The sequence below is a fragment of the Paeniglutamicibacter sp. ZC-3 genome, assembly GCF_025847175.2.
Taxonomy (GTDB): domain Bacteria; phylum Actinomycetota; class Actinomycetes; order Actinomycetales; family Micrococcaceae; genus Paeniglutamicibacter; species Paeniglutamicibacter sulfureus.
The window spans coordinates 56204-169827 of record NZ_JAOYTG010000008.1 but is presented as its reverse complement, the minus strand read 5'-3'; the positions used below and the strand labels follow the sequence as shown (position 1 = coordinate 169827).

At 65.7% G+C, this 113624-nt stretch carries 102 protein-coding genes and 2 riboswitches (1 of these 104 cut by a window edge); of the genes, 50 read left to right on the top strand and 52 right to left on the bottom strand.

Features of this window, described 5'->3' with window-relative positions; translation table 11 throughout:
- Positions 1–391, top strand: the 3' end of a protein-coding gene (locus OIU93_RS10900) for an FAD-binding oxidoreductase (RefSeq protein ID WP_264270097.1). The gene continues 1001 nt to the left of window position 1, outside the view; only the last 391 of its 1392 coding nucleotides appear in the window; the start codon falls outside the window, past its left edge; it ends in the stop codon at positions 389–391.
- A 73-nt stretch (positions 392–464) separates the two neighbouring features.
- Here OIU93_RS10900 and OIU93_RS10895 read toward each other — a convergent pair whose 3' ends face one another.
- Positions 465–1808 carry an MFS transporter gene (locus OIU93_RS10895; RefSeq protein ID WP_264270096.1) on the bottom strand — a complete coding sequence of 448 codons (1344 nt, stop codon included), beginning with the start codon at positions 1806–1808 and terminating at the stop codon, positions 465–467.
- Positions 1809–1938: 130 nt separating this feature from the next.
- On the opposite strand from OIU93_RS10895, the gene OIU93_RS10890 reads away from it, so the two are divergent.
- The 3 genes from OIU93_RS10890 to OIU93_RS10880 all read left to right on the top strand — a co-directional run bounded on the left by OIU93_RS10890 (position 1939) and on the right by OIU93_RS10880 (position 5248).
- Positions 1939–2397 carry a thioesterase family protein gene (locus OIU93_RS10890; RefSeq protein WP_264270095.1) on the top strand — a complete coding sequence of 153 codons (459 nt, stop codon included), beginning with the start codon at positions 1939–1941 and terminating at the stop codon, positions 2395–2397.
- A gap of 413 nt (positions 2398–2810) precedes the next feature.
- Entirely contained in the window at positions 2811–3593 is a 783-nt protein-coding gene (locus OIU93_RS10885; RefSeq protein WP_264270094.1) for a cyclase family protein, read from the top strand.
- A complete protein-coding gene (locus OIU93_RS10880; protein ID WP_264270093.1) occupies positions 3590–5248 on the top strand; it encodes a thiamine pyrophosphate-binding protein in 1659 nt (552 codons plus the stop codon). Before OIU93_RS10885 ends, OIU93_RS10880 begins: the two co-directional genes overlap by 4 nt.
- A 233-nt stretch (positions 5249–5481) precedes the next feature.
- Here OIU93_RS10880 and OIU93_RS10875 read toward each other — a convergent pair whose 3' ends face one another.
- The 5 genes from OIU93_RS10875 to OIU93_RS10855 all read right to left on the bottom strand — a co-directional run bounded on the left by OIU93_RS10875 (position 5482) and on the right by OIU93_RS10855 (position 11905).
- Positions 5482–7881, bottom strand: coding sequence for a bifunctional salicylyl-CoA 5-hydroxylase/oxidoreductase (locus tag OIU93_RS10875; protein ID WP_264270092.1), 2400 nt, complete (start codon positions 7879–7881; stop codon positions 5482–5484).
- A gap of 79 nt (positions 7882–7960) precedes the next feature.
- Positions 7961–9592: an AMP-binding protein gene (locus OIU93_RS10870; RefSeq protein ID WP_264270091.1), complete on the bottom strand. Its 1632-nt coding sequence runs from the start codon at positions 9590–9592 to the stop codon at positions 7961–7963.
- 58 nt (positions 9593–9650) lie between these two features.
- Positions 9651–10520: an acyl-CoA thioesterase II gene (locus OIU93_RS10865; RefSeq protein WP_264270090.1), complete on the bottom strand. Its 870-nt coding sequence runs from the start codon at positions 10518–10520 to the stop codon at positions 9651–9653.
- Positions 10517–11002: a cupin domain-containing protein gene (locus tag OIU93_RS10860; RefSeq protein WP_264270089.1), complete on the bottom strand. Its 486-nt coding sequence runs from the start codon at positions 11000–11002 to the stop codon at positions 10517–10519. The genes OIU93_RS10865 and OIU93_RS10860 overlap by 4 nt, the downstream gene beginning before the upstream one ends.
- Positions 11003–11053: 51 nt before the next feature.
- Complete coding sequence (locus OIU93_RS10855; RefSeq protein ID WP_264270088.1) at positions 11054–11905, bottom strand: fumarylacetoacetate hydrolase family protein; 852 nt, start codon at positions 11903–11905, stop codon at positions 11054–11056.
- A gap of 141 nt (positions 11906–12046) precedes the next feature.
- Between OIU93_RS10855 and OIU93_RS10850 the strand changes: the two genes are divergently transcribed.
- Positions 12047–12466: a RidA family protein gene (locus OIU93_RS10850; RefSeq protein WP_264270087.1), complete on the top strand. Its 420-nt coding sequence runs from the start codon at positions 12047–12049 to the stop codon at positions 12464–12466.
- A 117-nt stretch (positions 12467–12583) separates the two neighbouring features.
- Here the strand turns inward: OIU93_RS10850 and OIU93_RS10845 are convergent, their stop codons facing one another.
- Positions 12584–13465, bottom strand: coding sequence for a PaaX family transcriptional regulator C-terminal domain-containing protein (locus OIU93_RS10845; protein WP_264270086.1), 882 nt, complete (start codon positions 13463–13465; stop codon positions 12584–12586).
- Positions 13466–13613: 148 nt separating this feature from the next.
- Here OIU93_RS10845 and OIU93_RS10840 point away from each other — a divergent pair, with 148 nt between their 5' ends.
- A complete protein-coding gene (locus OIU93_RS10840) occupies positions 13614–14630 on the top strand; it encodes a D-2-hydroxyacid dehydrogenase (RefSeq protein ID WP_264270085.1) in 1017 nt (338 codons plus the stop codon).
- Between the two features lie 15 nt (positions 14631–14645).
- Here the strand turns inward: OIU93_RS10840 and OIU93_RS10835 are convergent, their stop codons facing one another.
- The 7 genes from OIU93_RS10835 to OIU93_RS10805 form a co-directional block, all read right to left on the bottom strand.
- Positions 14646–15461 carry a LuxR C-terminal-related transcriptional regulator gene (locus tag OIU93_RS10835; protein ID WP_264270084.1) on the bottom strand — a complete coding sequence of 272 codons (816 nt, stop codon included), beginning with the start codon at positions 15459–15461 and terminating at the stop codon, positions 14646–14648.
- A gap of 420 nt (positions 15462–15881) precedes the next feature.
- The gene (locus OIU93_RS10830; RefSeq protein WP_264270083.1) at positions 15882–16046 is read right to left on the bottom strand and encodes a PLDc N-terminal domain-containing protein; all 165 of its coding nucleotides are present in this window, start codon (positions 16044–16046) and stop codon (positions 15882–15884) included.
- Positions 16047–16176: 130 nt separating this feature from the next.
- Positions 16177–16554 (bottom strand): RNA-binding S4 domain-containing protein, encoded by a 378-nt coding sequence (locus tag OIU93_RS10825; RefSeq protein ID WP_264270082.1) that lies wholly within the window; start codon positions 16552–16554, stop codon positions 16177–16179.
- A gap of 118 nt (positions 16555–16672) precedes the next feature.
- A complete protein-coding gene (locus OIU93_RS10820; RefSeq protein ID WP_264270081.1) occupies positions 16673–17212 on the bottom strand; it encodes a thermonuclease family protein in 540 nt (179 codons plus the stop codon).
- Between the two features lie 17 nt (positions 17213–17229).
- Positions 17230–17586, bottom strand: coding sequence for a hypothetical protein (locus tag OIU93_RS10815; RefSeq protein ID WP_264270080.1), 357 nt, complete (start codon positions 17584–17586; stop codon positions 17230–17232).
- Between the two features lie 75 nt (positions 17587–17661).
- The gene (locus tag OIU93_RS10810) at positions 17662–18996 is read right to left on the bottom strand and encodes an LLM class flavin-dependent oxidoreductase (protein WP_264270079.1); all 1335 of its coding nucleotides are present in this window, start codon (positions 18994–18996) and stop codon (positions 17662–17664) included.
- A 17-nt stretch (positions 18997–19013) separates the two neighbouring features.
- Positions 19014–19778, bottom strand: a complete 765-nt coding sequence (locus tag OIU93_RS10805) for a 3-oxoacyl-ACP reductase (protein ID WP_264270078.1) — start codon at positions 19776–19778, stop codon at positions 19014–19016.
- Positions 19779–19857: 79 nt separating this feature from the next.
- A riboswitch (TPP riboswitch) is annotated at positions 19858–19951 on the bottom strand.
- A 133-nt stretch (positions 19952–20084) separates the two neighbouring features.
- On the opposite strand from OIU93_RS10805, the gene OIU93_RS10800 reads away from it, so the two are divergent.
- The 5 genes from OIU93_RS10800 to OIU93_RS10780 all read left to right on the top strand — a co-directional run bounded on the left by OIU93_RS10800 (position 20085) and on the right by OIU93_RS10780 (position 27443).
- On the top strand, positions 20085–22463 hold the full coding sequence (locus OIU93_RS10800) for a Tex family protein (RefSeq protein WP_264270108.1): 2379 nt from the start codon (positions 20085–20087) through the stop codon (positions 22461–22463).
- Between the two features lie 172 nt (positions 22464–22635).
- Positions 22636–23031 (top strand): hypothetical protein, encoded by a 396-nt coding sequence (locus OIU93_RS10795; protein WP_264270077.1) that lies wholly within the window; start codon positions 22636–22638, stop codon positions 23029–23031.
- A gap of 145 nt (positions 23032–23176) precedes the next feature.
- A complete protein-coding gene (locus OIU93_RS10790; RefSeq protein WP_264270076.1) occupies positions 23177–23665 on the top strand; it encodes a ferritin in 489 nt (162 codons plus the stop codon).
- A 297-nt stretch (positions 23666–23962) separates the two neighbouring features.
- Positions 23963–24913 (top strand): SH3 domain-containing protein, encoded by a 951-nt coding sequence (locus OIU93_RS10785; protein ID WP_264270075.1) that lies wholly within the window; start codon positions 23963–23965, stop codon positions 24911–24913.
- Positions 24914–25067: 154 nt separating this feature from the next.
- Positions 25068–27443, top strand: coding sequence for an SH3 domain-containing protein (locus tag OIU93_RS10780; RefSeq protein ID WP_264270074.1), 2376 nt, complete (start codon positions 25068–25070; stop codon positions 27441–27443).
- Positions 27444–27537: 94 nt separating this feature from the next.
- Here the strand turns inward: OIU93_RS10780 and OIU93_RS10775 are convergent, their stop codons facing one another.
- Entirely contained in the window at positions 27538–28728 is a 1191-nt protein-coding gene (locus OIU93_RS10775; RefSeq protein WP_264270107.1) for an AI-2E family transporter, read from the bottom strand.
- A 273-nt stretch (positions 28729–29001) separates the two neighbouring features.
- On the opposite strand from OIU93_RS10775, the gene OIU93_RS10770 reads away from it, so the two are divergent.
- On the top strand, positions 29002–30309 hold the full coding sequence (locus OIU93_RS10770) for an SH3 domain-containing protein (RefSeq protein WP_264270073.1): 1308 nt from the start codon (positions 29002–29004) through the stop codon (positions 30307–30309).
- Between the two features lie 117 nt (positions 30310–30426).
- On the opposite strand, the gene OIU93_RS10765 is transcribed toward OIU93_RS10770, so the two are convergent.
- The 4 genes from OIU93_RS10765 to OIU93_RS10750 form a co-directional block, all read right to left on the bottom strand.
- Positions 30427–31836: an NAD-dependent succinate-semialdehyde dehydrogenase gene (locus OIU93_RS10765; RefSeq protein WP_264270072.1), complete on the bottom strand. Its 1410-nt coding sequence runs from the start codon at positions 31834–31836 to the stop codon at positions 30427–30429.
- Between the two features lie 215 nt (positions 31837–32051).
- Positions 32052–33116: an L-glyceraldehyde 3-phosphate reductase gene (gene mgrA / locus OIU93_RS10760; protein WP_264270106.1), complete on the bottom strand. Its 1065-nt coding sequence runs from the start codon at positions 33114–33116 to the stop codon at positions 32052–32054.
- A 317-nt stretch (positions 33117–33433) separates the two neighbouring features.
- Positions 33434–33580 (bottom strand): hypothetical protein, encoded by a 147-nt coding sequence (locus OIU93_RS10755; protein ID WP_264270071.1) that lies wholly within the window; start codon positions 33578–33580, stop codon positions 33434–33436.
- Between the two features lie 280 nt (positions 33581–33860).
- On the bottom strand, positions 33861–35048 hold the full coding sequence (locus OIU93_RS10750; RefSeq protein ID WP_264270070.1) for an acetyl-CoA C-acyltransferase: 1188 nt from the start codon (positions 35046–35048) through the stop codon (positions 33861–33863).
- A gap of 52 nt (positions 35049–35100) precedes the next feature.
- On the opposite strand from OIU93_RS10750, the gene OIU93_RS10745 reads away from it, so the two are divergent.
- Positions 35101–35892 (top strand): alpha/beta fold hydrolase, encoded by a 792-nt coding sequence (locus OIU93_RS10745; RefSeq protein ID WP_264270069.1) that lies wholly within the window; start codon positions 35101–35103, stop codon positions 35890–35892.
- A 61-nt stretch (positions 35893–35953) separates the two neighbouring features.
- On the opposite strand, the gene OIU93_RS10740 is transcribed toward OIU93_RS10745, so the two are convergent.
- On the bottom strand, positions 35954–36481 hold the full coding sequence (locus OIU93_RS10740) for a universal stress protein (RefSeq protein WP_264270068.1): 528 nt from the start codon (positions 36479–36481) through the stop codon (positions 35954–35956).
- Between the two features lie 158 nt (positions 36482–36639).
- Here OIU93_RS10740 and OIU93_RS10735 point away from each other — a divergent pair, with 158 nt between their 5' ends.
- From OIU93_RS10735 to hrpB, 3 genes are read left to right on the top strand one after another with little or no spacing between them, the layout of a single operon-like run.
- A complete protein-coding gene (locus tag OIU93_RS10735; protein WP_264270067.1) occupies positions 36640–37422 on the top strand; it encodes an ABC transporter ATP-binding protein in 783 nt (260 codons plus the stop codon).
- Positions 37419–38153 carry an ABC transporter permease gene (locus OIU93_RS10730; RefSeq protein WP_264270066.1) on the top strand — a complete coding sequence of 245 codons (735 nt, stop codon included), beginning with the start codon at positions 37419–37421 and terminating at the stop codon, positions 38151–38153. The genes OIU93_RS10735 and OIU93_RS10730 overlap by 4 nt, the downstream gene beginning before the upstream one ends.
- 39 nt (positions 38154–38192) lie before the next feature.
- The gene (gene hrpB / locus OIU93_RS10725) at positions 38193–40844 is read left to right on the top strand and encodes an ATP-dependent helicase HrpB (protein ID WP_372342911.1); all 2652 of its coding nucleotides are present in this window, start codon (positions 38193–38195) and stop codon (positions 40842–40844) included.
- Between the two features lie 90 nt (positions 40845–40934).
- On the opposite strand, the gene OIU93_RS10720 is transcribed toward hrpB, so the two are convergent.
- Complete coding sequence (locus tag OIU93_RS10720; protein ID WP_264270064.1) at positions 40935–41765, bottom strand: SDR family NAD(P)-dependent oxidoreductase; 831 nt, start codon at positions 41763–41765, stop codon at positions 40935–40937.
- A 269-nt stretch (positions 41766–42034) separates the two neighbouring features.
- Here OIU93_RS10720 and OIU93_RS10715 point away from each other — a divergent pair, with 269 nt between their 5' ends.
- Positions 42035–42949, top strand: coding sequence for an intradiol ring-cleavage dioxygenase (locus OIU93_RS10715; RefSeq protein ID WP_264270063.1), 915 nt, complete (start codon positions 42035–42037; stop codon positions 42947–42949).
- Positions 42950–42977: 28 nt separating this feature from the next.
- Here the strand turns inward: OIU93_RS10715 and OIU93_RS10710 are convergent, their stop codons facing one another.
- From OIU93_RS10710 to OIU93_RS10700, 3 genes are all read right to left on the bottom strand, one after another.
- A complete protein-coding gene (locus OIU93_RS10710) occupies positions 42978–44210 on the bottom strand; it encodes an acyl-CoA dehydrogenase family protein (protein ID WP_264270062.1) in 1233 nt (410 codons plus the stop codon).
- Positions 44211–44297: 87 nt separating this feature from the next.
- Positions 44298–44891 carry a GNAT family N-acetyltransferase gene (locus OIU93_RS10705; RefSeq protein ID WP_264270061.1) on the bottom strand — a complete coding sequence of 198 codons (594 nt, stop codon included), beginning with the start codon at positions 44889–44891 and terminating at the stop codon, positions 44298–44300.
- Positions 44892–44913: 22 nt separating this feature from the next.
- Entirely contained in the window at positions 44914–45597 is a 684-nt protein-coding gene (locus OIU93_RS10700; RefSeq protein ID WP_264270060.1) for a TetR/AcrR family transcriptional regulator, read from the bottom strand.
- Positions 45598–45798: 201 nt separating this feature from the next.
- Between OIU93_RS10700 and OIU93_RS10695 the strand changes: the two genes are divergently transcribed.
- Complete coding sequence (locus tag OIU93_RS10695) at positions 45799–46245, top strand: DoxX family membrane protein (protein WP_264270059.1); 447 nt, start codon at positions 45799–45801, stop codon at positions 46243–46245.
- Positions 46246–46270: 25 nt separating this feature from the next.
- Here OIU93_RS10695 and OIU93_RS10690 read toward each other — a convergent pair whose 3' ends face one another.
- The 3 genes from OIU93_RS10690 to OIU93_RS10680 all read right to left on the bottom strand — a co-directional run bounded on the left by OIU93_RS10690 (position 46271) and on the right by OIU93_RS10680 (position 49625).
- Positions 46271–47785, bottom strand: coding sequence for a DHA2 family efflux MFS transporter permease subunit (locus OIU93_RS10690; RefSeq protein ID WP_264270058.1), 1515 nt, complete (start codon positions 47783–47785; stop codon positions 46271–46273).
- A gap of 74 nt (positions 47786–47859) precedes the next feature.
- The gene (locus OIU93_RS10685; protein WP_264270057.1) at positions 47860–48855 is read right to left on the bottom strand and encodes a PhzF family phenazine biosynthesis protein; all 996 of its coding nucleotides are present in this window, start codon (positions 48853–48855) and stop codon (positions 47860–47862) included.
- Positions 48856–49058: 203 nt separating this feature from the next.
- Positions 49059–49625, bottom strand: coding sequence for a hypothetical protein (locus tag OIU93_RS10680; RefSeq protein WP_264270056.1), 567 nt, complete (start codon positions 49623–49625; stop codon positions 49059–49061).
- A gap of 183 nt (positions 49626–49808) precedes the next feature.
- On the opposite strand from OIU93_RS10680, the gene OIU93_RS10675 reads away from it, so the two are divergent.
- The gene (locus tag OIU93_RS10675; protein WP_264270055.1) at positions 49809–50903 is read left to right on the top strand and encodes a mechanosensitive ion channel family protein; all 1095 of its coding nucleotides are present in this window, start codon (positions 49809–49811) and stop codon (positions 50901–50903) included.
- A 36-nt stretch (positions 50904–50939) separates the two neighbouring features.
- Here OIU93_RS10675 and OIU93_RS10670 read toward each other — a convergent pair whose 3' ends face one another.
- On the bottom strand, positions 50940–51590 hold the full coding sequence (locus tag OIU93_RS10670) for a YqaJ viral recombinase family protein (protein ID WP_264270054.1): 651 nt from the start codon (positions 51588–51590) through the stop codon (positions 50940–50942).
- 201 nt (positions 51591–51791) lie between these two features.
- Between OIU93_RS10670 and OIU93_RS10665 the strand changes: the two genes are divergently transcribed.
- A complete protein-coding gene (locus OIU93_RS10665) occupies positions 51792–52640 on the top strand; it encodes a sugar phosphate isomerase/epimerase (protein ID WP_264270053.1) in 849 nt (282 codons plus the stop codon).
- A gap of 61 nt (positions 52641–52701) precedes the next feature.
- Here the strand turns inward: OIU93_RS10665 and OIU93_RS10660 are convergent, their stop codons facing one another.
- Entirely contained in the window at positions 52702–52962 is a 261-nt protein-coding gene (locus tag OIU93_RS10660) for a co-chaperone YbbN (protein ID WP_264270052.1), read from the bottom strand.
- Positions 52963–53090: 128 nt separating this feature from the next.
- On the opposite strand from OIU93_RS10660, the gene OIU93_RS10655 reads away from it, so the two are divergent.
- The gene (locus tag OIU93_RS10655; RefSeq protein WP_264270051.1) at positions 53091–53678 is read left to right on the top strand and encodes a hypothetical protein; all 588 of its coding nucleotides are present in this window, start codon (positions 53091–53093) and stop codon (positions 53676–53678) included.
- A gap of 157 nt (positions 53679–53835) precedes the next feature.
- Here the strand turns inward: OIU93_RS10655 and OIU93_RS10650 are convergent, their stop codons facing one another.
- The 6 genes from OIU93_RS10650 to OIU93_RS10625 form a co-directional block, all read right to left on the bottom strand.
- Positions 53836–55305, bottom strand: coding sequence for an amino acid permease (locus tag OIU93_RS10650; protein ID WP_264270050.1), 1470 nt, complete (start codon positions 55303–55305; stop codon positions 53836–53838).
- Positions 55306–55574: 269 nt separating this feature from the next.
- Positions 55575–56333, bottom strand: a complete 759-nt coding sequence (locus OIU93_RS10645; RefSeq protein ID WP_264270049.1) for an ABC transporter ATP-binding protein — start codon at positions 56331–56333, stop codon at positions 55575–55577.
- The gene (locus OIU93_RS10640) at positions 56330–57385 is read right to left on the bottom strand and encodes an iron chelate uptake ABC transporter family permease subunit (RefSeq protein WP_264270048.1); all 1056 of its coding nucleotides are present in this window, start codon (positions 57383–57385) and stop codon (positions 56330–56332) included. Before OIU93_RS10640 ends, OIU93_RS10645 begins: the two co-directional genes overlap by 4 nt.
- The gene (locus OIU93_RS10635; protein WP_264270047.1) at positions 57378–58418 is read right to left on the bottom strand and encodes an ABC transporter permease; all 1041 of its coding nucleotides are present in this window, start codon (positions 58416–58418) and stop codon (positions 57378–57380) included. The genes OIU93_RS10640 and OIU93_RS10635 overlap by 8 nt, the downstream gene beginning before the upstream one ends.
- 28 nt (positions 58419–58446) lie before the next feature.
- On the bottom strand, positions 58447–59391 hold the full coding sequence (locus OIU93_RS10630; RefSeq protein ID WP_264270046.1) for a siderophore ABC transporter substrate-binding protein: 945 nt from the start codon (positions 59389–59391) through the stop codon (positions 58447–58449).
- Positions 59392–59747: 356 nt separating this feature from the next.
- The gene (locus OIU93_RS10625; protein ID WP_264270045.1) at positions 59748–60548 is read right to left on the bottom strand and encodes an SDR family oxidoreductase; all 801 of its coding nucleotides are present in this window, start codon (positions 60546–60548) and stop codon (positions 59748–59750) included.
- Positions 60549–60778: 230 nt separating this feature from the next.
- Here OIU93_RS10625 and OIU93_RS10620 point away from each other — a divergent pair, with 230 nt between their 5' ends.
- A complete protein-coding gene (locus OIU93_RS10620) occupies positions 60779–61825 on the top strand; it encodes an ABC transporter substrate-binding protein (RefSeq protein ID WP_264270044.1) in 1047 nt (348 codons plus the stop codon).
- Positions 61826–61882: 57 nt separating this feature from the next.
- Here OIU93_RS10620 and OIU93_RS10615 read toward each other — a convergent pair whose 3' ends face one another.
- Positions 61883–62677 carry an MBL fold metallo-hydrolase gene (locus tag OIU93_RS10615; protein WP_264270043.1) on the bottom strand — a complete coding sequence of 265 codons (795 nt, stop codon included), beginning with the start codon at positions 62675–62677 and terminating at the stop codon, positions 61883–61885.
- 56 nt (positions 62678–62733) lie between these two features.
- Between OIU93_RS10615 and OIU93_RS10610 the strand changes: the two genes are divergently transcribed.
- The 3 genes from OIU93_RS10610 to OIU93_RS10600 are packed head-to-tail and all read left to right on the top strand — an operon-like array spanning position 62734 to position 66949.
- Positions 62734–63792: an iron ABC transporter permease gene (locus OIU93_RS10610; protein ID WP_264270042.1), complete on the top strand. Its 1059-nt coding sequence runs from the start codon at positions 62734–62736 to the stop codon at positions 63790–63792.
- On the top strand, positions 63789–64973 hold the full coding sequence (locus tag OIU93_RS10605) for an iron chelate uptake ABC transporter family permease subunit (protein WP_264270041.1): 1185 nt from the start codon (positions 63789–63791) through the stop codon (positions 64971–64973). The genes OIU93_RS10610 and OIU93_RS10605 overlap by 4 nt, the downstream gene beginning before the upstream one ends.
- A gap of 8 nt (positions 64974–64981) precedes the next feature.
- Positions 64982–66949, top strand: coding sequence for an SIP domain-containing protein (locus tag OIU93_RS10600; protein WP_264270040.1), 1968 nt, complete (start codon positions 64982–64984; stop codon positions 66947–66949).
- Between the two features lie 22 nt (positions 66950–66971).
- Here the strand turns inward: OIU93_RS10600 and OIU93_RS10595 are convergent, their stop codons facing one another.
- Complete coding sequence (locus OIU93_RS10595; protein WP_264270039.1) at positions 66972–67439, bottom strand: MarR family winged helix-turn-helix transcriptional regulator; 468 nt, start codon at positions 67437–67439, stop codon at positions 66972–66974.
- 107 nt (positions 67440–67546) lie between these two features.
- Between OIU93_RS10595 and OIU93_RS10590 the strand changes: the two genes are divergently transcribed.
- The gene (locus OIU93_RS10590) at positions 67547–69475 is read left to right on the top strand and encodes an ABC transporter ATP-binding protein (RefSeq protein ID WP_264270038.1); all 1929 of its coding nucleotides are present in this window, start codon (positions 67547–67549) and stop codon (positions 69473–69475) included.
- Positions 69476–69597: 122 nt separating this feature from the next.
- Here OIU93_RS10590 and OIU93_RS10585 read toward each other — a convergent pair whose 3' ends face one another.
- Entirely contained in the window at positions 69598–69876 is a 279-nt protein-coding gene (locus OIU93_RS10585; protein WP_264270037.1) for an HPr family phosphocarrier protein, read from the bottom strand.
- An 81-nt stretch (positions 69877–69957) separates the two neighbouring features.
- The gene (locus OIU93_RS10580; protein ID WP_264270036.1) at positions 69958–71643 is read right to left on the bottom strand and encodes a putative PEP-binding protein; all 1686 of its coding nucleotides are present in this window, start codon (positions 71641–71643) and stop codon (positions 69958–69960) included.
- Between the two features lie 133 nt (positions 71644–71776).
- On the opposite strand from OIU93_RS10580, the gene OIU93_RS10575 reads away from it, so the two are divergent.
- On the top strand, positions 71777–72499 hold the full coding sequence (locus tag OIU93_RS10575) for a TetR/AcrR family transcriptional regulator (protein WP_264270035.1): 723 nt from the start codon (positions 71777–71779) through the stop codon (positions 72497–72499).
- Between the two features lie 62 nt (positions 72500–72561).
- The gene (locus tag OIU93_RS10570; protein ID WP_372342910.1) at positions 72562–73089 is read left to right on the top strand and encodes a PTS sugar transporter subunit IIA; all 528 of its coding nucleotides are present in this window, start codon (positions 72562–72564) and stop codon (positions 73087–73089) included.
- Positions 73090–73298: 209 nt separating this feature from the next.
- Here OIU93_RS10570 and OIU93_RS10565 read toward each other — a convergent pair whose 3' ends face one another.
- A complete protein-coding gene (locus OIU93_RS10565) occupies positions 73299–74990 on the bottom strand; it encodes an HNH endonuclease signature motif containing protein (protein ID WP_264270034.1) in 1692 nt (563 codons plus the stop codon).
- 212 nt (positions 74991–75202) lie between these two features.
- Here OIU93_RS10565 and OIU93_RS10560 point away from each other — a divergent pair, with 212 nt between their 5' ends.
- Positions 75203–75652: a cytidine deaminase gene (locus OIU93_RS10560; RefSeq protein WP_264270033.1), complete on the top strand. Its 450-nt coding sequence runs from the start codon at positions 75203–75205 to the stop codon at positions 75650–75652.
- Between the two features lie 48 nt (positions 75653–75700).
- On the opposite strand, the gene OIU93_RS10555 is transcribed toward OIU93_RS10560, so the two are convergent.
- Complete coding sequence (locus OIU93_RS10555) at positions 75701–76168, bottom strand: MarR family winged helix-turn-helix transcriptional regulator (RefSeq protein ID WP_264270032.1); 468 nt, start codon at positions 76166–76168, stop codon at positions 75701–75703.
- A gap of 128 nt (positions 76169–76296) precedes the next feature.
- On the opposite strand from OIU93_RS10555, the gene OIU93_RS10550 reads away from it, so the two are divergent.
- The 3 genes from OIU93_RS10550 to OIU93_RS10540 all read left to right on the top strand — a co-directional run bounded on the left by OIU93_RS10550 (position 76297) and on the right by OIU93_RS10540 (position 79257).
- Positions 76297–76872 carry an NADPH-dependent FMN reductase gene (locus tag OIU93_RS10550; RefSeq protein WP_264270031.1) on the top strand — a complete coding sequence of 192 codons (576 nt, stop codon included), beginning with the start codon at positions 76297–76299 and terminating at the stop codon, positions 76870–76872.
- Between the two features lie 219 nt (positions 76873–77091).
- Entirely contained in the window at positions 77092–78204 is a 1113-nt protein-coding gene (locus OIU93_RS10545) for a glutathione S-transferase family protein (RefSeq protein WP_264270030.1), read from the top strand.
- Positions 78205–78339: 135 nt separating this feature from the next.
- On the top strand, positions 78340–79257 hold the full coding sequence (locus OIU93_RS10540; protein WP_264270029.1) for an SDR family oxidoreductase: 918 nt from the start codon (positions 78340–78342) through the stop codon (positions 79255–79257).
- 65 nt (positions 79258–79322) lie between these two features.
- Here OIU93_RS10540 and OIU93_RS10535 read toward each other — a convergent pair whose 3' ends face one another.
- A complete protein-coding gene (locus OIU93_RS10535; RefSeq protein ID WP_264270028.1) occupies positions 79323–80057 on the bottom strand; it encodes a class I SAM-dependent methyltransferase in 735 nt (244 codons plus the stop codon).
- A 123-nt stretch (positions 80058–80180) separates the two neighbouring features.
- Between OIU93_RS10535 and OIU93_RS10530 the strand changes: the two genes are divergently transcribed.
- From OIU93_RS10530 to OIU93_RS10520, 3 genes are all read left to right on the top strand, one after another.
- Entirely contained in the window at positions 80181–80729 is a 549-nt protein-coding gene (locus OIU93_RS10530; RefSeq protein WP_264270027.1) for a GNAT family N-acetyltransferase, read from the top strand.
- Between the two features lie 355 nt (positions 80730–81084).
- Positions 81085–81606 (top strand): NfeD family protein, encoded by a 522-nt coding sequence (locus OIU93_RS10525; RefSeq protein ID WP_264270026.1) that lies wholly within the window; start codon positions 81085–81087, stop codon positions 81604–81606.
- 2 nt (positions 81607–81608) lie between these two features.
- On the top strand, positions 81609–83162 hold the full coding sequence (locus OIU93_RS10520; protein ID WP_264270025.1) for an SPFH domain-containing protein: 1554 nt from the start codon (positions 81609–81611) through the stop codon (positions 83160–83162).
- Between the two features lie 139 nt (positions 83163–83301).
- Here OIU93_RS10520 and fdhA read toward each other — a convergent pair whose 3' ends face one another.
- On the bottom strand, positions 83302–84522 hold the full coding sequence (gene fdhA, locus OIU93_RS10515; protein WP_264270024.1) for a formaldehyde dehydrogenase, glutathione-independent: 1221 nt from the start codon (positions 84520–84522) through the stop codon (positions 83302–83304).
- Between the two features lie 267 nt (positions 84523–84789).
- Here fdhA and OIU93_RS10510 point away from each other — a divergent pair, with 267 nt between their 5' ends.
- A complete protein-coding gene (locus tag OIU93_RS10510) occupies positions 84790–85809 on the top strand; it encodes an RNase H family protein (RefSeq protein WP_264270023.1) in 1020 nt (339 codons plus the stop codon).
- Between the two features lie 59 nt (positions 85810–85868).
- Positions 85869–87032: a serine hydrolase domain-containing protein gene (locus OIU93_RS10505; protein ID WP_264270022.1), complete on the top strand. Its 1164-nt coding sequence runs from the start codon at positions 85869–85871 to the stop codon at positions 87030–87032.
- On the opposite strand, the gene OIU93_RS10500 is transcribed toward OIU93_RS10505, so the two are convergent.
- The gene (locus tag OIU93_RS10500; protein WP_264270021.1) at positions 87029–87295 is read right to left on the bottom strand and encodes a hypothetical protein; all 267 of its coding nucleotides are present in this window, start codon (positions 87293–87295) and stop codon (positions 87029–87031) included. The two genes, OIU93_RS10505 and OIU93_RS10500, sit on opposite strands and share 4 nt — an antisense overlap.
- Positions 87296–87415: 120 nt before the next feature.
- Between OIU93_RS10500 and OIU93_RS10495 the strand changes: the two genes are divergently transcribed.
- Both OIU93_RS10495 and OIU93_RS10490 read left to right on the top strand, forming a co-directional pair.
- Positions 87416–88192 (top strand): SGNH/GDSL hydrolase family protein, encoded by a 777-nt coding sequence (locus OIU93_RS10495; RefSeq protein ID WP_264270020.1) that lies wholly within the window; start codon positions 87416–87418, stop codon positions 88190–88192.
- A 72-nt stretch (positions 88193–88264) separates the two neighbouring features.
- Positions 88265–88987: a VIT family protein gene (locus OIU93_RS10490; RefSeq protein ID WP_264270019.1), complete on the top strand. Its 723-nt coding sequence runs from the start codon at positions 88265–88267 to the stop codon at positions 88985–88987.
- A 96-nt stretch (positions 88988–89083) separates the two neighbouring features.
- Here the strand turns inward: OIU93_RS10490 and OIU93_RS10485 are convergent, their stop codons facing one another.
- Positions 89084–89761 (bottom strand): NADPH-dependent F420 reductase, encoded by a 678-nt coding sequence (locus OIU93_RS10485; protein ID WP_264270018.1) that lies wholly within the window; start codon positions 89759–89761, stop codon positions 89084–89086.
- Between the two features lie 773 nt (positions 89762–90534).
- A riboswitch (glycine riboswitch) is annotated at positions 90535–90635 on the top strand.
- 178 nt (positions 90636–90813) lie between these two features.
- On the opposite strand from OIU93_RS10485, the gene gcvP reads away from it, so the two are divergent.
- The 8 genes from gcvP to OIU93_RS10445 all read left to right on the top strand — a co-directional run bounded on the left by gcvP (position 90814) and on the right by OIU93_RS10445 (position 101960).
- The gene (gene gcvP, locus OIU93_RS10480) at positions 90814–93651 is read left to right on the top strand and encodes an aminomethyl-transferring glycine dehydrogenase (RefSeq protein WP_264270017.1); all 2838 of its coding nucleotides are present in this window, start codon (positions 90814–90816) and stop codon (positions 93649–93651) included.
- A 39-nt stretch (positions 93652–93690) separates the two neighbouring features.
- On the top strand, positions 93691–94803 hold the full coding sequence (gene gcvT / locus OIU93_RS10475; protein ID WP_264270016.1) for a glycine cleavage system aminomethyltransferase GcvT: 1113 nt from the start codon (positions 93691–93693) through the stop codon (positions 94801–94803).
- 86 nt (positions 94804–94889) lie between these two features.
- Positions 94890–95270: a glycine cleavage system protein GcvH gene (gene gcvH / locus OIU93_RS10470; protein ID WP_264270015.1), complete on the top strand. Its 381-nt coding sequence runs from the start codon at positions 94890–94892 to the stop codon at positions 95268–95270.
- Positions 95267–96586, top strand: coding sequence for a serine hydroxymethyltransferase (gene glyA, locus OIU93_RS10465; protein ID WP_372342909.1), 1320 nt, complete (start codon positions 95267–95269; stop codon positions 96584–96586). Before gcvH ends, glyA begins: the two co-directional genes overlap by 4 nt.
- 157 nt (positions 96587–96743) lie before the next feature.
- Positions 96744–98153, top strand: coding sequence for an L-serine ammonia-lyase (locus OIU93_RS10460; protein WP_264270014.1), 1410 nt, complete (start codon positions 96744–96746; stop codon positions 98151–98153).
- 126 nt (positions 98154–98279) lie between these two features.
- A complete protein-coding gene (locus OIU93_RS10455; RefSeq protein WP_264270013.1) occupies positions 98280–98801 on the top strand; it encodes a GNAT family N-acetyltransferase in 522 nt (173 codons plus the stop codon).
- A gap of 456 nt (positions 98802–99257) precedes the next feature.
- Entirely contained in the window at positions 99258–100616 is a 1359-nt protein-coding gene (gene mgtE, locus OIU93_RS10450) for a magnesium transporter (protein WP_264270012.1), read from the top strand.
- Positions 100617–100814: 198 nt separating this feature from the next.
- Positions 100815–101960 (top strand): hypothetical protein, encoded by a 1146-nt coding sequence (locus tag OIU93_RS10445; protein ID WP_264270011.1) that lies wholly within the window; start codon positions 100815–100817, stop codon positions 101958–101960.
- Between the two features lie 94 nt (positions 101961–102054).
- On the opposite strand, the gene OIU93_RS10440 is transcribed toward OIU93_RS10445, so the two are convergent.
- The 5 genes from OIU93_RS10440 to OIU93_RS10420 form a co-directional block, all read right to left on the bottom strand.
- Positions 102055–103116, bottom strand: a complete 1062-nt coding sequence (locus OIU93_RS10440) for a metal ABC transporter solute-binding protein, Zn/Mn family (protein WP_264270010.1) — start codon at positions 103114–103116, stop codon at positions 102055–102057.
- A gap of 124 nt (positions 103117–103240) precedes the next feature.
- The gene (locus tag OIU93_RS10435; RefSeq protein ID WP_264270009.1) at positions 103241–104569 is read right to left on the bottom strand and encodes a YibE/F family protein; all 1329 of its coding nucleotides are present in this window, start codon (positions 104567–104569) and stop codon (positions 103241–103243) included.
- 200 nt (positions 104570–104769) lie between these two features.
- Positions 104770–105174 carry a cupin domain-containing protein gene (locus OIU93_RS10430; protein WP_264270008.1) on the bottom strand — a complete coding sequence of 135 codons (405 nt, stop codon included), beginning with the start codon at positions 105172–105174 and terminating at the stop codon, positions 104770–104772.
- Positions 105171–106637, bottom strand: a complete 1467-nt coding sequence (locus OIU93_RS10425) for an FAD-binding oxidoreductase (RefSeq protein WP_264270007.1) — start codon at positions 106635–106637, stop codon at positions 105171–105173. The genes OIU93_RS10430 and OIU93_RS10425 overlap by 4 nt, the downstream gene beginning before the upstream one ends.
- Before the next feature lie 86 nt (positions 106638–106723).
- Positions 106724–108391 carry an amidohydrolase gene (locus OIU93_RS10420; protein WP_264270006.1) on the bottom strand — a complete coding sequence of 556 codons (1668 nt, stop codon included), beginning with the start codon at positions 108389–108391 and terminating at the stop codon, positions 106724–106726.
- 135 nt (positions 108392–108526) lie between these two features.
- Here OIU93_RS10420 and OIU93_RS10415 point away from each other — a divergent pair, with 135 nt between their 5' ends.
- Positions 108527–109225, top strand: a complete 699-nt coding sequence (locus OIU93_RS10415; protein ID WP_264270005.1) for a TetR/AcrR family transcriptional regulator C-terminal domain-containing protein — start codon at positions 108527–108529, stop codon at positions 109223–109225.
- Between the two features lie 75 nt (positions 109226–109300).
- Here the strand turns inward: OIU93_RS10415 and OIU93_RS10410 are convergent, their stop codons facing one another.
- Both OIU93_RS10410 and OIU93_RS10405 read right to left on the bottom strand, forming a co-directional pair.
- The gene (locus tag OIU93_RS10410) at positions 109301–109786 is read right to left on the bottom strand and encodes a hypothetical protein (RefSeq protein WP_264270004.1); all 486 of its coding nucleotides are present in this window, start codon (positions 109784–109786) and stop codon (positions 109301–109303) included.
- 10 nt (positions 109787–109796) lie between these two features.
- Entirely contained in the window at positions 109797–111713 is a 1917-nt protein-coding gene (locus OIU93_RS10405) for a primary-amine oxidase (RefSeq protein ID WP_264270003.1), read from the bottom strand.
- 156 nt (positions 111714–111869) lie between these two features.
- On the opposite strand from OIU93_RS10405, the gene OIU93_RS10400 reads away from it, so the two are divergent.
- The gene (locus OIU93_RS10400; RefSeq protein WP_372342908.1) at positions 111870–112484 is read left to right on the top strand and encodes a TetR/AcrR family transcriptional regulator; all 615 of its coding nucleotides are present in this window, start codon (positions 111870–111872) and stop codon (positions 112482–112484) included.
- A gap of 152 nt (positions 112485–112636) precedes the next feature.
- Positions 112637–113566 carry a helix-turn-helix domain-containing protein gene (locus OIU93_RS10395; RefSeq protein WP_264270002.1) on the top strand — a complete coding sequence of 310 codons (930 nt, stop codon included), beginning with the start codon at positions 112637–112639 and terminating at the stop codon, positions 113564–113566.
- Positions 113567–113624 lie beyond the last annotated feature (58 nt).

Below are 113624 nucleotides of genomic sequence, written 5' to 3'. Positions count from 1 at the left end.
CCTGCATTCGATGTTTCCCGCTGCCGAGGGCGCTCGGATCGAGCATGCCTGGTCCGGGGTGCTGGGGGTGCCGCGCGACTGGAAAGCCACGGTCAACTACGATCCGGCCACGGGACTCGGCTTCGCCGGGGGATATGTGGGCACCGGGGTGACGGCGACCAACCTCGCCGGAAGCACCCTCGCCGACCTGGTCATGGGACGGGACACCAAGGCCATTTCCATGCCGTGGGTCAACCGCACGGTGCGGCGCTGGGAACCGGAACCGCTTCGCTGGATCGGGGTCCAGGCGATGTACGCGATGTACCACCGAGCGGACCGGCAGGAAGCCGGCGGCCGGGAGACCACGTCGCCGCTGGCGTTGTTGGCGGACAAGGTCTCCGGGCGCCGCTAACCACGCGGGTGCGCCACGCAAAAAGAGGCGCGGTCCCCTTGACGGGACCGCGCCTCTGCTCTGGCAGCGATGTCTAGTCGAGAACCGATTCGCGTTCGGCACTGCGCGCCGGGACGGACGTGTCGGTGACGCGCGGCGGGATCATTGCCACGGACAGTGCCGCAACCACGCCGACGATGGCGAAGAAGACGAAGTTGAACTGGAAGTTCATGCCGGTGGAGGCGATCCAGCCGCCGATGATCGGCCCGGAGATGGCGCCGAGCCGGGCGAAGGACAACGCCCAGCCGGTAGCCGTGCCGCGCTGGGCCGCGGGGTAGTAGTCGGCGATGTAACCGGTGAGCACCAGGGAGGTGGAGATCGAGCCGATGCCCGCGAAGGCAACGAAGCACAGGTTGATGAACATGGTGTTCGGGAACATCAGCAACAGGATGCCGCCCGCGCCGAGCAGGAAGAAGATCACCAGGATGGGCTTCTGGCCGAACTTGTCGGCCATGGCGCCAAGGGCCAGGCCGCCGGCGGCGGAGGCCAGGGAGAAGACCAGCAGGAACGTCAGCGAGGTGCCCAGGTCATAGCCGGCCTTGCGCATGATTTGCGGAAGCCACGTGTTCAGTCCGTAGACCAGCACCATGCCGCAGAATAATGAGATCCAGAAGAAGACCGTGGAGCGCAGGTACTTCCCGGAGAACATCGCGCCCATGACCTCGCGCCACGGAACCTTGGCTCCTGGCCTGGCCGGGGCCACAGGCTTGTAGTCGCGCACGTTGAGTTTGGCCGCCAACGCCTTGGCCTCGGAGATCTTGCCCTTGGAGACCAGGTATTCGAGGGATTCCGGGAGCATCCAGGCAATCAGCGGCAGGAGGAGGATAGGCAGAGCGCCGACAGCGACGACCCAGCGCCAGCCCAGCACGGGAAGCAGGTTCATTGCCACCAGTGCGGCGGCAACGATGCCCAGCGAGTAGCCGGAATACATGATTCCGTAGTTCAGCGAGCGCTTCTTGGGAGCCGAGTATTCAATGGTCAGCGCTGCGGCGACGGGGATGATGCCGCCCATGCCCAGGCCGCCGAGGAACCTGAAGAGGCCGAAGATCTCCGGGGTCGGGGCCATCGCGGCACCGGCCTGGGTGATGGTGAAGATGACCATGGCGAGCATCAGCATCTTGCGACGCCCAATGATGTCGCTCAACGTCCCGATGAACAAGGCGCCGAAGAGCATGCCGGCAAGCGCGTAGGCGCCCAGGCCGCCGAGCTCCATCGGGGAGAGCGACCATGCCTTGTATTCGGCAAGCGCCGGCAACACCGCACCGAGGACACCGACGTCGTAGCCTTCGGCCAGAATGGCCAGCCAGCAGGCGAAAAGCACAATGCCGGTGGTCCGTTTGGGAATGTTCCAGTCCGAAACCGTGGGTGAAGACGCCACGTTGTTCTCCTTGGTTGGATGGGAAAGAGGCTTGGGTGGTGCGGTGATCCCTAGTATTATGTCGTTAAAGTGACGCACGTAACAATAGTTGGATGGAGATTGTTTTTCGATGGTCAAGGATTCGATTCAAATGCAACAGTCCGGCGAAGCCTCGGTCGACGCACTGCTGGGTGGGTTCCTCACCGGCGCCGTGGCCGGAACCTCGCTGCTCCGCACCATCGAATGGGTCGACACCGACGCTGCGGGGCACCAACACAACTCCGTGATCATGCGGATGGTCGAAGCCGCGGAGGCCAAGCTGTTCCGGGAACTGGGAGCCACCTCGTACTTTGCCATTGCGCCCCGGGTCCGCCATGAGATCGACTACCGCGCAAAACTCTACTTCGGGCAGGCGGTGAGCACGGCAATCGTTATCGAACATGTCGGCACCGCATCCATGCGCTTTGCCTTCAAGGTCTGGGGACATCCACACGAGATGCGTGAAACCGTGCTGGCCGCGGAGGGCCGCTTTGTCACGGTCTGCGTGCCCGAAGGCTCCGAGAAGTCAGCGCCCTGGCCCGAGTCGATACGCCTGGCGCTTCACAGGTAGCGCCAGGGGTCCAGGTGACAGATGCTCGGTGCCGCCCGGGAATATGCGGCGATGGCCAACCGCTTCGCCAACGGTTTCGACCACCCGCCGGATTTTGCCGATTGGTTCATGGGCGAGGCAGCCACGGCTTCCTGCCTTTTTCCTTCGAATCGGTGCGTTGGCACCATCGCCACCTCCCTGTCCCGCCGGGGGTCTGGAGAAGTCCCAGCGCCATCGACGGTGCGGTAAAGCGGTGCCTGGCTGCGCCACCAGGCGTTTGGCCCGCGGGTGATCCGCAATGTGAGAAGGGGTTCTTCCGGGACCGGGTTGACTGATATGTTGGCCAAGGTCTGTGTGTGACGATCGTCATACAGGCTATATGGCGATCCTTACGGGCGTCAGTTCGCCGTCCACCCCTCAGCACTGGAGTTCCGATGAGTCCTGTTCATGCAGTCCTGGCGTCCTTGGCCGCCGGTGCCATTGAAATCCACGACCTGACCGCGCCGCTGTCGGCCGAAACCCCTAGCCTGGTGTTGCCGGAACCATTCTCGAACCTGATTGATTTCAGCATCGAGCAGGTCTCCGCATACAACGAGCCGGGTCCGTTCTGGAAGCACCACAACATCCACACCGGCGAACACATCGGCACGCACATCGATGCGCCGATCCACTGGGTCACCGGCAAGGACGGCAAGGATGTTTCCCAACTGGACCCCGCCCGCCTCATCGGCCCGGCGGTCGTGCTCGACTTCAGCGCCGAGGCCGCGGCGGACCCCGACTTTCTGGTCGACGTGGAGCACCTGGTTGCCTGGCAGGAGGAACACGGCGCCTTCCCCGCGAACTCGTGGCTGCTCTTCCGCACCGGATGGGACCAGTACGGACATGACAAGCTGGCGTTCCTGAACCTTGATGACGAAGGATCGCACACCCCGGGCTTCACCGCCGAGTGCGCCACATGGATCGCCGGGAAACCGGAGATCTCCGGTGTCGGGGTGGAAACCGTGGGCATCGACGCCGGCAACGCCGGGGCACTCACCCCTCCGTTCCCGATGCACCATTTCCTGCTGGGTGCAGACAAGTACGGGATCACCTCGCTGAAAAACCTGGCCAAGCTGCCCACCTTCGGCGCGATGGTCGTGGTGGCCCCGCTGCGCATAGTGGGAGGCACGGGATCACCGGCGCGCGTGCTGGCCATGGTGGGAGGAAACCCGGCATGAACGTTGCACAACTGGTAGGCAAGACCCTGGCCGAGCTGGGCGTTGGCCACTGCTTCGGAGTGGTGGGCTCGGGAAACTTCACCATCACCAACGCCCTCATGGAGCACGGCGTGCCGTTCACCGCCGCCCGGCACGAGGGAGGGGCCGCCACCATGGCCGATGCCTATTCGCGCACCAGCGGCAAGGTCTCCCTGCTCTCGGTCCACCAGGGCTGCGGGCTGACCAACGCCGCCACCGGCATCGGCGAGGCGGCCAAGTCCCGCACCCCGATGATCGTGCTGGCCGCCGAGGCCGCACCCTCCGCCGTCTACTCGAACTTCGCCATGGACCAGGACGGCTTTGCCGCTTCCGTCCATGCGGTGCCCGAGCGCGTGCATTCGGCAACCAGCGCCGTGGCCGACACCGTCCGCGCCTACCGACGCGCGGTCAACGACCGCCGCACCGTGGTACTGAACCTGCCGCTGAACGTGCAGGCGCAGGAAGTCACCGGGGAGCAGGCCGCGGCACCGGCAGCCGTTGTCCCGGCCGAACCCATCAGGCCATCCCGTGCCTCGGTTCAAGCACTGGCCGGCCTGCTGGCCGATGCGCAGCGCCCGGTGTTCGTTGCGGGCCGTGGCGGGCGCGGAGCCAGGGACGAGATCCTGGCCCTGGCGAAGCACACGGGCGCGCTGGTGGCCACCTCCGCGGTGGCCAAGGGCCTGTTCAACCGGGACGACTTCAACCTCGGCATCTCCGGTGGCTTCTCCTCCCCGCTGGCAGCCGAGCTGATCACCGGCGCCGATCTCATCGTTGGGTTCGGCTGTGCCTTGAACATGTGGACGATGCGCCACGGGCACCTGATCGGCACGGAAACCAAGGTTGTCCAGGTCGACCTTGAGGAACAGGCCCTAGGCGCCAACCGCCCCATCGGCTTAGGTGTGGTGGGGGACTCGGCGCAGTGTGCAGCCGATGTGCTCGACGCACTTGTCGCCGGAAACGTCCAGGCGCGCGAGGGCTATCGGAGCGCGTCCGTGAAAGCGCGGATCGACGAATCCATCCACTGGCAACAGGTCGACTTCGAGGACCTCTCCGACGGGCAGTACATAGACCCGCGCACGCTGACCATGGCGCTGGACGGGATTCTCCCGGCCGAGCGGATCGTCAGCGTGGATTCGGGGAACTTCATGGGCTACCCCAGCCAGTTCCTCTCGGTGCCCGACGAGTTCGGCTTCTGCTTCACCCAGGCCTTCCAGTCCATCGGGCTGGGCCTGTACACGGCCATCGGCGCCGGGCTGGCGCAGCCGGGACGGATCCCGGTGCTGGGAACAGGGGACGGCGGCTTCCACATGGCCATCGCGGAGCTGGATACCGCGGTGCGGCTGAACATGCCGTTGGTGTGCATCGTCTACAACGACGCCGCCTACGGGGCCGAGGTCCATCACTTCGCGCTCGAGGACCCGGAAGCCGACATGAGCTCGGTGCAATTCCCCGACACGGACTTTGCGGCGATCGGGCGTGGTTTCGGGGCCGATGGGATCACCGTGCGGACGCTCGCCGACCTGGATGCGGTGGGTCAGTGGGTGGCCTCGAACCCGACAAAGCCGCTGGTCATCGATGCGAAGATCGCCTCGGACTCAGGTTCCTGGTGGCTAGCCGAGGCTTTCAAGGGGCACTGAACCCGGGACCTCGGACGGCACTGGCGAAGTCCCGGCGGGGGATAAGGCTCCCCACCGGGACTTTCTTGCCTTCGAGCGGCCCCGCCCGGGTCCATCCATGACGACCCAAGCTCCACACCGGATCCCGCGGTGCACGGACGACAACTCCGCATGCCCTCCAAGGGGACAACGCAGAGAAGGAGCGGCCCGACCCGCTTGTCGCGAATCGAACCACTCCCGCTCTGCTTCCGAAGCTAGGCGCTGGGCACCAGGTTCTCCGTTGCCTTGTTGTTGGCCGGGGTCCAGCGCAGGTGCACCGTGCCCTCATCCTGAACGTCCTCGCGCAGCAGCGACAGGCGCGGACGGACAGCGTCGGTGCGTGCACTGGGCGGCTTGCGGCGCCCGGCCTTGAACGGCAGTGGCCAGGTGGCACCGTCGCCAACATACTCCTGCTCGGCGGCGGCCTGCAGCGTCCATTGCGGGTTGTACAGGTGCGTGCGACCCAGAGCCACCAGGTCGGCGCGTCCCGCCAGCAGGATCGAGTTCACGTCGTCGTAGGAGGAGATCGCACCGACCGCGATGACGGCAACGCCGGCTGCGGCTGCCACCTGGTTGCGGATCTTGTCGGCAAACGGCGTCTGGTAGCTGCGCCCGAAGGCCGGCTTTTCCGCCTTGATGATCTGTCCGGAGGACACATCAATCGACTTGACCCCGTGGTCGATGAACGCCTGGGCGATGGCCAGTGCGTCGTCCTCGGTGTTCCCGCCCTCGGTCCAGTCGGTGGCCGAGATGCGCACGCCGATCGGCTTGTGCGTAGGCCACGCCTCGCGCACCGCGTCGAGCACCTCGAGCGGGTAGCGCAGGCGGTTCTCCAGCGATCCGCCGTATTCGTCGGTGCGCTTGTTGGACAGCGGGGACAGGAAGGAGGAGAGCAGGTAGCCGTGGGCTGCGTGCAGTTCCAACAGGTCGAAGCCAGCTTCATCCGCGCGGCGGGCGGCGGCCACGAACTGGTCGCGGACCTCGTCCATCATGCTCCGGTCCATTTCCACCGGGACGTGGCAGCCCTCGCCGTAGGGGATGGCGCTGGGGGCCAGCACCTCCCAGTTGCCGGTTTCCAGCGGCTCGTCGATGCCTTCCCACATGAGCCTGGTGGAACCCTTGCGGCCGGAGTGGCCGATCTGCGCGCCGATCTTGGCGTTGGAATTGCCGTGCACGTAGTCGGTGACGCGCTTCCACGCGGCGCCCTGTTCGTCGTTGTACAGCCCGGTGCAACCGGGAGTGATGCGCCCGATGTCCGAGACGCAGACCATCTCGGTCATGACCAGCCCGGCCCCGCCCATGGCCTTGGAACCCAGGTGCACCAAGTGGAAGTCGCCCGGCACTCCGTCGGTGGCCGAGTACATGTCCATGGGGGAGACGACGACGCGATTCACCAGTTCCAGTTCGCCGATTCGGTACGGCTGGAACATCGCCGGGGCGATCTCCTTGGAGCCAGCCAGGCGGGCAAAGTCCTCATCGACGCGGGCGGCGAACTCGGTGTCGCGCAGCTTCAGGTTGTCGTAGGTGATGCGGCGGGAGCGGGTGAGCAGGTTGAAGCAGAACTGCACCGGATCCTGGTCCTTGTACTGCCCGATGTTCTCGAACCACTCCAGCGAGGCCTGGGCGGCACGCTGGGTGGAAGCCACCACCGGGCGGCGCTCGGTCTCGTACGCTTCCAGCGCGTCCTGGACGGAGGGGTGCTCGTGCAGGCAGGCGGCCAGGGCCAGGGAATCCTCCATGGCCAGCTTGGTGCCCGAGCCGATGGAGAAGTGCGCGGTGTGGGCGGCATCGCCCAGCAGCACGATGTTCTCGTGGCGCCAGTTTTCGTTGCGCACGGTGGTGAAGTTGATCCACTTCGAGTTGTTGGTCAGCACGTCGTAGCCGGCCAGTTCCTCGGCGAAGATCTCCTTGACCTTGGCCACTGCCTTTTCGTCGCTGACGCCGGGGGCGAAGACCTCGTCCTGGGTCTCGTCGAAGCCGGCCGCCCGCCAGACATCCTCGTGCATTTCCACGATGAAGGTGGAGCCCTCGTCCGAGTACGGGTAACCGTGGATCTGCATGGTTCCCGCGTCGGTTTCCTTGACGAAGAACTTGAAGGCCTCGAAGACCTGGTTGGTGCCCAGCCACATGTACTTGGAGGTGCGTGGATCCAGTGACGGCTTGAAGGAATCTGCGAAGCGGGTGCGGATCGCCGAGTTCAGGCCGTCGGCCGCCAACACCAGGTCGTAGTTTGCCGAAAGCTCTTCGACGTCCGGGGCCATCGTGGAGAAGCGCACGTCGACGCCGAGTTCGATGCAGCGGCGCTGCAGCAGCTCGAGCAGTTCCTTGCGGCTCATGGCCGCAAAGCCCTGGCCGCCGACGGTGTGCATCTCGCCGCGGAAGTGGATGTCGATGTCGGACCAGCGGGCGAAGCGGCGGGACATGTAGTCGGCAATGACGGTGTCCGCATTGCCAATGCCGCCGAGCGTCTCATCCGAGAACACCACGCCGAAGCCGAAGGTGTCCGAGGCTGCGTTGCGCTCCCAGAGCGTTACCTCGTGCGCGGGGTCCAGCTGCTTCATCAGGGCCGCAAAGTACAGGCCGCCTGGGCCGCCGCCAACAACTGCGATTTTCATGGTGGATCCTTTTCTGTGACACGGTGCGGCCGGTGGGGGCCGAGCGTTGCTGCCTAAGTTGGGTGGGAGGGGGGGAAAGCTAGGATGCGTGGGACTCGGAAAGGGCTTCGCGCAGCTTGAAATGTTGGAGCTTGCCGCTGGGGTTCCGCGGAAGCTCATCGACAAACCGGATGTCGCGCGGGTACTTGTAGGGGGAGATGACTGACTTGACGAAGTCCTGGATCTCCTTGGCTTTCGCCTCGGAACCCGCGACGCCCTCGACGAGGACCACGAAGGCGCAAACCACCGAGCCGCGTTGCTCGTCGGGCCGGGCCACCACCGCCGTTTCCAGCACATCGTCGTGCTGCATGATGGCTTCCTCGACCTCGGGGCCGCCGATGTTGTAGCCGGAGGAGATGATCATGTTGTCGCTGCGCGCCTGGTACGTAAAGTAGCCGTCGGCGTCCCGCACGAAGGTGTCTCCCGTGACGTTCCAGCCGTTGGAGACATAGGCGTGCTGGCGCTCGTCGTCGAGGTACCGGCAGCCGGTGGGGCCGATCACTGCCAGCCGTCCGGACTCGTCGGGTCCCAGTTCGTTGCCTTCCGGATCAAGGATGGTGGCGCGGTAGCCGGGGACCGGGATTCCGGTGGCGCCCGGGCGGATGTCGTCGCCGGCTGCGGAGATGAAGACGTGCAGCAATTCGGTGGAGCCTATTCCGTCAATCAGCGACAGGCCCGTGGCATCGTGGACCTGCTGCCAGGTTGCCGCCGGAAGGTGTTCACCGGCGGAGATGGCCAGGCGCAGTGGGCGCAGCAGGTCCGCCTTGCCCTCCTTGAGGATGGCGCGGTAGGCGGTGGGTGCGGTGAACAGGATCGTGGCACCGGCGTCGTGGGAATACTGCGCCAACTCCACCGGGGTGGTGCGCTCGGTGAGTAGGGTGCTGGCGCCAAAGCGCAGCGGGAACACCACCAGTCCGCCCAGGCCGAAGGTGAAGGCCAGCGGAGGGGATCCGGCAAAGACGTCGTCTGGGATTGGTGCCAGGATGTGCCGGGCGAAGGTGTCCGCGTTGGCCAGGATGTCCCGGTGGAAGTGCATGGTGATCTTCGGGACGCCGGTGGTCCCGGAGGTCGGGCCCAGCAGCGCCACGTCGTCGGCAGCGGTTTCCACGTTGGTGAATTCACCGGACTTGGAACCGGTGCGGGCTACCAGGTCCAGGGCATCGGCGGAGCCGACCGCGACGACCGGGTAGGCCGAGCCGGCGGCCTCACGGGCGTCGTCCAGGAATCGGTGGTCGCAGAGCATCAGCGAGGGCCTGGTCAGGGTCGCGAGCTTGCCGATTTCCGGGGCGCGCAGGGCGGGCATGGTGGTGACCACCACGGCGCCGGCCTTCAACACGCCGAGCCAGCAGGCCACGAGCCACGCGTTGTTCGGTGCCCGCAGCATGACCCGGTTTCCCGGGACGATCCCGAAGTCCTCGGTGAGGACCTGGGCGACCTGGTTGGCCCGGGTCAGCAGCTCGCCGTAGCTCTGCCGCGACCCGTCCGGTGCCAGCAGCGCCGGACGGTCGGGCCCAAAGGCCGCGACGGCGTCATCGATCAGGACCGTGGCCGCGTTGAGACGATCGGGGTATTGCAGCTCTGGCAGTGTGAATTCAAGGGTGGGCCATAATTCCTGCGGCGGCAGGTGGTCACGTGTGAACGTGTCGTGATGGGCCGAAAGCGATAATTCCATGAACTTGCCGTCTCTTTCCAGGAGTCGATTTTCAATGGGGGGGGTGTGCGGTGGTGCCTTAGCCGCGGGGTCCGCGGATCATGCCCTCCTGGGCAACGGTGGCCAGAAGCTGGCCGTCACGGGTGTAGAAGCGGCCCAGCGCCAGGCCGCGGTTGTTTTGGCTGGAGATGGCTTCCTGGACGTAAAGCACCCAGTCGTCCACGCGCCCGGGGCGGTGGAACCACATGGAGTGGTCAAGGCTCGCGGTGACAAGTCCCTCGGTGCTCCAGGACAGGTTTTGGGTCCGCAGCAGCGGCTCCAGGATGGTGTAGTCGCAAACATAGGCCAGTGCCGCACGCTGGGTGATGGCATCGTCGGGGAGCTCGGTGAAGGCCTTGACCCAGACAGCCTGGTGGGCGGCCGGTGCCCCGTCCACCTCGAGGTACAGGGCGCCCGGGACGTGGCGCATGTCGAAGGAGCGGCCGGCCGACCAGTATTCCGCGACCGGGCCCTCGGCCTCGGCGAGCACCGTCGCGGCGCTGGCCAGGGTTTCGGGATCAAGGTCAAGGTATTCCGCGGGGGCCGTGGAGGACTGCTCGGGTCCGGTCTCCGGGACGTGGAAGGAGCCGAGTGCGGTGTAGACCGCCTTGCCGTTCTGGAATCCACGCACCTGTCGGGTGGAGTAGCCGCGGCCGTCACGCATGAGCTCGACTTCGTAGCGGACGGGCACGTGCATGTCCACGGGACGCAGGAAGTAGGAGTGCATTGAATGCAGTTCCCTGTCCTGGCCCACCGACCGCATCATGGCCGTGGCCGCTTGGGCCACCATGTCCCCGCCGTAGGCCTTGGGCCACGGAACATATTGGGGGATGGCGGTGTAGGCCTGGTCAAAGAACTCGGCCTCGCAGGAGGTCATGTCGATGGCATCGAGGAAGATTTGTGAGCTCATGCCCGGCGGTATCCTTCCAGGCTTTCGTCGGCGACATCCTCGAGGTTCACGACGATGTTTTCCGGGGTGCGCGCGGTCAGCCAGACCAGGTCCTCGGTGATCGACATGTTCGCTTCGACGTGAGGCATGAACGGCGGGACAAAGACCCAGTCCCCGGCGGTCATGTCCAGGAACTGCTCGTAGTTCTCGCCAAAGTAGATCCGCCCATGACCCCTGAGCACGTATCCACCGGTCTCGGCCTCGCCGTGGTGGTGGGGCAGGGAGCGGTAGCCGGGGGTGTTGGAGACCTGGCCGAACCAGATCTTGGTGGCCGGTGTGTGCTGGATGCTGACCCCGGAAACGCGGATGCAGTCGCCGGATTGCGCGGTGTTGGTGTCTTCCTCGCCCTTGCGGGTGACCACGGGGACCACGACGCCATCGGCGTTGGCGTAGACGGTGTTGTCGCCTTCGGTGCGGTAGATCGTGGGGGTGGTGTTGCTCATGAGCTGTTCTCCTTGGCTTTCCTGGATGGTGGGATTGTTGGTGGGCGCGGTCTAGAGGGCGGCAGTGACGCGGGTCCGGACGATGTTCCTCAGGGTCCCGATGCCGGGGATCTCGGTGATCAGTTCATCCCCGTCCTTCAGGAAGAGCGGAGGGGTCATGCCCATGCCGACACCGCCGGGGGTACCGGTGAGGACGACATCTCCGGGCCGCAGGATGGTGAAGGTGGAGATATAGGCCAGGAGCTTGGCAGCGGAGAAAACCAGCGTCTTGGTATTGCCGCGTTGGACTTCGGTGCCGTTGAGCGTGCAAATGACCTCGAGCCCGGCCTCTGGATTGATCTCATCGGCTGTGACCATGACCGGACCCAGCGGCGTGGTGCGGTCGAAGGCCTTGCCCTGGAACCACTGGAGGGTCCGGCGCTGCCAATCACGCATGGAGATGTCGTTGGCCACGGTGTAGCCGGCGATGGCTGCGGCCGCCTCGTCCTCGCCGGCGTTCTGCAGGGTGGTTCCAACCACTACCGCGAGCTCGGCTTCCCAATCGAGGTCCACGGATTCGTCGGCAACGATCTGGGCGTCGGGATCGGTGAGCGTATCAGCAAATTTTGCGAAGAGCGTGGGATATGCCGGAAGGTCGCGACCCATCTCTAGGATGTGATCCGAGTAATTCAAGCCGCAGCAGATGACCTTGGCGGGTGTTGGCACGGGGTTGAGCACCTCGACGTCGGATGCCGGGACGACGGCGAGACCGGGATGTTCCGAAGCGGCCTCACTGACAATTTGCTTCCACGCGGGCATGCCCAAGAGATCGCTGAGATTGCCTGCGGGTAGTGGCTGATAAGCGTCGCCCACCACCAGGGCAGCGGTGGTGCTTCCAGCGTGTCGAATTGTTGCGAGTTTCATTCCTCGGTCCCTTGCTACTCATCAAATCCATGTGTGTCGACTTTTTGACCGCCGTCACGTATCCTCAATGTAACACGCGTCACCAGTCCGGCGCCAGAGCGGAACAGCCGCAATCGCCAAGAGAATACTTAGGAGAGCACGATGACCGAAACCACCCTCTTCCAGAACCTCACCATCAATCCGGATTCCCTGGGCAAGCCTTCTGGATTCGCGCACGGCGTGCTCGCGGGCACGACCGTTTATCTGGGCGGGCAGACAGCCCTGGACAAGGACATGAAGATCGTTCCGGGCAACATCGTCGATCAGTTCAAGCAAGCGTTCTCGAATGTCCTGGCGACCCTGGCCGAGGCCGGCGGCCATCCCGAGGACTTGGTCTCCGTGACCATTTACCTCACCGACGTAGATGACTACATGGCCAATGGCAGGGAGATTGGCCGGCTTTGGCGCGAAATGGCTGGCAGCAAATATCCGGCCATGGCCGGCATTGGCGTCAGCCGGCTTTGGCAGAAGGAAGCCCTCATTGAAATCCAGGGCGTGGCAGTGATCCAGGATCGCGCCTAGTTTCCCTCAGGACGTGACTACCGTCTGTATTAAATAAGGATGCCGTGCCGTGCAACCGAATCCCTGGGAAAGGGGAAGGTCGCGCGGCACGGCTTTTTCTTGGGCCGGGATCGTCCGTCAGCGGGCCGCCGCGTTGTTGTCAATGGCGCGGTCGGCATGGCGCTGGGCGCAGGGCGACAACAGTGCGTGGAGTTCCTGAAAAAGATGCTCGGCCTCCAACGCATTCCAGTTCTCCGGCAGGAATTTGATGGGCAGCCCGGGATCGAGGTAGGGCAGACGCCGCCATTGGGTGATCAGCACCAGGTAGTCCGCAAAGGCGAGGGCGTCGGATTCAGGATTGCTGCCCGACTTGCTTCGCCGGGCCCAGGCGCTCAATAGCCCACGATTGCGATCCAGAAAATCGGAATACAGGGCGTCAAGCGCCGGCAAGTCCCACCACGTCCCGATGTTCTTACGCAGGTCGGCGTCGCCAATATGATCAGCCATGAAGAATTCGAGGTATTCGTTCAATCCACGGGTATCAAAGTAGGCGAGCACCGAGTCGCGTAGGTGCCCCGGGGCAATCCATAGACCTGGAGTGACCGAACCAAAGCCCATCCGCACCAGGGATGAACGGATCTTGTGCCGGATGTTGCGTTGGGATTCGGGCACCGTGAACGTAGCCAGAAGCCATTGGTCATCTGCCTTGGCCCGACGCGGGTGGAAAATTCGTTCATCGCCCTCAACAAACGTTTCGATGACCGACGGCGCCAATGCATATCCGTTGCGGCCGTTGACCTGAATACTGTCAATGACGCCGCGCTTCTTCAGACGGGATATCGACGACCTGGTCCCCGTGGATTCGACGCCGATGTCTTGCATCAGGGAGATGATGGTGGCCACGGCCAGGGCGCCGCCGTGTTGGCGTGCATACAGGCCGAAGAGCGAGACGATTAATTGGTGGTGCCGAGGAACAGGGGCCTCGCCGGGCCCCTGTTGATCGCCCACGTGTGTAGTCATGCGCTCACTTTATCCAATGGGCACCGATAGCCTGTTCGAATGGGCAGGGAGTCACTGTCGTGTCGTTTTGGTGACGCCAGTTACGGTAACGCCTACTAATGGAGTTCGAATCCCGGTCGTCACCCGTTGAAAGAGGTCAAGGAATTTCATGCGTCCACAGGTATTGATCTGCTCGTATCTCCAGAAGGAATTGGTCGACAAACTGATCGCCGATCTGCCCGAGATCGACGTCGTCTACCGAGCCGAACTGCTGCCGGTCCCACAGTTCGGCGCCGACCACCGGGGAAGGCAACGCGATCTGCGCGAGAGCCAAATCGCCGAATGGCGAACTCACTTGGCGGACGCCACCATCATGTTTGACTTTGACTGGTGGCAGCCAAAGGCCTGGCGGGAGCACAGCCCGAACCTCGAGTGGATCCAGGCCACGCAGGCAGGTGTTGGAGTGCGGGCCAAGGCACTGGGGCACACCGAGAACCAGGTTCGGATTACCACTGCAGCGGGTGTCCACGCCAAGCCACTGGCTGAATTCGCACTGGCCGGGTTGCTGTACTTCGTTCGAGAACTACCGCGCTTGGGATCCCAAAAAGATCAGCAACGGTGGGCGACGGGGGCGTCGAACACACTCTATGGCCAAAAAGCCTTGATCGTTGGCGCGGGCAGCATCGGTAGCGAAGTGGCAAGGACCCTGAGCTTCATGGGAGTCAGGTGCGATGGAACGATTCGCGGCACCAGAGTCCTTGGCCAGCCTTTCGAAAGGTCCGTCGCCTTGCAGGATTGCGATCTGGGGGAGTACGACATCGTGGTCTTGGCGTGCCCGCTGACCGAGGAAACCAGAGGCCTCTTCAACCGGCAGCGAATTTCCTCCATGAAGGTGGGTGCCCTGCTCGTGAACCTGGCACGAGGTCCGGTACTCGACCAGGAATCTGTAGTCGAGTCCTTGAACGCAGGTCGCCTTGGTGGAGCCGTACTTGACGTGACGGATCCTGAACCCCTGCCGGCAGACCATCCCTTGTGGGATGCGCCGAATCTCATACTGTCGCCACATACGGCCGCAAATGTGGACGCCGAGAACGCACGCCTGGTGGAACTCTTCACCAAAAATCTGCGCCTTTATCTGAGCGGTGAGAAGCTGATCAATTCCTATGATCCCTTCCTGGGCTACTGACAGCGGACCCGGGAATCAAGCTCTGGGTGTTGCATAGCGCAAGGGGCCGGCACTGAGGGGTGCGGTCGGCCGGACGTCATCGAGAAGTCCGGCCTGGACGACAAGCACCGCGAGTTGAACACGGTTGCTGATGTCGAGCGGTTCCATGATTTTCGCAAGTTGGGCCTTCACGGTCCCTTCACTGACGTGAAGAAGTGAGGCTATCTGGGCATTTGTGTAACCTTGCGTCAGGGAATGCAGCAAGCGTCGATCCCGCGGGCTCGCTTGACGCAGGAGCTGAGACTTGAAGTCGTACTTGCTTGTGGAGTGAGGTGGGAACTGATCTCCATCGGCTGGCTTGGAAAAGATCATGTTTCCCGAGTGGATCATCCGAAGCGCTACTCCGAGATCCGTCGAGACGGCATTCTTGGCCAGATAGCTGCAGGCACCCGCTGAATGCGCTCGGGTCATGGTTTCTATGTCGTGAACCGCCGAAAGCATGACAACCCTGGTTGCCGGGGCACCCGCCAATATCCGCTTGGTGGCCTCCGGGCTGGAGACATCTCTAATAGTGGTTTCCATGAGAACTAGATCGGGTCGCTGGTCCAGGGCGGCTTCGATGGCTTCGTCGCCAGTTCCGGTGACTGCCTCGAGCTCAACATCGGGGCTTGATGCCAAGAGGCTTTCGAGTCCAAGCCGAAGAAAGTAATCACCGTCTGCTAAATGGACTCGTATGCGAGGCTGCATTGGAGGGCTCCTGAAGGAATCTGAAAATATAGCAATAGCGCACAATAAATCAAACGCAGAACCAACGACCAGTGCCCAAAAACTATATTTTTCGCTGTATTTCATTCCCATATTAGCCATGTTGAATAGCCGGTTGGCGAATGAAGCGCACAAAAGAGTACAAGTTACGGAAACAGAGTGAATTATGGCCGAGTGTCCAGCTTAGATGACCCATCGATGGGAGTTTCAGGACGCTGGATCCCCGGGCGACGTGCCTGTTCGTGATAACCATACGGTGAATGGATTATGACTCGTGCGGCCCAGTCGAGGACCCGGCCCCTTACATGGCGTCAAGCGTGGAGACGCGAACGGGATGTTCCTCTGAACACTTTCCATCGGCTGGAAGATGCACTGGCAGTAGACGCTTCGCCCCAAAAGGTGGGAAGCGTCGCCCACCATCGGCCAGCAAAATCTTGGCCGACGCGCCCGCGTCCAGCCATCCGATGGTGTCGACCTACAGCATTCTCAAATAAAGAATGAGCGGGGCTACTTTTTCTTTGCGCGTCCGAAGGCAAGGTATGCAAGGGGCCCAAGGAAGTTAATGAACGTAGCTGCGGCCCAGGCGCTCTTTGGACCGTTGACTTCCAACGCAGGGCGTTTGACCAGGTCGCGCAGGGCTACGAATTGGAGAGCCAGCTGGGCAATTCCCATAACGGCGATTCGCCATCGTGCCACGACTGATAGTTCGTTCCAGCTTGTGTTCCGGGCCATGCTTCTCCTCGTGAGTCATTTCGGATGCGTCTGGCGCAACCGGCTACCATCTGCCATCGTATCCCTGGCGCTAATGGAAGTGGTCTCGAAGCCGTTCCATCTCGCGTCGGTCCTTTTTCGTCGGCCGGCCGGCGCCCCTGTCCCTGACGGGAACCTGGGGGATGACTTCCTTGGGCCGGACCGGGGTGTGGTCGAGATAGCAGCGGGAGGCGATGTCGGCACCCACCCTCTTGGATATTACGGCGGTCACTTCGAGGATCCTGTCGAATCCGGATTGCCTGACCCGGATGGTGTCTCCCGGAACGACAATCTGTGCGGCCTTGGCGGGTTTGTCGTTTAGGCGCACGTGGCCGGCGCGGCAGGCTGTCGTTGCCGCCGAGCGGGTCTTATAGATTCGAATCGACCATAACCAGGCATCGATTCTGACGGCCTTGGATTCCTGCTTCACCCCGTCAGTCTATCCATCGCAGGACATCGGGCACGGTTATTGAGCAGAGAGCGAGCCGACTGGAGCTGTTCCCGGCCATGCCGGCTTGCTTCGACTGCCAACGAGGGCGAGAGCTCGTTCAGCTGCAACCGTTGGCAGGATCAAACATCCCCGCCTCGATCTGTTGGGCCTGCCGTTGTGCATCGCGCAGTTGCTCGTAGAATCTCACGTTGGGCTCGACCTTCATTGCCGTCGCGTGTCCGGATGCCACGAGGGCTCCGTTGATGAATTCTCCCCCGTGGCTCAGTGCGGCGAGGGTCCGCCCATATTGGTCCAGGCGTTCGGCATCGAATTGCAGCTCGACCTCCGAACCCTTGGGCAGTTTCTTGGCCAGGAATTCGGCCGCCTGCCGGCCGAAGCATTCCCCGGGTTGGTCCGGGCGGGGAATCTCCGGTGCGTCGACGTTTAGCAGCCGGACCTTGGTTCGTTCGCCGTCCAGCATGAGGTAGAGGGTGTCACCGTCGACCACATGCTGAACCGTTGCGCGTGCGTCCGGGTCACCCGTTCGGTCCCCGTAACCGCCGTTGACCTTGGGAAGCAACAACCACGTTCCGGCGACCACCGCTACGCACAAGACAAGCACCGGGACGGCACTGCCTCGACGACGGGACCTACTCATGGCTGTCGCTCATTTTCCTAGACCAGGGCGTTGTCGCAGGCGGTAACGAGCCGGGCCTGAACATCGGCCGGGACCTGGTCGCCGGAGGCAGCGACATCGTCAAGTGCGCTGACGATCTCCGGGGGCAGCCCGCCCTCGCGGACGGCGTCGACCATGGAGGCAACGACCTTGAGGTCGGCTGCGTTGATGGTGCCGTCCTGGATGGGGGCACAAGCCTGCTTGATGAGTTCCTTCTTGGCGCCGTCGGCCAGTTGCGTGGCGGCGGAGGAAGCTGCGGAAGAGGCCGTGTCGGCAATGGTTGCGCAACCGGTCGCCGAGAGCAGGAGGACTGCGCCGGAAACCAGCAGTGCACTTTTGGAGCGTGAAAATGTCATGGGTTCCATCTTAGTTGTTCCCCGGTGGGAGAACTCTGGGTAACCCATGAGTGCTCCCACCCTGGAGATGAACTGCTATCCGCGTGCCGGCACCGTTTCCAGGCGCGCAGGCCTGGCCAGGCCCAGTGTTTCGCGCAGCGTGGTTCCCGGGTAGGCGGAGCGGAACAGGCCGCGCTCTTGGAGGATCGGTACGACCAATCCCACAAAATCATCCAATCCCGCCGGATAACTTGGGCACATGAGGTTGAAGCCCTCACAGGCGCCCGACATGAACCATTCCTCGATCTCGTCCGCGATCTCGGCGGGGGTGCCGATCATGGTTGCATGGCCCCCGCCCGCGGCCAGGAACCCCAGCAGTTCGCGAAGCGTGGGGCGCTGGGTTTCGATGATGCGCTGAACGGTCAGGTAGCGGCCTTGTGGGCCGGTGAAGTCCTCGGCCGGGGGCAGCGGGTCCACCCTGTCGTCCAGCGGATGGGTGTTGTAGTCCTGGCCGGTGAACATGTTGAGCTGGGCGATGGCCGACCCGGTGTCAATGAAGGAATCCAGCACGCGCTTCTTTTCCCATGCCTCTTCCCGCGTGGCACCGATGTACGTGACCAGCCCGGGAAGCACGGGAACCGGATCATTGGAGCGTCCGGCAAAACCCAGTAGTCGCCGGATGTCGGCGGCATACTCGACTGCCGATTCCCTGTCCCAGGAAACGGAGTAGATGGCTTCGGCATGGCGGGCCGCAAAGGAGCGGCCGGCTTCCGAGGATCCCGCCTGGAACAGCACCGGCCGCCCCTGCGGGCACCGGGGGACTGTCAGCGGGCCGGCAACCGAGAAATGGTTGCCGCGGTGGTTGATCGGCCGGACCTGCGCCGGATCAAGGTAACGTCCGGCTTCCCGGTCAACCAGCAGTGCAGAATCCGACCAGGAATCCCACAACCCCTGCAACGCGACAACAAACTCTTCGGCGCGCTCGTAGCGCTGGGCATGAGCCGGCAGGGAATCCATGGAATGATTGCGGGCCTCGGCGTCAAACATGGAGGTCACCACGTTGATGCCCGCCCGCCCGCCGCTGATGTGGTCCAGCGAGGCCAACAGCCTGGCGGCGTGGAAGGGCGTGTAGAAGCTGGCCGAGATCGTGGTGACCAACCCGATGCGGCTGGTGGCACGAGCCATGGCACTGAGAGCAGTCACCGGTTCCAGGAACCAGGGGATCCCTGCCGCGTATTCATGGTTCACGCTCTGCCCGTCGGCAAAAAAGACAGCATCCAGGCAACCGCGCTCGGCAATCCGGGCAAGTTCCTCGTAGTAGGAAATGTCGCCGAGGCGGTCGGCGCTGGATTCGGGGTGGCGCCATCCCATGGTGTGGTGGCCCGCCCCGTAGATGAAGGCGTTCAGGTGCAATTGGCGTGTGGCGTCCACGATGCTTTACCCGACCCCTAGTTCATCACCAGGCCGCCGTCGACAACCAGGTTCTGCCCGGTCACCGCCCGGGACCACGGTGAAGCGAACAGCAGTGCGGCGTCGGCGAACTCCGCCGGGGAAGTGACCCTGCGCAGTGGCGTGGAGCCGGCGATCAGGTCGAAGACCGCTTCCGGGGTGGCGGCGGAGGCATCGGTGGTGCGAAGCAGGCCGCCGGAGATCATGTTCACGCGGATGTTTTCCGGGCCGAGGTCGGCCGCGAACGTGCGGGTCATGGCCAGCAGGGCAGCCTTGGCCGCGGTGTAGTCGTGGTAGGGGACCACGGGGTTCTGGAAGAGGTTTGTCCCGATGTTGACGATGTTGCCAAAGCCCGCGGTTCTCATGCCGGGCAGGGTTGCCTGGATCGTGTTCAGCGCACCGCCAACGATGCCGGTGAACTGCTCCCCGAAAGCCATGTAGCCGATTCCATCGGCCTTGGCACGGGCGTCGCCATTGAACGAAAAATCGGGCAGGGCGTTGTTGACGACAGTGGTGATGGGAGCACCAAAATGTTCGTGCGCCCCGGCCACCAATTGGGAGACTTGATCCGCGTTCGCGACATCGGCTTGGACCGCTATCGCGCGATCGGCCCCGAACTCGGCTGCCAGTTCCCGGGCGGCGGTTTCGCTGGAGCGGTAGTTCAATACAAGCCGTGCGCCCTCGCGCGCAAAGGCCCGGGCCAGGTCTGCCCCGAGTCCGCGTCCTGCCCCGGTGATCAACACGATTTGGTCCTTGATAAGCATTTTCTTGCACCCTTCTGCTGGGCGAAGGGATGCCATGGAACCAGCCGACGGTCGTCCAGGAATTTGGGTACGAGGGCAGTTCAAGCCGGACCGGCATCCCTTCGCTCGGATTATCGAGATCAGGTTCAACGGGTCTATCTCTCAGCCGCCAGGCGGCACCCCGTGTCGAGTCCTGTGGCCAACGTAGCACCGGTACGGGGCAATCCCCGAATCAAGGGCAAGGACGGAGGCGACACACACGAGGCCTCGCCGGTCGGTGTCCGCGGGCAGTGCCACGGATGCGGCAAACTAGTGTGGGTGAGCCAGATGCGAATAATCCAGACCATTGCCGCCGAGTTAACTTCCGGGGGTGCTTCGGTTGCCGACTGGCAGGTGAAGGCCGCCGTCGAATTGCTCGATGCCGGATCGACCGTCCCCTTCATTGCCCGATACCGCAAGGAAGCCACCGGAACCCTGGACGACACCCAGCTGCGCCTGCTTGAGGAGCGGCTGCGCTACCTGCGTGAATTGGAGGACCGCCGGGAAGCGATCCTGAAGGCCATCGAGGAGCAGGGGAAACTCACCGACGAGCTGCGGGCCGCCATCATGGCTGCCGGTACCAAGGCCGAATTGGAGGACCTGTATCTGCCATACAAGTCCAAGCGCCGCACCCGCGCCCAGATCGCCCGCGAGGCCGGACTCGAGCCGCTGGCCGACTCGCTGATCCGCGATCCCGCCCAGGATCCCGAAGCGTTGGCAGCCACCTTCCTAAACCCCGAGCACGAGGTCAATGCGGCATCCGATGCCCTGGCCGGTGCCCGGGCCATTCTCACCGAACGTGCCTCGCAGGACGCGGTGCTGGTCTCCGAATTGCGCGAACGGCTGTGGACACGAGGGAAGATCTCGTCCAAGATCGCATCCGGCGCCCCTGCCGCGGATGCCTCGAAGTTCTCCGACTACGAAGACTTCGTGCAGCCCGTTGCCACCCAGCCCTCGCACCGCATCCTCGCGCTGCTGCGCGGAGAACGCGAGGGTGCGCTGAACCTGGAGCTGGCCGAGGCCGACCCGCGCGACGAGGCGGCGCTCACCGAGGCGCGGGCCGGATATGAGGCCGCCGTCGCCCGTTCGCTGGGCATCAAGGCCGCTGCCGATGCGCCGGCTGGCAAGTGGCTGGCACAAACCGTTCGCCTGGCCTGGCGCGGACGCCTGTTGGCACGGTTGGAGGCGGACCTGCGCACGCGGCTCTTCGAGGCCGCGGAGGAAGCCAGTGTCAAGGTCTTCGCCGCCAACCTGCGCGACGTGCTGCTGGCCGCCCCTGCCGGAAACCGGGCGGTGCTTGGGCTGGACCCCGGGTTGCGCACCGGGGTGAAGGTTGCCGTCGTCGACGCCACCGGCAAAGTGGTCGACATTGCCACCATCTACCCACACGCCCCGGCGAACAAATGGGATGCCTCCGTGGCGACCCTGGTGGCACTGGCAACCAAGCACGGCACCGAACTGATTGCCGTGGGCAACGGGACCGCAAGCCGCGAGACCGACAAACTGGCCGGCGAGGTCATCGCCAAGCTGACCAACAAGCCTGCCAAGGTCATCGTCTCCGAGGCCGGGGCATCGGTGTATTCGGCGTCGGCGCTGGCAAGCGCCGAGTTGCCGGACCTGGATGTCTCCATCCGCGGTGCGGTGTCCATTGCCCGCCGACTGCAGGATCCGCTGGCCGAACTGGTGAAGATCGAACCCAAGTCCATCGGCGTGGGCCAGTATCAGCACGATTTGACCCCGGCCAAGCTTGACCGCTCCCTGGATGCCGTGGTCGAGGACTGCGTCAACGCCGTCGGCGTGGATGTGAACACCGCATCCCCGGCGCTGCTGGCCCGGGTGGCCGGAGTCGGTTCGCTGCTGAGCCGCAACATCGTCGAACACCGCAATGCGAACGGCCCTTTCACCACCCGCCGGTCCCTGTTGAAGGTTCCGCGCCTGGGAGCCAAGGCCTTTGAGCAATGTGCCGGATTCCTGCGCATCACCGGCGGCAAGCAGCCGCTGGATGCCTCCGCCGTGCACCCCGAGGCGTACGGGCTGGCCGAAACCCTGCTGGCAGCCGCCGACGCCGGCAACCAGTCGGTGGCCACCCTGAATGCCGCAGACTTTGTCACCGAGCAATTCGGCCTGCCCACGGTCAAGGACGTCATCGCCGAACTGGTGCGTCCTGCCCGTGACCCGCGCCCCGACTTCAAGACCGCTAACCTCAAGGAAGGCGTGGAAAAGATCGGCGACCTGCAAGTCGGCATGATCCTGGAAGGCACCGTTTCCAATGTGGCAGCCTTCGGTGCTTTCGTTGACGTGGGAGTCCACCAAGACGGACTGGTCCATGTCTCGGCGATGAGCAACAAGTTTATTTCCGATCCACGCGAAGTCGTCACATCGGGCCAGGTTGTCAAGGTCAAGGTGCTGGAGGTCGACCCGGAACGCAAGCGCATCTCGCTTACCCTGCGCCTGGATGACGAGCCCGGGGCCAAAGCCGAGCGGACGGACCGGGCACCGCGAGGCAACGGGCAGCGCAACGAACAGCGGGGCCAACGCCCGGCACGCGGCGGCGAGGGAAACCAGCGCGGCGGCAAACCGCAACAGAGCCGGCCGGCCAGCGCCCCCGGGTCGAACGCAAACACCGCCATGGCCGAGGCCCTGCGCCGCGCCGGCTTGAGCAGCTAGCACCGGCCCACCGCGCCACGGCATCCGGTGGCGGCCCCGAATGGTCCGCCACCGGAAACCCGGCGCGTTGCCACGGATATCGGGCCACGCGAAAGGTGGCGTACCGTTGTCTGCGATGCCCCACGCTCCGGAGGGGCATTCCGGCCGCGAAACACACTGAGAGAAGCCCGCAATGGATGGCGAAACACTGAGCGAATTGATCATGACGGTATTCATGGTGCTGCTCATGGTTGCCATGGCCTACATGATGAAAGCCGCCGCCACCGGACAAATCAGGCGTAATGCCTGGATCGGGATCCGCACCGCAGCCCTGACCCACTGCGACAAGTGCTGGCTGCTGGGCCATCACGCGGCGGCGAACAAGAGCACCATGGGCTGTTGGCTGGCCGCAGTGATCATGGCAGCCGGAGGCATCCTCTCAACATTGGTGACGCTACCTGGCTTTGTCCATCCCGCAGCCCTGATGGCGGGGCTGGCCGTGATGCTGGTCGGCCTGTTTCTTGGGGTGCGCGACGGCCACCGGGCGGCTGCCAAGATCCATGCCGGGCAGCGCATCGTTTCCTCTTAAACCCGTCGTGACCAAGACCTGCGAACCAAGGTGAGCATCACCTTGGTAGCCCTTCGCCGGTACGCAATGCATGACATATTTAGCCCGAGGTAAGTACGGCCATACTTCGGTGACAAGCCCCCGCGGAGCGCGTAGCGTGTGTGCCATGGAACTTACAGGAAAGCTTGCCGACGCATTCAACGACCAGATCACCCTGGAACTCCAGGCCTCGACGGTGTACCGCCAGTTGGCCATCGAAATGGATGTCCTGAGCCTGCCCGGCATCGCCGCATGGTTCCGTGCACAGTCCGCCGAGGAACTGGTACACGCGGAGAAGTTCATCGCGCATATGACCAACCGCGGAGCACACCCGGCGATCGGCGCCATCGGTGCCCCCGGGCTGAACGTGGTAACGGTTGACGGTGCTTTCCAGGCCTCCCTCGACCACGAGAAGAAGGTCTCCGAATCCATCCGGGACCTCTACCGCCTGGCCCACAACGAGGGCGACATCGACTCGGTGCCGATGCTGACCTGGTTCATCGAGGAACAGGTCGAAGAGGAAGCCACCGTCGGTGAAATCCTGGACCGCGTGAAGATGATCAACAACGATGGCAACGGCCTGCTTCGCCTGGACAGCGAACTGGCTGCACGCTAGAAACCATCGTCGCGGGGTTGCCCGTGGCGAAGATGTGATCAAGGCCCCCGGTCCGCGACTGGGGGCCTTGACCGTGTGTGCAATAACATGGGGTAAGGCATGTCCAGGTGCCGCGCCTCGATACGTGGTTATTCGTGAACGATCCTGGCGAACCGTGACGCCGTGCAAGACGTTGCTCCATGCATTCCATTCCCAGGTCAACCACTTGTTCAGTGAGGTCATAACCGTGTTTCACGTCCGTGCACGTATGGCATTGACCAACCCCGGATCGGGCGCTTTCGGGTGGAGACTGTCCGCATGAAGAAACTCGACTTCGCACGCACCGAGCCGATTTCCGCCCCGGTGGAAGCCTCGGGACCCACGCACCGGACCTCCGCGGAACTCAAGCTGCGCAAAGGGGCTGGCCGGCATTACGCGGTCCAGTACCTGATTCCCCAGAGCACCCCGGTCTACCTGCTTCGAGTCAGCGGGCTATGGGCCAGCGTGCAGCACGGACAGACCTTTGGCTGGCTCCCGGCCCAATGTCTCGAACGACTCGAAGCGCCCCGGCAGCCCCCGCAGGTTCCCGTACGTCCGGTCGCCAGCCAGCTGCCGGAAAATCCCGCATCGGTGGGCGGAGCCCCCAGCGCGCCGGAAGTCCCGGACGAAGACTTCATACCCACCCACCGCAGCACTGCCGACCTGAACCTGCGCAAGGGCTCTGGCACCAACTATCCGGTGCTGCGCGTGCTGGCGGCAAACATCCAGGTCCGGAAGGTTGACGAACTTGGCACCTGGGCCAAGATCTCCACCGGCAAGGACGTCGGCTGGGTTCCCAGCGCCTACCTGGCTCGCATCAACGTGAGCCGCCCCGCCACCGGCATACAGGCCATGGCACCAACCGAGTTCACGACCACCGTGCGCTTGAACGTCCGCAAGGACGCCGGCGACCGCTTCCCGATCCTGCGCATCATGCAGGCCGGAACCTTGGTGAAGGTCAACGGGAAACTAGGACCATGGCGAAGGATCATGCTGGATCAGGAAACCGGCTGGGTCCCGGCGAGCCAGCTCCAGTTGCGCTACGTGGTCTCGAAGACCCCCGTCACCATCACCGAGACCACGCTCTACCGGGGTGCCTCGGCAAACTACCGCGCCATCGCGCAGCTGGCTGTCGGCGAGCAACTGGAAGTCATTGCCAGCCGCGGACAATGGACCAAAGTCCGCGCTGGGCGGCTTGAAGGCTGGGTCCACAGTTCCCACTTGGGATGACACGGCCAATTTGCCGCGGCAGCTTCCTGCCACTTGGTGTCCTTATTGCCTAAAGTAAGGCTCTGGGGGTAGAAGAACTTGGTAATGTCCCCGCACACGCAACTATTGTGGATTCCTTGCGGGGCCACAACCGTTCAAAGGACGCGCCTTGACGATGGCCACACCGAAATACATTCGTGCCCTTTTCGCGGGGGTGTTGGCGGCAGGAATGGTTTTCACCGCGCTGCCGGCAACCTCCCAGGTCCGTGTCAACGCCGATTCCGGCAGCAAGGTCCGCGTCGGCAATTTCGCTTTGCCGCTTGACCCCGACACGTACCGAATGACCTCCCCGATGGGGCCGCGTTGCATGCCGGTGGTGGGAGGGTCGACCCACCACCTGGGTCAGGACATGGGCACAAGGGACAACGCCCCGATCTATGCGGTGGCCGCAGGCACCGTGCGCAAAGTCGTCAACGGCACCGGATCGACCTCAGGACAAGTGGTGGTTACCCACCGCATCGACGGGGGAACCTACGAGTCGGCCTACATGCACATGTGGCCCAACGACGTCTTGGTCAAAACGGGCCAAAAGGTCGCGGCAGGACAAAAGATTGCCCTGGTGGGCTCCTCGGGGCCATCCACCGGCCCACACCTGCACCTGGAAATCTGGAAGGATCGCTTCTACTCCAGCGATTCGAACGTTCGCAACCCCCGTGCCTTCCTCAAGGACCGCGGGCTGGACCTGAACTCCCATGCCACCGCCACTTACGCAGAGTCGCTGAAGACTTGCACCTATTATGCGCGAGGCAAGGCCGAGCTCTTTGCCTCGGCTTCCGCCGACTCGAAGGTCCTGGCCAGGCCGAACCGCAACGCCCCTGTCAGCAGCAAACCCGGTGCCATCAACGGACTTCGTAACGGGTCCTTTGTCAAGGTCAAGTACGGCTCGGTTACCGGTTGGATGAACCGATTTGCCGTCACGCCCTATGAATTGGGGGCAGCACCCGAGGGGTCGATGACATCCACGGGAACCGTCACCAACGGTGTCCGGGTGCCCTTTGCCAAATACAGCAACCCCTATGGCTTGAACATGCGCTCCGGCGCGGCCACCTGGTACTCGAAGCTCCTGATGATTCCCGCCGGCACCACTTTCGAAGCCTATGAAAGCTCCGCTGGCTGGTTGCGCGTGAAGTACAAGGGAACCGAAGGCTGGGTATCGGCAAGCTTGGCGCGCAAGACCGCGTCCATCGACCAGACTAAACTACCCGCAACCCACGAAGTCCTTCGTGACCTCAAGCTGCGTTCCGGGGCCGGGACCACGTATCAGGAAACCCATCCTCTCAAGCGAGGCGCAAAAGTTGCGGTGCGCCAGGTACGGGGCGGCTGGTCCCAGATTCAATCCGGGAAGCACTCCGGATGGGTCAGCTCGGCGGACATGAAGAAAATCGGATCAGCGACGCCCCAGACGGCAAAGCCACCGGTAGCCAAGCCCACGCCAACCAAGGCAACGCATGAGACCACCGCGAATCTGAACATGCGCGCGGGGGCCGGCACCAACACCAAGATCGTCAAGGTCCTGCGCAGCGGAACCGACGTCATCGAACTCCGTCGCCAAGGCACCTGGAGCAATATCAAGGCCGGGAACGCCGCCGGATGGGTCAGCAACAAGTACCTGCGCGTCATCAAGCCTGCCGCAACGAAGCCGCCGGTGGTCCAGTCGGTGAAGAAGGCGACCTACACGTCCAAGGCGAAGGTCGTTGCGCGCAAGAGCGCGAGTGCGAAGGCCGCGGCGGTCGTGAGCATTCCTGCCAAGACGAACGTGACGGTGGATGCTAGGAGCGGTTCGTGGCTGCGTGTGAAGTATGCGGGCAAGACCGGGTGGGTTCCGGCGAACCAATTGTCCGCCTACAAGGCACCGGCCAAGCCGAAGCCGCCGGTGGTCCAGTCGGTGAAGAAGGCGACCTACACGTCCAAGGTGAAGGTCGTTGCGCGCAAGAGCGCGAGTGCGAAGGCCGCGGCGGTCGTGAGCATTCCTGCCAAGAAGAACGTGACGGTGGATGCGAAGAGCGGTTCGTGGCTGCGTGTGAAGTATGCGGGCAAGACCGGGTGGGTTCCGGCGAACCAAGTGTCCGCCTACAAGGCACCGGCCAAGCCGAAGCCGCCGGTGGTCCAGTCGGTGAAGAAGACGACCTACACGTCCAAGGTGAAGGTCGTTGCGCGCAAGAGCGCGAGTGCGAAGGCCGCGGCGGTCGTGAGCATTCCTGCCAAGAAGAACGTGACGGTGGATGCTAAGAGCGGTTCGTGGCTGCGCGTGAAGTATGCGGGCAAGACCGGGTGGGTCCCGGCGAACCAATTGTCCGCCTACAAGGCACCGGCCAAGAGCAGGACAACCACCGTCCGGCTGAACCTGCGAACCGGAACAAACACATCAACACGATCGCTGTTGGTGATTCCGAAGGGCAAGAAGATCACGGTCAAGGCGACACGAGGAAGCTGGACACAGACCAGCTATTCAGGGAAAACGGGCTGGGTTAGCTCCAGGTACCTTCGCTAAGCCAGGCGCGACGCGTCGAATCCGGAAGAAGAATGGTCCGTGCAACCAGTCAGGACGGTTGCACGGACCATTGCCGTTTCAGCTACGGTTGTCGCTATTTTTCGGATTTTTCAGGGGGGGACTGGGAACCTGCTGCGTGCATGGCATCCGCTTCGTGCGCCGATGCCGATACGTTTGATTCTGCATGCGCCAAGACCTGAGCTGCCGTGGGTTCCCCTGCGGATGCTTCCTTCTCCGGGTCGGCCCCGGGGTCAAGCTCCGGCAAATCCCGGTCGGCCCAGATTTTTACGATGCCCCAGGCAACAGCGGTCAGGGGTACGGCCAGCACTGCGCCCACCAATCCGCCCAACACCGTGCCTGCGGCCAATGACAGCAAGATCACCAACGCGTGCAGGTTCAGCGCGTGGGCCATGACCACAGGCTGCAGGAAGTTACCCTCCAGCTGGTTCACGACGATCACCGCTCCCAGAACAATCAGGGCAATCACGGGGCCGTTTGTCACCAAGGCAATCAAGGTGGCCAGGATTCCGGCGAAGGTGGCACCTATCAATGGAATGAAGGAGCTCATGAACACTACTACGCCCAGGGGAATGGCCAACGGAACCCGCAGGATGAGCAAGACAACGGTGATGGCGATGGCATCCACGGCTGCAACGGTGGCGGTTCCGCGCATGTAGCCGCCCAGCGTCTCTACGGTGCGCCCACCGGTGGACAGCCAACGGTGCATCTGGTGGTCTGGCATCCAAGAGAGGAAGAACGCCCAGATCCTGTCTCCGTCTTTCAGGAAGAAGAACAAGATCACCAGCAAGAGCGCCAGACCGGTGAAGAAATTCCCGGCTGCAGAAAGGCCGCTCAGGGCACCAGCGCCAAATTGGGAACTCGTCAGGAAGCCCGTGACTTGGCTGACGGCTTGGTCAATCTGGTCCTCCGAGATGTTCCACGGCAACCGATTCAACATGCCCTGGAGCTTGTTGAATCCTTCGACGCCCCTGTCAACCAAGGTTTGCCACTCGGCAAGCACGGAATATACCAGGGCCGTACCGATGCCGCCGATCACGAGCAGTGAACCGAGGAACACGGTCCACGCTGCCAGTAGTGGGGACATGAACTTGCGCAATAGGCGCACCAATGGCCACAGTGCGCAGGAAAGAATTAGGGCAATCAGGATCGGCAGAGCGATAACGCTCAACCTGAGGAGGGTGTAGACGACTGCCCCGGCCAGGATCACCACCACCAGTAATTGGACCGAGCGCGTGGCAATACGGCCGAGCGGATCGATCCACATTCCAGACACGGTGTGCATCGGGGGCCTGGCGCTGGATACCTCGGCTTTTGAAGTCGCGGGTGGATCCTGTCGCGACTTTTTCTTGAAACCTAACTTCGCTGACATCCAGTGACTCCTCGCAATTGGCAACAGGTCCACTCTATGCAATGGCGCAGGGCGGATACCCGAAATAACCTCTTAGCAAAAAGGTTAGTCTAACAATGTACTAGTGGGCTTGGAGTGCCACTCATTCAACTCGCAAGAAATTAATTCCCCGGGGGATCAATGAAGCACATGACCACTACAGACGGTGCAATGCCCGTCAATCGCGCAGGGACGGCAATGCTGCTGGGCACGGCGATTGCCCTTGCTCTCGCCGCCCTGAACCCGGTGCAGGCACAGGCGGCCCCGCAGGCGGTGCCGCATGTCGCGGCGGCGCAGACCGGTCCATCCGCATACATCGCGCAACCCGAAAGCATGTTTCGCGCAGGAGTCGCGAGGGTATTGCAAACCACCGCGAACCTGAACCTGCGCGCAGCGCCTTCCACATCGGGCAAGAAGCTGAAGGTCGTGCCCAAGGGCACGCGGTTGACGGTGACGGCAACCAGATCCGGATGGAGCCAGGTACGCCATGCCGGACAGACAGGTTGGGTTTCCAGCACCTACCTACGCTCCATTCCCAAGGCCGTGAAACAAGGCGACCTCGGCAAGACCACTGCCCGGCTGACGTTGCGGCAAAAGGCAAGCACCGCATCCAAAGCGCTGGCCACTGTGCCCAAGGGCGGCATCTACGCCGTCAAGAAGGTCTCCGGCGGACATGCCCAGATCACCAGCCGGGGAAAATCAGGGTGGATCCAAGGAAAACACCTCAAGATCGTCGCCAAAAAACCCGGTCGGGAAATCTACATCGACCAGAAGTACACGTCCAACCGTGCGGGTCTCACCGACAGGTATTGGACAAAGGTCTCCGGTGGCGACCTCTATGAAAGCGTGAACGGGAAAAAGCGCATCGGTGACATCCCCCGGAATTCCGTGGTGTACCGGGACATGAAGATGGAAAAAACCGCCGGATCGGTCAAGGGCTGGATCTTCGTGCGGACGCAGGGGATGAGCGGATGGATGAAAACCAGCCAGCTTGCCCGCACCTCGACCGCCTCTACGAAACCAAAGAAGTATTCGGCTAGGCAAGTCCTGGCGCAGAAGAACGGCAGGGTCCCCGAGAAGATGCTCGTGGCGATCCCGTGGGACAAGGAAAAGACGCTCATTGCCGCGCCGGCCCTCAAGGACCTGAACCGACTCAACGCAGCGTTCAAGAAAAAGTTCGGACGCAATCTCGATGTCGACCTGGCATACCGGACTCGTGCCACGCAGGACGCGTACTGGGTGGAGTTGGGTCCGTACGTCGCGGCACGTCCGGGAACCTCCAACCACGGTTGGGGGACGGCCATCGATGTGCCCGAAACCTATGACTATTCCTTCCGAGGCAAGTACTACAAATGGCTGAAGGCGAACTCCAAGAAGTACAACTGGGTGCACCGAAAGATCCTGGAGGAGGGATCGCCCTACGCCGAGGCCTGGCACTTCGACTACGTGGGGCGCTGACCACCACGGGGGAGTGCTCCACGGGGCCGACCCCGGGTTAATTGAGAAGGCCGCAGTCCGCATCCATCGTCACGATGAATGCGGACTGCGGCCTTGGCGTTTAAGCGAGCGTGGAAGTCAGTCGGCCACGTAGAACAGGCGCTTGTTGACGAACTCTTCCATGCCCAGCGGTCCCAGTTCCCGGCCGAAGCCCGAACGCTTCACTCCGCCAAAGGGCATCTCGGCTCCCTCGGCGCTCGGCGCATTCACGTTGGCCATTCCCGAGTTCAGACCGGCGGCTACCTTGGCCGCGCGAGCCGGATCGGTGGAGAACACCGCGCCGCCCAGACCGTACTGGGTGTCATTGGCCATGGCAAGTGCTTCCTCGTCGGAGGAGACCTTGTAGACAACGGCCACCGGGCCGAACAGCTCCTCGTAGTAGGCACGCATCTCCTTGGTGATTCCCGAGAGCACGGTCGGGGCCAGGTAGGCGCCTGGGCCCTCGTGCAGCGTGCCGCCGGCATGCAGGGTTGCGCCCTTGTCGATGGCGTCCTTCACCTGCTCGGCCAGGGCCTCGGCGGCACCCCTGGTGGAAAGGGGACCAAAGGTGCCCTCGAGCTCGGCCGCCGGATCGCCCGGGGCCAGGCCGTCGGCCAGCTTGGTCAGCTCACCCACGAAGTCATCGAAGATATCCTCCATGACAATCATGCGCTTGTTGGAGTTGCAGGCCTGGCCGGTGTTCTCCATGCGGGTGGCCCAGGCAGTGGCGGCGTCGCCCGCGACATCGTTCGAATCGAGGATGACGTACGGGTCCGAGCCGCCAAGTTCCAGCACTGCCTTCTTCAGGTTGCGTCCGGCCTGCTCACCGATGATGGCACCGGCACGCTCGGAACCGGTCAGCGAAACGCCCTGGATGCGCGGGTCCTCGATGATCGTGGAGATCTGCCCGTGGGAGGCGAAGACGTTGTTGTACACGCCTGCAGGAACGCCTGCGTCATCCATGATCTGCGCGATGGCCAGTGCCGAACGCGGGCAGGTCTCGGCGTGCTTGAGCACGATGGTGTTCCCCAGCATCAGGTTGGGAGCGGCAAAGCGGGCGACCTGGTAGTACGGGTAGTTCCACGGCATGATGCCCAGCAGGGGGCCGACCGGGAGGCGCTGGATGACGGCCTTGCCGCCGCCGATGTTCTTGATTTCGGTATCCGCGGCGAGCGTGGGCCCCTCGGTGGCGAAGTACTCGAAGATGTCCTTGCAGAACTCGGCCTCGCCCTTGGACTCGGAGAGGGGCTTGCCCATTTCCTGCGTGATGATCGCAGCGAGCTCGTCGGCGCGTTCGGCGAAGAGCTCGCCCACGCGTGCCACGATCTTGGCGCGTTCATTGATGTCGACGTTCTTCCATTGCTGGTAACCGGATTCGGCCGCCGCGATGGCGTCCTGGATCTCGGCGTCGGTGGCCGTGGGGAATTCCTCGACCACCTCGCCGGTGGCGGGGTTGAGGACTCGGTAGCCGGTGGAGGTCGACGTCTGGGCGTTGGCGGTCACAGCCATGCTCCTTCTGGTAGTCACTGGGCGGCGGGGATCTTCATCGCGCCACGTACCTGTCCATCATGTCCCGAAAACGACGATTTGTGAAGCCCGTCACGCATGGTTGGCGACCATATCCGCCGTGAGTGAACTAGCTAACTTCGGTATTCGTCGTTAACGGAGCAAAACCCTGCGAAATTCGAATATCGCAGGGTTTTGCTCCGTGTGCTCCGGCTGGCTTAGCTGGTGGCCGCCGTGCGCCAGCGGTCTATGTCGGCATCGCCGGCGGCGATCTTGTCGATCAGGTCCAGTTCCCCGGTGCTGAAGGTGGTGTTGCCCAGGGCGCCGAGGTTTTCATCAAGCTGCGCAGTCGAGGAGGCGCCGAGCAGCACTGAGCTCACTCCGCCGTCGCGCAACAACCAGGCGATGGCCAGCTGGGCCAGGGACTGGCCGCGGGACTCGGCGACCCGGGCCAGATCGCGGGCCTTCCCGAGATTTTCCTCGGTCAGGTGCCCGTCCAGCGTTGTCCGTCCACCGGACGGAATCGCCGAATCATTCTTGAGGTACTTGCCGGTCAGCAGGCCCTGGGCCAGCGGGGTGAAGGCGATGGACCCCATGCCGTGTTCGGCCAAGGTCTCGAGCAGGCCGTCCTCGACCCAGCGATTGAGCATCGAATAGGACGGCTGGTGGATCACCAGCGGTGTGCCCATCTCCTTGGCCACGCGCGCCGCCTCGGCGGTGCGTTCGGGGGAGTAAGAGGAGATCCCGACGTATAGCGCCTTCCCCTGGCGCACCAAGGTGTCAAGCGCGCCGATGGTTTCCTCGATGGGGGTGTCGGGGTCAGGGCGGTGCGAGTAGAAGATGTCCACGTAGTCCAGGCCCATGCGCTTGAGCGACTCGTCGGCCGAGGCCATGATGTACTTGCGCGAGCCCAGGGTGCCGTACGGGCCCGGCCACATGTCCCAGCCGGCTTTCGAGGAAATGATCAGCTCGTTGCGGTAGGCCTTGAAGTCGGTGCGCAACATGCGGCCGAAGTTCTCCTCTGCCGAGCCGTAGGGCGGACCGTAGTTGTTGGCCAGGTCGAAGTGCGTGATTCCGCGGTCAAAGGCGTGGCGAAGCACTTCGCGCTGGGTGTCGTAGGGGCGGTTGTCGCCAAAGTTCCACCACAGGCCCAGGGAAATCGGGGGGAGGACCAACCCCGAGTTCCCCACCCGGCGGTAGCCGGTCGATTCGTAGCGGTCCGGGGCGGCAACGTAGGGTGCGTGCGTTTCAGGGACGGGGGCGTACCGGAGCTCTTCGGCCATGGTGGTGATGTTCTCCTGGAAATTGGGGATGAAATCTCGCGGAAGCAGCATCGGCTCCCTCTTGTCCATTCTTGTCGCAAGGTGCCGCAAACGTCCACGGCATCGGGAGCTGGGCGCGGCGCGGTTCGGGGGGATCTGGCAGTGCAATGCGTTCCCGTGTGCCCGGCAGTTAAAAGCGAAGAACCGGCCGTGACGGCTAAGGAGGTGAAACTCCGCCGCGACCGGTTCTTCTGATCACTCGCACCTTGAGAAGGTAGCTTCAGCGTATTTGGAGTAACTGGGTGATTGCTGGTGATTTGTCGATAGTCGGCCGTGAGTCAGTAGTTGGAGGGTGGATCCGAGGCCGGAAACGATTCGTCTTCCCATTCCTCGACCAGCGCTTCGTCGTGCGCGCTGGCCACATGCTCTGGTTCTGCGGCAGTTTCTTCTTCTACCTCTTCGTCGCCGGTTGGTTGTTCAGTCATCTCGCGTACTCCTTGATCCGTAGAACGTGTCTCCCCGAACTTGCGGCGCCCGGTACCTTCAGTTTGGTCCGAAGTGCCGGAGTTGTCGAGGGCGGTGGCTTCCAGAGGTCGTGGTTGCGGACATCCTGCATTAAATGGTTGAGCACCGATCGGAAGGCTAGGGGGAATTTGCCTTGTGCCCGACCGGTGCTCTCATCACTCGCACCTCCATGAGGTGATTAAGACTCTAGGGAAGCAACCTTTGCACCAGCTGTATACCGTCGGGTAACAACATGTGAAATCAGCGTCGCAGGATCAGGGCATCACCCTGGCCGCCGCCTCCACACAGGGATACCACCCCCGTGCCGGAACCTCGCCGCGCCAGTTCCATGGCCTGGTGCAGGACCAGTCGCGCGCCGGAAGCACCCACGGGATGCCCCAGCGCAATGGCCCCGCCTTCCAGGTTGATCTTGGCGGGATCCACGCCGAGGTCTTTCGCCGATTGCAGGACAACCGACGCGAAGGCCTCATTGATTTCAATCAGGTCCAGCTCCGCGACTCCCATTCCCTCCTTGGCTAGGGCGGCGAGAATCGATGTGCTGGGCTGGGAATGCAATTGTCCGTCCGGGCCGGCCGTCTGTCCGTGGGCGCCGATCTCACAGTGCCATGTCAGGCCTGCCCGACGGGCGGCGCCCTTGGAGGCAACCACCACGGCTGCGGCACCGTCCGAAAGCGGCGAGGAAGAACCCGCCGTAATGGTGGCGGCGGGGTCGGTGGAGAAAGCCGGACGCAGTGCGGCAAGCTGTTCTTTCGTGGTGTCAGCGCGAACGCCTTCGTCGGTGGAAACGATGATCTCGCCCCCGCGCCGCTGCGGGATGGCCACTGGCGCGATCTCGGCATCGAGGTGCGCGCGCGCAGCCGCAGCGCGCTGGTGCGACCTGGCGGCAAAGGCGTCTTGGGCGGCGCGCGAAATCCCCAGCTTGGCAGTGCCGCTCTCGGTGGCCGAGCCCATCAGCTCGCCGCTGAACGGATCGGCCAACGCGTCGTGGTTCAGGGAATCCTCCAACGGCCGGTCGCCGATGGCCAACGGTATGCGCATGCCGCGGACCAGATGCGGGGCATTGGACATCGACTCCTGTCCGGCGGCGACGATGAAATCGGCCTCGCCGGCGCGGATCATGCGGGCTGCGTCGATGACGGCGGTGAGCCCCGACAGGCAGAGCTTGTTGATCGTCACCGTGGGGACCTCCCAGCCGATGCCGGCCTTCAGCGCGGCCTGGCGGGCCGGGCCCTGGCCGGTGCCCGCCAGGATGACCTGGCCCATGATGACGTGGTTGACCTGGGCGGCCTGCACCCCGCTGCGCTCCAGTGCCGAGGAAATTGCGTGGGCGCCTAGCTCGGTGGCTGACAACGCGGAGACGGCCCCGCGGAACTTTCCAAAGGGCGTACGTGCACCCCCGACAATCACGGGAGTCAGGTCGTCATTCATGGTGTTTCCTTTGCTTGGGAAAAGACCGGTCCGGTGCCATAAGCTCAGTATCATGCCCCATGCAGTGAACCCGGTTGATGCCCAGACTATCTACTTTGACGCCAGCGACACAGGGGCCCCACCGGTCCTGCTGCTGCACGGCTCCGCACTTTCCCGCTCCATCTGGCGCGGCCTGGGATACGTGAAGGCGCTGGAACCCGAGTTCGACACCATCCGCATGGACCTGCGCGGCCACGGACGATCGGGAAAACCCCACGACCCGGCCGCCTACGCCATGGACCTGGTGCTGGAGGACGTCAAGGCGGTGCTGGCTGCGACCGGACACGAGTCAATCCACCTCGTGGGATATTCATTCGGATCGCGCGTTGGCCTGTCGCTGGCCATCAAGCATCCATCCATGGTCCGCTCCCTGACCATGCTCGGCGGCACCCACGCCATTGAGGCACAGCACATCAGCACGCTCTTCTTCGACGGCTACCTCGAGGCACTGAAAACAGGTGACATGGACGCCTTCATTGACGGCATGGAAGCCGGCGGCGGGAAACTGGACCCCGCGACCCGTTATGCCTTTGCCTCGAATGACGCACTGGCACTGGCCGCGTACTTCGAGGCCACCGAGTCCGGCAGCGCGGTCAGCGAAACCCTGCTCCACCAACTGGCGACGCCGACCCTGCTGATGACCGGTACCCGGGATGTGCCACGCATTGATCATTCCCGGGTCATGGCCTCGGTCATGCCCCATGCCCGGCTGGTGGCGCTGGAGGGACGCAGCCACGGCGGAACACTCTATCCGCCACAGCCGATCCTGGAGCAGTTGCTGCCGTTCCTGCGCTCACATTCCTGAAGGGTGTGATTCCCCGGGCTGACAACCCGGAACCTGCCGCTCCCGGTGGCCGGATGCCCGATCACGGTAGATAAGGGGTGGCCGGCGGGTCAGGCACGATCGATGGCGGAACCACCAACACCGGAAGCTGCCGACGCGACAGAACCCGGGCAAGCGTTGAGGCACTGAACCTCGAACCGGAGAACGCGCGGCGCTTTCCACGGGGCGAGCCGACCACCAGATATGACGAACCCAGCTCCACGGCGAAGTCGCCAAGTGCGCCGGCCGCCTCGCCCACCAGGATGCGCAGGGTCCAAGGCATGGGGTAGGAGGCCAGGGTCTCGCCGAGCCGTTGTTGCAGGTCCTCGATCACTTCCGCCCCGAGTTCCTCTCGCTCATCCCGGTGCAGGGCATCAAAGTCGATGCTCGCCTTGACGTTCCATTCGGTCATGTCCAGGCCGGTGAGTGCATAGGCACACACCAGATCCTGACGGAGGACCGAAGCGAGGCGGGCCGCGGTTTCCAAGACCTCGGGATGCTGCCCCGGGAACACGCCCACGAGCACCGGCGAGTCAGAACGAAGGGGACGGGACCCCTCTGGATCGCGCATGGTGCACTCCTGTGGGTCCTAGCTGGGATCGGGTCGGGTGCCTGTCTTGCTTCAAGTATGCCCGGGGCGCTTCACCTTTCGATAGGGGGCTGGTGCCGCCACCGGCATCTGGCCCCGGCCCCTTGACCGAAAATGACACAGGGACAAGACTCGGGAATATGGAGGAACAGGCGGCGGCTATCTCGATCACCGGATTGAAAGTCATGCGCGGGAAGAACCTCGTCTTGCCCGGCCTTGACCTGCTGGTCCCGCGCGGCGAGGTGGTCGGGCTGCTAGGTCCCAGCGGCTGCGGGAAGTCCACCTTAATGCGCTCGATCGTGGGCACCCAGATCATTTCCGGCGGAGTGGTGAGGGTGCTCGGGGACACCGCCGGGTCCGAAAAGCTGCGCCATCGCGTCGGCTACATGACGCAGGAATCCAGCATCTACGACGACCTGCCGGTGGGCGCGAACCTGTCCTACTTCGCCAAGATCGTCGGTGCCCCGCCCGCCCAGGTTGCCGAAGTCATCGAGCGCACCGACCTGGGATCGGTGGCCAAGTCCATGGCGGCCGACCTCTCCGGCGGACAACGCAGCCGCCTCTCCTTGGCCATCGCCCTGTTGGGAACGCCCGAATTACTGGTCCTGGACGAGCCCACCGTCGGGCTGGACCCGGTGCTTCGCGTGGCATTGTGGGAACTGTTTGCAGAACTTGCGGCCGAGGGTGTCACGCTGTTGGTCTCCAGCCACGTGATGGACGAAGCCACCCGGTGTGACCGCCTGATCCTGATGCGCGAGGGCGGGATCATCGCCCAGGAAACGCCCGCTGGCCTGCTGGCGCGCACCGGAACCACCAACGCCGAGGACGCCTTCCTGGCGCTGATCCGCGACACACGGGAATCAGGGGCACCAGGCTCCGAACCCCATGCTCCCAAGCACCGCGCCACGGGAGGGACCCCATGAGCATCCCGCGCATCCTTGCCACCACCGCGCGCGTGCTGAACCAGGTGCGCCACGATCACCGCACCCTGGCACTTTTGCTGCTGGTCCCCGCACTGTTGGTCGGCCTGGTCGCCTGGATCTTCACTGACACCCCGGTCTTCGGGAGGATCGGCCCGGCGATGATCGCGCTCTTCCCCTTCATCGTGATGTTCATGGTCACCTCCATCGCCACGCTCCGGGAGCGGCGCAGCGGCACCCTGGAACGCCTGCTGTCCCTGCCGCTGGGCAAGGCCGACTTCATCCTGGGCTACGCGCTGGCCTTCGGGCTGCTGGCTATCGTGCAGACGGGGATCGCCGTGGGCTTTGCCGTGTGGGTCTGCGGGCTGGAGGTTGCCGGCAGCCTGGGGCTGCTCTTCGCCGTGGCCATCGCCGACGCGTTGCTGGGGACCTCGCTGGGGCTTCTTGCCAGCGCCTTTGCCCGCAGCGAATTCCAGGTCGTGCAGTTCATGCCCGCCTTCGTCTTCCCGCAGGTCCTGCTGGGCGGGATCTTCCTGCCGCGTGGCGAACTGCCCGAGGTCCTGGAGGGCATCGGGGACTGGCTGCCGCTGAGCCACGCCATCGATGCGCTGAACGCGGTGGCCAGGGACGACCAGGACGCCGGCTACATCTGGCTGCGGATCGGGTTCGTTGCCGCGTGGATCCTGGCCGCCATCGTGGTGGGGTCGATGACGCTGCGCCGCCGCACCGCCTGAGAGCGGCAAGGGGGGCGGCAACACTGGATAATGGGGCGGGTGAGTACGCAGCGGAACGGCCGGGACAAGCCCCGGCAGGACAATGGCTTCGACCTGGCTGCCATCGGGCGGGGGCTGGTCTTTGCCCAATCCCTGCCGGAGCTTGCCAGTGCGCTCGAGGCCGGCGGGGAATCCGGAACCGCCGTCATCCAGGCCCCCCCGGGCACCGGCAAGACCACGCTGGTCCCACCCCTGGTGGCCAACCTGGTTCGGGCCCGCAACGGGGGAGAAGCACGCATCCTGGTCACCCAGCCGCGCCGGGTCGCTGCCCGCTCCGCCGCCCGCCGCTTGGCATCCCTCGACGGCAGCTCACTGGGCGGCCGCGTGGGATTCACGGTGCGCGGGGAAAACCACGCCGGCCCGGACACCCTGATCGAGTTCGTGACCCCCGGAATCCTGCTGCGCCGGCTGCTGGCCGACCCGGGGCTGGAATCCATTGACGCGGTCGTCATCGACGAGGTGCACGAGCGCGGGCTGGAAACCGATTTGCTGCTGGGCATGTTGCGCGAGGTCCACGAACTGCGTGGGGACCTGGTGCTCGTGGCCATGTCCGCGACCCTCGACGCCCCGCGCTTTGCCCAATTGCTGGGTGATGCCTCGGGTGCGGGCAGTGCCCCGGTCATCGACTGCCCTGCGGCGCTGCACGAGCTGGAAACCCGGTGGGTGCCGGCCGCCGCTCCCCGGCTGACCGACCGCGGGGTCTCGCGCACCTTCCTCACCCACGTGGCAGCAACCGCCGCTGCCGCCCATGCCGAGGCGCTCACGCGGGACAAGTCCGTCGACGCGCTGGTGTTTGTTCCCGGTGCCTGGGAAGTGGCCGATGTCGCCGCGCAGCTCCGCACCCGCGCGCCGGGCACCGAGGTGCTGGAGTTGCATGGGCAGGTCGTTCCCGCCCTGCAGGACCGTGCCGTCTCGGGGCGCGAACCCGGGGGAGGGCCCCGCATCATCGTCTCCACCTCGCTGGCCGAGTCCTCGCTCACGGTTCCCGGGGTCCGGCTGGTCATCGACTCGGGCCTGGCCCGGGAGCCGCGCCGGGATGCGGCCCGGGGGATGAGCGGACTTGTCACGGTCTCCGCCTCGCGGGCCGCCGGCATCCAGCGGGCCGGCCGCGCCGCACGCCAGGGGCCGGGCACCGTGGTGCGCAGCTTTGCCGAAAAGAGCTTTGCGGCGGCCCCTGCACATCCGCGGGCCGAGATCACCGTTGCCGACCTCACCTCCGCGGCCCTGGTGCTGGCCTGCTGGGGCGCGCCGGGCGGTGCCGGGATGCACCTGCCCGAGCCCCCGCCTGCATCAAGCCTTGAGGCCGCAACCACGGTGCTGTCCCAGCTCGGCGCGATCGACGAGGCCGGGCACGCCACCGCACTGGGCCGCCGCCTGGCCCTGATTCCGGCCGACCCCCGGCTGGGCCGTGCCTTGCTCGACGGCGCCCCGCGGCTCGGGGCCGGAAACGTCGCACACATCGTTGCCTTGCTGGCCGGGGACTACCGCGCCCAGGCCGCCGACCTCGGCGCGCTGCTGGCGGCCCTGCGCAACGGCAGACACCCGCAGTCCGCCACCTGGAAGCGCGAATGCTCGCGCCTGGAACGGATCGCCGGCCGGGAAGCCCAGGCGCAGCGGCCGCCAGGCACAGCGACGATGCCTTCCTCCGGCACCGAGCTTGGCCTGGTAACAGCCCTTGCCTATCCGGGACAGGTTGCCCGTCGCGTGGACAACGCCACCGGCACCACCTACCTGCTGGCCTCCGGCACCCGCGCGGGCCTGCCCGCCGGAAGCCCTTTGTCACACCACCAGTGGCTGGCGGTCGCCGAGGTGGCACGGGCCGCCGGCCGCGACGCGGCAAGCACCGGCGCGTTGATCCGCGCCGCAGCGCCACTCGACGAGGGCACCGCACTGCTCGCTGCGGCCCACCTGGAAACCGAGACCGTCAACACGGTCTTTGCCAGCGGCAAGCTCTCCGCCCGCAAGGAGCACCGACTCGGGGCCATCGTCCTTTCCAGCACCCCCATGACCCCCACTCGTGCCCAGGGCCGCGCCGCGGTGCTGGACGCCTTGCGCGAGCGCGGGCTCGGCATGCTGAAATTCTCCCCCGCGGCGCAACTGCTGCGCAGTCGGCTGGGAATGTTGCACCGTGAACTCGGGGACCCCTGGCCGGCCATGGACGAGGACTCCCTGCTGGCGGCCGCCGAGAACTGGCTGGCCCCGGAACTCGAGGCGCTCGCCGGAGGGAAGTCCCCGGGTTCCCTGGACCTGGTGGATCCGCTGCGTCGCCTGCTGCCTTGGCCCGAGGCCGCCGCCATGGATGAGTTGGTCCCCGAACGCCTCACGGTGCCCAGCGGATCCAGGATCCGCATCGACTACCCGGGAATCGACGAGCCCGAAGCCCCTCCGGTGGTGGCGGTGAAGCTGCAGGAATGCTTCGGACTTGCCACCTCCCCGGCGCTGGTGCGCGGCCGGGTCCCGGTACTCTTCCACCTGCTCTCCCCGGCTGGTCGACCGCTGGCGGTCACCGACGAGCTGGCATCGTTCTGGTCAGGCCCCTACGCCCAGGTGCGCGCGGAAAACCGGGGCCGCTATCCCAAACACCCGTGGCCCGAGGACCCCTGGACCGCACCTGCCACCAAGCACGTCAAAAAGCGGATGGCCGGCGCTTAGGACACGCGGTTCGGGCGTGGGTGCTGCCGGCGATAGGTTGCCCGTCGGGACGTTCCCGAAAAACCACGATCGGCGCGGATGCCTGCGTTGTCACGCGATCCCCAGTAGTTGCCCGGACTGGTTCCACAGCGTCTCGGAAAGCGCATCGTCCCTGGCCTGGGGATTGGTCCGGGCCACCTTGCGACGGGAGAAGTATTCGCCCGAAGGCCACGTCCCGCCACTGCGCTGGTCGGCCAGCCAGATGAGAGTGTCGGCACCCTTCCTGGGCGTTGCGAGTAATTTGGAGATCAGCCTGTTGCCGTAGATGCCCTCCATGGACGTGCCGGGGGAACGGGAGAATCCGGTGCTGACAATCCCGGGGTGGAACGACGCGGAGGCCAGGCCCTTGGAACCGAAACGGCGATGCAGTTCGCGGGTGAACATGATCTGTTCGAGTTTGGCGTTCCCGTAGGCTCTTTTGGGATCGTAGTATCGCTCGGCGTTCAGGTCGGAGAGGTCAACCCTGCCGTACAACCTATTCGCCACGCTGGAGGTGTTGATGACTGCTGCCCGCGAGGCAATGAGCCGGTCAAGAAGCAGCCGGGTCAGTAGAAATGGGGCAAGGTAGTTGACCTGGAAGGTCATTTCGAACCCGTCGCCGGTCGACTGGCGGGCCGGGGTAAAGATGCCGCCGGCGTTGTTCGCCAGTACGTCAATCCGCGGGTACTTCTGAAGCAGTTGCACCGCGAGACCCCGGACTTCATCGAGATCGGAGAAGTCGACGAGGAAGTGATCGGCCTGGATTTCCCGGGCAATGGCTGCGGTCCTTTCCCGGTTCCGGCCCACCACGACCATTTCGTGTCCCAGACGGCTGAGCGCGCGTGCGGCTTCGGCACCGATCCCGTCGCTTGCGCCGGTGATGACGATCGTTTGACGACGCATGCGGGTGCCTTTCGAAACAGGTAGCGGGACAACTCCTCCGTGAAGCCTACGCGGGCCGGGTCGGCGCAGATCGACCTCAACACGCAATACATGTGATGCGCAACGTGGGGCGGGCGGCTACGAGGCTCCCGGTGGAGGCGCAATGGTCTTCCCGGCGTGGCCGCACATGGGCCGGCGATGGCTTCGCCACAGCAGCGCCATGGGGCGGAGGCCTACTGTAGGAATCCAAGGCACCAACCAGGATTCACGAGCGAGCGAGGAACGACGCCATGGAACAGCACCAGCAGCACCAGAGGCCGGGCGCCGGCCACCCGGCCTACAAGAGCCGGAGTCTTCCGCGGCCCCACCAGGATCTCGAGGACCAGGGACTCGGGTTCGATGTGCAGACGCTCATCGGGCGCCGCGGTGCGCTCAAGGCCTTCGGCGTTGGCGCCCTGGCACTGGGCCTGGCCGCGTGCACCGCCACCACCAACGACGCATCCACCGGCACCTCTGCGGGAGAGATCCCCGACGAGACGGCCGGGCCCTACCCGGGGGACGGATCAAACGGGCCGGACGTGCTGGAACAAAGTGGCATCGTGCGCCGCGACATCCGCTCGAGTTTCGGGGACGCCAACGGAACCGCGGAAGGCGTTGCCCTGGACCTGGAACTGAACATCAAGGACCTGGCCAACGGCGGCGCGGCATTTGCCGGCGTTGCCGTCTACGTCTGGCAATGCGACAGGGACGGGAACTACTCGATGTACACCCCGGCAGCCGAGCAGGAAAACTACCTGCGCGGGGTGCAGGTAGCCGATGCGGAGGGCACAGTGCGCTTCACCAGCATCTTCCCTGCCTGCTACCCCGGACGCTGGCCCCACATCCACTTCGAGGTCTACCCGGATGCCGCATCGATCACCGACTCCGCTCAGGCGATCGCCATCTCCCAGGTGGCGTTGCCCCAGGACGTTTCGGACGCCGTGTACGCGACTGACGGCTACGCGAATTCGGTGCGGACCTTGGCACGGTTGTCGCTGGAAAGCGACAACGTCTTCGGTGACGACGGCGGAGCCAGCCAATTGGCGACTGTCACGGGGGAGACCGTCGCCGGCTACAAGGCAGTGCTGGACGTGGGCGTTGATACCAGCACCGCACCCGCCGCCGGGGCGATGCCTCGCGGCACCCCGCACGGAGGCAACGGCTAGGAAACAGGGGAGAGACCTGCGCCGCGGCCTAGGCGAAGGCCGAGATCCCGGTGATCGAGCGCCCGATGATCAACGCCTGGACGGTCTCGGTGCCCTCATAGGTGTGGATGGCCTCGATGTCGGCAATGTGCCGCGCCACCCGGTTCTTGAGCAGGATGCCGTTGCCGCCGAGCAGGTCGCGGGCGTTGGACGCGATGCCGCGGGCCAGCCGCGTGCAGGTGAACTTCGCCAGCGATGCCTGCACCGGGGTCAGGGTTCCCGCCTCCTCGCGTCGGGTGGCCTGCATGACGGTGAGCTGCATGGTGGCAAGCTCGGAATGCATGCGGGCCAGGCGTTCCTGCACGATCTGGCTGGCCGCAAGCGGCCGGCCGAATTGGATGCGCTGGGCCGCGTACTGCACGGCCGTCTCGTAGCAGGCGGTGGCGTGGCCCACGGCGGACCAGGCGACGCCCAGGCGCGTGGCGAAGAGGACCTTGGAGGTGTCCTTAAAGCTGTTGGCCCCGGGCAGCACATGCGAGTCCGGGACAAAGACGTTCTCCATGCGGATGTGCGCCTGCCAGATGGCGCGCAGGGACAGCTTGCCCTCGATGGTGGTGCCTGTGTAGCCCTCCCACTCCTGCTGCACGATGAAGCCGCGGACCTTGTTCTCTTCGTCGCGCGCCCAGACGATGGTGATTCCGCCGGTGGAGCCGTTGCCGATCCACTTCTTTTCGCCGCTGATCCGGTAGCCGCCCGCAACGCGCACGGCGCGGGTCTCCAACGACACCGAGTCCGAGCCGTGGGTGGGTTCGGTGAGCGCGAAGGCACCGAGCACTTCGGCATTGGCAAGCTTCGGGCCCCAGTGGGCGATCTGCCCGGGGGAGCCGCACTCGGTGATCGAGCGCAGGGCCAGCCCGGCCTGCACCGCGGCAATGGTGCCCACCGATCCATCGGCGCGGGAGAGCTCCATGTTCACCAGGCCGGCCGCCAGCACGCTCATTTGCGGGTAGCCCTCAAGCTCCAGACCATCGCGCAGCAGGTCCAGCTCGCCCAGGCGCTTGGCCAGATCCAGCGGGTAGTCGGACTTGTCCCAGTACCCGTCGATGACGGGGCGCACCTCGTCCAGGCCGAACTTCCGTGCCCTGTCCCAGTAAACGCGATCCTCCGCATTGACATCCTCGAAGAGGCCTGCCGGATCGACATCCACCTCGCCCCAGAGCTCGTACTCCGGTTCAACGACACCGGAAGGAAAATCGGTGTTCAGGCTGGCTTCAATGCTCATGGCGGAGTGGTGCCCTTTCGTCGGCGGCGGGAATGTCGCTAAGGCACCAGCATACTGGAACTCAGTTTCAGGTCAAGAAACTCCGGTTCAGGCATTTTGTGTGGCGCGCCACTGGTCCGCAAGCAGCGCGTAGGCGTATCCGTCCTTCCAGGTGCCGTCGCGGTGCAGTGCGCCGGCGACCAGGTGGCTTTCGCGGCGCATCCCCACGCGTTCCATGAGTCGCCAAGAGGGCTCGTTGGCGGCAAAGCAGCGGGCATGGACCCGGCGCAGGCCCAGGTCGGCGAAGCAAAGGCGCAGCAGGAAGGACACCGCCTCGGTGGCAAGCCCGCGCCCGCCGGCCGCCGGGTCCAGCGACCACCCGAGCTCCGCCTCGGTGCCCGCTGCCAGGTGCGCGACCTCGCGCTGGGACCACGCGTCCCCGAGGCGAACCACCGCTTCCCCGACGACGGTGCCGGCGGATTCCATGACGAGTCTGTCGCGCAGGTGCGCCGGGTCGGTAAAGGAGCGGCGGTAGTCCGGAAGGTCGTTCCAGGCAGAGGTGACCCAGCGGGAGGACTCCGGAAGCCGGCGGTAGACCCAAGTGGCCTCGGCATCCGATGCGGCGGCGGGGCGCAGCACGAGCCGTTCGGTCGCCCGCGGCCAGCCGGGGAGGGAATGTAGCCTCGAGTGTGGGGGTTCCACCGCGGGGTGCCTCGCGTCCGGCCTAGCCGTTCGCGCGGTTCAGGGCATCGCGGACCTGGGACAGCACCGACTCGGTGTCCGGGGTGCCGCCGGCAATGGTGATGACCACCGTCGTCGGCTCGGGTGCGGGTGTCGATTCCTGCGGCTCGAGCACCGGGGCGAACACCGATCCCAGGGCCAGCAGCTCGCGCTCCAGGTCGGGACGGCGGGTGTCTTCCGGGTGGCGCAGCCAGCGGCGCAGGTGGTCGTTGTGGACCGAGACCACCCCGGAGGCAAACGCGATGGACATGGCCCGCCCGTTGGGCAGCGAGTACAACCCGCGGTCACGCAGGTGGTTGCGGAACACCCGCTCGTAGCGGTGGATCGAGACCAGCTCGCGGTCGCGCAGGGAGGGCACGTCAAGCAACAGCCGGTGGCGCAAGCCAGCGGCCTCGGGCCTGGCGGTGTGCTGGTCGAAGACGGTCAACCCCGCGTGCACCAGCGAGGCCACGGGGCCGGCCGAGGAGGTGGCAAGCACCGTTTCAAGGTGGTGGATGATGGTTTCCATGTCCGCGAAGACCATTTCCTCCTTCGAGCCGAAGCGCCGGAAGAAGGTGGAACGAGAGATGCCCGCAGCCTGTGCCAGCGAGTCGACGCTGGTGGCGTCGAAGCCCTTTTCCACGAGCAGGCGCAGCGCGGCATCGGGAACCGCGGAGGAGGTGATCATGCACGCGAATCTAGCATGCCGCCGGTTTCTCCCGCCCCCGATTGGACTCCGCATTGCGCGAATGTGTCACAGCCCATAGAGCATGCGGTCCCCGGACCTTGTCCCGCGCCACACCGGGGAAGCTATAGCCGTGGCGGAGCGCCAAACCATAGGGTGGGTTAACGAATACCACCACAGCGACCCACGACCAGGAGAAAAACCATGGGCTTCAGCATTGCCAACACCGCACTACGACTCGTCTCGGGCGCCTACATCCTCAACAGCGGCATCGGCAAGCTGCGCATGGACGCCGAATCCGCCGAGGGCCTGCAGTCCATGGCCTCCAATGCCATCCCGCAGGTCGAAAAGGTCGAACCAGCCGTCTTCGGCAAGGCGCTGGCCTTCGGGGAGATCGCCGTGGGCTCGGCCCTGCTGACCCCGTTCATCCCCTCGCGCCTGGCCGGCCTTGGACTGGGTGCCTTCGCGGCCGGACTGGTCGCCACCTACCTGAAGACCCCGGGACTGACCGAGTCCGACGGCATCCGCCCCACGCCCAACGGAGTCCCGATGGCCAAGGACCTCTGGCTGGCCGGCATCGCCGCGGCCCTGGTCTTCGGCCGCGGCAAGGCGAAGACCAAGATCAAGGAAGTCACCGCGAAAAAGAAGTAGCGCAACGCCCGCAAGGGCGCGCGGATCAGTTGCTGCGCGCGCCCTTGCGGAACAACGCCGCCAGCAGGGCAGCTGCCATGGCCACGATACCCGGCAGCAACAGCGCCTGGCCCAGCGCCAGCGAGAAGGCCTGATGCAGGAATTCGGGCACCGCTGCCCCGGTTCCCGGCTCGGCCAGGGAACCGCTCACCACGGAGGCAGGTCCGTCGGCAGCCAGTGCGGCAACGGCCTTTTCCGACTCCACGGCAATGCGCGATTCCATCATCAGCGCGATCAACGCCGAACCCAGCACCGCGCCGACCTGCCGGGTGGTGTTGTACACCCCGGATCCGGCCCCGGCGTCAGCCTGGCCCAGGTCGCGGGTGGCGGTCAGCGAAACTGCGGGCCAGATCATGGCCGAGCCCAGCCCCATGAACACCGGTGGAAGCAACAGCAGCCAGAACGGGGTGTCGGCCCGCAGCATTAGCCCGTAGGCCGTGATCGAGGCGCCAAAGAGGAAGAAGCCGGGGATCGCGAAGTACTTGGCCTCGATTTTGCCGACGTTCTTGCCGACCACCGGGGCCAGCGCGCCTGCCACCACGGCCATGGGCGCGAGCATGAGCGCGGAAAGCGTCGGGGTGAGTCCGCGCACCGACTGCAGGTAGAGGATCATCGGGAAGCTCATGGCGGTGATGGACAGCCCCATGAAGGCGATGGCGATGTTGGCCAGCGAGAAGTTCCTGTCCCTGAACAGGACCAGTGGTACCAGCGGCTCGGCCCGGTTGGCGCCCTGCCACCAGATGAACAGCCCCAGCAGCACGGCCCCGCCGATGATCAGTTGCCACGAGCCGATGGGCCCGATGAACGGTCCCCAATCGTGCGTGTTGCCTTCCTGGATTCCGAAGACCAGCGCGAACATCGCCACGGCGCTCAATCCCACGCCCAGCCAGTCGAAGGAGTGGGAGTGGCGCGGAAGTTCGGGCACCTTGGCCAACACGCGCCAGATGGCGATGATGCCCACCGGCACGTTCACGAAGAAGATCCATTCCCAGCCCAGCGTGTCGACGAACAAGCCGCCGGCGATCGGGCCGACCAGCGTGGCAAGGCCTGCCACCGCGCCCCACACGCCCATGGCGGCGCCGCGGCGGGCGTAGGGGAACATGCGGGTAATGAACGTCATCGTCTGCGGGCTCATCATCGAGGCGCCCAGGCCCTGGACCACGCGTGCAACGATCAGCGTGTTGATGTCGGGAGCCAGCCCGCACCACAGCGAGGCCGCGGTGAAGACGATGAGGCCGATGAGGTAGATGGTGCGCGGGCCGAACCTGTCCCCGAGGCGCCCGGTGATCAGCAGCGGCACCGCAAACGCCAGCAGGTAGGCGCTGTTGACCCAGATGACCCCGTTGATGTCGGTGTCCAGCCCGTTCATGATGGCCGGCATCGCGGTGGAGACGATGGTCGAGTCAAGCAGGATCATGAAGAAGCCGATGACCAGCGCCCACAGGGCACCCCAGGCAAGCTTGTCCTGCTTGGTTTCCGTTACGCGTTGGTTCACATTCACCGCCCGAGCCTACTCCGGGTCGCCACGGTAATACAGGGTATTGAGCCCCACCTCACACTGCACTGTTTTTGCGTCTAGGGGAGGTTGACGACGCCGTCGATGCAAGTCACCGAGTGCCCGGCAATCCATACGCCTGCGGCGTCGGATTCCACGTGCAGGATCGCCGAGCGGCCCAGGCGGGTTCCCTGGCGCACGGTGTAGGAGGCCGGGGCCAGCCCGGACCCGGTGAGCCACACGCCGAAGCCGGCATTCAGGGAGCCGGTGGCAGGGTCTTCCTGAAGGCCTTCGCCGGGGCAGAAGGCCCGCACCTCGTAGTCGGCCGGCGCGCCGGTGACCACGTTGCGGAAGCGCTGGGAGCCGCGGCGCTCGTCGGCCGCCGATACCGGGCTCAATTCCTCCCGCGCCCCGGCCGGCCGGGCCTCGGGTACATTCGGGTCGTAGGAACGGGCGGGAACGCCGCCGACGGTGTGCGGGGCGATGACCCCGATCTCCAGCCCGGCCAGGGCCGTATAGTCGGGCTCCAGCGAAAGCACCAGGTCCGCATCGCGCAGCAGCAATCCCGCCCAGTTGGGCCCGTTGGCCACCCATTGGTGCGCCAGCACGTCCTCGCGTGCCAGCCCGAGTCCGCCCAGCGCCCATTCCAGCACGTCGTCCTCGAGTTCGCCGGTGCGCATCATGGGCGGGGCCTTGAAGGCCAGGGATTCGGGGTCCTCGGGGTCCTCGCCGGGGACCCGGCGTACCTCGATGAGCCCGGCTCCGCATTCCTGGACCAGGCCCGCGGGGTTCTTGGGCACGCCGCCGGCTTCCAGCCATGCGTGCGCCGCACCCAGGGTGGGGTGCCCGGCAAAAGGCAGTTCCGTGGTGGTGGTGAAGATCCGTGCCCGGTAGTCGGCATCCGGATGCGTGGCCGGCAACAGGAACACGGTCTCGGCGAGGTTGGTCCAATTGGCGAAGCCCAGCATCTGGGCATCGCTGAGTCCCTCGCCGTCAAGCACCACGGCCAGGCCGTTGCCGGTGTAGGGGGAGGAGGCGAAGACATCTACTTGCTTGTACGGGCGGGCAATACTCATGCATGAATCGTGTCATATCCGCCGGCTCGGCGTCCCGGATGACGTTGTTTTGTCATCCAACACCGCTCTCGCGTGGGCCTTGCGTCCCTTCTGGCGTGCCGGTCCGGCTCCGGGCCGTGGCAACGCGGGCAGGGAAAGGGCACCGGTTCCGCGCCACGAAGCCGTGGTGCCGAACCGGTGCCCGCAGGTGTTCCCGCGCTCCGCTACCAGCGATGGGCCACGTCGATCACCAGGCGGCTGGTGCTCCCGTCGGCGGCGGTGAGGACGAAGGTGCGGAACGGAAGCCGGGCGCGGACGCCCAGGCCGAAGGAAGTCTGCCCCTCGAAACTGCCCAGGTAGGCGACTTGGCGGAAGGTGGTGTAGCCGGAAACGTTCTTGGCGTTGGTCCGGTTGGCCGGGTTGTAGGTGGGGGTGCCGGAGCTCGTGTAGGCGGGTGCCTTCACGATGATGCGCAGGTCGGCGGCGCCTGCAAGCGGGACATGCTTGCCCTGGCCCTCGGTGAAGACGGCGTTGACGTAGCGCACGTCGTAGCCCTTGACCTTGCCCTTGAGGTCGATGACCATCCGGTCATAGCAGGTGTGGCGGCCGGTGCGGACGTTGGCGATGGTGGCGGACGAGTATGCGGCGACGGAGTCGGCGAGTGAGCCCCAGGTGATGCCGCAATAGGGGGCGGTGGCCGCCGTGGCGGTTGCCGCAGGCGAAACAGGGGAGATGCCGAGTCCCGCGATGAGTAGTGCACCGGCGATGCCGGCGGTGATCCTGGATTTCATGGTGTGCCTCGCTAAGGGCGGAAAATGCGGGTGGAGGGGGTGGTGAGATCAGCTTGCGCGCCGGGAAACCGCCTCGCAAGGGGGTTTACGCACAATCCATGGCATTGCAACCCAGAGGAGATATGACCGACGTGGTGGGGCGATATCCAGCCGACACCCAAGGGCGTGTGACAACCTTGTGAGATGCAGATCTTTGCCACCGGAACATTGGACGACGCCCTGAACGAGGCCGTGCAGAACACGAACGCATTACCCGATGCCATTCGGCCCTGGGTTGTGGTTGCGATCGGGTTACTGTCCGCGATCGTTATCACCGTGGTCCTGTCCTTCATTCTCAAGCGGCTGCTGCGCCGGATCCAGGGACTTCCTCCCGAACGCACTCTGCGACGCGCGCCGTTGCTGTTCACCCTGGCCTTTGCCTTCACCAAGGTCGCGGTGGGAGTGGGCTTTGCCCCGAGCCAATGGGTCACCATCTGGCAGTTCCTGCTCTTGCTGGGGTTGATCAGCTCCATCGCGTGGTTGCTGATCGTCGTGATAGGCGTCTTCGAGGACATCGTCCTGGCCAGGTACCGCGAGGACGACGGGAATCCCCGGCGTCTGGCCAAGATCCAGACGCAAGTCGGATTGCTGCGCCGGGTGGTCACCGCGTTGATCATCACCCTGGCGGTGGCAGGGGCCCTGCTCACGATTCCCGAGGTCAGGGCGCTGGGAGCCGGCCTGTTGGCCTCCGCCGGCCTGATTTCCGTGGTCGCAGCGCTCGCCGTGCAGTCCTCCCTGGCCAACGTCTTTGCCGGGCTGCAGATCGCCTTCACGGACGCGATTCGGGTCAACGACACCGTGGTGGTGGAGACCCAGCGTGGAACCATCGAGGAAATCACGCTGACCTACGTGGTGGTGCTGCTGCTGGACGGGCGACGGATGATCATCCCCTCGACCCACTTCACCACGACCCCGTTTGAGAACTGGTCGCGCCGCAGCACCGAGATCAGCGGCTTCGTTCTGCTGGATTTGAACTGGAACGCACCCATCGAGCACTTGCGCACCCGCACCCAGCAATTGCTTGCCTCGACGGATTTGTGGGACGGACGGATCGGGGACCTGAACGTGACAGATGCCATCGGAGGAATCCTGAAGGTCACGATTGGTGTCAGCGCAAGGAACCCCGGGGACCTGTACGACCTGCGCAACTACGTCCGCGAGCACCTGATTGCCGAGCTCGGCAAGGACTACCCCGACGCACTGCCCAAGCCAGTGATGCCCGGTGCCGCCCCGGCCTGACCCGCAGCCCCATCATCAGGGGCCGGGGAACAATGCTCAGAGGTACAGCGCGGCGGGCCCGTAGTCGGCGCGCGCGCGGGCCGCGGCGGTGCGTTCGCGCAGGACAGCCACCATCTCATCGGCCTTGGCAATCAGGTCCCTGATCGCGGCATCGTCGCGGTCGACCCAACGGGTCAGCGGTTCGGCATGCATCGGGACGAAGTCCTTGTGCGGCTCCCAGACAAAAAGCGTGCGTTCGGCGCCGAGCACGTATTGCTGCCAGAACACCTGGCGCAGGTAGTTCCGCGGGATCGTCTTGAACGGCTTGTTGGTGGTCTTGATTTCCGCAAGCTCCACCCGGCCCGTCTCGCGGATGCCCAACCCGTCGGGCGTGGCGAGGTGGATGTGGTTCTCCGCCGCGTGGAAGAGCTGGCTGGAGGGAAGGATCCCGAAGTTCTCCTGCACCCACGCGGCGATCACCGGTTCACGGGCCCGGCCGTGGTCCGTGTACGGGTTCCCGCCGAAGCCCGAGCCGTGCAGCTTGTCCCAGGCCGCCGACTGGATGGACTTCGGGGTGGAAAGCTTGGCCACGTCGGTGGCGGTGATGCCCTGCGAACGGGCCCGCAGCCATGCGATCCGGTCCGAGGAATCGGCGACGATCCGTTGCAGGCAGGCGGCGGGGGCGGGTTCAACAGGCGAGGGGATCACCGACCCATTCTTCACAATAAAACCCCGCACCGCGAACCGTCGGCGCGCCGCGTATCGGCGGGCGGGGTCCCGGGCGATGTGCACCGCCCCGCACTGGCAGGGGCAACCGGGCGGACGTAGCATGGGCACCAAGGACTTCGGCGCACGTTCCGCGCGCCCGGGGCAATCGATACGCAGGCCAACGGCAGGGGAGCAGGAACCATGGAACGCACGTTGGGCGTGAGCACCCGGTTGTGGACCCGGCGGCTGGACGACGCCTCCCTCGCGGAACTGGCCGCCCATGCAGCGGCCCTGGGCTTCGGGGCCATCGAGTTGCCGCTGGAAAACCCCGGCGACTGGGACCCGGCCGCCGCCCGGGAGGTCCTCGCCGGCCACGGGCTGGCCCCGGTGGTGATCGGGGTGATGACCCCGTTGCGCAACCTGGTCTCCGCCCCGGAAGCGGAAATCACCGCCACCGGGCATTACCTGGCGCAGTGCATCGACGTGGCAGCGGAGCTCGGCGCCGACACCGTGGCCGGGCCGCTCCATGCCTCCACCGGGCGCACCTGGACGATGACCGGGGCCGAGCGCGAGCACGCCTACCTCCAGCTGCGCACCAACCTCGCCCCGTTGGTCGACCGTGCGGTGGCGCGCGGAGTCACCCTGGCCATCGAGCCGCTGAACCGCTACGAAACCAGTTTCATCAACACCGTCGACCAGGCCTTCGACGCCCTCGAACCGCTGCTGGGACCGGGCCTCGGCATGCTCCTTGACACCTACCACCTGAATATCGAGGAAGGGAACATCGCCGCCTCGGTGGCCCGCGCCATGGGCCACATCGCCCATGTGCAGGTCAGCGGCAACAACCGGGGAGCCGTCGGGGCCGACCACTTCGACTTCAACGCCTTCATCCACGCCCTGGACCTGGCCGGCTACACCGGGCCGCTGTGCGTGGAGTCCTTCGCGCCGGGCAGCGCGCACACCTGGCGCCCGCTGGCCAGCAGCCAGGATGCGCTAGCCTCGGACTCCCTCGGATACCTGCGCAACCTTCAGCTTGGCGGGCTGCGCTAGCGCCCTTCGACCGCCTCCGGGTGCGGGAGGAGCCGACCCGGGCCCCGGCGCGGAGCCGGTGCTAGTCCAGGGCCAGCGCGGCGGCGGCCAGCACCTGCTGCACGCTGGGCACCCCGGAGGCCCGGAACACCTCGGTGCCCTCGCGAAGCACCACCAGCGTGGGGGTCGAGACGATGCCGGAGGACTCGGACTCCCCGAGGTTCGAGGGCACGTCGACTTCCCGGAAGCGGGCCTGAGGCAGCAGTTTTTCGGCGTTCCCGAGGACGGAACGGGCACGCACGCAGGGTGCGCAGAAGGCGGAGGTGTAGAGCACGAGTTCCATTACCGGGGTACAACCCACGCCGGGCGAGTTCGATTCCCGTCCATGCCCATGGGGCGGCCCGGTCATTGTGCCCGAGGCCGCCACGGAGGATCATCGTGGCCACCATCAATGGAACAGGGCGAGGACCGATGCGAAGCATAATCCTGGGAGCAGCAGCCGGACTGGCGTGGTCGGCGACGATGCGCATGTACATGGGGAACCTCGTCGGGGACGCCTCGCGTGTCAATCCCCGGAACACCATCGTCGGGATCATGCTTCCCGGGGCCATCACGGGCGCGATGCTGGCGCACAGCGCCGACCTGCGGGCGGGGGACCCCGAACGAAATCTGGACCGGTTCTCGGCCAGCCCGCTGGTCTTCGCAGCTTGCACGCTGCCGCTTCCCGGGCTCATGCGCAAACTTCTTGAAACGGGCGAGGGATCCAACGCCATCGCCACACCCCTGTTTGGCATGGCCGGAGGAATGGTGCTGGCCGGCCGCGGCCCGCTCTGGGGGCGTATAGCGGCGGGCACGATCGTTGCGGGGCACATTCCGCTGCTGGCCGCGATGGGTCCGAAGTTTTTCATGACGTCCCCGCCCACCGGGCGCGACCGCGTGGGGTTCGCCGTGAACACCCTCATCTACGGCGCCTGCATGGCGGCCTTGGCCGCTGCCTGCTCCATACCGTTGCGCCGTGGCCGTCCGGTCCCGGGCGGTCCGGTCCAGCCGATGCCCTAAGCCCCCGCCACGGATCTCCGGCCCTGGCAGGAGATGGGCGTTGAACCCGTCACCATCGGCTCCGATGCCCGGTTGCGTGGTTCTGGAAAGCTCCTGGCGCGACCTGCACAAGTCCGCCACACCGCTGCCCAGGCAGCGGTGTGGCGGGGTGAGTCACCTAGTTTTTCCGGAGCATGTCCCAGTTGGCGGCAAGCTTCGAGTTTCGGCGCCCGTAGCCGAGGTAGATCGCGGCGCCGATGACCATCCACATCGCGAAGACCACCCAGGTGCCCACCCCGAGGTTGAGCATCAGGTAACCGCAGAAGAGGATCGCGAGGATCGGGGTCAGGGGGTAGAGCGGAACCTTGAAGGTGCGCGGCAATTCCGGCTGGGTGCGGCGCAGGAAGATCACCGCAAGGGAGACCAGCGAGAACGCGAAGAGTGTGCCGATGGACGTGGCATCGGCCAGCTGGCCCAGCGGCACCAGTCCGGCCACCAGGGCCACCACGCCGCCGGTGATCCAGGTCCCCGCCACCGGGGCCCCGTTACGCGGGGAGATGCGGCCGAAGACCTTCGGGACCATGCCGTCGCGACTCATCGCCACCAGGATGCGGGTCTGCCCGTAGAGCACCGTGATCACGATGGAGACGATGGCCAGCACGGCGCCGGCGGCAAAGAGCAGCGCCACCCAGCCCTGGCCAGTGACCTCCTCGAGCAGCTGCACCAGCGCCGCTTCCTTGCCTTCGAACCAGGTCCACTGGCGGGCGCCGATCGCGGCGATGGCCACCAGGATGTACAGGGAGGTGATGATGACCATTGACAGCACGATGGCCCGCGGCAGGTCGCGCTGCGGGTTCTTTGCTTCCTCGCCGGCCGTGGAGGCGGCATCGAAGCCGATGTAGGAGAAGAACAGGCGGGCTGCGGCCGCTGAGACCCCGGCGGTGCCCATCGGCAGCAGCGGGTCGAAGTTCCCGGAGGTGAAGGCGCTGAAGGCGATGACGATGAAGAAGAGCAGCACCGCGATCTTGGTGAACACCAGCACGGTGTTCACCATGGCGGATTCCTTGGTGCCGCGCACCAGCAGCACCGTGGCGAACAGAACGATCAGCAGGGCCGGAATGTTGAAAACGCCGCCGTCGGACCCCGGGGGATTGGTCAGTGCCGCGGGCGGGTCCACGCCCAGCGAACGGGCCATCTCATTCAGGTATTCGCCGGCTCCCACCGCAATCGCCGCGACGGAGACAGCGTACTCGAGCACCAAGCACCACCCGCAGATCCAGGCCAGGCCTTCGCCCATGGTCGCGTAGGTGTAGGTGTAGCTCGACCCGGAAACGGGCACCGCGCCGGCCATTTCCGCGTAGGAGAGCGCCGCGAAGAGTGCGGCGAGCCCGGCGATGGCGAAGGAGATCCACACCGCAGGCCCGGCCATCGGCACCGAGGAGGAGAGCACCACGAAGATGCCGGTGCCCAGGGTGGCGCCGACGCTGATCATGGTCAGGTGCAGCAGCCCGAGCGTGCGGCGCAGCTTGGGTCCGTCGCCGGTTCCGTTGCCTGCCTCGGCGATGAAGGACTCGATGGGCTTGCGAGCTCCCAGTTGCTGGCGAAGCGTCGGACGCGTCGTGCCCGGTGCGATGTTGTGCGTGGTCATGTAGGCAATTTTTGCATTCTTCCAAAGCTGCGGATTTTGCGGCAAGGGGCGGCCGACCGCGCAAAAACCGCGCAATATGCAGGTCAATGAATAGTTATTAGTGTCGGGTGTCGTCTCGCATTGTGGGCAAACTTACCCGAATTCCACTCAATTCTTGTACATGCACCAGCCCCGGGGGCGCCATCGAGGCATCCGCGGTTCCCCAAGCCCCGCGCAAAACCATTCATCCACCCCTGACGAGTTACCCCGCCGCATGGCGGCGCAGGTGATCAGGCGAAGTACACGCCGATCCGGTTGCCGTCGATCTCCTCGATGCGGATGTCGATGTCGTACACGTCGCGCAACACGTCCCCGGTCATGATCTCCGCCGGGGTTCCCTGGTGCACCAGCACGCCCTCGCGCATCGCCAGGATCGTGTCCGAGTAGCAGGAGGCGAAGTTGATGTCGTGGATGACGATGACCACCGTCTTGCCCAGTTCGTCGGCCAGCCGGCGGATCATGCGCATCATCTCCACCGAGTGCTTCATGTCCAGGTTGTTCAGCGGCTCGTCGAGCAGCAGGTAGTCGGTGTCCTGGGCCAGCACCATGGCGATGTAGGCGCGCTGGCGCTGCCCGCCGGAGAGCTCGTCCAGGAACCTGTCGGCCAGCGGAGTCAGGTCCAACTGCTCCATGGCCTCGAGGATGTGCTTTTCGTCCTGCGCGGTGGGGTGGCCCCCGGAGTGCGGGAAACGGCCGAAGCCCACCAGGTCCCGCACGCGCAGGCGCATGGTGATGTGGTTTTCCTGGCGCAGGATCGCCATCGACTTGGCCAATTGCTTGCTGGGCGTGCGCCCGATGTCCAGGCCGGCGATGGACACCGATCCGTTGTCCATCGGGATCAGCCGCGAAATCAGCGAGAGCAGCGTGGATTTTCCCGCTCCGTTGGGCCCGATGATGGAGGTGACCCCGCCGGCGGGGATGGTGGTGCTCACCGCGTCCACCACGGTGGTCCCGGAATAGGACTTGGTCACCGAATCAATGCAAATCACTTCAGGGAACCCTTCAGGAGCAGGTAGAGGAACAGCAGGCCGCCGGCGAACTCGATGATCACGCTCAGGGCCGTGGCGAAGCCGAAGACGCGCTCCAGCACCAGCTGGCCGCCGATCAGCGTGATGGCACCTAGCAGGCAGACGATGGGAATCAGGGCGGCGTGGGAAAACTTGCGCACCATCTGGTAGGCGAGGGAGACCACCAGCAGCCCGAAGAAGGTCACCGGACCCACCAGCGCGGTGGAGACCGCGACCAGGATCGAACAGAGCACCAGCACCAGGGTGACGATGCGCCGGTGGTCCACGCCCAGGTTGACGGCCGTGTCGCGTCCCAGCGCCAGCACGTCGAAGGTCTTGCGAAGCTTCCACACCACCGCGGCGACCAGCACCACGACGACGGCGGAGATTCCCAGCAGCAGCGGCTCGACCTGGTTGAAGGAGGCGAAGAACAGATCCTGCAGCACGATGTATTCGCTCGGTTCCATCAACCGCTGCAGCAGCGAGGAGAATCCGCGGAAGAGCGTGCCGATGACGATGCCCACCAGCAGCATGAGGTGCAGCGAGCCGGTGCCGCCGGTGAAGAGCCAGCGGTAGAGCAGCGCGGAGAAGACAACCATCAGTGCCACCTCGACCCCGAACTTCAGCGACGGGGCGGCGGTGAGCAGCGTGGAGGAGCCCAAGGCGAAGACCAGCCCGGTCTGGATCAGGATGTACAGCGCGTCGAAGCCCATGATCGAGGGGGTCAGGATGCGGTTGGCCGTCACGGTCTGGAACATCAGCGTTGACAGGCCCACCGCGACCGCGACCACCAGCATGGCCCCGACGCGGATGCCCCGGCGGGTCAACGCGTAGGAGAGGTTCCCGCGCAGGTCGATGGTCATGAACGCGGCGATGCAGCCCAGGGTGATGACAGCCAGCACGATGACCAGCGTTCGCGGGGACATGCCTCTGGGGGACAGCGCACCGAGCGTGAAGCCGGTGCGGCCGCGGCGCGGGGATGGATTCGGGCCCCCGGAGGCGGGAGCCGGTGCGGCGGAAAGGGTCTTAGGCATTGCGTTTCCTGGTTCTCAGCAGCAGGGCCAGGAAGATGGTGGCGCCGAGCACGCTCATCACCATGCCCACGGGGACCTCGTAGGGGAAGCGGATGGTGCGGCCGATGATGTCGCACACCAGCACGAAGCCCGCGCCGAAAAGCGCGGTCCAGGGCACTGCCCGGCGCAGGTTGTCGCCGAAGAGCAGTGAGACGATGTTCGGCACGATCAGCCCGAGGAACGGGACGGCGCCCACGGTGGTGACCACCACGGCGGAGATCAGCGAGACCAGCACCATCCCCAGGCGCATGACCGCTTTGTAGTTCATCCCCAGGTTGGTGGTGAAGTCGGCGCCCAGGCCAGCGACGGTAAACCTGTCCGCGGCCAGGTAGCCGGCAAGGGTGAGCGCCGCTACGAGCCACAAGAGCTCGTAGCGGCCGCGCAGCACCCCGGAGAAGTCCCCGATCATCCAGTTGCTCAACGTCTGGAGCAGGTCGTACTTGTAGGCGAAGAAAGTTGTCACGGAGCCGATGACCCCGCCGAGCATGATGCCGACGATGGGCACCAGCAGGGTGTTGCGGGCCGGCAGCCGGCCCAGCACCGCCAGGAAGAGCGCGGTGCCGCCGAGGGCAAACACGCCTGCCACGCCCATCTTCAACATGATGGGGGCGGCGGGCAGCACGACGGTAACCACCAGGATGCCCAAGGTCGCCGATTCCACGGTGCCCACTGTGGAGGGCTCGACGAACCGGTTGCGCACCATCAGCTGCATGATCAGGCCAGCCACCGCCACCGCGGTTCCGGCCAGCACAACGGCCAGGGTGCGCGGCACGCGGGAGATCCACAACAGGTCCCAGGCTTCCGCGTTCCCGGCCAGCAGCTGCGGCAGGGAGACTTCGGAGACCCCGACGAACAAGCTCACGACCGCCAGCAGCAGGACAGCGACGGTGCCCAGAACCAGCCACGCTGTTTCAGAGGGTTTTTTGGAACGCCGAACGGCCACCGCGGGAACTTGCTCCGCGGCGGCCGTTCGGCTCAATACTGGTGCGCTCATGATGTGGAAGGCGTCGTCGAGGCGGTGCCTACAGGGCCGAAGCGACCTCGTCGATCATCTTCGCGGTGTTGTCCAGGCCGTAGCCAATCATGTACCAGGCGTTGGAGTCCAGGCCCACGATCTTGTCGTTCTTGGCGGCGTTGGTCGAGGCGACCAGCTCGTTGTCCAGCACGGCCTTGGCGGCCTCGCCCGAGGTTCCCATGGCCGAATCGCGGTCAATCACGTAAAGGGTGTCGGGGTTGTTGGTCTTCAGGAACTCGAAGGAGATCGACTCGCCGTGTGAGCCCTCCGACTTGATGTCGGCAACCGTGGACACGCCCAGGACGTCGTGGATCAGGCCGAAGCGCGAGCCGGCTCCGTAGGCGGTCAGTTCGCCGCCGGAAGTCATGATGATCAGGCCCTTGCCCGCGTTGGCGCTCTTGGCCTTGGTGTCGGCGATCTTGGTGTCGAGCGCCGCGAGCTTCTCATCGACCTTGGTTTCGACGTCGAAGATCGTCCCGATCTTTCCGGCCTGCTCCTTGAAGGAATCCAGCGGCTTGGTGGCGTCCACGGTCAGGTCGACGGTGGGGGCAATCTTGGAAAGTTCCTCGTAGGAGGCGGCGGTGCGGCCGGTGATGATGATCAGGTCCGGGTTGCCGTTGGAGATGGCCTCGAAGTCGGGTTCCTTCATGGAACCGATCTTGGTGACGGCGGCGTCGTTGTACTTGGCCAGCGATTCCGGGTACTTGGTTTCCGGGACACCGTCGGCCTCGAGGCCGAGCGCCGTCATGGAGTCAAGTACGCCCAGATCGAAGGTGTAAACGGTTTCCGGGTTGACCGGAACTTCCGTGGTGCCCTGTGCATGGGTGATGCTGACGGTCTTGCCGTCGGCGGCCGCGGCATCGGCCTCGGTGGATCCGCCGCAAGCGGTCAGTGCAAGCAGGGATGCGCCGGCGGCGAGCGCGCCGAGAACGACGCGAACAGGGGTCTTCACGATGTTTAACTCCGATGATGGGGCTGCTGATCGAGGTACCCGGCAATTAGCGAACTACCTCGTTGCGTAAATGAACTTGGTTGAAACGCTATAGATAAGGCATGCCTATGAGCAAACCGGACAACCGCCATGGGTTGTTGTCGCGGGCCGTCCGGAAGGCAAGGGTTGCCTAATGTCCACCGCGAAGACGGGAAAAATGCGCACTTTTCGGTACCGAAAGTAATCTCCGTCATATTGCGTTATACGTCTCGAAAGTGACGTGGGCATGGACCGAGTGCCGGGCGCAATGGCGCGCCGGAAGTCGTATTGCTCCGATTCGCGGGATGTCTGGCCGGCGGCCCGAATGACAGGCCTCGTCAGCGTCCGCGCCGGGCCAGGCGCTCCACCAGGGCGTCGGGCGCGATCCGTGCCAAGCCGGCGCCGATCTTGTAGCGCTTTGAGGGGATCGATATCGATTTTCCTGCTTCGCTGTCGCCCAGGGCCCGGCGTACCACGTCCGGTGCGTTCAGCCAGCCCCATGCTGGAATCCTGGACTTGTCGACACCCATGCGGTCGTGGAATTCAGTGCGCACGAAGCCGGGGCACGAGGCGGTGACGGAGATGCCGCGCTCGGCATAGAAGACGTTGGCCCACCTGCTGAAGTTCACCATCATGGCCTTCGCTGCCGAGTAGCTCCCGCGCGGAGTGAAGGCAGCAACCGAGGCAACATTGATGATCCGGCCGCCGCCGCGGGTGCCCATGGCGTCGATCGCCGCATGCATCAGGACCAGCGGCGTCTGGGTGTGGATGCGCAAGTGAGCTAGTTCTTCGCCGAGGTCGTTGTCGGCAAAGTTCCCGCGCAATCCGAACCCTGCGTTGTTGACCAGTAGTGATACGGGGCTTGATTCCAATGCGAGGCGGGCGGCAACTGCCGCAGTCCCCTCGTCCGTCACCAGGTCCGCGGCCAGTACTTCCACGTGGACGGCAAACTGTGCGTGCAGTCGTGCTGCCACCTCATCCAGACGGGTTTTGTCGCGGGCCACGATGACCAGGTCGTGGCCTTGCGCGGCGAGCTGCGTGCAGAACTCGGCACCGAGTCCCGCCGTGGCCCCGGTGACCAAGGCCGTGCCCCGGCTGCGATGAGGATTCCTGGGTTCCGGCGGCAATGTTCCATTCATAAAGTGAGCCTAGTCACCAAAGGTTGGGTTGACGTGCGAAATGACGGGAAATTGTCCCCCTGCGTCGTGACTCGTTATGACCAATTAGGGCCGAGTCGTGTTGCGTATTAGGTTTTAGTGAGGTTAGCCTTACTCGGCGGGCCATTGTGAATTGGCTCATCACCGGACCTGCCAATCAAGCTCTGACTCCCTCGTTTTCACCGCTGAATCGCAAAGGATTCCACACTCACATGAAGTTCACTCGACGCGCCGGCCTCATCGCCGCAGCCACAACCGCCCTTGCCTTGACCCTCAGTGCCTGCGGCGGGTCCGCCGACAGCGCCCCGGCGAGCAGCACCGCTGCTGCAAGCGACGCATTCCCGGTCAGCATCAAGCACATCTACGGCACCACCGAAATCACCGAGAAGCCCGAACGCGTGGCCACGGTTTCCTGGGTCAATGCCGATGCGGTGCTGGCATTGGGTGTTGTTCCGGTGGCAATGGCCGAGGACACCTGGGGCAACAACAAGCAGGGCTCGACCGACTGGAAGGATGCCAAGCTCGCCGAGCTCGGCGCCTCCATCGGAAGCGAGAAGGCGCCTGTGCAGTACTCGGAGGCCGACGGCGTGAACTTCACGGCCCTGGCCGAGGCGCAGCCCGACCTGATTGTGGCCGGCTACTCGGGTCTGACGAAGGACGAGTACGAGAAGCTTTCGAAGATCGCGCCGGTCATCGGTCCGGTTGCACCGAACTACACCGCCGGCTGGCAGGACGTGACCACCGCAGTTGGCCAGGCCCTGGGCAAGGACGCCGAGGCCAAGGACGTCATCACCGGCGTCGAGGGCAAGATCACCGCGGCCGCCGAGGCGAACCCGGTCTTCAAGGACACCACGTTCATCGCCGGAAACCTGGAACCTTCCGACAACACCATCAGCCTCTACGCCACGGGGGATTCCCGCCCGCGATTCCTGACCGCACTGGGCATGACCCAGGCCGAGATCGTCGACGAGAACGTCAAGGACGGCGAGTTCTTCCTGCCGTGGGCCGCCGAGCGTGCCAACGAGCTCGAGGCCGATCTGTTCTTCACCTGGGCCGACGAGGCCACGGGCACCGACGCCATCGTCAAGAACAAGCTCTTCTCCCAGATCCCCGCCGTGGACAAGGGCGGACTGGTGGCCGCGGCCAACGACATGGAGGTGCTCGCCATCTCGGCAGCATCCCCGCTGTCGGTGCCATACGCCATCGACAAGGTCGTCCCGGTGTTCGCCGCGGGCGCCCAGGCAGCCGCAGGCAAGTAGCCTGCACACCCCCCACCCACGCACCGGCACCGAACAGGCGGGAACCCACACTCAATGTCAGGAAGCTTCGGACTCCTTGAGGTAGTGCAATTGCGCTGCCACCGAGATCTCGGCCGCCCGGCGCACCAGGGGATCCACGTCCGCGTAGACCGCCTCGGTGACCTGGGCGATGGTGGGCTCCTGGCCGGAACGGCTCCGGATCTGCGCCAGCGCGGCGCGGATCTGGGCCAGTCGTTCGTGCCGGTGCGCGCGGTACTCGCGCACGATCCCGTGCAGCGACTCCAGCACCGGGCCGTGCGCGGGCAGCACCAACGCATCGGGTCCCGCCTCCAGCTTGTCCAGCGAGGACAGGTAGTCGCCCAGCGTGCCGTCGGGAGCATCGAGGATGGTGGTGCCGCGGCCCAGGATGGTGTCGCCCGTGAGCATCGAGCCGTTGGCCCCGTCGTCGGGCAACAGGAAGCACAGAGAGTCGGAGGTGTGTCCCGGGGTTTCCAGGACCCGCAGCCGCAGGCCGGCCGCATGGATTTCCTCCCCGTCCAAAAGCACCTCGCCCCCGCGGCAATGCTCGGGCAGGGCGGCGCGCACGGGAGCGCCAGTGAGCCGGTGCAGCGTGTCGATGCCCTCGGTGTGGTCAGGGTGCCGGTGCGTGATGAGGATCAGTTCGACGGATTCGGCGGCCAGCGCCGCCAGGTGCCCGGCGTCGTCGGGACCCGGGTCCACGATCACCGCGTGTTCGGATCCCTCCGCGCGCAACACATAGGAATTGGTGCCTTCCAGCGACATGGGGCCGGGATTCGGCGCCAGGCGGAAGGCTGCCTGGCCGGAGGCCACGGTGGGTTGCTGCATGCTCATGGCCCCCAGTCTAGGGCCACCGCGCTTCGCCCCGTCCGAGCTCTGGCGGCAAAGCGATGAGTGCATCCGTTGACACCGCGAACCCCTCGGCAGCTTCCACCCGGACCGGGCGCGGGGAATCGCCCCTGCGCGCCCCGGCGATCGGCCTGGGGTTGCTGGCGGTCCTGGTGCTGGCTGTCTTCCTCTCCCTGCTCATCGGCGCACGCCCCCTCGCCCCCTCCACCGTCTTCGATGCCCTGGCCAACCTGGATCCCGCCAACGGGGACCACGCGGTCATCGCCTCGCGCATCCCGCGCACCGTCGCCGGGCTGCTGATCGGCGCCGCACTGGGGCTGGCCGGGGCCGGGATGCAGGGCATCACCCGCAACCCGCTGGCCGACCCCGGCATCCTGGGCGTCAACGCCGGTGCCGCGCTGGCAGTGGTGCTGGGCATCCACTTCTTCGCCGTGTCCACATTGCACGGCTACATTCTTTTCGCGTTCGTCGGTGCCTCGGGTGCCTCGCTGTTGGTGTACCTGGTGGCCTCGCTGGGTCGCGACGGCGCCACGGGGCTGAAGCTCGCCCTGGCCGGTGCGGCCATGGCGGCCGGCCTCGGATCCTTGACCAACGCCGTGCTGATGGTCGGCCAGGAGGCCCTGGACCGCTTCAGGTTCTGGCAGGTCGGCACGCTCGGTGCCAGGGAAGTGCCCGAGATGCTGTCGGTCGCGCCGTTCCTGGCGCTCGGCGCCGTCGCGGTGCTGACCGGTGCCAGGCTGTTCAATGCGCTGGCCCTGGGCGACGACTCCGCGGTGGGGCTCGGGTTCCGCGTGGGCCGCGGCCGCGCCCTTTCCGCCGCGGGGGTGGTGCTGCTGTGCGGCGCCGCCACCGCACTGGCCGGGCCCATAGGCTTCGTCGGGCTGATCGTGCCCCATGCCGTCCGCGTGCTGGCCGGCGGGGACTACCGCTGGCTGCTGCCGCTGTCCATGATTGCCGGCCCGGTGCTGTTGCTGCTTGCCGACGTGGTGGGCCGGGTCATCGCCCCGCCGGCGGAAATCCAGGTCGGGGTCATGACAGCGGTGCTGGGTGCGCCGCTCTTCCTCTGGTTGCTGCGCCGCGGAAAGAAGGTCACGCTGTGAGTCGCCAGATGATCGCCGGAACCGGCCGCACCGCCGGCCCCGCGCCTGCGCCGGACCCCGCGGTGGAACCCGACGAGGTTGCGCCCGCAGCTGCCGTTCCCGCTCCCGCGCCCGTCTCCGGAGCGATCCCGAAGCCCCGGCGAGGGCCCCGCTTCCCGCCGGAAACCGGTGGTGTGCGCCGGCCGCGCGGCAAGCGCCGCCCGGGACCGGTGGCACGCGTGAACCTGCTGGCCTCGGCCGGCATCTTGGTGGCCGTCGTGCTGAACCTGGTGGCAGGGCGCCACCCCTTCGCCGTGGCCGAGCTGTTGTCCGCGCTGTCCGGGGAACGGGTCCCCGGAGTCTCGTTCATGCTCTGGGAGGACCGGTTGCCACAGGCAGCCGTTGGGATCCTGGCCGGGGCCGCGTTTGGCGCCTCCGGAGCCATCTTCCAGCGCATGCTGCGGAACCCTTTGGCCAGTCCCGATGTCATCGGTGTCGGCTACGGGGCGTCCGCCGCCGCGGTGGCGGGGATGTTGTTCTTCGGCGCCCAGGGAATCGGGCTCTCGCTCATTGCCTGCGCCGGCGCCTTGGCCGTCGCCCTGCTGATCTACGCCATCGCCGACTCCGGCAAGCACACCGGGGCGCGGCTGATCCTGGCAGGGATCGCGGTGGCCGCGATGCTGCAGGGAATCATCCAGTACCTGCTCACCCGCACCGACGTGCGCACGGCGGGCGACGCACTGCGCTGGCTGACCGGCTCGCTGTCGGCCAGCACCTGGGAGCGGGCGGGAATGCTGGCCGCCGCGCTGGCGATCCTCTTGCCGCTGCTGGTGCCGGCCGCCGCGAAGCTGCGGATCCTTGAATTGGGCGACGACACCGCCGCCGGGCTGGGACTTCACGTGCGGGGCACCCGGCTGGGGCTGATCCTGCTCGGGGTCGGACTCACGGCGGTGGCCACCGCCGTGACCGGCCCGCTGGCCTTCGTCTCCTTCCTGGCCGGGCCGCTGGCCCTGCGCCTGTGCAAAGGTCGCAGCCACCTGGGGTCCGCCGCGCTCGTGGGAGCGCTGCTGGTCACCGCGGCGACGTTCATCGCCACCAATATCCTGCACGACATACAATTGCCAGTCGGCGTCGTCACCGGCGCACTGGGAGCACCATTCCTGATCTGGGTCTTGGTGCGCGCCAACAAGGAAGGAAGCTGAGAGCACGCATGGCACTTCTCGAAGCACAGGACCTCACACTCGCCTACGATTCGGTGAGCATCGTCGACGAGCTCTCGTTGGAGCTGCCCAAGGGCGAGGTGACGATCATCGTGGGCGCCAACGGCTGCGGAAAATCCACGCTGCTGCGCGGGCTCTCCCGGCTGCTGAAGCCCGCCGGGGGACAGGTGCTGCTGGACGGGGAGGACATCCACTCCCGCCCGGCCCGCGAGGTTGCCAAGATGCTGGGGCTGCTGCCCCAAACCCCCACGGCACCCGACGGGATCACGGTGCGCGAACTGATCGGCCGCGGCCGCTACCCGCACCAGGGCTGGTTCAAGCGCTTCTCCGCCCAGGACGAGGCGGCGGTGGACCGCGCCATGAACCTCACCGGCACCACGGACCTGGCCGAACGCCCCATCGACGAGCTCTCCGGCGGGCAGCGCCAGCGCGTCTGGATCGCCATGGCCCTGGCCCAGGAAACCGAGCTGCTGCTGCTCGACGAGCCGACCACCTACCTGGACGTGGCGCACCAGCTGGAGGTGCTCGACGTGATCTCCGAGCTCAACCGCTCCCGCGGCACCACCGTGGTGATCGTGCTGCACGACCTCAACCTCGCCGCCCGCTACGCCGACCACCTGGTGGCGCTGAAGCACGGCAAGATCGTCGCTGCCGGGCACCCGGCGGCGGTGGTCACCGAGGACATGGTCAAGAACGTCTTCGGCATGCCGTGCCGGGTCATCCCGGACCCGGTGGCCGGAACCCCGCTGGTGCTGCCGATCGGCCGGCACCGGGTGCTGCGCGCCGAGTCGGTGCTGGCCTCCAAGGGCATCTACCGCACGCAGAATCCCGATGCCGGGCTCGAGGCGGGTTCCGTGGCCTCCGTTCCCGCACTTGACCCGTCACCGGCAACCGGCATCGACGATCCGGCAGGGTCGGGGACCGAGGCATCTCAGGCGGCACGCGCCGACGGGCTGCAGCGCGCCGAGGAAATCAGCGAAATGCTGGCCTTCTCCAGCCGGGTCCTGGCCACCCACGAGCTCAGCGACAACTACCGCCGGATCACCCTCTCCGGCGCCGACCTTGCGCACTTCGGTGCCGGGGACGTCCCGCTGGATCTGCGCATCAAGCTCATGATCCCGCCGACGCCCCAGCCGGGTGCCGCGGCCCCGGAAACGGCCGGCCACTTCGATTCCCTGCGCCCGGGTGCCTGGCTCAACGCCGAGGACGCCGGCGGCTGGTACCGCCGCTGGCTGGCGCTGCCGGCCGAAACGCGGGGCGACATGCGCACCTACACCGTGCGGGCGCTGCGCGCCGCCGGGCATCGGGACAACCGCGGGGAGCATGCGGAAATCGACATCGACTTCGTGCTGCACCTGCGCACCGAGGGCGGCAAGCTGGTCGGCGGACCCGCCACCGTGTGGGCCGCCCAGGCTCAGGTCGGCGACGGCATGCTCCTGCTGGGCCCCAACGCAGGGTTGTGCGACGAAAACTACGGCGGCATAGAATTCCGCCGCGGGGCAGCCAAGCGCATTCTGCTGGCAGGGGACGAGACCGCGGCCCCGGCCATCTGCTCCATCCTCGAGGCGCTGCCGGCCGGCGTCACCGGACATGCGCTGATCGAGGTCCCCGATACCGGCGACATCCAGGGATCCTCGACCCGTTCGGGCGTGTCCGTGCAGTGGCTGCCGCGCGGATCCCACCCGCACGGCGAGCTGCTGGCCGCCGCGGTGCGCGACATCGTGGCGATTCCCGCCGCGGGTGCCGTGATGACCGGGGCCGACCCCGAGGACGTCGACGTGGACGAGCAGATCCTGTGGGAGACCGCCACGGTTTCCACCCAGCCGTTCTATGCCTGGCTGGCCGGGGAGGCGGGCGTGATCAAGGAGATGCGCCGCTACCTGGTGCGCGATGCCGGCATGGACCGCAAGCAGGTGGCCTTCATGGGCTACTGGCGCCGCGGCAAGTCCGAGGGCTAGCCGCGGCGTCGGGTCCCGGTTCCTAACGCCCTGGGGTGCCGGAGAGCTTCTCCAGGATCCGGGCGAGCTCCGCGCGTTCCTGGGCATCGAGGCGACCGAAATACTCCTCGGTGTGCAGGCGCCTTGCTGCCCGCACGCGCTCGCTCAGTCCCATCCCTTCCTCGGTCAGGCTCACCAGCGTGGCACGGCGGTCCAGCGGGTCCGGGCGCCGGATCACCAGCTGCTTGGCCTCCAACTGGTCGATGACCTCGGTGGCCGAACGCGGGGCGATGCGCAGGCGCTCGGCGATCTCCTTCAGCCGCATGCCCGCCCCGGAGGCAGGGTCGGAGGAATTGCCGTGCTGGGCCAGGGACCGCATGGCGCGGGACTGGTGCGGGGTCAGCTCGAACGGGGCCAGCCTGGCCGACCAGGTCTGGCGCAGTGAGCGCCAGGCGCGGTGGAAAAGCTCGGACAGGTCCCCGGGAGGTGCGGAATTGCTGCTGAATGGCATGCCCCCAGACTACAACAAATTTGACCTGTAACCGCATAGTGAGGTAACCTCAACGATGACGGGGTGCCAATCACGCACCCCCACGACCACCACGAAAGGTGGTGCACATGTCGGAATCGAGACTCTCTTCCGGCGCGGCCCGTTCGGGCCCCTCCGCCAACAAGCAGCACGGCCCGTCCGACCCCGGCCGCGGGGGAGGACCCGGCGGCCCCGTCGCCCGCCTGAACCCGGCCGACCTCAAGCAGGTCAGGCTCCATCCGGTGAAGCCCTCCCGGATCGCCGCCCTGTTCGCCCCGCACAAGCTCGCCATCGCCATCGTGGTGCTGCTGATCTCGGCGGCCTCGGTCATTGGGCTGGCCCAGCCGTTCCTGATCCGCGCCATCATCGACGACGCGCTGCCGCAGCAAAACACCGTACTGCTCGCCTGGCTTGCCGGCGGGCTGGTGGCCGTCGCCGCGGCGACCGCCGCCATCGGCGTGGTGCAGACCTGGATGGCCACCAAGATGGGCCAGAAGGTCATGCACACCCTGAGGACCAGGCTCTTCACGCACCTGCAGGCCCAGTCGCTGGGATTCTTCACCCGCACCCGCGGCGGGGAGGTGCAGTCGCGGCTGACCAACGACATTGCCGGAATGCAGTCGGTCGTCACCTCCACTGCCACCGCGGTGGCCTCCAACCTGACCACCGCGGTGGCCACCGCCATCGCGATGGCGGCTCTCTCCTGGCGGATGAGCCTGCTCTCGCTCATCGTGCTGCCCCCGGCCATCTGGCTTTCGCGCAAGGTGGCGCTGATGCGGCGGGACATCACCACCGCGCGCCAGCAGGAACTGGCGGGCATGTACACGCAGATCGAGGAGGGGCTCTCGGTCTCCGGCATCCGGCTGGCCAAGACCCTGGGCACCACTGGGCGCGACGTGGCCCGCTTCTCCGCTTCCTCGCACCGCCTGGTCGACTTGGAGCTGCGCAGCCAGCTTGCCGGTCGCTGGCGCATGGCCACCATGGGCATCGTCTTCGCGGCGATTCCCGCCCTCATCTACCTTGCGGCCGGATTCCCTGCGACCAGTGGCGGGATGACCATCGGCACGCTGGTCGCGTTCACGGCGCTGCAGGGCGCGATTTTCAGGCCCATCATGGGGCTGCTGAACGTCGGGGTCCAGTGGGTCACCGCGATGGCGCTGTTCAGCCGCATCTTCGAATACCTGGACATGGACCCGGAGCTCAAGGCGCCGAAAAACCCCGCGCGGGTCGATCCGGACCAGGCGGCAGGGCGGGTGCGCTTCGAGGGCGTCGGCTTTGCCTACGGGGACGGACCCGCGGTGCTGCGCGGGATCGACCTGGAACTGGCCCCCGGCACCGCCACCGCGATCGTCGGACCCACCGGTTCGGGCAAGTCCACGCTCGGTGCCCTGCTGCCACGGCTGCATGACCCCGGCAGCGGGAGGATCACCATCGACGGCGTCGACGTGCGCGAGATGGCCCCGGAGACCCTGGCGCGCATCGTGGGCGTGGTCTCCCAGGAGACCTACCTCATCCATGCCTCGATCCGCGAGAACCTGTTGTTGGCCGACCCGGACGCCGACGACGCGACACTGTGGAAGGCGCTGGCCGGCGCGCAGATCGCCGACCTCGTTGCCGGGTTGCCGGAGGGCCTTGGCACGCTGGTCGGCGCGCGCGGCCACCGCTTCTCCGGAGGCGAGCAGCAGCGCCTGGCCATCGCCCGCACCATCCTGCGCAATCCGCGGGTATTGGTGCTCGACGAGGCCACGAGCGCGCTGGACAACAACACCGAGGCGCTGGTGCAGGAGGCCCTTGACCGGCTGGCCGCCGGGCGCACCACGCTGATGATCGCCCACCGCCTCTCGACCGTGGAGAACGCCGACCAGCTGGCGGTGCTCGATGCCGGGGAGATCACCGAGCGCGGACGTCCGGCGGAATTGCGGGCATCGGGCGGCGCCTTTGCCCGGCTGCTGGCCGCGTCGGCCGCCTCTGCCACGTCGGCTGAGGCCGAGACAAGGGTGGCCGGCGCGAGCGTCTAGGAAGCGCGGCCAGGCGACAGGATTAAGCGCCGATGGCGTGGAGCGCGGCAATCAATGCGCGTTCCACGCCATCGGCGTTGGTTCTTGGGCGAGGGGGGTCCAGGCTGTGCCCGGGGCCCGGGCTAGAGGGCGTCCAGGTCCGTTTCCAGCAGTGCCACCAGGGAATCCAATGCCGCGTCGGCGCCGTCGCCGGTTGCGCGCAGCACCACTTCGTCGCCCTTGGCCGCGCCCAGCGTCATCAGCGAGAGAATGCTCGAGGCGTCCATGGCTTCGTCCTCCGGCGAGTCCTTGGCAGCGATGGTGACCTCGATGTCGAGGGCTCCGGCGGCCTCGGCGAACAGGGCTGCGGGGCGGGCATGCAGGCCGGAGGCGCTGGCGATGGTGGCAAGACGCTCGGACATGTTGGGAGTTCTCCTGTTTTGCGAGGCGGTGTGTGAAGCGGACGGGGCAGGAAAAATCCTATGGTGCGGCAGGGGAGCGGGCTACAGGCCCAGCTCGGTGAGCTCCGGCAATTGTTCGCGCACCGCGGCGCGTGCGGCCTCGGCGCTCGGGGCGGCCAGGGCCAGCCGCGCCAATTCGCCGGCGCGCTGGAGGGTGACGGTCTTGAGCACAGCGGCAACCGAGGCCAGCGACCTCGGGGACATCGAGAGCGTCGAGATGCCCAGGCCGATGAGCACCACTGCCAGCGCCGGGTCCGCCGCTGCCTCGCCGCAGACGCCGACGGGCTTGTTGTTGCCCTCGGCCCGGGAGCCGGCGACGGTCACATCGATCAGCCGAAGCACCGCCGGCTGCCACGGGTTGTTCAGTGCGGCGAGCGGGCCCAGTTGCCGGTCCGCTGCCATGGTGTATTGCGTCAGGTCGTTGGTGCCCAGGGAGGCGAAGGAGACCGTGGAAAGAATGGCTTCTGCGCTGAGCGCGGCCGAGGGAACCTCGACCATCACCCCGGGGGTTGCCAGTCCGGCCGCGGCGCACATGGCGGCGAAGTCCGCTGCCTCGGAAGGCGTGGAAACCATCGGTGCCATGACCCACACCTCGGCGCCGGAAGCGGCAGCCGCGGTGGCGACGGCGGAGAGCTGGCGGGCCAGCACGCCGGGGGAGGTGGTATCGGTGCGGTAGCCGCGAACACCCAGTGCGGGGTTGGGCTCGGAAGCGTCGGTGAGGAACGGCAGCGGCTTGTCGGCGCCGGCGTCCAGCGTGCGCACCACGACCTTCTTGCCCACGAACGCGTCGAAGACGGCCTTGTATTCGGCAACCTGTTCCTCGATGGAGGGCTCGGTGTCGCGGCCCAGGAAGCAGAATTCGGTGCGCAGCAGGCCCACGCCCTGGGCACCGGCCGCCGCTGCCTTCACGGCGTCCTTGCCGCCGCCGACATTCGCCAGCAACGGGACCAGGTGCCCGTCGGCCATCACGCCGTTGCCGTCGAAGACCGAGAGTAGCGCAGCGTTCTTCAGCCATGTGGCGACCGCCTGGCGTTCGGTATCGCCGGGTTCGGTGGAAATCGTTCCGGCGGCACCGTCGACGAAGACCTCGGTTCCCGTTTCCAGGGCATCGAGTCCCGGTGCGGCTACCACCGCGGTCAGGCCCAGGTCGCGGGCGATGATGGCGGTGTGCGACTGCGGTCCTCCGCCGGTGGTCAGCAGGGCGATGACCTTCGCCGGGTCCAGGGTGGCGGTGTCGGCGGGAGCGAGGTCCTCGGCCACGAGGATGAAGGGGGTCGGGGAGTCCGGGATGCCCGGGGCGGGGACCCCGCGCAATTCGGCGACGATGCGGGCGCGCACGTCCAGCACGTCGGTGGCGCGTTCGGCCATGTAGCCGCCGAGGGTGATGAGCATCTGGGCGACGGTTTCGCCGGATTCCCAGATGCTGCGTTCGGCGGAAAGCCCACTGTTGATCATCTTGTTCGCGCCCTTGAGCAGCATCGAGTCAGTGGCCATCAAGGCGGTGGCCTCGAGCACGGCCTTGGCCTCGGGGCTGGCGCCGGTTGCTCGGGTGCGCAATTCGGATTGCACGCGCACGGCGGCGTCCTTGAGTGCGGCGATGGCCTGGTCGGCGGACATCAGCCCATCGAGCGGATCCCCCGTGGGAGGTTCGGTGAGCGCCGGGGGCATGTGGCGGATGGTTCCGATGACGCGTCCGGGCGTGACGCCGACTCCTGCGAAGTTCAGCACTTGGGTTCCTCGATCCGGTGGGTTGCTCTGGGGTCCGATGCGCGCGGCAGCCGTCGATCACTCCAGGATTCGAGCATGGGCGTAGGTGTGATCCCCTTCATATAGCAATGCTATAGGTGATACGGTAGCAGTCATGAGTCTTGACTTCCAGCTTCCGCCAAGAGAGAGGTTGCTGCAGGCCGCCGTCGAGCTTTTGGCGAATTCTGACGGTGCAGCGGTTTCGACCCGGAAAATCACCGAGCTGGCCGGGGTGACGGCGCCGACCCTGTACCACCACTTCGGGGACAAGGAAGGATTGTTCGACGCGGTCGTTGCCGTGGGCTTTGAACAATATTTTGCCCGGGAAATTGGCCGCGCCAACACCGAAAAGCCGCTCGACGACGTGCGGCGCATGTGGGACCAGCACGTGCGCTTCGGCATCGAGCAGCCCCACCTGTATCTGGTGATGTTCGGCAATGTGCGGCCCGGGAGCCGCTCCAACCGGGTCGCCGAGGCCGAGGCCTTGCTGCGTGAAAAGCTCGATCGGGCCGCGAAGGCAGGGTACCTGAACGTGGCGCCGGCCGATGCGGTGCGCAGCATCCTGGCGGCGAACATCGGGGTCACCTTGATGCTCATCGCCGAGCCCGCGGCCGAGCGGAACTTCGAGCTCTCCGACATGACCCGCGATGCCGTCATCACCGCCGTGTCATCGGATGCGGGCATTGCCGACTCCGCAACGCCGGTGGAGACCTCCTCCGTCGTGGTGGCTGCCATCGCCCTGAATGCCGCCCTCGAGTCCTCGAACCCGCAGCAGCTCTCGAACACGGAGATGAAGATGTTCCTGGAATGGCTGCATCGCATCTCCGAGACCTCGTAGGCATCCAGGCGTCCCAACATTCTTTTCCTGCGGCGCTGCAGGACAACTGATTAGGAAAAACCATGGCCACTCACTCAGAACCCGCCGCGCATGTCGACCAGCCGGTTCCTCCCACTGCCGTGAAAGCCGCGCACGAATCCGTTGGCACGGCACGAACGAAGGTCCTGGTCCTCGACAGCATCGTGCTCGCCGGCACCGCACACTCGCGCGACGGTGCCATCGACGAGGCCGGGGACCTGTTGGTTGGCCGCGGCTCCGTGAACGCGCAGTACGTGGCCTCGATGCATTCCCGTGAAGCCTCGGTGTCCACCTACATGGGCAACTTCCTGGCCATCCCGCACGGCACCAACGAAGCCAAGGGGCACATCGCCAGCACGACGGTGTCGATCATCCGCTATCCGGAGGGCATCGACTGGAATGGCCAGGAAGTCAGGTTCGTGGTGGGCATCGCCGCGGTGAAAAACGATCACCTCGCCATCCTGTCCTCGGTGGCCAGGGTCTTTACCGACCGGGAACTGGTCTCACGGCTGGAAAAGGCCGTCACCCCCGAGGAGATCCTCCACATTTTTGGCAAGGTCAACGCATCCTAAGGGGTGGCGCGTTCGGGTCGGCGACAGGGGAGCCGATGGTCCGTCACCACGTTGCCCGGGGTCGTTTGCCTGTCGGCCGGTGCCCGTGCCCGGTAAGGGCCGGTGGCGAGTTTCTAGTCGTTTGCGCACCTAATCGCTGAATCTACCGGAATACCTGTACCGAGGTGCCGCCCGCACGCTGACTGCGGACGACAAGGCTCTTGGGAGTTTCAGAACAGCGTGGCTTCGGGGCGCTGCCAGAATGCATTGCGGCGAGGCAGCTGTTCGGGGTCTAGGTGCTTGGGCAGGACGACATGCGGCAGGCCGTTGTGTATCAGCAGGGTGAGAAGCCCATTGTCGGCCATATGGTGGTGGCGGCTGCAACCTCCGGTCATGCTGGTGACGCTGGTGTGGCCGCCCTGGGCGTATCCGTCGATGTGGCACATTTCAAGGAGCTCCGGCGGAACGGTGCAACCGGGGTAGAAGCATCCTCCGTCGCGGGCAAGGATGGCGCGCCGTATGTAGTCGGGTGCCAGGCGCATTTCCTGACCGAGATCGAGGATTTCACTTTGGCCGCCCAAGACCATGGGGATGACACCGTCTGTGGCCAGCCGTCTTCGGACCTCGCCGACGGGGATTTCCAGGCCGTGGGCGCTCCAGCCGGCGCCCTTGGCCAGACCGAGCAGGGTCTCGAGCCGGCAGTGAATGACCAATTGCGCGGTGGGCAGCCCGGTGGTTCCCTTCCCCGGTGGCTTGTTCGGTGCCCGCATGAGGTTGAGGAGGGTCTGGAGATGCCGTTGGGGCGGCGTGAGACCATCGGGGCCCGGGACGGTGCTGTTGATCGGGTCGCCCGATCCGGGTGCAGGTGCCTCCAGAATATCGTTTTCCGCGCTGTCTGGGCGGGTGAACCAATCCGGGCCGTCCGCGGTTTCCGCTGCGTTGGCGGCCGTCGTGGCACCGTTTCCGTCGACAATTGCCCCGATGGCGGGGGTCATCCCGGTTGCTGCCGTTGCCATCGCCTCGCGATTTCCGGCCAGCGTTCGGGGATTGCCCGACGCCGCAAAATGCGAGTAGAAAACCTCGGCGTCCGCATTCAGCATGCAAATCGACATCCAGGTGTAATGCCGCGTGCGTTTGGTGACGAAAATTCCGGCCTTGGCCCGGATTTCGTCCGGTGAGGGTTCCTGATCGGTGGCATTGTCTAATTCGTCGGCCAGGGCGTTGAGCAGTCTGTTGGTGGCACCGGGGATTCCTGCGGCGACGGATTCGGCAACCTGTTCCTCAAGGCGCCCGGCCAAGCCGGGCATTTCCGGGTGGGCGGCCATGGGATGGGCGAGCTTGTCAAGCTTTCGGGCCGCGGCCGCGGTCGCGCCGACACGGGCGGTCCCGGCCTGGACCTGCTCGGCAAGCTTGGGATAGCGCGGGCCGCAGGTGTTGCCGTGGATGTCGGTGCGGGGCAGCAGGCTGTTGGCCGCGTGAAGACGGTCGCAGGCGGCAAAGTGGCTAAGTCCCAGGGCTCCCTGGAGAAATGCTGCGGTGTCCTTGAATGGCATCAGCCCCGTGGGCACGGTGGCCGGGTCGGCAAGAAGCGTGGTGCGGCCATGGACGAACGCGTCTGGGTGATCGGCAATCGCCCGCGCCTGTTCCAAATTCTGCTCCGGCAGGTCCTGGACCAGGGTGCGTTGGGCGGTGTGCGCCGCGCGAACCTGCGTGAACTCGGCCAGCCGGTGGGTGCGTTCGACCATGTGGGCGAAGAGTGCCGCCTGGGTGGGGGAAACGATCTCCGTGGACAGTTGGCCGGCGAGGTCGTCGGCGCGTCGGGACAGGGCATTGAGCAGGCGCAGCTTTTCCACCGGCGACACTGGGTGTCCCGGATCGCCACCGTCGCCGGTGAGTGCCTCAATGAGCTCCTGCGTATCCATGCCTCCCAGTGTGGACTCCCGTGGGCGCTGCGGGGCATGGGTGCGCGGGGATGTGGACAAGTCGGTGGCGCGGAAAGCGCCGGTGGACCGCCGGGCAGAGGTCCCCGATGCCCGGGCGGCGCGCTCGGGGCGGATGCACAAGGATGCCGCGCGACGCGGAACCTCGTCGCTTTCGAGGGCCGCGAACGCGTTTGCCGTGGCAGAATTGCCGCATGGACCCGAACCAAAAACTCGTTGAAGCCGCCATCGAACAGCTGCGGACCAGGTGGCCCGGGGCACGGGATTCGGTTGCGGCCGCCGCCGTGGTGCTCGAAGACGGAGAAATCCTGACCAGCGTCAGCTTCGACAATTTCAATGCGGCCGCGACCTTGTGCGCCGAGACGGGCGCGGTGGCACAGGCCTACACGCTGGGGAAACGGGTGGTGGCCTCGGCCTGCGTGACCGGCGGTACCGCGGAGGGAACCTACCAGGTCCTGGCGCCGTGCGGAATCTGCCAGGAGCGGCTTGCCGTGTGGGGACCCGAGGTCCTGGCCGCCGTTCCGGGTTCGGCAGGTGGGGCCGAGTGGGAAATGCGCTCTTTGCGTGAATTGAATCCGTACTACTGGGCCACGTCCTTCACCGCGCAGGGGCAGTGGCCCTCAACGGCCGAACACGGCGAATAAGTCTTTCGCCTCGATTCCCGCCGGCGGCGCGGCGGCGCCCCCAAGGGGTCACCAGAGTTCGCGCTCAACCGCCGCCGAGCGGATCTTTGAGAGCATCGTGCTGAATTGATCCTGCTCGTCCGCCGATAGCGAGTCGAAGAGCGTTTCCCGCACGAATGAAACGTGCCCCGGAGCGGCGCTGCGGATGGTGTCCCAGCCGGCGTCGGTCATTTTGATGTCCTGGCCGCGGCCATCGCTGCTCGAAGCGCAGCGCTCGATCAGGCCCTTGGCCTCCATGCGGCGCAGCAGGTGCGACACCCGCGAGCGATCCCATTCCAGGGCCGCTGCCAGATCGCCGGGACGCAAGGCCTCGGGAGCTGCCTGCGATACGGCGGCAAGAACTGAGTACTCGCCGCTGGACATGGCTGAATCACGGGCCAGCTGGCGATCCATGGCCCGGGGGTAGCCCCAGAGGAATTCGCGGAACTCCAGCCATAGCTGTTGTTCGTCTTCGTTGAGCCAACGGGGCTCGGGCATGGTGTGCCTCACACTTCGGAAAAATTAGTTGACACGTCAATCGTCTCGCGGCAGGATGGAAATATCAAGTTTTAGTTGATGTGTCAGCAAATAGTCGACGCGTCTCGCCCAGTCCAAGGAGATCAAGCATGACCAAGATTGCCATCGTCACCGGTTCAACCCGTCCCGGCCGCAACAACGCCGGCGTTGCACAGTGGGTACTGGAACAGGCCCAACTGCGAGGCGACGCCGACTACGAGCTCGTCGACATCGCGGATTTCAACCTGGCGCTCCTGGATGAAGCCTACCCGGCTGCGTACCAGAACTACCAGAACGATGCCACCAAGGCCTGGGCCGCAAAGATCGCCGAATTCGACGGCTACGTCTTCGTCACTCCCGAATACAACCACTCGGTTGCCCCTGCCCTGGCCAACGCGCTGTCCTACCTGAACGCCGAGTTCGCCAACAAGGCAGCCGGCATCGTCTCCTACGGCTCCGCCTTCGGCGTGCGCGCCGTTGAGCACCTGCGCGGCATCCTGTCCGAGCTTCAGGTTGCCCACGTGCAGAAGACCGGCATGTTCTCGCTCTTCACCGACTTCGAGAACTTCTCGGTGTTCAAGCCGACCGAGCAGCAGGCCGCCTCGCTGGCTCCGGTCCTGGACCAGCTGGTGCCGTGGACCGTTGCGTTGAAGTCGGTCCGCGACTCCGCCATGGTCTCCGCCTAAGGCCTGAATACCTAAGCCTCGAATGGCGGGTCCCGCGCACCATGGGGGGCGGGACCCGGCCTTCGATCCTCCGTCCGGACCCATCCTTGCCGCAGGTGCTGACAAGCACGTGTGCGCGGTCCGACGGCAACACGGCCTGCCCGGGATCTTTCCCTCCCGGGCAGGCCGACTTCTTTTTCCGAGATGGTGCATCCATGCACACGAAACTAGGGTTGGGTTATGAGCGAAGACAAGCACAGCACCGCCGGTGCATATGTGACGGGCGCGGAATTCACGCGCGACACCAACTACATCCAGGACCGGATCGTCGCCGATCCCGACGGGGTGCGCGCCTCCGGAGGGCCGACCGCGGGCAGTATTGGCAATGTGCACGCCGGTGTGGCCGAAGGCGCTGACCTGTGGCCCGTGGAGGCCGGCCGCTACCGGCTGGTGGCGGCACGTGCCTGCCCCTGGGCCAACCGCGCCATCATCGTCCGTCGCCTGTTGGGCCTGGAGGACGCGATCTCGCTGGGCACCCCCGGACCGGTGCACGATGTGCGCTCCTGGACCTTCGACCTCGATGAGGGCGGGGTGGACCCGGTGCTGGGCACTGAGCGCATCCAGGAAAACTACTTCAAGCGTTTTGCCGACTACCCGCGCGGCATCACGGTGCCGGCCATCGTCGACGTGCCCACCGGTGCCGTGGTGACCAACGACTACCCGCAGATCACCATGGACCTCTCCACCCAGTGGAAGGACTTCCACCGCGAAGGCGCCCCCGACCTGTTGCCGGAAGGGAAGATCGAAGAGATGATGCCGGTCATCAAGCGCATCTTCACCGAGGTCAACAACGGGGTCTACCGTTGCGGCTTCGCCGGAAGCCAGGAATCCTACGACGAGGCCTATGACCGGCTTTGGACTGCCATGGATTGGCTTGAGGAACGGCTGTCCACCCGCCGTTTCCTGATGGGGGACTCGATAACGGAGGCCGACGTTCGCCTGTTCACCACGCTGGTGCGCTTCGACCCGGTGTACCACGGGCACTTTAAGACCAACCGGAACAAGCTCACCGAGATGCCGAACCTCTGGGGCTACGCCCGCGAGCTCTTCCAGCTGCCCGGATTCGGCGACACCGTCGACTTCGACCAGATAAAGAAGCACTACTACGTGGTTCACGAGGACATCAACCCGACGCAGATCGTTCCGGGCGGCCCCGACCTGGAAAACTGGCTCGAGCCGCACGGCCGCGAGGCGCTTGGCGGAAACCCCTGGGGCACCGGCACCGCCCCGGATCCGGTCCGCGAATCCGAGAAGGTCACGGCAGGGCACAACCCCCTCTACCCGCTGGGCTGATCGCGCACCGCGTCGCCACGTTCACCAAACACCCCGTCCGATCTCCCGGGCGGGGTCTTTGGCGTATCCAGGGGCCGGAGAATCCATTGCGCCGGACTCTGGCAGTGCCACGTCTGCCGGGGCTAGCGTGGATACATGGACGGAGCATTGACGGGGAAGATCGCGCTGGTTGCCGGGGCGACGCGCGGCGCAGGCCGCGGGACCGCCATTGCCCTGGGCGAGGCGGGGGCCACGGTGTATTGCACGGGCCGCAGCACCCGCGCCGCGCGCAGCGAATACGACCGACCCGAAACCATCGAGGAGACAGCGGAGATGGTCAACGCGGCCGGCGGCCGGGGCATCGCGGTGGCAGTTGACCACCTGGACTCCCACGCGGTGGCGGCGCTGGTGGCACGCATCGATGCCGAGCAGGGCCGGCTGGACGTGTTGGTCAACGACATCTGGGGCGGCGAAAAGCTCATCGGCTGGGACCAACCGATCTGGGAGCACGACCTCGAGGCCGGCCTGCGGATGCTGGAACTCGGTGTGAAGACGCACTTGATTACTGCCCACCACGCGCTGGGGCTGTTGGCCAGGAACCCCGGAGGGCTGGTCGTTGAGGTGACCGATGGGACCCGGGCGTACAACCGGGAACACTATCGGCTCTCCACGTTTTACGATCTGGCGAAGAACGCGCCGCTGCGCATGGCCTTCACGTTGGCGCACGAGTTGAAGCAGCATCGCTGCGCGGCCGTGGCCCTGAGCCCGGGCTGGCTGCGCTCGGAGATGATGCTCGAGGCCTTCGGCGTCACCGAATCGAATTGGCGATCGGCCACGGGCGCGGACGGGCATTTTGCCGCAATCAGCGAATCCCCGCGTTTTGTGGGCCGTGCCGTTGCGGCGCTGGCTGCGGATCCCGACGTCTTTGCGCGCAGCGGAGGATCGTTCTCTTCCGGCGGGCTGGCCCGCGAATACGGTTTCACCGACGTGGACGGCTCGACACCGGATTGCTGGCGGTACATGGTCGAGGTCCAGGACCCCGGGTTGCCCGCGGACGCCTCCGGCTATCGGTGAGAGACAGGGGTGGTGTTCCGGCATTAATCGCGCGGGCAGGGTCGCGGCGGAAAGCCAGGTGTCGTTCAGCGGTGCGCGAGAACGATGAGTTCGGCGGCTCCCCGGCCGACGGGTTCGCCGCTCCAGCCGCCCAGCACGGCATCGACATGCAACCCGGCGGCGAGCAGGTCTCCACGCAGCCTCCACTCGCTGCGGAAGGCAAGCACCGCGTCGTCAAGCTCGCGGGATCCGTCGGCAAAAAGTCGGTGCTCGGTGATCTTCACCAGTCCGGCCTCGTGCGGCGCCGAATCGAGCCACAGGTGCAATTTGGTGCCATCCGGAAGCGTGAACTGGTTTCGCGTGCAGGCCGGCGTCCAGCGTTCCCAGGCCTTCGCCCGGGGATCGCGGGAGTCGAAGACCAACCTGCCGCCGGGGACCAGCACCCGCCGGATGTCGGCCAGCGTCCGGCTCCACTGGTCCTCGTCGATGATGGCCTGGGCCACGTGCGCGGTCATCAGGACTGTATCAAAGGCGGCGTCGGGCCCGAGCGCGGTGGAGGTGCCCTCGACCCACGTCACCGCGTCGGCGCCGGCCTTGGCCCGCGCCGCGGCCAACGAGCCGGGATGCGGATCGATGCCGGTTACCTCGTGCCCGGCTCTGGCCAGCGCAAGGGTCAGCCGTCCGGTGCCGCAACCCAGGTCGAGCACGCGGCTTGCGGGCCGTTCGTTGACAAAGGTGAGGAAGAAATCGTCGTCGGCAGCCCAGCGGTTTTCCGCATCATAGAGATCGGCCCGCTGGGTTGCGCTCAGCAGTGAGCCCATGGATATGAGCCTATGCCCGCCGTCGCGGTTGTGCGGGCTCGAACACGCCGCATCCGGCTGACGGACGCGGCGTGGCAAGGCAGCGGCGCCGCCCATCGGGAACGTCGTGGAATGATGTGCTTCATGGAGATTTCCACGAAGCGCCTAGTCCTGCGCGAATTCTGGGAGGGCGACCTGGATGCGGTCCACGCCTTCGCCGCGGATCCGACGGTGTGCGCCTTTGTCGAATGGGGCCCGAACACCATCGAAGAGACGGCCGCGTTCCTGCGCCAGTGCGGGGCCGAACAGCTGCTGGAGCCGCGGGAAACCATTACCCTGGCGGTGACGCGCGATTCCACGCCCATCGGCTCGATAGCGTTGATGCGTGCGGAATCCGATGTGGCCCGGGGCCCGGAAGAGGCCGAAATTGGCTACGTGCTGCGGGCCGATGCCTGGGGGTACGGCTATGCGGCGGAAGCGGCTGCGGCCATGCTGGAGCTGGCATGGAATGTCTTGGGGATTTCCCGGGTAGTGGCCACCTGCCGACCGGAGAATACCGGTTCGGTGCGGGTGTTGGAGAAGGTGGGCATGCGGTGCGTCGACTACCTGCCCGGACACAAGCGGATCGATGGTGTGGACCGTGATTCGCTGCTTTTCGCAATGCGGTCCCCGCTGCGCTCACCCCACGCCTGAGCCTGGCCGCCCCGGGCGCGGTGCGTGGCCGGATCGACGGCCGGACTGGAGACTGCGTGGGCGCGGAACCCGAGGCCACGGTCGACGTTTCGATTCGTTCTTCGAAGAATCCGTCGGCGAGCACCACGGAGCCAAGCGCAGAGCTGCAGCTGGCGGGTGGCGGCGCTTGCCGCTGGCAAACCGACCCGCACGCGACGCCGCCTACCTGAATCTTTACGGCAAATGGATAGACTATATGTCAGGTGCAGTAATCGAGCTGTATCCCAGGCGGGCATCGATCCATCCCGTGTCGGGATATTTCCACACCTGGGAAAACCCCGGCGCAAAGTGTCTCTGAGTTTGCCGTACAGGAAACATGCTGCGCCATTCGGCCCCGCAAACAACTCACGAAAGAATCCGCATGCTCGCATTCGCAGTGATCGGAGGCGCTGGCCTCCTGCTCCTCATCGTGTCCATGACCCTGGGAGAGCTTGTCGATTTCTTCGACGGAATCATCTCCACCACTGCCGTCGGTGCGGCAGCCACGCTTTTCGGCGCCGCGGGTGCGATTGTGTTGCTCAACAACGGCCCACTCTTTCTGGCCTACAGTGCCGGAGCCCTGCTGGGAGTAATTGGCATCGTCGGCGTAGCGCTGCTTGCCCGAAAGATGGCTCGTATCTCCAACGTCCAGCCGCACGAAGTCATCGGACTTCTTGGCGTAGCCACCACCGACATCACTGACATCGTCGGGAAGGTTCAGCTGGACCACCCCGATGAAATCAATCAGCGCCTCGTATTTTCAAGCAGCCCTATCGAGAAGGGCACACCAATTGCCGTAGTGGCGATTGTTGGAGACCGCATCAGGGTCGCATCCACCTCTGAACTGAACGGATTTTAACCATGGGTTTTGCCGCAAATGGAACCGTCGTCGCCATCGTCGCCATCCTCGCCGTACTTGTTGCACTCGTCTGGTACGCCACCACACGATTAGTCACTGTCGCACCCAACCAGGCAGTGATCCGTGCCGGTAAGGGCGCCAAGGGCCAAGTCCAGATCTTCACCAAGGGCATTGTGCTCTTCCTGCCGATCATCCACCAGAAGTTTGTGATGTCCCTGGAACAGCGCCAGGTGGAACTTGCCGTGGAAGGTGTTGACAAGAACTTCATCACCACCTCGGTGACGGCCAGCCTGAACTTCAAGTTTGACGACTCGGTGGAGGGCATGAGCAAGGCCGTCCAGCGTTTCCTGACACACTCCAAGGAAGACCTGAACGCTTCGGTGACCAAGTCTGCCGAGGGAGTGCTCCGCGGCATCGTTTCGGCGATGTCGGTGGAAGACGCCAACAACAACCGCAAGGAATTCCAGGACCAGTCCCTGGAATCGGCGGTCACCCAGTTCGCCGAACAGGGCATCCAGATCGACGCCTTCAACATCTCCTCGGTCAGCACCCCCTCGCGCACGGTGATCGGCCCGGACAACATGCCGACGACCATCGACTACCTGGAGGAAGTCGGAAAGCCGGGCCTCGAACGGGCCAAGCGTGAAGCACGTGTGGCCACCTCCAAGGCCTTCCAAGAATCGGAAGCCGCACGCATTGAGCAGGAAGGCGCCACCGCCGCCCTGATGCGTGACCTCGCGATTAAGAAGTCCGAGTTTAAGGCCGAGCAGGACCGCGCCGAAGCTATCGCCGATGCCGCCAAGGGGATTGCCAAGGCCGAGCAGGACGTCACGGTTGCCGCCCTCGAGCGCAAGGCATTGACCGAGCAGGCCCTGGTGGAGCAGGAGCGCCTGGATATCGAAGTGCACAAGCCGGCCGACGCCCAGGCCTACAAGATGCGTACTGACGCAGAAGCCAAGCGCGACGCGGACGTCTTCAGTGCCACCGCGCGCGCCAACTCGAAGGCCATTGAGGCGGAAGGCTCCAAGAAGGCGTCCATCGCCGACGCCGAGGCACGCGCCGCGGCAAAGACGGTTGAAGCCGAGGCCTCCAAGAACGCCGAGGTGTTCCAGGCCCAGGGCGAGGCCTCGGCCATCGAGCTAAAGGCCCGGGCGGAAGCCGACGCCGTGCGCGTGCGCGGCGAAGCCGAAGGTGCTTCCATCGCCGCCATTGGTGAGGCAACCGCCAAGGCCGAAGATGCGAAGGCCGTGGCCCTGACCGGCCACACGCAGGCGTCACTGGCGTTCCTTGCAATCAGCGCATTGCCGGAAATCGTCAAGGCCAGCTCGGATGCCGTGTCTGGCATCGACAACTACACGGTGATCAGTTCGGACGGCGCCTCGGATGCGGTCAAGCAGGCCAATCGCATTGTCACCGAGGGGCTTGCCATGATCAAGGGCAGCACCGAGATCGATATCGCCGGAATGCTCTCCGGGCTCCTAGGAACCACTGCGGCGCCCGTCTCTGCCTCGGCTCCGGTCGGGGCATCGGATGAGTTCGTGGCCGAGCGGAACTAACCCACACAGTGAAGCGCCCCGTTCAATGGGACGGGGTGCTTCAGTGTGTGGCGATGCCGCCCGCATAGGCTTCGGGTGAGGCGATGACGGTGCGGGCGGCCGCCGGCGGTCCCGGAAGCCCGCCGGCGTCCGCGGCGGTCTAGTTGGAGAGGTAGCCGTTGGGGTCCAGGACGTACTTGGTGGCGGCGCCGGCATCGAATTCGGCGTAGCCGCGCGGGGCGTCGGCGAGGGAGATCGCCTGGGCGTTGACGGCCTTGGCGATGTGGATCCGATCGTGCAGGATGGCCATCATCAGCTGCCGGTTGTACTTCATCACCGGGCACTGGCCCATGGCGAGGGACAGGGACTTGGCCCAGCCGGTGCCCAGGGAAAGGGAGAGGCTTCCCTTTTTCGCCGCGTCGTCGACGGCTCCAGGGTCGCCGGTGACGTAGAGCCCGGGGATGCCCAGGGAGCCTCCGGCGACGGTGAGGTCCATGAGCGAGTTCAGCACCGTTGCCGGGGCCTCGCGCGCCTCGGCGCCGTGTCCGTGCCCGCGGGCCTCGAAGCCCACGGCATCGATGCCGCAATCCACCTCGCGCACCCCGAGCAGCTGTTCGATCTGGTCCGCCGGGTCCCCGGCGCCGACGTTGATGCCCTCGCAACCGAAGGAGCGGGCCTGGGCCAGGCGGTCCTCGTTCATGTCGCCCACGATGACCACCGCGGCCCCCAGCAGCTGGGCGGACGCGGCGGCGGCGAGCCCGACGGGCCCGGCGCCGGCGACGTAGACGGTGGAGCCGACGGTGACCCCGGCGGTGACCGCGCCGTGGAAGCCGGTGGGCAGGATGTCGGAGAGCATGGTCAGGTCCATGATCTTCTCCAGCGCCTGGTCCCGGTCCGGGAACTTGAGCAGGTTCCAGTCGGCGTAGGGGACCAGCACGTATTCGGCCTGGCCGCCGACCCAGCCGCCCATGTCCACGTAGCCGTAGGCCGATCCGGGCCGATCCGGATTCACGTTCAGGCAGATCCCGGTCTTGGTCTCCTTGCAGTTGCGGCAGCGTCCGCAGGAGATGTTAAAGGGGACCGAGACGATGTCGCCGACCTTGATGAATTCCACGTCCGGGCCGGTCTCGATGACCTCGCCGGTGATTTCGTGCCCCAGGACCAAGCCCGGGGGAGCGGTCGTGCGGCCGCGGACCATGTGCTGGTCCGAGCCGCAGATGTTGGTGGCCACGGTGCGCAAGATGACCCCGTGCGGGACCTTGCGGCCCACGTTGGCGGCGTTCACCCCGGGGCCGGCCTGCAGCTCAAAGGTGGGATACGGGGTGTCGATGACCTCGACGACACCGGGCGACTTGTAGGCGACGGCCTTGTTTTCAGACATGGGCAGCAATACCTTCCGCAGTTTTCGCGTGGCGGACGGGACCCTGGCGACCCGGCGACGGACGGAATGCCCCCGTGCCGGTCAATCCCCGGCGCGGGCGGCTGCACTTCGGTCGTCGCTGGCGGTGGTGCATGGTGCCGCGGTGCCCGGGCCCATCCTTGTCGCCCCAGCCTACGACGCCCCGGCTGACATGGCCATGGTCGCGTCGATGCCCGCCGAAGCGGGCCGATGTGAAAGCGTCGGTGGGCTCGTGGCAGGATTGAAACCATGACGATCACCGCAGCCGCAGACGGATCAGCCCTCGGAAACCCAGGACCCGCAGGATGGGCCTGGTACATCGACGACGACCATTGGCGTGCCGGCGGCTGGGCGCACGGCACCAACAACATGGGCGAGCTCATGGCGGTCCTGGACCTCTTCCGCTCCACCGCCCACCTGCCCGACGAGGACTTGCACATCCTGTGCGACTCGCAGTACGTGATCAACTCGGTGACCAAGTGGATGCCGGGCTGGAAGAAAAAGGGCTGGAAGAAGTCAGACGGCAAGCCGGTGCTGAACCTGGACCTGCTCCAGGAGATCGACGCCGCCATCAAGGGCCGCAAGTACACCTTCGAGTGGGTCAAGGGCCATGCCGGCCACGAGCTCAACGAGGCCGCCGATGTGCGGGCGCGCGACGCGGCGACCGCCTACCAGGCGGGTCGTGAACCCAATGCCGGACCGGGGCTTGAGGGGGTGCCGGGCGCCGGGGAAAATGCCGACCCCGCCGAGGCCGCGTCACCCGAGGCGCCCGGTGTGCTGGTTCTGGAGGACCTTGGCGCCGTGCCGGCACCCGTGGCGACGCCGGACAGCTTGGCTGCCACGGAACCCGCAGAGTCCGCGCCCGTGGCCCCGGTGCCCGAACCGTCCGCCCCGCGAGCCACCGATCCCTCGGCCAGCAGCGCTGCGGAACTGCAGATGGTCTTCGAGCTGGAAAGCGAATTGCTCTCACCTGCGGTGCGAGGTGACCTGGACGAGGTCATGGCGTTCCTGCACCCGGAGTTCCAGGAGATCAGCCGTGACGGTTCGCTGACGGACCGCTCCACCATTATCGCCGCGCTCACCGGCGGTCATGCGCTGCCGGCCGGCGGTGCCCTTCAGGTGCTTGCCGCCACTCCGTGGGGCCAGCACAAGGTGCAGCTGGCGTACCGTCTGTTGGCAGGGGACCAAGTGATCCTCTGTTCATCGTTCTGGCAGCAGGTCGATGAACGCTGGCTGCTGCGTTACCGGCAGGAAACTCCGGCCAGCTGAGTACACGATTGTCACGGTCCGCAACGGGAAACCTCCCGGTAATGGGTAATGTGGTGCGGGTGACTACGCAGACGAACACGATCAACGTCATTGACCAGCGCTTCGCCCCCGTGGCGGACCTGCTGGGCTCCTTCGCCGCCGCCGACCCCGGATATTCCGCGCAACTGGCCATCTACCAGGCCGGAAACCTGGTGCTTGACGCCAGCGTGGGGCAGGACTGCACGCGCGAGACGATGACCGGGGTTTTCTCCTGCTCCAAGGGCGCCGGCGCGCTGGTCATCTCGCTGCTGGTGCAGCAGGGGCTGTTGGACCTCGAAGCCCCCGTGCCCGTGTACTGGCCGGAGTTCGCTGCGGCAGGCAAGGCGGGCATCACCGTGGCCCAGCTGCTGAGCCACCAGGCAGGACTGCCAGGGGTTGAAGGCGGCTTCACCCAGGAGGAACTCGTTGATTCCCGGCTGGCAGCCGGCATCATGGCCGCCGCCGCACCGCTGTGGAACGCACCCGGGATCCACTCCTACCATGCGCTGACCATGGGCGTCTTCATGGAGGAACTTGCCCGTCGCTGCGCGCAGGAGTCCCTGCAGGACATCTTCGAACGCCGCATTCGTGCCCCGCACGACATTGACTTCTACCTGGGTCTGCCCGAGGAGCTGGAGCCGCGCTTCCGCCCGGTGCTCAAGGACAACGCCCTTGAGCCGGCGCCGTTCATCGACCCCTTCTCGGCGTTTGGACTCGCGGTGAACTCGACCGGCGGCTTCGACGGACCCAAGGGGCCGAGCTTCGACATCATCGATGTGCCGAACGAACGAACCATCCGCGAGGCCGGCTTGGCCGCTCTCGGCGGGGTGGGCAACGCCCGCGGCCTGGCCAGGCTCTACGCCGCGGCCACCACGGGGTTCGTGGATGAATCCGGGGACGAGCACGCCCCGTTCCTCACCGCCGAGACCATTGCCGCGGTGAGCCAGGACCGGGTGTACGGGCTGTCCCGGGCCAATGGGATGCCCGGGGCCTTCGGCATCGGGTTCATGAAGGCGCACCCGAACAACGACTTCGGTTCCGCCAGGGCCTTCGGGCACGACGGGGCGAACGCGTCGCTGGGCTATGCGGACCCGGCCTACGGGCTGGCGTTGGGCTACGTCCCGGCGCGTGCCGAGGCCAATGGCACCGGCTCGCGCGGCGGGCAACTCAGTGTGTTGTCGCGCCAGGTGCTGCTCGCCTCCTAGATGATCCCGGAGGATGCCTCGTTGACGTCGTGGCTGCCGCTGATTTCATCAAGCCACGGGATCTGCGCCGGATCGGCCGGCTGCCGGGTGGCCACGAAATGAAACCGGACCTCTTCCTCACGGGATTCCGAGGCCGAATGGCCGCCTTCCGGTGTTCCGGCAACGGGCATGGCTTGCACGAAGCCATCCGGTGGGGAAATCGGGCGGGCTGACTGCCGCCTGTTGGTGGTGTGGGGTGCCGGATGGCGTTGTCTGGTCTTCATGCCTTCCACCGTGCCCCTCCAAGCTAAGCGCCCGCTGTGCCCGGGCTCGGCGCAACCCCGTGAAGCGAGGACACGCGGCACGGGCCGAAGTCGGTCGGCGCGTGCCGCTAGGCTGAAACCGTGGAATTCTCGAAACGATTTGTGGCATTGGGCGACTCCTTCACCGAGGGAATGGGGGATGACGATCCGCTGCGGCCCCACCAGGTGCGCGGTTGGGCCGACCGCGTGGCCGAACAGCTCTGTGCCGACCCGCAGTGGGGGTATGCGAATCTGGCCATCCGAGGCAAGAAGGTCGGCCAGGTCGTCGCCGAACAGCTGCCTGCCGCGCTCGCACTCAAGCCCACGCTTGTCACCTTGTACATGGGCGGGAACGACATCCTGCGCCCTGCGGTGGACATCGACTCGCTGATGGTCGCCTACCGGGATGCGGTGGCGCAACTGGCCGCCACCGGTGCCGCGGTGGTGCTCTTCACCGGTTTTGATTCCAGCGGTTCGGCCATCTTCGAAAAGACCCGCGGCCGTACCGCCATCTACAACGAGGCCGTCCGCGAGATCGCAGATGAATTCGGTGCCGTGATTGCCGACTACTGGCGTTGGCGTGAATTCCGGGACTGGCGCTACTGGTCCACCGACCGCTTGCACATGAACACAGCCGGACACACGCTGATGGCGGCGAAGGTGCTGGGCGTGCTGGAACACGAGGCCCACATCGAGGTGCCCGAGCTCTCGGCACCGACTGCCAAGTCCCGCATCGAAAGGCTGCGCGAGGATGCCGTCTGGGCCAGGGAATACCTGGCACCATGGGTCAAGCGCCGGCTCACCGGGACTTCCTCGGGCGATTCGCTGCGCCCCCGCTACCCCGACTTGGTCTCCCTGGAGGCGGCGTCAGCGCCGTAGGACCTGCCCGTCCCGCCGAATGCGAGGACCCGCCACTGGCCAATGCGACGGCCTGGTGCTTTGCTGGTGTCCATGGACCAGCAGGAGATGCAGCATGAGGGCGAACCCCACGACCAGGGCCTGGCCGAAAGGCTGAATTGGCTGCGAGCCGGGGTGCTCGGCGCCAATGATGGAATCGTCTCGGTGGCAGCGGTCGTGGTCGGCGTCGCCGGTGCCACCACGGCCACGGGTCCGGTGGTGGCTGCCGGTGCCGCCGCTGCGATCGGCGGCGCCATTTCCATGGCGCTGGGAGAGTACGTCTCGGTATCCAGCTCGGCTGACTCGCAGAAGGCGCTCATTGAAAAGGAGCGCCGGGAACTGGCCGAGATGCCTGAGGAAGAACTGGCTGAACTCGCCGGTCTCTACGAGGCCAAGGGGCTGAGCCGCGCAACGGCCCAGCAGGTTGCCCGGGAACTGACCGAGCACGACGTGCTCAAGGCACACCTCGATGTCGAGCTGCAGCTGGACGAGGACGAGGTGCTCAACCCGTGGAATGCCGCAATCGCCTCGGCCATCGCGTTCACGGTGGGTGCGGCATTGCCCTTCGCCACGGCGGTGTTCCTTCCCGTGGGCCTGAGGATTCCGGTGACGTTTGCGGCGGTGCTGCTGGCGCTTGCGGTGACCGGGGCGACGGGCGCGCGGCTGGGCGGGGCCTCGGTGCTGCGGCCCACCCTGCGGGTGCTGATCGGAGGGGCCGCGGCGCTCGCCGTCACGTTCGCCATCGGTTCGTGGCTAGGCGTCTCGGGAATCGTCTAGGCCCGAACACCTGCAACCGAGGCAACGCACGAGGGGACGGAACCGCCGGTGGCGGTTCCGTCCCCTCGAATATCCCGGATTGGGCAGGCGGGGGTCTTAGCCCACGATCGTCAGCGCGGTTCCCCAGTTGAAGTCGGGCAGCGCCGGATTGACCTGCATGGCCATGACCAGCAGCTGGAAGCCCTCGAGCTCGCGGGCGTGGTGCAGGCCACCGACCTCCAACGGGCGCATGCCGGCGGCGATGACGAATGCCGCTACCTCGCTGCGGGCGGATTCCTCGCCGGCAACGAAGACATCAAGCGGCTTGCCGTCGGCGGAGCCGGAAGTCAGCGGACCGGCGAAGGTCGTGTTGAAGGCCTTCACGACGGTGGCGGAGGTCAAGGCGGAGATTTCCTCGGCGGCCGAGCTTCCTGCAGGGGTGGTCAGCGAGTCAAAGGTTGCGAAGTCCACCGGGTTGGTGATGTCGACCAGGATCTTGGAGTCCAGGGCCGAACCCTGGGCGGCGACGTATTCCTTGGCGGCGTCGAAGGGCAGGGCCAAAACGACGATGCGGCCAGCCGGGACTTCGGCGGTATTCCCGCTGGCGATTCCGGTACCGAGCTCGGCGGCAAAGGTGGCTGCGGTCTCGGTGGAGCGGGCCAGGACCTGCAGGCTCTTGCCGGCGGCGATCGAGCGTGTTGCAAGCGCGCGGCCCATGTTGCCGGTGCCGATGATGGTGATGTCGATGTTCATGTCGTTCTTCTTTCCAAAGAGTCGAGCGAGGAAGTTCTTCATGTGATCCTCAAATCCTGTTTGTTGAACCTTCAAGTGATACGGTAGACCCCTAATGGTTGAACTGTCAAGTATTTCAGGATGAATCCGTTGAAAATTGTTTGCGACGCCCGGGTGTGGACCGTGGATGCAGCGGGAAGTGCCCTGCTGAGGTGTGAAAATCTTGAGGATCATGCGCCCGGATGCGAAGGGTTGGAGGCATGGCTGAGAGCGGGGGCTGGAAGGCGTGATCGGAAACCGCGTCCGTCGGAGGGTCGGGATGGTGGGCAAGCACGAGAGTGCGGGGGTTTATGCTGCTGGCCACCCCGCTGTTCATCATTGCTGCCGGGCATTTGGCCGCGCGTGTTGCCATGGACACGAACGCCCGAGCGGCGCGGCTGTGGGCTGATTGCCATCGTGATTTCGTTGGCCGCCGGTGCGGGGCAGCGGTGGGCGTGGTTTCGACGCAGCGCCAGGCGTCCGGCATGGGTGTGGATTGTCGGACTTGGCGCGCGGGCTGTTCCCAATGGCCGGGATCCTTGCCCTGAGCCTGCGATACCCGCTGCTCTCGCATGCCCTTGTCGATGTGGGCAACTTGTCGGTTTCGTCTTCCTCAATCTCTAGGTGCCTCCAGGATCGTGAACTGCCGGGCCAGGGTTCGCCCGGGGTGCAATGTGTGCCCTCGCGCAGGAGTGGCCCGCGTAAAAGACGTGTTGCTTCATCCAGGCATGTCCGTGTTGTCTGGCTCACGCATCGCCGGTAGGATGGTGATCGTGCCTCGAAGGGGGCGCAGCCACTGACATGCGGCGGGAGAGTCCCGTTCAACGAAAGTTGGTCGGGCGCCGTAGGAGCAATTCCTCCCCGGGAAACTCTCAGGCCCCCGTACCGCCGCGAAGAGGCAACTCTGGAAAGTAGCAACACCGCCGTTCGGCGGTGCGGCTCACCGAAGGTGCAAGCGTGCCCCGCCCTCACGGACCGGCGCAACGCGGAAACTCTCAGGTCAAGCAACAGGGTCGGGGAGGAACTTTGCAGCTCGTTCGGTGTGTACGCACGCCGATGACCCAATGGAGTTCCCCATGACCGTGACCCCGTCCGCTGAGTTCGTCGCCCGCCATATTGGCCCGCAGGGCAGCGACATCGACACCATGCTGAGCCAGCTTGGTTATTCTTCCATCGACGAAATCGTCGACACCGCCGTTCCCGCCGACATCCGCCAGAGCGAACCCCTGGACCTGCCGGCCCCACGAACCGAAGCAGAGGTCCTTTCGGACCTGCGCGTGCTGGCAAACAAGAACGTCATGAAGACCCAGATGATCGGGCAGGGTTTCTCCGACACCTTCACGCCGCCGGTGATCCTGCGCAACGTGCTCGAAGACCCGGCCTGGTACACGGCCTACACCCCGTACCAGCCGGAAATCTCCCAGGGTCGCCTCGAGGCGCTCATCAACTTCCAGACCATGGTCATGGACCTGACCGCGATGCCTATCGCCAACGCCTCGATGCTTGACGAAGCCTCCGCCGTCGCCGAGTCCGTGCTGCTGATGCGCCGTGGCAACAAGGCAAAGGGCAACGCCAAGACCGTGCTCGATGCCAACCTCTTCCCGCAGACCATCGCCGTGGTTCAGGGCCGCGCCGAAGCCCTGGGCTTCGAGGTCGAGATCGCGGACCTGTCCAAGGGCCTGCCCGAGGGTGACATCTCCGGCATCGTGCTGCAGCAGCCGGGCAACAACGGCGCCGTGGTTGACCACACCGCCGTCATCGCCGCTGCCAAGGAGCGCGGCGCGATGGTCACCATCGCCGCCGACATCCTGGCACTGACCATGATCACCGCGCCGGGCGAACAGGGTGCCGACATCGCCGTGGGCAACACCCAGCGCTTCGGCGTCCCGCTGTTCTTCGGTGGCCCGCACGCCGCATACCTGGCAGTGCGCACCGGCCTGGAACGCCAGCTGCCCGGCCGTCTGGTCGGCGTGTCCAAGGACGACGCCGGGTTCCCGGCCTACCGTCTGGCGCTGCAGACCCGCGAGCAGCACATCCGCCGCGAGAAGGCCACCTCCAACATCTGCACCGCCCAGGCGCTGCTGGCCATCACGGCCTCGATGTACGCGGTCTACCACGGCCCCGCTGGCCTCAAGCGCATCGCCCAGCGCGTCCACAACCACGCCCGCACCATCGCCACCGTGCTCTCCGGTGCCGGCCTGGAACTGGTTGCCGACTCCTTCTTCGACACCGTGCAGGTGAAGGTCGCCGACTCGGCCGCCATCATCGCCAAGGCCGAGGAAGCCGGCATCAACCTGCGCCGCGTGGATGCCACCACCGTGGGCATCTCCACCGACGAAGCCACCACTTCGGCACACGTTGCGGCCATCGCCGGTGTCTTCGGCGTCACGGGTGAGGACTTCAAGGCAGAGGGCTACGAGCTGCCGGCATCGTTGCAGCGCACCAGCGACTACCTGAGCCACCCGATCTTCAACACCATCAAGTCCGAAACCCAGATGCTGCGCTACCTGCGCAAGCTCTCGGACCGCGACCTGGCCCTGGACCGCACCATGATCCCGCTGGGATCGTGCACCATGAAGCTGAACTCCACCGCCGAAATGGAATCCATTTCCTGGCCGGAATTCGCCTCCATCCACCCGTACGCCCCGGCACACCAGACCGAGGGCTGGCGCGAGCTGATCACCGACCTCGAAGGCCGCCTGACCACCATCACCGGCTACGCGGGCGTCTCCATCCAGCCCAACGCCGGTTCGCAGGGCGAATACGCGGGCCTGCTGGCCATCCGCGGCTACCACCTGTCCAACGGCGATGACCAGCGCACCGTCTGCCTGATCCCTGCCTCCGCGCACGGCACCAACGCCGCCTCCGCCGTGCTGGCCGGCATGAAGGTCATTGTGGTGAAGACCGCAGCCAACGGCACCATCGACGCAGCCGACCTGGACGCGAAGATCGAAGCCAACAAGGACACCCTTGCTGCCATCATGATCACCTACCCGTCCACGCACGGCGTCTACGACGCCGACGTGCGCGAGGTCTGCGACAAGGTCCACGCGGCCGGCGGCCAGGTCTACATCGACGGGGCCAACATGAACGCCCTGGTCGGCCTCGCCCAGCCGGGCAAGTTCGGCGGCGACGTGTCGCACCTGAACCTGCACAAGACCTTCTGCATCCCGCACGGCGGCGGCGGACCGGGCGTGGGCCCGATCGGCGTTGCCGAGCACCTGATCCCGTTCCTGCCGGGCGACCCGTCGGACACCTACTCGATCCGCGACGGCATCCCCGTGGTTGCCACCATGTTCGGCTCCGCCGGCGTACTGCCGATCTCTTGGGCCTACATCGCGATGATGGGCGGCGAAGGCCTGACCGACGCCACCAAGATCGCAATTCTCTCGGCGAACTACATTGCCAGCCGCTTGAACGAGTACTTCCCGATCCTGTTCACCGGCAACAAGGGCCTGGTCGCACACGAGTGCATCCTGGACCTGCGCGAGCTGACCAACAAGACCGGCGTCACCGCCGAGGACGTGGCCAAGCGCCTGATCGACTTCGGCTTCCACGCCCCGACCCTGTCCTTCCCGGTCGCCGGCACCCTGATGGTGGAGCCGACCGAGTCCGAGGACCTGGTCGAGATCGAACGCTTCATCGAGGCCATGATCGCGATCCACGCCGAGATGCAGCAGGTGCTCGCCGGCGACTTCTCCCTCGAGGAATCCCCGCTGCGCAACGCCCCGCACACCGTGGCCGCCGTGGTCAACACCGCCTGGAACCGCAAGTACACCGTTGAGCAGGCAGCCTTCCCGGTGCATGCCCTGCGCATGGACAAGTACTTCCCGGCCGTGGGACGCATCGACGGAGCAGGTGGCGACCGCAACCTGATCTGCTCCTGCCCCCCGCCGGAAGCCTTCGAAAACTAATTCCGACACTCATTTTTGAGCCTCACGAAAGGTAGCTTGATGAGCGACCCGAAGAAAACCTCCCTGCATGCACAGCATGCGGAACTAGGCGCATCCTTCACCGACTTTGGTGGCTGGGACATGCCGTTGAAGTACGGTTCGGAATTGGCCGAGCACAATGCGGTGCGCGCCACCGCCGGCCTGTTTGACCTCTCCCACATGGGCGAGGTCTGGGTCGAGGGACCCGAGGCGGCGACGTTCCTGAACACCGCGCTGGCCGGGAACATGGCGGTGATGAAGGTCGGCAAGGCCAAGTACTCGGTGATCTGCAACGAAGCAGGCGGAATCATCGATGACCTGATCACCTACCGTCGCGGCGAGGAAAAGTTCCTCGTGGTGCCCAACGCGGGCAACGCCCCGGTGGTTGCCGCTGCCCTGGCCGAGCGTGCCAAGGGCTTCGACGTGGTTGTCACCGACGCGTCCGCCGAGACCTCGCTGGTCGCCGTGCAGGGCCCGAATGCCGTGGCCATCCTGCACGAACTGGTCGACGAGGCAGCCAAGTCAGTGGTCTCGGACATGAGCTACTACGCTGCCGACGAGGTCACCGTTGCCGGCATCGACGTGCTGCTGGCACGCACCGGCTACACCGGTGAAGACGGCTTCGAGCTGTACGTGCCGAACGCACAGGCGGCCGAACTCTGGGACGCATTGATGGCCGCCGGCACCGACCACGGGCTGATCCCCGCGGGTCTGGCCTGCCGCGACTCGCTGCGCCTGGAAGCCGGCATGCCGCTGTACGGCAACGAGCTTTCCCTTGAGGGCAACCCGTTCGAGGCCAACCTTGGCCCGATCGTTTCCTTCAAGAAGGAAGAGGACTTCGTGGGCCGCAAGGCACTGGAGGCCATCAAGGCCGAAGGCGCCAAGAAGGTCCTGGTGGGCCTGAAGGGCCTGGGACGTCGCGCCGGTCGCGGCGGCTACCCGGTGTCCGTGGACGGCGTGCAGGTCGGCGCCGTCACCTCGGGCCAGCCGTCGCCGACCCTGGGCTACCCGGTGGCCCTGGCCTACGTGGCCCCGGAGTTCGCCGAGGTCGGCACGAAGGTCGATGTTGACCTGCGTGGCAAGCCCGAGGCATTCGAAGTCGTCACACTGCCGTTCTACACCCGAGCCAAGTAACGTTGTCGGTGGCGGGCGCGACGAGCCCCGCCACCGTTCAACCGGCTTAACTTCTTTACCCACATTCTTTGAGAGGAAACACCCCCATGAGCAAGGTTCTCGCATCCCTTCGTTACTCGGCCGAGCACGAATGGGTCGACTCCGCGACCCCGACCAAGGTCGGCATCACCCAGGTTGCCGCGGACGCACTGGGCGATGTCGTATATGTTGACCTGCCCGAGGTCGGCGACACTGTCACCGCCGGCGAGACCTGCGGCGAGGTCGAGTCGACCAAGTCCGTCTCCGACCTGTACGCACCGGTCACCGGCACCATCGTCGAGGTCAACCAGGATGCCATCGACAACCCGGCCATCCTGAACGAAGACCCGTACGGCGCCGGCTGGCTGTTCACCGTCGAGGTCTCCGAGGAGGGCCCGCTGCTCTCGGCAGCAGACTACGCCTCCGCAAACGGCGGCGACGTAGCGTGACCGCAGTGTTCGAATCCCTTGCACCTGCGTCGCTGACGCAGGACATCGGGACCCTGGATCCGGAGATCGCGGAGCGGATCGACGCGGAGCTGGCGCGCCAGCAGCGCGGGCTGGAGATGATCGCCTCGGAGAACCACACGGCCCTGGCCGTGATGCAGGCGCAGGGCTCGGTGCTGACCAACAAGTACGCCGAGGGCTACCCGGGCAAGCGCTACTACGGCGGCTGCGAGGAGGTCGACGTGGTGGAGACCCTGGCCCTGGAGCGGGTCAAGGCGCTGTTCGGCGCGGAGTTCGCGAACGTGCAGCCGCACTCCGGCGCGCAGGCCAACGCCTCGGTGATGCACGCGCTGATCCGCCCGGGCGACACCATCATGGGGTTGAACCTGGCCCACGGCGGGCACCTGACCCACGGCATGAAGATCAACTTTTCCGGCCGCCTCTACAACATCGTCCCGTACGGGGTCGAGGAGGACACCCTGGTGGTGGACATGGACAAGGTCGAGGCCCTGGCCCTGGAGCATAAGCCGAAGATGATCGTCGCCGGCTGGTCCGCCTACCCGCGGCAGCTGGACTTCGAACGCTTCCGTGCGATCGCGGACAAGGTCGGGGCGTACCTGTTCGTGGACATGGCGCACTTCGCCGGGCTGGTCGCCGCCGGGCTGCACCCTTCCCCGGTGCCGCACGCCCATGTGGTCTCCTCCACCACGCACAAGACCCTGGCCGGCCCGCGCGGCGGGATCATCCTGACCAACGACGCGGACATCGCCAAGAAGGTCAACTCGGCGGTGTTCCCCGGCCAGCAGGGCGGCCCGCTGGAGCACGTGATCGCGGGCAAGGCCGTGGCGTTCAAGATCGCCGCGACCGAGGAGTTCCGCGAACGCCAGGAACGCACCCTGGCCGGTGCGAAGATCCTGGCCGAGCGCCTCACCGCCCCGGACGTCGCGGCGGCGGGCATCAGCGTGCTGACCGGCGGCACCGACGTGCACCTGGTCCTGGTGGACCTGCGGAACTCCCAGCTGGACGGGCAGCAGGGCGAGGACCTGTTGGCGAAGGTGGAGATCACGGTGAACCGCAACGCGGTCCCGTTTGACCCGCGTCCGCCGATGGTCACCAGCGGTTTGCGCATCGGCACCCCGGCGCTGGCCACCCGCGGCTTCTCCGAGGCCGCCTTCGTGGAGGTCGCGGACATCATCGCCGAAACCCTCATCGCCGGCACCCAGGAGAACAACGAGGCAACGCTCGCGGCACTAAAGGACCGCGTGCACGCCCTGGCCAACGCCCACCCGCTGTACCCGGATCTGGCCAAACTGGTCTAGTCCCGGACTCCTTGCAAGATATCGCGAGCCCGGGACCAGAGCGGTCCCGGGCTCGCGGTTTTTGCATCTCCTGCCGTGGCGCGCATCACACGCCTGCTGCTTGCAGCATCCATCATCGAGAACCACCACAGCGGCATATACGAAGGAAGTTTGTTCAATGGCTATCAGTGTTTTTGATCTTTTCACCGTTGGCATTGGGCCATCGTCATCACACACGGTGGGACCCATGCGCGCCGCGCACGCGTTTGCCGCGAAGCTGGTGCGCGAGGAAATCCTCGTGCAGACCGCATCGTTGCGGGTCGACGTCTACGGTTCGCTGGCCGCCACCGGCCGCGGCCACGGAACCTTCACGGCGATCATGCTGGGACTGGAAGGCTACGAGCCCGAGGCCATCCTGCCATCCGAGGTCGATGAGCGCCTCGACGATATGGCGGCGACCGGCAAACTGCAATTGTGCAAGGCGCTGGGAGGGGGCAAGGAAATCGACTACAAGGTCGAGGACATGATCCAGCACCCGCTCACGGTCCTGCCCCGGCACACCAACGGCCTGAAGATGGCGGCCTTGGATGCCGAGGGCAACATCCTGGCCGAGGATACCTACTATTCGGTGGGCGGCGGCTTCATCGTGCGCGAGGGTGCCGAGGAAAAGCTCGCAGCCAACCTCGAGGGCGCGCTCAACGCGCAACCCTACCCCTTCACCACCGCCGCAAAGCTGTTGGAACACTGCGCCACGTCGGGTCTGTCGATTGCCGGTGTCATGGCCGCCAACGAAGAGGTCTACCGCTCCAAGGAAGAAATCCGGGAAGGCCTGCTGCATATCTGGCAGGTCATGGAGGATTGCAAGGACTCCGCGCTGGAACGCGAGGGCGTGCTGCCCGGCGGGCTCAAGGTTCGCCGCCGCGCCCCCGAATGGCACAAGCGCCTGGCCAAGGAAGACAAGGACCGCGATCCGGTGTACTGGCAGGAATGGGTCAACCTGGTGGCGCTGGCCGTCAACGAGGAAAACGCGTCCGGCGGCCGGGTCGTCACGGCCCCGACCAACGGTGCTGCCGGCATCATCCCCGCGGTGATGTTCTACGCGACCCACTATGCACCCGGTGCCCAGTACTGGAACCAGGAAGAGCGCGAGGACGTGATCGTCCGCTTCATGCTCACCGCAGCGGCCATCGGCGTGCTCTACAAGGAGCAGGCCTCGATCTCCGGCGCGGAGGTCGGTTGCCAGGGCGAGGTCGGTTCGGCCTCCTCGATGGCAGCCGGCGGCCTGGCCGAGATCCTGGGCGGCACCGTTGACCAAGTGGAAAACGCAGCGGAAATCGCCATGGAGCACAACCTTGGACTGACCTGCGACCCGATCGGCGGCCTGGTGCAGATCCCGTGCATCGAACGCAACGCCATCGCCGCTTCCAAGGCCATCAACGCCGCCAAGATGGCGCTGATGGGCGACGGCCAGCACCACGTCACCCTGGACGAGGTCATCATCACCATGCGGGAAACCGGCAAGGACATGAGCGACAAGTACAAGGAAACCGCCATGGGCGGCCTGGCCGTGAACGTGATCGAGTGCTAGGGGCGTAGTCCCACAGCAACGGCCCGGTACCTGCCGCGGTCCCGGATTTTTCGGGGCAGCGCAGGCGCCGGGCCGTTCGTGCTTCCGATGCAGGAGGGAAGGTTTCCGACTGGTAGCCTTCGAAGCATGCTTGAGATCCGACCCTTCACCGCCGCCGATGCCGAAGCCGCCCTGGACGCGCGCGCCGAGCTGGACGCCGACGACTTCGACTTCCTGCTGGGGTATTCGGCCCGCCGGGGATTCGATTCCTACCTCGAGCAGCTGGCGGCCCACGAAGAAGGCCTGGGCCTGCCCCCGGGATGGGTCCGCTCCGCGCTCTGGGGCGCCTTCTCCGAGGGCACGCTGGTGGGCCGGACCTGCATCAGGTTCGAACTCAACGAGAACCTGCTCGCCGTCGGCGGGCACATCGGTTATGCGGTCCGCCCGGGGCACCGCAGGCGCGGCCACGCCACCAGGATCCTGCGCCTCTCGCTGGCACAGTTGGCGCAGCACAACATCGAATCGGCACTGGTCACCTGCCGTGACGACAACACCGGATCGGCCCGCACCATAGAGGCCAACGGGGGAGAGCTGGAGAACGTCATCGAGGCCTCCGACGGACCCACCCGGCGGTACTGGGTTCCCACCCGCGCCACGCCTCGGGGCTGAGGTCCCGCGCGGCGGGACACTGCTGCGCATTGGCCCTTCCTCGGGACCGTGGCCTACCATGGGAAGGACGCCCGGACCCGGAGCGGCCACGCGCAACGGCGGTGCCTGCCCGGGGAAATCCCGGCCCCAACACGGATGGAGGTGACCGCACGCATGGAAGACGGACCTAGTCGATCTAGCACGCCGCGCGAGCGACACCTCTGTGCCCCGGAATCCCCCACCACCCAGCCATGACCCTCCCCTTCCCCGCCCGGTAGCAAACACCGAGCCGGGAACCGGCCCGCATTTCGGGTCATGGCTCCACGTCCATGGGGGGGATGGCTTCCAGGACGCAGCAGGTGCTGCGCGGCCGCTGTGAAACTCACAGCCCAAGCCCACAACACCCACTGCCGACACACGCCGCCGGGACCAACCGGTGCGATGCATGCGTGTGTTTTCACCGGAGGGAACCGGAGAATGATCAAGACCCCCACCAGCTCGTTCGAGACCAACTCGGAGCACCTGGCCACGGCCCTGGCCGAAGGCGACATCGCCGCGACATCACGGGTGTTCCTTCCCCTGGGAACCAGCGAAACCCTTGAGCAGATCGAGCGCCTGGGCACCATTGAGCGGGCGCTTGCCTACCGCACGCTTCCCAAGGGCCGCGCCCTGGAGGTCTTCGAGCGCCTCGATGCCTCGCTGCAGGCCGACCTGGTCGCCGGCCTACAGGAACAAGACGTTGCCGAGGTCTTCGCCGCGCTCAGCCCCGATGACCGCGTGGCACTGGTCGACGAGCTGCCGGCAGCCGTCGCGAACCGGCTCATCCTGGGCCTGAACGAGAAGGAACGTGCGCTGACCGGCACGGTGCTGGGCTACCCGCAGGGTGCGGTGGGACGCTGCATGAGCCCGGAATTCGTGACCACCCGTCCGGGGAACAGCGCGGGGGAGACCCTGGCCAGGGTGCGTGGCCGGCTCGATGACGCCGAGAGCGTCTACACCATCCCCGTCACCGATGCGGGCCGCCGCTTGGTGGGCGTCGTGTCGCTGCGCGACGTGCTGCGTGCCGAGCCCGGGGCACGGATCGAGGAGATCATGAAGACGCCGATTTCCGTGACTGCATCGCTCGATGCCGAGGAGGCCGCCAGGTACTGCGCCGACGCGAAGGTCCTGGTGCTGCCGGTCGTGGACGACGAGGAACGCCTCGTGGGGATCCTGACGGTGGACGACGCGCTACGCATTCTTGAGGAGGCCGAAAGCGAGGACGCTGCCCGGTCCGGCGGCACCGAGCCGCTGCGCCGCCCCTACCTGGCAACCCCGGTGCGCTCGATCGTGCGGGCCCGCGTGGTGTGGTTGCTGGTCCTGGCCCTCGGTGCCACCCTGACGGTCAAGGTCATCGGCGCCTTCGAGGCGACGCTGGAGGCGCAGGTGGTGCTCTCGCTGTTCATCCCGCTGCTCATCGGGACCGGCGGGAACACCGGAAACCAGGCCGCGACCACGATCACCCGCGCCCTGGCGCTGGGGGACGTGCGGCCGCGGGACGTGTTCAAGGTGTTCGCCCGCGAGGTTCGGGTGGGCGCGCTGCTCGGACTGCTGCTGGGGACCCTTGGCTTCGCGATCGCGGCGCTGGCATTCACCATCCCCCTTGGCCTGGTCATCGGACTCACGCTGCTGGGGGTGTGCACCATGGCCGCAAGCATCGGTGGGTTGATGCCGTTGCTGGGCAAGGCCGTGCGCGCGGATCCGGCGGTCTTCTCCAACCCGTTCATCTCCACATTCGTCGATGCCGCGGGGCTGGTCATCTACTTCCTGGTCGCCACCAGCATCCTGGGGCTGTAGCAACCGGTGGCCAACCGGGGCTCGACATGCGGGTTAAGGAGCCCGTCCCGGTGCCCCGGGGCGGGGCACGGATCGCACCATCGTACCTAATGAAAACGCTTTTGAGCAGCCCCTTTCGGCGGGGTGTATTCCGGTGCTACGGTGAGCAGACGGATCGAATCGGCACGCGGGCTTCCTCGCGTGGGAAGGAGTTCCCCCATGACTTCACGCGCAGGTTCCACAGGAATCGACGCCTCACTCTACCGTCGACAGGGCCAATGGTGTACAGCCCTCGTAGATGTTTCGCTTGGAACAACCGCGGCGCAGGAAGCGGTTGACGCACTCCCCGAACACGTAGGAAAACTGCTCGGCTCGCAACAGGCTTCGGAGGCCGACATCGGAGCCCTGAAGGCGGCCCTGGTGCCAGCCGAGGGACACGCGGCACCGGTCGCCCGCTTTGTGGCCGTGAACAACGGCGAGGTCGTTGTCGACGAAATCATTGATGGACTGAAGGTCGAGGCGTCCGACGTGGACTGCGGACCCTTCCCCAACCTGGTGGCCCTGGCCCGCGCCCGTGGGGGACAGTTCCCCTACCTGGTGGTCGAGGCCGGCCGGGACGGCGGAGAGGTGCGGCTATACCACTCCGCTGTACAAGGCGTCGAGGAAAGACGCGGCGTCACCGGGGACCCGGAGGAGGCGCATCACGCACGCAAGGTTCCCGGGACCTATAGCGAACCCAAGAACCAGTCCTCCACCGAAGAGATCTGGCGGCGCAATGCCGATGACCTGGCCAAGCAGATCGACGAGTTGGCAAGGGAAAACTACGTCAGGCTCATCGTACTGGCCGGCGACGTCAAGGCCCGCGAACTGGTGGCCAGCAAGCTGGCCCCCGCTCACAAGCCGATCACCAGCATTCTCGAGCAGCACACGCGCACCGGCGGGGCGGACCAATCCGTGTTCGCCGCGGCCGTGCAGGAACGAATCGATGAAGTCCTGGGCAGGGACGTTCAGGAACTGTCCGAACGCGTGGCGAACCGCAGCGGAAACGGCCGCTCGGAACTGGCGCTGGGCTTCGACGAAGTCGTTACGGCACTGCAGCAGGCGCAGGCCGACACGGTCCTGGTGGGCCAGTACCAGGACGACGAGACGCTCATTGCCCTGAAGGCCGACCCATGGCTTTGCGGCGAGGGCTCGGACGAACACTCGGAATTGGTCATCGGTTCCTGGCCGGCCCCGGAAGTGCTGTTGCGGGCCACGGCGCTGACGGATGCCACCATCCGCTATGTGCCCGAGGGCGTGCTGCCCGACGGTGTGGGCATCGCGGCGCTGCTGCGCTGGCCCAAGAACACGGATGCCGGAGACTGAGGACCAGAGAAGGGGAAGAGGACGCGGAAAGGCCCGGCGGCCGTCGATTCGGAGAACGACGGCCGCCGGGCCTTGTGGCGCCTGCGGGTCCTGGCTATTTGGCCACGGACTCCATGGCCTGGATGTTGGATTCCATCCAGGCGACGTAGTCGGTGTTGGCCGGAAGCGTCTCGGTGAAGTCGACGACCGGCACATTTGCCGCGTCGGCCTGCTTGCGGATGCGTTCGGTCTGCGGGCTTTCCGTCTGGGTGTTGTAGGCCAGGACGTCGATCTCCCCGGCGTCGAAGCGCTTGCCCATCTCATTGAACGCCTGGGGGGAGACTTCGCCGCCGCCTTCGATGGATTCGCTCAGGCCCTCCGGTGTGGCATCTGCCATGCCCATGTCGGTGAGCAGGTGGAAGGGGACCGGCTCGGTCATGGCGAACTTCTTGCCGTCCAGCGCGCCGTGCAGCTTCTCGACCCGGGCCTCGAGGCCCTTCAGGTCGCTGGTCAGTGCCGCGGCGTTTTCGGTGAAGACGCCGGCCGACTCGGGCTTCAGGGTGCCCAGGCGCTTGGCGATCTCATCGGTGAGCAGGCGCATGGACTCAAGGTCGTACCAGATGTGCTCGTTGAAGGCGCCGTGGGCCGCGTGCTCTTCGGCGTTTTCGCCGGCGTGCTCGTCGTTGGCGGCTGGCTCGTCGTCGTGGGCCGCGTGCTCTTCGGCGGTTTCGCCAGCGTGCTCGTCGGGGGCAGTGGCTTCGTCCGCATGTTCGTCGGCTGCGCCTTCCTCGCCTTCCGCGATCGGCGAGGTGTCCACGGCGTTGACGAGGGTGGAGTCCGAAAGCTTCAAGTCCTTGGCCAGGACGTCCATGAACGCGTCGTATCCACCGCCGTTGGCCACAACCAGCTGCGCCTTGGATAGTGCCAGCTTGTCTCGGGACGTGGCCTCGTAGGAGTGCGGATCCTGCGACACGGAATTGATCACGGGCGTTGCCTCCACTTCGTCGCCGCCGATCCGGCTTACCAGGTCGGCGTAGACGGTGGTGCTCGTGACGACTTGCACCCTGTCTTGCCCGGCGGGGGCGGATTCCTGGCTTGCGGCATTTCCGCCGCAGGCCGCCAAGGCGAGCGTGCCGGCGAGGGCCACGGGGAGAAGGCGAAGTGTTCGACGATTCATGGGTGAAGCGATCCTTTGGGGGATGAGTGGCGAGTATGTTCGGATATCCACTCTAACCTAAACAAGAACCATTATCGTTTGATTGTGAGAAAAACGTCCATGGGCCGGATCCCTTTGATGCCGGTCAGTCGGTGCCGGGCGAGGCCGCGGTGCGGGCACCCGTCGGCCGGAGTGCGCGGCGGCCCGAAGAGCGGGAAACTGCCGTTTCCCCGGGCCCGGGGATCTCGCCGGAACCCTTGCCGGAACCCTTGCCGCCCGAGCCGGTGGCCTTGACCACTGCCACCGCGATGGCAGTGGTCACCGGGATGGCCAATACCAGCCCGATGGAACCAACCAGGATTCGAATGACTTCCTCGGCCATTTGGCCGGTGGTGAGGGTGTCCATTAGGGGTCTGTCGTACAAGCTCACCAACACCAGGATCGGCAGTGCCGCGCCGGCGTAGGCGAAGGCAATGGTGTAGACGGTCGAGGCGATGTGGTCCCGGCCGATGCGCATCCCCGAGGTGAAAAGCTGCCGGGCAGTGGAATGCGGTGCGATTTCCGCCAGCTCCCAGACCGCGGAGGACTGGGTGATGGTCACGTCGTTGAGCACGCCCATGCCGGCGATGAGCAGGCCGCACAGCAACAACCCGGAGAGACTGAGTTCGGGCACCACCGTGCTGAGAGTCAGGGCCGAATCCTCGGTTGCACCGGTCAGCGCCGCAGCGTCGGTGGCCCAGGTGGCTATTGCCGCGGTGACGCCCAGCCCGAACAGCGTGCCCAGCAGCGCCGTGGAGGTCCGTGCGGAGAATCCGTGGGCAAAATACAGTGCTGCAAACATGACGATGGTGGACGTCGTGAGCCCAACCAGCATGGGGGATTTGCCTTCGAGCAGCGCCGGCACCATGAAGCTCACAATGAAGAACAACCCGCCGGCGAGCCCTGCCAGTGCCCGCAACCCGCGCCACCGAGCGACCATGCACACCACCGCCGCATAGGCGATGCCGAGCAGGGCCAGGGGGGTCGAGCGCACAAAATCAACGAAGACATACGGCGCGGATGTATCCGTGGTGTGCGACAGGTCGAGGTACTTGATCTTGTCCCCGGCCACAAGTGGCCGGGACTGGGTCGTTTCCGGCGGAACTTCCAGGGCGAACGATGCGCCGCCCGCCTCGGGGGCGACATAGGAAATCTCGCACATCAGTTCCTTGCCGCCGACCTCGTCCAGGCCCTGGGAGGACGGGCAGACCTCACTCACGGTCCGGGTGACGGTTCCGGTGGAGAGCTCCGCACCGTTGGCGGTGTTGAAGGTGTCGTTCAGCGGGGACTTGGCGATGTCGCCGCTGGGCCAGAGCATGATGGTTGCGATGAACGCCAGCACCCCCACCGGGGCAAGCAGGATCCAAAGGATGAGGTTGGCGCGTCGGCGCCGGGCCGGGTCAACGAGTACGTCGGCGTGGTGGTGTCCACCCATGAAAGGTTCAGCTCCAGATCGATTGCGTGCCGTTTCTCCCCAAGAGACCCCCACCAGAACAGTGTAGCGATTCGAAGCGAACGACCGCCCCGGGCCCGGTCCGGAACCATGGGCGGGCGTTGAGCTTCGTTCTGCGGGATCGTCCACGCCTGATTCAGATGCAAACTGCCGCCGTGAAGCCGAGGACCGGCCAGCGAAACTCATTCTGTGGCACGGGAGTCCTCCTCAAGGGTGAAATAGACCTTGCGCAGCGGTTCGGTGACGGTCCAGGTTGTCTTCATTCCGGCACTCAAGCGCATGACGGTGCCCGGGGCCAGGTCGGCGGTGCGCGCAGGGTGTCCTTCGAATGGCTCGATGACCACGGTGCCATGCCCGGCAAGGACCACGAAGACTTCCTCGGCCTCCATGTCTTGCATGGAGCCGACGCCCAGTTCCCAGATGCCAAACGCGGTGCCGGCCAGTGTGCCAAGTGGCACCGTTGCCGTCGTGGTGGCCGCAGCCGTGGTGGCGGCTTGGTTGGGCGGGACGGGTTCGTGGTCCAGAGGCACCCGGTTCACGCGAAGGGCCTGTCCGCCGCGTAACAGCGGGAAATTCCGGGCGTTCACGAGTCGAACCCCATGCCGACGGCATCCATGGCCTTGAGGAACGGGCCGCGCCTGCCTTCGTTGCGGTCAGCCTGGACCAGTCCGTTGGTCATCAGCTTCACGCCCAGCCATGCCGCCGGTTCCGGCGGGAAAGGCAGCGGCTTCTTCCTGACCATCTCCAGCTCGGTGAGCTCGGTCTTGGAACCCGAGAGCAAATCAAGCATCACCCTGGCGCCGAAGCGCGTGGCGCCCACGCCCAGACCGGTGAATCCGGCGCAGTACGCGACGCGGCCGGAGTGGGAGGTGTCAAAGAAGGCGAAGAAGCGGCTGCAGGTGTCGATGGCCCCGCCCCAGGCATGGGAGAACTTGATGCCTTCCAGCTGCGGGAAGGTGCCCAGGAAGTGAGCTGCCAGCTTCCTGAAGGTGGCATCGTGCCTGTCGTATTGGGGCTTGACCTCTCGGCCGTAGTGGTAGATCGCGTCGTAGCCCCCATAGAGCAGCCGCCAGCCGCCGTCCTCGTCGATCGTGGGGCGGGAGTAATGGAAACGGTTGTTCATGTCCGCCAGGCCCATGTTTTCCTTCCAGCCGATGAACTGGCGCTGTGCTGCGGTGAGCGGCTCTGTCATGAGCGCGTAGTCATAGACGGGGATGGTGTGCAGACGGTGGCGCTTGAGCAGGGACGGGAAGGCGTTGGTTGCCAGGGCCACGCTTCTAGCGGTGATGTTACCGGCGCCGGTGCGCACCCGGATTTCGGTGGAGGTGGAGGTAAGCTCCTCGCCCTTGGTGTGTTCGAAGATCCTGACCCCCAGATTGAGGCACACCCGTCGCAGGCCCCAGGCGAGCTTTGCCGGATGCACCAGCACGGTGCCGTGCCGGTCCCAGTTTCCGCCTTCAAAGAGCGGGGAATCGATGTGGGTGCGCACGTGCGATGCGTCCATGGCAACGAGTTCAGGGTCCTGCGCGGCCTCTTCCTTGAGCCATTGCACCTGGTGTTTTTCGGTGGCGACGGTCAGCACGCCGCTTTCCACGAGGTCGCAATCGATGTCGTACTTCTTGACGGTGCCAATGATTCCGGCGAGGTTTTCGGCCCCGAGCTCGGCCAACCGCTGGTTTTCCCCGGGAAGGTGCTTCTCGCCGTTGGATTCGCCATGGACCAGGGAGGCCTCGCAAAAGCCGCCGTTGCGCCCCGAGGCCGCCCAACCCACGGTTTGCCCCTCGATGAGGACCACCTCTCGGTCGGGGTTTTCTTCCTTCGCCAGCAACGCGGTCCACAGCCCGCAGTAACCGCCGCCAACCACGAGCAGGTCTGTGGTCAGGTTGCCTTCCAAAGAGGGCAGGGCCGCGGGGCGGTCGGGGTGCCGCAGCCAATAGGGGGCGTAGGCGGTCCCGTCGAGCGAGGCATCGATGGCGGGTTTCCCGATGCTCGCCTCGATGCGGTCGTAGGAGACGGGGAAGCCGTTGGACGTGGCAGGAATGCTGCTCATGGAGTTTCCTTGCTTGAAAGATGTGAATGTGGGGGGTGGTGTTCAAAGTGCCTGCGGGCGGGAGGGCACTTGTGGAAGAGCTGGTCCTAGACGCGTGCGGCGGCACGTGAATAGACCACGTGCCCCGCGGCAAGGGTGAGTTCCACTGCCACGGCGTGCAAGTCGCTGGAGTCGATGGCGAACGGGTCCGCATCCAGCATGATGATGTCGGCGCGGGAGCCGGGTCGCAGAGTGCCGCCTTCGATATCGCGGTTGATCCAGGCGCTGCCCTGCGTGTAGCCGCGCATGGCCTCCATCAGGGTGATGGCCTGGTGGGGGACCAACGGTTCGGCCTCCGGGTGGTCCGGATGGGTGCGGTTGACCGCGACATGGATGGCCTCGAACGGATTGGGTGTTGAGACCGGCCAGTCCGAACCCATGGCCAAGTGCGCGTCGGAATCCATCAGGGAGCGGAACGGGTACTGCCATCCGGTGCGTTCCTTCCCGAGGAACGGGGCCGTCAGTTCCGTCATTTGGTCGTCGTTGCAGGCCCAGAGCGCCTGGGCATTGATGCTCAGCCCCAGTTTGCCGAAACGAGCCACGTCGTTCGGGTGGATAACCTGCAGGTGGGCCAGATGGTGCCGCCCACCGGTGATGCCGTTGGCGGCCCGGGCCGCTTCGAGCGCATCCAGGCCCATGCGTGCGGCAGCGTCGCCAATGACGTGGAGATGCAGGTCGAAGCCTGCAGCATCCAGGGCTATCGCCACCGCGGACAGCACCTCCGGAGAGAGGTAGCGCAGCCCCGTGGAACCCCTGGAATCAGGGTCGCAATTGCAGGTACGCAGGTAGGGGTCGAGCATCGCGGCGCTTTGGTTTTCCGCGACGCCATCGACCATGATCTTGGCGGTGGTGGTGCGGAACCCGGCCGCGGCGTTTTCCCGCCGACGCTCCAGGAAGTCCCCGACCAGTTCGGGAACGTCCCCGAGGGTGGTTTCGCGGGGAACCCAGAGGGCACCGGCCGCCTGACCGGTGAGCTTACCCTCGGCATACAGGGAACGGTAGATCGCGGAACCATCCCGATACCCGGCGTAGTTCCCCAGGATTGCTTCCTGCCAGCCGGTGACCCCAAACGAGTGAAGCCTGGCCTGGCCGGCCAACAGCCCCGCGCGCAGGGTCGCGGCGTCTGGGGGCGGGATGAGTGGGCTGACCAGGTCCATGGCGCCCTCGTGCAGCGTGCCGGTGGGATTTCCCCGCCCGTCGCGTTCGATGCGTCCGTCCGGCGGATCGAGGGTGGCGGCTGTGATCCCGGCCAGGTGCAGGGCGGCGGTGTTGACCCAGGCGCCGTGGTGGTCGCGGTTGATCAGGTAGGCGGGCGTCCGGTCGGTGACCGCGTCCAGCAGTTCGGCAGTGGGCGTGCCGCCGGGGAAATCGCTCATGGACCAGCCGCCGCCGGTAATCCAGTCCTTGGTGTTGCCGGCAGCGTGGGACGTGATGACTGCCAGCGTGGCGTCGATGCCGTGGGCACCGGTGAGATCGCAGGCCAGGGACTCGACCCCGCCCATCAGGGTGTGGACGTGCGCGTCGGTGAAGCCGGGGGACAAGGCACGGCCTTCCAGGGACACGTCGTGTTCCGGTGCGGGGAGGGCGTTGCGGACCTGCGCCACGGGCCCCACGGCCAGGACGCGGCCATCGCGCACGGCCACGGCACTGCCCGGGGCAAGCAGGATGTCGCCATCAAAGATAGTGCCTGAATGAAATAGCCACGTCTCGCTCACGGGTGCCCTTTCGGCGTGGAGGAATGGGGGGTGCCGCTGGATGAATGATGTGTGTCCCAGTTCATAAAATCCCAGTCATGATCTAAAGTCAACGGTGTTGACTTTAATGCGTGGCAAGGACGCCAATGCCCATCGATGGATACCAACGAGCCCGAGGATGACCCCGTGAAAGAGACGCCCGTTCCGCGGCGCCGTGCCCAGGGACTTGGCCGCGACATCATCATTGATGCCTGCCTTAAGCTGGCCGGCGGAAGCGATGCCGATGCCCTGTCCTTTCGCAAGATCGGCAAGGCGATCGGTGCCGACCCGACGGCGCTGTACCGCCACTTTGCCGACAAGGACGAACTGCTGCTGGCGCTCGCCGACCGCGTGATTGCGGTGGGAATGGAAGGTTATGTCCCGGGCCCGCGCTGGGAGGAGTCGCTGCGGGACTTGATGCTGAGGACCCGGGCGAGTTTCCTGCGCTATCCGCAGGTTGCCACGTTGGCTGCCTTGCGGGTGACGCGCCAGAAGGGCGAGCTGGAATTCATTGAGGCCATGCTCGCCGCGCTGGAGTTGGCGGGTTTTGAACGGCGGGAGGCGGCGCTGGTCTACCGGGCCTGTGGCGACTTCATGCTGGCATGGACCGGCTTTAGTGCGGGGCTTGTGCTGCTGGGTGAACAGTCAGCGCAGGATGACAATGCGTGGGTGCGCAGCTATCAGGACGTGTCTGAGCAGCAATACCCGTTGGCGGTGTCATCGGTTGCCCTGATGGCAGGGGTGCAGGACGAGGAAAATTACCGCTTCGCCCTGGACCTGCTGCTTGGAGGGATTGCCGCGCGGTTGGGCAACTGAGTGCCGAGACGGCAACGGAGGGGAACCGGGAAATTTCTCGGTGCCCCTCCGTGTCGACGTCGGATCCTGCGCGTCCTACCGGTGCTCCGCGTCGCCGCCGGCGGAGGGGCCCGATGCTGCCAGCCGCAGGCCGATCCCGCAGAGCATGACCAGCGCCAGCTCGGCCGCGGCGATGCCGAGCATCGCGGCGGCTCCCGCTCCGGCGGTCGCAACCGTGGCTTCTCCGCCGTGCCGGTGCTCGTGGATGCCCAGCGCCATGAAGGTGTGGACAATCGCCATGAGTGCGGACATGGCCAGCAATTCGACCAGGGCCGTCGGATTGTTCCAGGACCGGTGGGCGCACTTGAGGCACAACAGGACCATGGCACCCAAGACGGCGCCGACCCAAGGCCCGTGCGGGAAGGCGACCATGACCCACACGTGACCCGCGCCCAGGCCCGCCGCCAGGGCGGCGACGACCCGGGCAAACCTCGGTGAACCCGGGGCCCCACGGGTGACCTGCCGCGCGGCCGGCGCGACACGCGGTGCGGGCCAAACGGGGGCCGCAATGTTCGTGGTCATGGCATGCCGACTAGGAGTGGCAGGACTTGCCGGTGGCCGGGGCCGGGACATCTAGAACCGGCGAGCGGTCGAAGAAGCCCTCGGGACGCAGCTTGAAGCCAACCGTGTCCACCGGCATGATGGGCCAGTCCTCGGGTCGCGGGAAGTGCGTGAGCCCGAAGGTGTGCCAGAGGACGAGGTCCTCGCCGTCGATGTTGCGGTCGGCCTTGACCCATTCGGGCAGCCCGGCGCCCCCGGCATGCTGGTTCACGAAGTCGCCGGTCGGGTAGCGCTGGTCCGCGGTGGCCGGGGTGACCCACAGAGCCTTGGCGGCAAAGGTGGCGCGGCGGTGGATCGAGGATCCCTCGTCGGCCAGCAGTGTGGGGTTGCCCTGCGGGTGCAGCTTGTAGCCCACCGGGTGGCCCAGGCGGTTTTTCGATTCCGGGTTGGAGACCACCCAGGTGCGGCCCTTGGCCATGTCTGCGTCGCGGATCGCCTCGGACTCGCGGGCCAGGAGCGTGCGCTTGCGGGAGAAGGCGTTGCCCCGCAGGTTCTCCGGACCGGTCGGAACGCGCACCACGTCCTCCTCCTCGACGCGGCCCGGGCCGCCGTCGAGGGCGAAGTCCAACCGGGCGCCGAAAAGGTGCTGGTGGAACGGGGCGCCGAGTCCTGGCGCGAGTTCGGAGGCGTACGGTGTTTCCCCGTCCGGCAGGGCACTGGTGAACACGATGCCGGTGGCCTTGGCCTCGAACTCGATGGTGCCATCGAGGTAGAGGTACCAGTAGAAGCCGTAGTCGTAGTTGCCGATGGTGGTGAAGAAGGAGATCACCAGGCGGCGGTTGCGTCGCGTGTAGTTGATGCCGCTCCACAGGTCGGAGTGCTTGGCCAGGATCGAGTGGTCCTCCTCGTGCATGCAGATGCCGTTGCGGATCGTGCGCGCCTCGCCGCGGGCATTGGCGACCACCGGGGAGATGTAATGGATTTCGCCCAGGCAGTCGCAGCCGAGCTCGAGCGAGTTGGCGAACTGGCCCACCAGGTACTCGCCGGTGTCGAAGTAGTTCTGCCAGCTGCGCACCGGGGACGGGTCGCCGTAGGGGACCACCATCTCCGCAATGGAGGCACGGTTAAGGATGCGGCGCGGGGCACCCTTGTCCTCGAAGGAAATATTGTGCAGCACCAGGCCCTCGCGCACGTCGAAGCCCACATCCAGGCTCCACTTTTCCCACTCCACATGGTTCTCGCCGGTGACGGTGAAGCTGGGACCTTCGGGCTGGGTGATGGAGATCGGCTTCTGCGTGGTGCGCAGCGGGCCGGTCAGTTCGGGGTCGGTGTAGTTGCCGTGCTCGGCGGGGATCGGCACGACGCCCAGGTCGATGACCTGGTCCACGCTGCGGTTGCCCACATCCACGTAGCCGACCAAACCATCCACGGGGTGTGCCCAGGCCGAGTCCTCGGGGTGGTCCTGCACGAAGGCCAGTCCGCGCAGGATGCGGCGGCCGGACTCTTCCGGGTATTCGAACACGCCGGCAGAGAGCGGGGCGACGCGCACCTTCTTCACGTCCAGGTTCCGCTTGGCCAGGGCCTCGAGCCAACGCGGGTCTTCGGAAAGCAGCTCCTCGACGACCTCGAATTCCTCCTCCAGCACCGGCAGCTCGCCGCTGATGGCCGTGTCCAGCTCGATGACGCTTTCCACCTCGCCGCGGGTCACGGAAACCACGATGTCCTTGGGATGGTTGCCGCTGACATCGAGGAGGAAGACGCGGAAACGGCGATCGGTCTCCGGCGCGTCCCGGCGTGGATCCTCGAGTCCCAGGTAGGCCACGCGGGCCGATTCCGGGAAGTGGCCGTTCTCGGCCAGGATGGTGCGCACCTGTGCGATTTCCGCTTCGGTGGCAAGTGCGTAGGCACCGAGGTCGGTGTTTTCGGCGATCGCGTTGTTGGGGGTCATGGCGTTGCCCTTTCGAGGGAATGTGGAAGGAGACGTGCATTACCGGCGCCGGTGACGTGCACCACGTTTTTATTCTCTGATTGTAGAGAATAACCGCGTTTCTTCACCGTGGCAAGGGGTGCGGGTTGGTGCGGGCGGTGCGCAAAGGTTGGCGGAGTGATCCGTAGGATGGGTTGCATGCCAAAGATTGTTGATCACGATGCCCGCCGACTCGAGCTTGTTGAGGTTACGTGGAAGGTTATTGCCCGCCGCGGCTTTGACGGTGTGACCTTGCGCGACATTGCGGCCGAAGCAGGCTTTGCAAATGGCGCATTGAAGCCATACTTTCCCACGCGGGCGAGCTTGATTCGGGCTACCTTCAGCCACGTCTTTGGCCGTACCAACTCTCGGATCGCGACCTCAACCCAAGGGCTGGCCGGCCTGTCGGCACTACGTGCCTTCGCCGCGGAGGTCCTGCCGCTGGATGCGGACCGGCTGGACGAGGCCCGGGTCGTGATCCCTTTCTGGCAAGTCGCCATCCATGAGCCAGAATTCGCCGCGCTCAATGACGAAGCCATGCTCCAGTGGCGCAACTGGATTCGGGGGTGGATTGCCCAGGCGGGAGATGAGGGTTCGCTGCGTGGCAACGTGGATCCAATGGTCGCGGCGGAATCGTTCCTGACCTTCCTGTTGGGTTCACAGATAGCGGCAGTGCTTGATGCGGGCTTCAACGATCCGAGCCAATTGCGGGCTCAGTTGGAACAACACCTGGGTCTGCTGCGCACGGGCTGAGCAACGTCCCCGCTTTAAAACCTACAGTCAGAGAAAAAACGTGACTTTAGGAATTTATGCGCGTAGATTGGCTGGAATGTGACCCTGTTCACCTCCCTCCCGATTGTCGATGCGGAGGGGCGTGGCCGAAATTGGGGAAAGGTCTATCGCTCATGTACCAGATACAGCACGCTGATTCCTTCGGAGCCTGGAAGGCCCTTGTCTCCAGCGCCTTCGTTCCGCTCATTTCCGAGCCGGTACGGGCCGGCTCCTTTGCCGGCAGCATTGCCGGCAACCAGTTCGGTTCCGTGGGAGTGATGGAGGTCGAGGCCACGGCACACGCAGTGCGCCGCGCCGAGGACCTGCTGGCCGCTGGGGACCACCCCCACTTCAAGCTCAACCTGCAGCTGAGCGGGCGTGGCATCCTGCTGCAGGACGGGCGGGAAACCTTGCTTCGACCCGGGGAGCTGGCGATCTATGACACCCAGCGTCCCTACACCTTGATGTTCGAGGAGGAATTCAAGACCCTCGTCCTCATGTTTCCACAGCAGCAGCTGGGACTGCCGGTTGCCCAACTCCGTGAGATGACAGCCACCGCCATCGGCGCCGAACATCCCTTGGGTCGGGCCATCAACCCCTTCCTGGGGCAGCTGGCGGGCCTGTTGCCCCAGCTGCAGGGTCCGGTCGGACATCGGCTGGCCGCGAATGCCGTGGACCTGTTGGGTACGTTGCTCGCGGCCGAACTCCACGAACACGACGAACTCGCGATCGATGGGCATCACCGGCAATTCCGTTCGATTCAGGCCTACATCGATGAGCACCTCACCGACCCCGAATTGTGCCCGGGATCCATTGCAGAGTCCCAATACATCTCCTTGCGCAGTCTGCATAAGATTTTCGCCCAGTCCGGCCACACCGTCTCCGAATGGATTCGCACCCGACGGCTGGAGCAATGCAAACGCGATTTAAGCGATCCCTTTCAACACCACGTGCCGGTGGGAGCAGTGGGGGCGCGTTGGGGATTGCCTGACGCAGCGCACTTCAGCAGGGTATTCCGGGCCGCATACGGCAGTTCCCCCTCGGCTTTCAGGGCCCAAAGCTAGCGACGCCAAGGTCTCGGATCAGGCGTCCCGAGACAACGCTGCACGGTTCGCCAAAAGG

What these genes read in the sequence shown, in the direction of transcription:
- OIU93_RS10715 (WP_264270063.1), top strand. Translation starts at nt 42,035, where the DNA reads ATGGAACAGCACCAGCAGCACCAGAGGCCGGGCGCCGGCCACCCGGCC.
- OIU93_RS10650 (WP_264270050.1), bottom strand. Translation starts at nt 55,305, where the DNA reads ATGACCACGCACAACATCGCACCGGGCACGACGCGTCCGACGCTTCGC.
- OIU93_RS10575 (WP_264270035.1), top strand. Translation starts at nt 71,777, where the DNA reads ATGAGTCTTGACTTCCAGCTTCCGCCAAGAGAGAGGTTGCTGCAGGCC.
- OIU93_RS10805 (WP_264270078.1), bottom strand. Translation starts at nt 19,778, where the DNA reads ATGCTTATCAAGGACCAAATCGTGTTGATCACCGGGGCAGGACGCGGA.
- OIU93_RS10780 (WP_264270074.1), top strand. Translation starts at nt 25,068, where the DNA reads ATGGCCACACCGAAATACATTCGTGCCCTTTTCGCGGGGGTGTTGGCG.
- OIU93_RS10435 (WP_264270009.1), bottom strand. Translation starts at nt 104,569, where the DNA reads ATGGGTGGACACCACCACGCCGACGTACTCGTTGACCCGGCCCGGCGC.
- OIU93_RS10665 (WP_264270053.1), top strand. Translation starts at nt 51,792, where the DNA reads ATGGAACGCACGTTGGGCGTGAGCACCCGGTTGTGGACCCGGCGGCTG.
- OIU93_RS10880 (WP_264270093.1), top strand. Translation starts at nt 3,590, where the DNA reads ATGAACGTTGCACAACTGGTAGGCAAGACCCTGGCCGAGCTGGGCGTT.
- OIU93_RS10565 (WP_264270034.1), bottom strand. Translation starts at nt 74,990, where the DNA reads ATGGATACGCAGGAGCTCATTGAGGCACTCACCGGCGACGGTGGCGAT.
- OIU93_RS10425 (WP_264270007.1), bottom strand. Translation starts at nt 106,637, where the DNA reads ATGAGCAGCATTCCTGCCACGTCCAACGGCTTCCCCGTCTCCTACGAC.
- OIU93_RS10625 (WP_264270045.1), bottom strand. Translation starts at nt 60,548, where the DNA reads ATGAATGGAACATTGCCGCCGGAACCCAGGAATCCTCATCGCAGCCGG.
- OIU93_RS10685 (WP_264270057.1), bottom strand. Translation starts at nt 48,855, where the DNA reads ATGAGTATTGCCCGCCCGTACAAGCAAGTAGATGTCTTCGCCTCCTCC.
- OIU93_RS10680 (WP_264270056.1), bottom strand. Translation starts at nt 49,625, where the DNA reads ATGAAATCCAGGATCACCGCCGGCATCGCCGGTGCACTACTCATCGCG.
- OIU93_RS10655 (WP_264270051.1), top strand. Translation starts at nt 53,091, where the DNA reads ATGCGAAGCATAATCCTGGGAGCAGCAGCCGGACTGGCGTGGTCGGCG.
- fdhA (WP_264270024.1), bottom strand. Translation starts at nt 84,522, where the DNA reads ATGTCTGAAAACAAGGCCGTCGCCTACAAGTCGCCCGGTGTCGTCGAG.
- OIU93_RS10745 (WP_264270069.1), top strand. Translation starts at nt 35,101, where the DNA reads ATGCCCCATGCAGTGAACCCGGTTGATGCCCAGACTATCTACTTTGAC.
- OIU93_RS10455 (WP_264270013.1), top strand. Translation starts at nt 98,280, where the DNA reads ATGCTTGAGATCCGACCCTTCACCGCCGCCGATGCCGAAGCCGCCCTG.
- OIU93_RS10415 (WP_264270005.1), top strand. Translation starts at nt 108,527, where the DNA reads ATGGATACCAACGAGCCCGAGGATGACCCCGTGAAAGAGACGCCCGTT.
- OIU93_RS10490 (WP_264270019.1), top strand. Translation starts at nt 88,265, where the DNA reads ATGGACCAGCAGGAGATGCAGCATGAGGGCGAACCCCACGACCAGGGC.
- OIU93_RS10785 (WP_264270075.1), top strand. Translation starts at nt 23,963, where the DNA reads ATGAAGAAACTCGACTTCGCACGCACCGAGCCGATTTCCGCCCCGGTG.
- OIU93_RS10765 (WP_264270072.1), bottom strand. Translation starts at nt 31,836, where the DNA reads ATGGCTGTGACCGCCAACGCCCAGACGTCGACCTCCACCGGCTACCGA.
- OIU93_RS10835 (WP_264270084.1), bottom strand. Translation starts at nt 15,461, where the DNA reads ATGAAATACAGCGAAAAATATAGTTTTTGGGCACTGGTCGTTGGTTCT.
- OIU93_RS10620 (WP_264270044.1), top strand. Translation starts at nt 60,779, where the DNA reads ATGAAGTTCACTCGACGCGCCGGCCTCATCGCCGCAGCCACAACCGCC.
- OIU93_RS10875 (WP_264270092.1), bottom strand. Translation starts at nt 7,881, where the DNA reads ATGAAAATCGCAGTTGTTGGCGGCGGCCCAGGCGGCCTGTACTTTGCG.
- OIU93_RS10740 (WP_264270068.1), bottom strand. Translation starts at nt 36,481, where the DNA reads ATGCGCGATCCAGAGGGGTCCCGTCCCCTTCGTTCTGACTCGCCGGTG.
- OIU93_RS10840 (WP_264270085.1), top strand. Translation starts at nt 13,614, where the DNA reads ATGCGTCCACAGGTATTGATCTGCTCGTATCTCCAGAAGGAATTGGTC.
- OIU93_RS10735 (WP_264270067.1), top strand. Translation starts at nt 36,640, where the DNA reads ATGGAGGAACAGGCGGCGGCTATCTCGATCACCGGATTGAAAGTCATG.
- OIU93_RS10730 (WP_264270066.1), top strand. Translation starts at nt 37,419, where the DNA reads ATGAGCATCCCGCGCATCCTTGCCACCACCGCGCGCGTGCTGAACCAG.
- OIU93_RS10750 (WP_264270070.1), bottom strand. Translation starts at nt 35,048, where the DNA reads ATGAATGACGACCTGACTCCCGTGATTGTCGGGGGTGCACGTACGCCC.
- OIU93_RS10610 (WP_264270042.1), top strand. Translation starts at nt 62,734, where the DNA reads ATGAGTGCATCCGTTGACACCGCGAACCCCTCGGCAGCTTCCACCCGG.
- OIU93_RS10870 (WP_264270091.1), bottom strand. Translation starts at nt 9,592, where the DNA reads ATGGAATTATCGCTTTCGGCCCATCACGACACGTTCACACGTGACCAC.
- OIU93_RS10535 (WP_264270028.1), bottom strand. Translation starts at nt 80,057, where the DNA reads ATGGGCTCACTGCTGAGCGCAACCCAGCGGGCCGATCTCTATGATGCG.
- OIU93_RS10525 (WP_264270026.1), top strand. Translation starts at nt 81,085, where the DNA reads ATGCTGCGCCATTCGGCCCCGCAAACAACTCACGAAAGAATCCGCATG.
- OIU93_RS10485 (WP_264270018.1), bottom strand. Translation starts at nt 89,761, where the DNA reads ATGAAGAACTTCCTCGCTCGACTCTTTGGAAAGAAGAACGACATGAAC.
- OIU93_RS10820 (WP_264270081.1), bottom strand. Translation starts at nt 17,212, where the DNA reads ATGAGTAGGTCCCGTCGTCGAGGCAGTGCCGTCCCGGTGCTTGTCTTG.
- OIU93_RS10600 (WP_264270040.1), top strand. Translation starts at nt 64,982, where the DNA reads ATGGCACTTCTCGAAGCACAGGACCTCACACTCGCCTACGATTCGGTG.
- OIU93_RS10615 (WP_264270043.1), bottom strand. Translation starts at nt 62,677, where the DNA reads ATGAGCATGCAGCAACCCACCGTGGCCTCCGGCCAGGCAGCCTTCCGC.
- OIU93_RS10445 (WP_264270011.1), top strand. Translation starts at nt 100,815, where the DNA reads ATGACTTCACGCGCAGGTTCCACAGGAATCGACGCCTCACTCTACCGT.
- OIU93_RS10585 (WP_264270037.1), bottom strand. Translation starts at nt 69,876, where the DNA reads ATGTCCGAGCGTCTTGCCACCATCGCCAGCGCCTCCGGCCTGCATGCC.
- OIU93_RS10460 (WP_264270014.1), top strand. Translation starts at nt 96,744, where the DNA reads ATGGCTATCAGTGTTTTTGATCTTTTCACCGTTGGCATTGGGCCATCG.
- OIU93_RS10640 (WP_264270048.1), bottom strand. Translation starts at nt 57,385, where the DNA reads ATGCCTAAGACCCTTTCCGCCGCACCGGCTCCCGCCTCCGGGGGCCCG.
- OIU93_RS10800 (WP_264270108.1), top strand. Translation starts at nt 20,085, where the DNA reads ATGCGAATAATCCAGACCATTGCCGCCGAGTTAACTTCCGGGGGTGCT.
- OIU93_RS10540 (WP_264270029.1), top strand. Translation starts at nt 78,340, where the DNA reads ATGGACGGAGCATTGACGGGGAAGATCGCGCTGGTTGCCGGGGCGACG.
- OIU93_RS10695 (WP_264270059.1), top strand. Translation starts at nt 45,799, where the DNA reads ATGGGCTTCAGCATTGCCAACACCGCACTACGACTCGTCTCGGGCGCC.
- OIU93_RS10845 (WP_264270086.1), bottom strand. Translation starts at nt 13,465, where the DNA reads ATGACTACACACGTGGGCGATCAACAGGGGCCCGGCGAGGCCCCTGTT.
- OIU93_RS10830 (WP_264270083.1), bottom strand. Translation starts at nt 16,046, where the DNA reads ATGGGAATTGCCCAGCTGGCTCTCCAATTCGTAGCCCTGCGCGACCTG.
- gcvP (WP_264270017.1), top strand. Translation starts at nt 90,814, where the DNA reads ATGACCGTGACCCCGTCCGCTGAGTTCGTCGCCCGCCATATTGGCCCG.
- OIU93_RS10700 (WP_264270060.1), bottom strand. Translation starts at nt 45,597, where the DNA reads ATGATCACCTCCTCCGCGGTTCCCGATGCCGCGCTGCGCCTGCTCGTG.
- OIU93_RS10770 (WP_264270073.1), top strand. Translation starts at nt 29,002, where the DNA reads ATGACCACTACAGACGGTGCAATGCCCGTCAATCGCGCAGGGACGGCA.
- OIU93_RS10675 (WP_264270055.1), top strand. Translation starts at nt 49,809, where the DNA reads ATGCAGATCTTTGCCACCGGAACATTGGACGACGCCCTGAACGAGGCC.
- OIU93_RS10520 (WP_264270025.1), top strand. Translation starts at nt 81,609, where the DNA reads ATGGGTTTTGCCGCAAATGGAACCGTCGTCGCCATCGTCGCCATCCTC.
- OIU93_RS10405 (WP_264270003.1), bottom strand. Translation starts at nt 111,713, where the DNA reads ATGACCCCCAACAACGCGATCGCCGAAAACACCGACCTCGGTGCCTAC.
- OIU93_RS10510 (WP_264270023.1), top strand. Translation starts at nt 84,790, where the DNA reads ATGACGATCACCGCAGCCGCAGACGGATCAGCCCTCGGAAACCCAGGA.
- OIU93_RS10710 (WP_264270062.1), bottom strand. Translation starts at nt 44,210, where the DNA reads ATGAGCATTGAAGCCAGCCTGAACACCGATTTTCCTTCCGGTGTCGTT.
- gcvT (WP_264270016.1), top strand. Translation starts at nt 93,691, where the DNA reads ATGAGCGACCCGAAGAAAACCTCCCTGCATGCACAGCATGCGGAACTA.
- OIU93_RS10560 (WP_264270033.1), top strand. Translation starts at nt 75,203, where the DNA reads ATGGACCCGAACCAAAAACTCGTTGAAGCCGCCATCGAACAGCTGCGG.
- OIU93_RS10530 (WP_264270027.1), top strand. Translation starts at nt 80,181, where the DNA reads ATGGAGATTTCCACGAAGCGCCTAGTCCTGCGCGAATTCTGGGAGGGC.
- OIU93_RS10440 (WP_264270010.1), bottom strand. Translation starts at nt 103,116, where the DNA reads ATGAATCGTCGAACACTTCGCCTTCTCCCCGTGGCCCTCGCCGGCACG.
- mgrA (WP_264270106.1), bottom strand. Translation starts at nt 33,116, where the DNA reads ATGGCCGAAGAGCTCCGGTACGCCCCCGTCCCTGAAACGCACGCACCC.
- OIU93_RS10790 (WP_264270076.1), top strand. Translation starts at nt 23,177, where the DNA reads ATGGAACTTACAGGAAAGCTTGCCGACGCATTCAACGACCAGATCACC.
- OIU93_RS10550 (WP_264270031.1), top strand. Translation starts at nt 76,297, where the DNA reads ATGACCAAGATTGCCATCGTCACCGGTTCAACCCGTCCCGGCCGCAAC.
- OIU93_RS10860 (WP_264270089.1), bottom strand. Translation starts at nt 11,002, where the DNA reads ATGAGCAACACCACCCCCACGATCTACCGCACCGAAGGCGACAACACC.
- OIU93_RS10570 (WP_372342910.1), top strand. Translation starts at nt 72,562, where the DNA reads ATGGCCACTCACTCAGAACCCGCCGCGCATGTCGACCAGCCGGTTCCT.
- OIU93_RS10850 (WP_264270087.1), top strand. Translation starts at nt 12,047, where the DNA reads ATGACCGAAACCACCCTCTTCCAGAACCTCACCATCAATCCGGATTCC.
- OIU93_RS10595 (WP_264270039.1), bottom strand. Translation starts at nt 67,439, where the DNA reads ATGCCATTCAGCAGCAATTCCGCACCTCCCGGGGACCTGTCCGAGCTT.
- gcvH (WP_264270015.1), top strand. Translation starts at nt 94,890, where the DNA reads ATGAGCAAGGTTCTCGCATCCCTTCGTTACTCGGCCGAGCACGAATGG.
- OIU93_RS10755 (WP_264270071.1), bottom strand. Translation starts at nt 33,580, where the DNA reads ATGACTGAACAACCAACCGGCGACGAAGAGGTAGAAGAAGAAACTGCC.
- OIU93_RS10855 (WP_264270088.1), bottom strand. Translation starts at nt 11,905, where the DNA reads ATGAAACTCGCAACAATTCGACACGCTGGAAGCACCACCGCTGCCCTG.
- OIU93_RS10660 (WP_264270052.1), bottom strand. Translation starts at nt 52,962, where the DNA reads ATGGAACTCGTGCTCTACACCTCCGCCTTCTGCGCACCCTGCGTGCGT.
- OIU93_RS10865 (WP_264270090.1), bottom strand. Translation starts at nt 10,520, where the DNA reads ATGAGCTCACAAATCTTCCTCGATGCCATCGACATGACCTCCTGCGAG.
- OIU93_RS10795 (WP_264270077.1), top strand. Translation starts at nt 22,636, where the DNA reads ATGGATGGCGAAACACTGAGCGAATTGATCATGACGGTATTCATGGTG.
- OIU93_RS10890 (WP_264270095.1), top strand. Translation starts at nt 1,939, where the DNA reads ATGCAACAGTCCGGCGAAGCCTCGGTCGACGCACTGCTGGGTGGGTTC.
- OIU93_RS10395 (WP_264270002.1), top strand. Translation starts at nt 112,637, where the DNA reads ATGTACCAGATACAGCACGCTGATTCCTTCGGAGCCTGGAAGGCCCTT.
- OIU93_RS10815 (WP_264270080.1), bottom strand. Translation starts at nt 17,586, where the DNA reads ATGACATTTTCACGCTCCAAAAGTGCACTGCTGGTTTCCGGCGCAGTC.
- OIU93_RS10590 (WP_264270038.1), top strand. Translation starts at nt 67,547, where the DNA reads ATGTCGGAATCGAGACTCTCTTCCGGCGCGGCCCGTTCGGGCCCCTCC.
- OIU93_RS10555 (WP_264270032.1), bottom strand. Translation starts at nt 76,168, where the DNA reads ATGCCCGAGCCCCGTTGGCTCAACGAAGACGAACAACAGCTATGGCTG.
- OIU93_RS10500 (WP_264270021.1), bottom strand. Translation starts at nt 87,295, where the DNA reads ATGAAGACCAGACAACGCCATCCGGCACCCCACACCACCAACAGGCGG.
- mgtE (WP_264270012.1), top strand. Translation starts at nt 99,258, where the DNA reads ATGATCAAGACCCCCACCAGCTCGTTCGAGACCAACTCGGAGCACCTG.
- OIU93_RS10720 (WP_264270064.1), bottom strand. Translation starts at nt 41,765, where the DNA reads ATGCGTCGTCAAACGATCGTCATCACCGGCGCAAGCGACGGGATCGGT.
- OIU93_RS10775 (WP_264270107.1), bottom strand. Translation starts at nt 28,728, where the DNA reads ATGTGGATCGATCCGCTCGGCCGTATTGCCACGCGCTCGGTCCAATTA.
- OIU93_RS10885 (WP_264270094.1), top strand. Translation starts at nt 2,811, where the DNA reads ATGAGTCCTGTTCATGCAGTCCTGGCGTCCTTGGCCGCCGGTGCCATT.
- OIU93_RS10545 (WP_264270030.1), top strand. Translation starts at nt 77,092, where the DNA reads ATGAGCGAAGACAAGCACAGCACCGCCGGTGCATATGTGACGGGCGCG.
- OIU93_RS10410 (WP_264270004.1), bottom strand. Translation starts at nt 109,786, where the DNA reads ATGACCACGAACATTGCGGCCCCCGTTTGGCCCGCACCGCGTGTCGCG.
- OIU93_RS10635 (WP_264270047.1), bottom strand. Translation starts at nt 58,418, where the DNA reads ATGAGCGCACCAGTATTGAGCCGAACGGCCGCCGCGGAGCAAGTTCCC.